This is a genomic window from Pseudomonas sp. NFACC51 (genome assembly GCF_900103575.1).
Lineage (GTDB): Bacteria > Pseudomonadota > Gammaproteobacteria > Pseudomonadales > Pseudomonadaceae > Aquipseudomonas > Aquipseudomonas fluorescens_Q.
On record NZ_FMXH01000018.1, the window covers coordinates 1 to 109,750 of the forward strand.

119 protein-coding genes, 1 tRNA gene and 3 pseudogenes are annotated in these 109,750 nt (G+C 57.8%); 70 read left to right on the forward strand and 53 right to left on the reverse strand.

The window, feature by feature from the left end:
• Positions 1-152: 152 nt before the first annotated feature.
• The 8 genes from BLT00_RS26585 to araH all read left to right on the forward strand — a co-directional run bounded on the left by BLT00_RS26585 (position 153) and on the right by araH (position 7,950).
• Positions 153-758 carry a DUF4823 domain-containing protein gene (locus BLT00_RS26585; RefSeq protein ID WP_063324923.1) on the forward strand — a complete coding sequence of 202 codons (606 nt, stop codon included), beginning with the start codon at positions 153-155 and terminating at the stop codon, positions 756-758.
• Positions 759-774: 16 nt separating this feature from the next.
• Positions 775-1,335, forward strand: a complete 561-nt coding sequence (locus tag BLT00_RS26590) for a DUF1285 domain-containing protein (RefSeq protein WP_014339492.1) — start codon at positions 775-777, stop codon at positions 1,333-1,335.
• A 162-nt stretch (positions 1,336-1,497) separates the two neighbouring features.
• Complete coding sequence (locus tag BLT00_RS26595; RefSeq protein ID WP_092147147.1) at positions 1,498-2,244, forward strand: FadR/GntR family transcriptional regulator; 747 nt, start codon at positions 1,498-1,500, stop codon at positions 2,242-2,244.
• Entirely contained in the window at positions 2,241-3,116 is an 876-nt protein-coding gene (locus tag BLT00_RS26600; protein ID WP_092147151.1) for an SMP-30/gluconolactonase/LRE family protein, read from the forward strand. Before BLT00_RS26595 ends, BLT00_RS26600 begins: the two co-directional genes overlap by 4 nt.
• 236 nt (positions 3,117-3,352) lie before the next feature.
• Positions 3,353-4,171 carry an SDR family oxidoreductase gene (locus tag BLT00_RS26605; protein ID WP_063324926.1) on the forward strand — a complete coding sequence of 273 codons (819 nt, stop codon included), beginning with the start codon at positions 3,353-3,355 and terminating at the stop codon, positions 4,169-4,171.
• A gap of 175 nt (positions 4,172-4,346) precedes the next feature.
• Positions 4,347-5,351, forward strand: a complete 1,005-nt coding sequence (locus tag BLT00_RS26610) for a substrate-binding domain-containing protein (protein ID WP_092147154.1) — start codon at positions 4,347-4,349, stop codon at positions 5,349-5,351.
• Positions 5,352-5,426: 75 nt separating this feature from the next.
• Positions 5,427-6,971 carry an L-arabinose ABC transporter ATP-binding protein AraG gene (gene araG, locus BLT00_RS26615; RefSeq protein WP_092147157.1) on the forward strand — a complete coding sequence of 515 codons (1,545 nt, stop codon included), beginning with the start codon at positions 5,427-5,429 and terminating at the stop codon, positions 6,969-6,971.
• A 10-nt stretch (positions 6,972-6,981) separates the two neighbouring features.
• Positions 6,982-7,950, forward strand: coding sequence for an L-arabinose ABC transporter permease AraH (gene araH, locus BLT00_RS26620; RefSeq protein WP_063324929.1), 969 nt, complete (start codon positions 6,982-6,984; stop codon positions 7,948-7,950).
• Positions 7,951-8,103: 153 nt separating this feature from the next.
• On the opposite strand, the gene BLT00_RS26625 is transcribed toward araH, so the two are convergent.
• Together BLT00_RS26625 and BLT00_RS26630 are read right to left on the reverse strand one after the other, a co-directional pair.
• The gene (locus BLT00_RS26625; RefSeq protein WP_092147160.1) at positions 8,104-8,484 is read right to left on the reverse strand and encodes a Rho termination factor N-terminal domain-containing protein; all 381 of its coding nucleotides are present in this window, start codon (positions 8,482-8,484) and stop codon (positions 8,104-8,106) included.
• A gap of 31 nt (positions 8,485-8,515) precedes the next feature.
• Positions 8,516-8,860, reverse strand: coding sequence for a hypothetical protein (locus tag BLT00_RS26630; protein ID WP_092147163.1), 345 nt, complete (start codon positions 8,858-8,860; stop codon positions 8,516-8,518).
• Between the two features lie 189 nt (positions 8,861-9,049).
• On the opposite strand from BLT00_RS26630, the gene BLT00_RS26635 reads away from it, so the two are divergent.
• Positions 9,050-9,532: a GNAT family N-acetyltransferase gene (locus tag BLT00_RS26635; RefSeq protein WP_053123788.1), complete on the forward strand. Its 483-nt coding sequence runs from the start codon at positions 9,050-9,052 to the stop codon at positions 9,530-9,532.
• 5 nt (positions 9,533-9,537) lie between these two features.
• Here BLT00_RS26635 and BLT00_RS26640 read toward each other — a convergent pair whose 3' ends face one another.
• On the reverse strand, positions 9,538-10,170 hold the full coding sequence (locus BLT00_RS26640) for a glutathione S-transferase family protein (protein WP_092147166.1): 633 nt from the start codon (positions 10,168-10,170) through the stop codon (positions 9,538-9,540).
• A gap of 187 nt (positions 10,171-10,357) precedes the next feature.
• On the opposite strand from BLT00_RS26640, the gene BLT00_RS26645 reads away from it, so the two are divergent.
• From BLT00_RS26645 to BLT00_RS26665, 5 genes are all read left to right on the forward strand, one after another.
• Entirely contained in the window at positions 10,358-11,338 is a 981-nt protein-coding gene (locus BLT00_RS26645; protein WP_092147169.1) for a 2-dehydro-3-deoxygalactonokinase, read from the forward strand.
• Positions 11,339-11,357: 19 nt separating this feature from the next.
• A complete protein-coding gene (locus BLT00_RS26650) occupies positions 11,358-11,978 on the forward strand; it encodes a 2-dehydro-3-deoxy-6-phosphogalactonate aldolase (protein ID WP_003204208.1) in 621 nt (206 codons plus the stop codon).
• 49 nt (positions 11,979-12,027) lie between these two features.
• Complete coding sequence (gene dgoD / locus BLT00_RS26655) at positions 12,028-13,176, forward strand: galactonate dehydratase (RefSeq protein ID WP_092147172.1); 1,149 nt, start codon at positions 12,028-12,030, stop codon at positions 13,174-13,176.
• A gap of 188 nt (positions 13,177-13,364) precedes the next feature.
• Positions 13,365-14,675, forward strand: a complete 1,311-nt coding sequence (locus tag BLT00_RS26660) for an MFS transporter (RefSeq protein WP_092147175.1) — start codon at positions 13,365-13,367, stop codon at positions 14,673-14,675.
• 58 nt (positions 14,676-14,733) lie between these two features.
• Positions 14,734-15,537, forward strand: a complete 804-nt coding sequence (locus BLT00_RS26665) for an IclR family transcriptional regulator (RefSeq protein ID WP_063324935.1) — start codon at positions 14,734-14,736, stop codon at positions 15,535-15,537.
• A 6-nt stretch (positions 15,538-15,543) separates the two neighbouring features.
• Here BLT00_RS26665 and BLT00_RS26670 read toward each other — a convergent pair whose 3' ends face one another.
• Positions 15,544-16,596 (reverse strand): NAD(P)-dependent alcohol dehydrogenase, encoded by a 1,053-nt coding sequence (locus BLT00_RS26670; RefSeq protein ID WP_092147178.1) that lies wholly within the window; start codon positions 16,594-16,596, stop codon positions 15,544-15,546.
• A gap of 177 nt (positions 16,597-16,773) precedes the next feature.
• Between BLT00_RS26670 and BLT00_RS26675 the strand changes: the two genes are divergently transcribed.
• Positions 16,774-17,664: an AraC family transcriptional regulator gene (locus tag BLT00_RS26675; RefSeq protein ID WP_092147181.1), complete on the forward strand. Its 891-nt coding sequence runs from the start codon at positions 16,774-16,776 to the stop codon at positions 17,662-17,664.
• A 302-nt stretch (positions 17,665-17,966) separates the two neighbouring features.
• On the opposite strand, the gene BLT00_RS26680 is transcribed toward BLT00_RS26675, so the two are convergent.
• Positions 17,967-19,631, reverse strand: a complete 1,665-nt coding sequence (locus BLT00_RS26680; protein ID WP_092147184.1) for an electron transfer flavoprotein-ubiquinone oxidoreductase — start codon at positions 19,629-19,631, stop codon at positions 17,967-17,969.
• Positions 19,632-20,177: 546 nt separating this feature from the next.
• Here BLT00_RS26680 and BLT00_RS26685 point away from each other — a divergent pair.
• From BLT00_RS26685 to BLT00_RS26750, 14 genes are all read left to right on the forward strand, one after another.
• Positions 20,178-20,927, forward strand: a complete 750-nt coding sequence (locus tag BLT00_RS26685) for an electron transfer flavoprotein subunit beta/FixA family protein (RefSeq protein WP_014339477.1) — start codon at positions 20,178-20,180, stop codon at positions 20,925-20,927.
• 2 nt (positions 20,928-20,929) lie between these two features.
• Entirely contained in the window at positions 20,930-21,859 is a 930-nt protein-coding gene (locus BLT00_RS26690; RefSeq protein ID WP_092147187.1) for an electron transfer flavoprotein subunit alpha/FixB family protein, read from the forward strand.
• A 75-nt stretch (positions 21,860-21,934) separates the two neighbouring features.
• Positions 21,935-22,759 carry a substrate-binding periplasmic protein gene (locus BLT00_RS26695; RefSeq protein WP_092147190.1) on the forward strand — a complete coding sequence of 275 codons (825 nt, stop codon included), beginning with the start codon at positions 21,935-21,937 and terminating at the stop codon, positions 22,757-22,759.
• Between the two features lie 9 nt (positions 22,760-22,768).
• Positions 22,769-23,128: a DUF4398 domain-containing protein gene (locus tag BLT00_RS26700; protein ID WP_003204190.1), complete on the forward strand. Its 360-nt coding sequence runs from the start codon at positions 22,769-22,771 to the stop codon at positions 23,126-23,128.
• Positions 23,125-23,934 (forward strand): OmpA family protein, encoded by an 810-nt coding sequence (locus BLT00_RS26705; protein WP_063324941.1) that lies wholly within the window; start codon positions 23,125-23,127, stop codon positions 23,932-23,934. The genes BLT00_RS26700 and BLT00_RS26705 overlap by 4 nt, the downstream gene beginning before the upstream one ends.
• Positions 23,935-24,134: 200 nt before the next feature.
• Positions 24,135-25,577, forward strand: a complete 1,443-nt coding sequence (locus BLT00_RS26710) for an aminotransferase-like domain-containing protein (protein WP_014339472.1) — start codon at positions 24,135-24,137, stop codon at positions 25,575-25,577.
• An 85-nt stretch (positions 25,578-25,662) separates the two neighbouring features.
• Positions 25,663-26,139: a translation initiation factor 2 gene (locus BLT00_RS26715; protein WP_092147193.1), complete on the forward strand. Its 477-nt coding sequence runs from the start codon at positions 25,663-25,665 to the stop codon at positions 26,137-26,139.
• Between the two features lie 148 nt (positions 26,140-26,287).
• Complete coding sequence (locus BLT00_RS26720) at positions 26,288-26,542, forward strand: YkgJ family cysteine cluster protein (protein WP_063324943.1); 255 nt, start codon at positions 26,288-26,290, stop codon at positions 26,540-26,542.
• 54 nt (positions 26,543-26,596) lie between these two features.
• Positions 26,597-27,205 carry an START domain-containing protein gene (locus BLT00_RS26725; protein ID WP_092147196.1) on the forward strand — a complete coding sequence of 203 codons (609 nt, stop codon included), beginning with the start codon at positions 26,597-26,599 and terminating at the stop codon, positions 27,203-27,205.
• Between the two features lie 141 nt (positions 27,206-27,346).
• Positions 27,347-27,583 carry a hypothetical protein gene (locus BLT00_RS26730; RefSeq protein ID WP_092147199.1) on the forward strand — a complete coding sequence of 79 codons (237 nt, stop codon included), beginning with the start codon at positions 27,347-27,349 and terminating at the stop codon, positions 27,581-27,583.
• A 201-nt stretch (positions 27,584-27,784) separates the two neighbouring features.
• A complete protein-coding gene (locus BLT00_RS26735; protein ID WP_003179463.1) occupies positions 27,785-28,126 on the forward strand; it encodes a ribonuclease E inhibitor RraB in 342 nt (113 codons plus the stop codon).
• 388 nt (positions 28,127-28,514) lie between these two features.
• Positions 28,515-29,924, forward strand: coding sequence for a circularly permuted type 2 ATP-grasp protein (locus BLT00_RS26740; RefSeq protein WP_063324945.1), 1,410 nt, complete (start codon positions 28,515-28,517; stop codon positions 29,922-29,924).
• 9 nt (positions 29,925-29,933) lie between these two features.
• Positions 29,934-30,884: an alpha-E domain-containing protein gene (locus BLT00_RS26745; RefSeq protein WP_063324946.1), complete on the forward strand. Its 951-nt coding sequence runs from the start codon at positions 29,934-29,936 to the stop codon at positions 30,882-30,884.
• Positions 30,881-31,684: a transglutaminase family protein gene (locus BLT00_RS26750; RefSeq protein WP_063324947.1), complete on the forward strand. Its 804-nt coding sequence runs from the start codon at positions 30,881-30,883 to the stop codon at positions 31,682-31,684. Before BLT00_RS26745 ends, BLT00_RS26750 begins: the two co-directional genes overlap by 4 nt.
• A gap of 129 nt (positions 31,685-31,813) precedes the next feature.
• Here BLT00_RS26750 and BLT00_RS26755 read toward each other — a convergent pair whose 3' ends face one another.
• On the reverse strand, positions 31,814-32,626 hold the full coding sequence (locus tag BLT00_RS26755) for a c-type cytochrome (RefSeq protein WP_092147202.1): 813 nt from the start codon (positions 32,624-32,626) through the stop codon (positions 31,814-31,816).
• A gap of 607 nt (positions 32,627-33,233) precedes the next feature.
• Here BLT00_RS26755 and BLT00_RS26760 point away from each other — a divergent pair.
• From BLT00_RS26760 to BLT00_RS26770, 3 genes are all read left to right on the forward strand, one after another.
• Positions 33,234-34,439 (forward strand): acetyl-CoA C-acetyltransferase, encoded by a 1,206-nt coding sequence (locus tag BLT00_RS26760; RefSeq protein ID WP_092147205.1) that lies wholly within the window; start codon positions 33,234-33,236, stop codon positions 34,437-34,439.
• A 26-nt stretch (positions 34,440-34,465) separates the two neighbouring features.
• Entirely contained in the window at positions 34,466-36,610 is a 2,145-nt protein-coding gene (locus BLT00_RS26765; protein WP_092147208.1) for a 3-hydroxyacyl-CoA dehydrogenase NAD-binding domain-containing protein, read from the forward strand.
• An 88-nt stretch (positions 36,611-36,698) separates the two neighbouring features.
• Positions 36,699-37,433 (forward strand): amidotransferase, encoded by a 735-nt coding sequence (locus BLT00_RS26770; RefSeq protein ID WP_063324950.1) that lies wholly within the window; start codon positions 36,699-36,701, stop codon positions 37,431-37,433.
• 130 nt (positions 37,434-37,563) lie between these two features.
• On the opposite strand, the gene BLT00_RS26775 is transcribed toward BLT00_RS26770, so the two are convergent.
• The 3 genes from BLT00_RS26775 to BLT00_RS26785 all read right to left on the reverse strand — a co-directional run bounded on the left by BLT00_RS26775 (position 37,564) and on the right by BLT00_RS26785 (position 40,269).
• Positions 37,564-38,535, reverse strand: coding sequence for a magnesium and cobalt transport protein CorA (locus BLT00_RS26775; protein WP_063324951.1), 972 nt, complete (start codon positions 38,533-38,535; stop codon positions 37,564-37,566).
• Between the two features lie 133 nt (positions 38,536-38,668).
• Positions 38,669-39,391, reverse strand: a complete 723-nt coding sequence (locus tag BLT00_RS26780; RefSeq protein ID WP_063324952.1) for a 1-acylglycerol-3-phosphate O-acyltransferase — start codon at positions 39,389-39,391, stop codon at positions 38,669-38,671.
• 188 nt (positions 39,392-39,579) lie between these two features.
• Positions 39,580-40,269 carry a crotonase/enoyl-CoA hydratase family protein gene (locus BLT00_RS26785; RefSeq protein WP_092147211.1) on the reverse strand — a complete coding sequence of 230 codons (690 nt, stop codon included), beginning with the start codon at positions 40,267-40,269 and terminating at the stop codon, positions 39,580-39,582.
• 307 nt (positions 40,270-40,576) lie between these two features.
• Between BLT00_RS26785 and BLT00_RS26790 the strand changes: the two genes are divergently transcribed.
• Together BLT00_RS26790 and BLT00_RS26795 are read left to right on the forward strand one after the other, a co-directional pair.
• Positions 40,577-40,666, forward strand: a tRNA-Ser gene (locus tag BLT00_RS26790).
• A 303-nt stretch (positions 40,667-40,969) separates the two neighbouring features.
• Entirely contained in the window at positions 40,970-41,782 is an 813-nt protein-coding gene (locus BLT00_RS26795; RefSeq protein WP_092147214.1) for a hypothetical protein, read from the forward strand.
• A 39-nt stretch (positions 41,783-41,821) separates the two neighbouring features.
• On the opposite strand, the gene BLT00_RS26800 is transcribed toward BLT00_RS26795, so the two are convergent.
• The 6 genes and pseudogenes from BLT00_RS26800 to BLT00_RS32260 all read right to left on the reverse strand — a co-directional run.
• The gene (locus BLT00_RS26800) at positions 41,822-42,988 is read right to left on the reverse strand and encodes an Arm DNA-binding domain-containing protein (RefSeq protein ID WP_092147217.1); all 1,167 of its coding nucleotides are present in this window, start codon (positions 42,986-42,988) and stop codon (positions 41,822-41,824) included.
• A gap of 576 nt (positions 42,989-43,564) precedes the next feature.
• Positions 43,565-43,903 (reverse strand): DUF7673 family protein, encoded by a 339-nt coding sequence (locus tag BLT00_RS26810; RefSeq protein ID WP_092147223.1) that lies wholly within the window; start codon positions 43,901-43,903, stop codon positions 43,565-43,567.
• A 63-nt stretch (positions 43,904-43,966) separates the two neighbouring features.
• The gene (locus BLT00_RS26815; RefSeq protein WP_175456241.1) at positions 43,967-46,687 is read right to left on the reverse strand and encodes a toprim domain-containing protein; all 2,721 of its coding nucleotides are present in this window, start codon (positions 46,685-46,687) and stop codon (positions 43,967-43,969) included.
• A 69-nt stretch (positions 46,688-46,756) separates the two neighbouring features.
• Positions 46,757-46,996 carry a hypothetical protein gene (locus BLT00_RS26820; protein ID WP_092147226.1) on the reverse strand — a complete coding sequence of 80 codons (240 nt, stop codon included), beginning with the start codon at positions 46,994-46,996 and terminating at the stop codon, positions 46,757-46,759.
• The gene (locus BLT00_RS26825) at positions 46,997-47,284 is read right to left on the reverse strand and encodes an Ogr/Delta-like zinc finger protein (RefSeq protein ID WP_092147229.1); all 288 of its coding nucleotides are present in this window, start codon (positions 47,282-47,284) and stop codon (positions 46,997-46,999) included.
• Positions 47,285-47,327: 43 nt separating this feature from the next.
• A pseudogene (locus BLT00_RS32260) lies at positions 47,328-47,519 on the reverse strand (DNA-binding protein); the annotation flags it as partial.
• Positions 47,520-47,633: 114 nt separating this feature from the next.
• Here BLT00_RS32260 and BLT00_RS26835 point away from each other — a divergent pair.
• Positions 47,634-47,969, forward strand: coding sequence for a helix-turn-helix domain-containing protein (locus tag BLT00_RS26835; RefSeq protein ID WP_256572794.1), 336 nt, complete (start codon positions 47,634-47,636; stop codon positions 47,967-47,969).
• Between the two features lie 408 nt (positions 47,970-48,377).
• On the opposite strand, the gene BLT00_RS31570 is transcribed toward BLT00_RS26835, so the two are convergent.
• Positions 48,378-48,608 (reverse strand): hypothetical protein, encoded by a 231-nt coding sequence (locus tag BLT00_RS31570; protein WP_139199624.1) that lies wholly within the window; start codon positions 48,606-48,608, stop codon positions 48,378-48,380.
• Between the two features lie 500 nt (positions 48,609-49,108).
• Between BLT00_RS31570 and BLT00_RS26840 the strand changes: the two genes are divergently transcribed.
• Positions 49,109-50,464 carry a Fic family protein gene (locus tag BLT00_RS26840; protein WP_092147461.1) on the forward strand — a complete coding sequence of 452 codons (1,356 nt, stop codon included), beginning with the start codon at positions 49,109-49,111 and terminating at the stop codon, positions 50,462-50,464.
• A gap of 116 nt (positions 50,465-50,580) precedes the next feature.
• Here the strand turns inward: BLT00_RS26840 and BLT00_RS26845 are convergent, their stop codons facing one another.
• The 16 genes from BLT00_RS26845 to BLT00_RS26920 all read right to left on the reverse strand — a co-directional run bounded on the left by BLT00_RS26845 (position 50,581) and on the right by BLT00_RS26920 (position 63,038).
• Entirely contained in the window at positions 50,581-51,435 is an 855-nt protein-coding gene (locus BLT00_RS26845; RefSeq protein ID WP_092147235.1) for a DNA cytosine methyltransferase, read from the reverse strand.
• Positions 51,396-51,614, reverse strand: coding sequence for a Com family DNA-binding transcriptional regulator (locus tag BLT00_RS26850; protein WP_371856964.1), 219 nt, complete (start codon positions 51,612-51,614; stop codon positions 51,396-51,398). Before BLT00_RS26850 ends, BLT00_RS26845 begins: the two co-directional genes overlap by 40 nt.
• Positions 51,615-51,642: 28 nt before the next feature.
• Complete coding sequence (locus BLT00_RS26855) at positions 51,643-52,893, reverse strand: phage late control D family protein (protein WP_092147238.1); 1,251 nt, start codon at positions 52,891-52,893, stop codon at positions 51,643-51,645.
• Positions 52,890-53,330: a phage tail protein gene (locus BLT00_RS26860; protein WP_092147241.1), complete on the reverse strand. Its 441-nt coding sequence runs from the start codon at positions 53,328-53,330 to the stop codon at positions 52,890-52,892. The genes BLT00_RS26855 and BLT00_RS26860 overlap by 4 nt, the downstream gene beginning before the upstream one ends.
• Before the next feature lie 6 nt (positions 53,331-53,336).
• Positions 53,337-55,880 carry a phage tail tape measure protein gene (locus tag BLT00_RS26865; protein WP_092147244.1) on the reverse strand — a complete coding sequence of 848 codons (2,544 nt, stop codon included), beginning with the start codon at positions 55,878-55,880 and terminating at the stop codon, positions 53,337-53,339.
• Entirely contained in the window at positions 55,870-55,989 is a 120-nt protein-coding gene (locus BLT00_RS26870; protein WP_072344080.1) for a GpE family phage tail protein, read from the reverse strand. Before BLT00_RS26870 ends, BLT00_RS26865 begins: the two co-directional genes overlap by 11 nt.
• Before the next feature lie 8 nt (positions 55,990-55,997).
• Positions 55,998-56,327: a phage tail assembly protein gene (locus BLT00_RS26875; protein ID WP_092147247.1), complete on the reverse strand. Its 330-nt coding sequence runs from the start codon at positions 56,325-56,327 to the stop codon at positions 55,998-56,000.
• 26 nt (positions 56,328-56,353) lie between these two features.
• Positions 56,354-56,869: a phage major tail tube protein gene (locus BLT00_RS26880; protein ID WP_092147250.1), complete on the reverse strand. Its 516-nt coding sequence runs from the start codon at positions 56,867-56,869 to the stop codon at positions 56,354-56,356.
• A gap of 23 nt (positions 56,870-56,892) precedes the next feature.
• Positions 56,893-58,062, reverse strand: a complete 1,170-nt coding sequence (locus tag BLT00_RS26885; RefSeq protein ID WP_092147253.1) for a phage tail sheath protein — start codon at positions 58,060-58,062, stop codon at positions 56,893-56,895.
• A gap of 129 nt (positions 58,063-58,191) precedes the next feature.
• Positions 58,192-58,551, reverse strand: coding sequence for a DUF6124 family protein (locus BLT00_RS26890; protein ID WP_092147256.1), 360 nt, complete (start codon positions 58,549-58,551; stop codon positions 58,192-58,194).
• A gap of 401 nt (positions 58,552-58,952) precedes the next feature.
• Positions 58,953-59,381, reverse strand: coding sequence for a tail fiber assembly protein (locus BLT00_RS26895; protein ID WP_092147467.1), 429 nt, complete (start codon positions 59,379-59,381; stop codon positions 58,953-58,955).
• A 2-nt stretch (positions 59,382-59,383) separates the two neighbouring features.
• Positions 59,384-60,601: a phage tail protein gene (locus tag BLT00_RS32265; RefSeq protein ID WP_092147258.1), complete on the reverse strand. Its 1,218-nt coding sequence runs from the start codon at positions 60,599-60,601 to the stop codon at positions 59,384-59,386.
• The gene (locus tag BLT00_RS26905; RefSeq protein WP_092147261.1) at positions 60,591-61,220 is read right to left on the reverse strand and encodes a phage tail protein I; all 630 of its coding nucleotides are present in this window, start codon (positions 61,218-61,220) and stop codon (positions 60,591-60,593) included. Before BLT00_RS26905 ends, BLT00_RS32265 begins: the two co-directional genes overlap by 11 nt.
• On the reverse strand, positions 61,217-62,128 hold the full coding sequence (locus BLT00_RS26910; protein ID WP_092147264.1) for a baseplate J/gp47 family protein: 912 nt from the start codon (positions 62,126-62,128) through the stop codon (positions 61,217-61,219). The genes BLT00_RS26905 and BLT00_RS26910 overlap by 4 nt, the downstream gene beginning before the upstream one ends.
• A complete protein-coding gene (locus BLT00_RS26915; protein ID WP_092147267.1) occupies positions 62,125-62,469 on the reverse strand; it encodes a GPW/gp25 family protein in 345 nt (114 codons plus the stop codon). Before BLT00_RS26915 ends, BLT00_RS26910 begins: the two co-directional genes overlap by 4 nt.
• Positions 62,466-63,038 carry a phage baseplate assembly protein V gene (locus BLT00_RS26920; protein WP_092147270.1) on the reverse strand — a complete coding sequence of 191 codons (573 nt, stop codon included), beginning with the start codon at positions 63,036-63,038 and terminating at the stop codon, positions 62,466-62,468. Before BLT00_RS26920 ends, BLT00_RS26915 begins: the two co-directional genes overlap by 4 nt.
• A 144-nt stretch (positions 63,039-63,182) precedes the next feature.
• Between BLT00_RS26920 and BLT00_RS26925 the strand changes: the two genes are divergently transcribed.
• Positions 63,183-63,881: a hypothetical protein gene (locus BLT00_RS26925; RefSeq protein ID WP_092147272.1), complete on the forward strand. Its 699-nt coding sequence runs from the start codon at positions 63,183-63,185 to the stop codon at positions 63,879-63,881.
• Positions 63,882-64,425: 544 nt separating this feature from the next.
• Entirely contained in the window at positions 64,426-65,835 is a 1,410-nt protein-coding gene (locus BLT00_RS26930) for a hypothetical protein (RefSeq protein WP_139199626.1), read from the forward strand.
• Between the two features lie 16 nt (positions 65,836-65,851).
• Here the strand turns inward: BLT00_RS26930 and BLT00_RS26935 are convergent, their stop codons facing one another.
• The 7 genes from BLT00_RS26935 to BLT00_RS26965 form a co-directional block, all read right to left on the reverse strand.
• On the reverse strand, positions 65,852-66,310 hold the full coding sequence (locus BLT00_RS26935) for a phage virion morphogenesis protein (protein WP_092147470.1): 459 nt from the start codon (positions 66,308-66,310) through the stop codon (positions 65,852-65,854).
• Positions 66,307-66,783: a phage tail protein gene (locus BLT00_RS26940; protein ID WP_092147276.1), complete on the reverse strand. Its 477-nt coding sequence runs from the start codon at positions 66,781-66,783 to the stop codon at positions 66,307-66,309. The genes BLT00_RS26935 and BLT00_RS26940 overlap by 4 nt, the downstream gene beginning before the upstream one ends.
• Positions 66,784-66,807: 24 nt before the next feature.
• Positions 66,808-67,020: a tail protein X gene (locus BLT00_RS26945; protein WP_092147278.1), complete on the reverse strand. Its 213-nt coding sequence runs from the start codon at positions 67,018-67,020 to the stop codon at positions 66,808-66,810.
• The gene (locus BLT00_RS26950; protein ID WP_092147281.1) at positions 67,020-67,481 is read right to left on the reverse strand and encodes a head completion/stabilization protein; all 462 of its coding nucleotides are present in this window, start codon (positions 67,479-67,481) and stop codon (positions 67,020-67,022) included. Before BLT00_RS26950 ends, BLT00_RS26945 begins: the two co-directional genes overlap by 1 nt.
• A 103-nt stretch (positions 67,482-67,584) precedes the next feature.
• Positions 67,585-68,283 carry a phage terminase small subunit gene (gpM, locus tag BLT00_RS26955; RefSeq protein WP_092147284.1) on the reverse strand — a complete coding sequence of 233 codons (699 nt, stop codon included), beginning with the start codon at positions 68,281-68,283 and terminating at the stop codon, positions 67,585-67,587.
• Positions 68,284-68,293: 10 nt separating this feature from the next.
• Positions 68,294-69,301 (reverse strand): phage major capsid protein, P2 family, encoded by a 1,008-nt coding sequence (locus BLT00_RS26960; RefSeq protein WP_092147287.1) that lies wholly within the window; start codon positions 69,299-69,301, stop codon positions 68,294-68,296.
• A 19-nt stretch (positions 69,302-69,320) separates the two neighbouring features.
• Positions 69,321-70,151: a GPO family capsid scaffolding protein gene (locus BLT00_RS26965; RefSeq protein WP_072344033.1), complete on the reverse strand. Its 831-nt coding sequence runs from the start codon at positions 70,149-70,151 to the stop codon at positions 69,321-69,323.
• 138 nt (positions 70,152-70,289) lie between these two features.
• Between BLT00_RS26965 and BLT00_RS26970 the strand changes: the two genes are divergently transcribed.
• Both BLT00_RS26970 and BLT00_RS26975 read left to right on the forward strand, forming a co-directional pair.
• Positions 70,290-72,047, forward strand: a complete 1,758-nt coding sequence (locus BLT00_RS26970) for a terminase ATPase subunit family protein (RefSeq protein ID WP_092147290.1) — start codon at positions 70,290-70,292, stop codon at positions 72,045-72,047.
• On the forward strand, positions 72,044-73,069 hold the full coding sequence (locus BLT00_RS26975) for a phage portal protein (RefSeq protein ID WP_092147293.1): 1,026 nt from the start codon (positions 72,044-72,046) through the stop codon (positions 73,067-73,069). Before BLT00_RS26970 ends, BLT00_RS26975 begins: the two co-directional genes overlap by 4 nt.
• A gap of 60 nt (positions 73,070-73,129) precedes the next feature.
• Here BLT00_RS26975 and BLT00_RS26980 read toward each other — a convergent pair whose 3' ends face one another.
• The 3 genes from BLT00_RS26980 to BLT00_RS26990 form a co-directional block, all read right to left on the reverse strand.
• A complete protein-coding gene (locus BLT00_RS26980; protein WP_092147294.1) occupies positions 73,130-73,594 on the reverse strand; it encodes a hypothetical protein in 465 nt (154 codons plus the stop codon).
• A 1-nt stretch (position 73,595) separates the two neighbouring features.
• On the reverse strand, positions 73,596-74,510 hold the full coding sequence (locus tag BLT00_RS26985) for an endonuclease/exonuclease/phosphatase family protein (RefSeq protein ID WP_092147297.1): 915 nt from the start codon (positions 74,508-74,510) through the stop codon (positions 73,596-73,598).
• A 112-nt stretch (positions 74,511-74,622) separates the two neighbouring features.
• The gene (locus BLT00_RS26990) at positions 74,623-75,129 is read right to left on the reverse strand and encodes a DUF2513 domain-containing protein (RefSeq protein ID WP_092147300.1); all 507 of its coding nucleotides are present in this window, start codon (positions 75,127-75,129) and stop codon (positions 74,623-74,625) included.
• Between the two features lie 298 nt (positions 75,130-75,427).
• On the opposite strand from BLT00_RS26990, the pseudogene BLT00_RS26995 reads away from it, so the two are divergent.
• A pseudogene (locus BLT00_RS26995) lies at positions 75,428-75,854 on the forward strand (LexA family protein).
• On the forward strand, positions 75,847-77,124 hold the full coding sequence (gene umuC, locus BLT00_RS27000) for a translesion error-prone DNA polymerase V subunit UmuC (RefSeq protein ID WP_092147303.1): 1,278 nt from the start codon (positions 75,847-75,849) through the stop codon (positions 77,122-77,124). The pseudogene BLT00_RS26995 and the gene umuC overlap by 8 nt, the downstream one beginning before the upstream one ends.
• 17 nt (positions 77,125-77,141) lie before the next feature.
• Here umuC and BLT00_RS27005 read toward each other — a convergent pair whose 3' ends face one another.
• A complete protein-coding gene (locus BLT00_RS27005) occupies positions 77,142-78,485 on the reverse strand; it encodes an ATP-binding protein (RefSeq protein ID WP_158265824.1) in 1,344 nt (447 codons plus the stop codon).
• Between the two features lie 1,064 nt (positions 78,486-79,549).
• On the opposite strand from BLT00_RS27005, the gene BLT00_RS27010 reads away from it, so the two are divergent.
• From BLT00_RS27010 to BLT00_RS27020, 3 genes are all read left to right on the forward strand, one after another.
• Positions 79,550-80,749: an MFS transporter gene (locus BLT00_RS27010; RefSeq protein ID WP_063324961.1), complete on the forward strand. Its 1,200-nt coding sequence runs from the start codon at positions 79,550-79,552 to the stop codon at positions 80,747-80,749.
• Between the two features lie 258 nt (positions 80,750-81,007).
• Positions 81,008-81,490 carry a nuclear transport factor 2 family protein gene (locus BLT00_RS27015; protein ID WP_092147473.1) on the forward strand — a complete coding sequence of 161 codons (483 nt, stop codon included), beginning with the start codon at positions 81,008-81,010 and terminating at the stop codon, positions 81,488-81,490.
• A gap of 140 nt (positions 81,491-81,630) precedes the next feature.
• On the forward strand, positions 81,631-81,858 hold the full coding sequence (locus BLT00_RS27020) for an integrase (RefSeq protein ID WP_003204158.1): 228 nt from the start codon (positions 81,631-81,633) through the stop codon (positions 81,856-81,858).
• Positions 81,859-81,871: 13 nt separating this feature from the next.
• Here BLT00_RS27020 and BLT00_RS27025 read toward each other — a convergent pair.
• A pseudogene (locus BLT00_RS27025) lies at positions 81,872-82,150 on the reverse strand (GNAT family N-acetyltransferase); the annotation flags it as partial.
• Between BLT00_RS27025 and BLT00_RS31965 the strand changes: the two are divergent.
• Positions 82,115-82,279 carry a hypothetical protein gene (locus BLT00_RS31965; RefSeq protein WP_158265823.1) on the forward strand — a complete coding sequence of 55 codons (165 nt, stop codon included), beginning with the start codon at positions 82,115-82,117 and terminating at the stop codon, positions 82,277-82,279. The pseudogene BLT00_RS27025 and the gene BLT00_RS31965 overlap by 36 nt on opposite strands.
• A gap of 151 nt (positions 82,280-82,430) precedes the next feature.
• Positions 82,431-83,060 (forward strand): hypothetical protein, encoded by a 630-nt coding sequence (locus BLT00_RS27030; protein ID WP_092147309.1) that lies wholly within the window; start codon positions 82,431-82,433, stop codon positions 83,058-83,060.
• A 74-nt stretch (positions 83,061-83,134) separates the two neighbouring features.
• On the opposite strand, the gene BLT00_RS27035 is transcribed toward BLT00_RS27030, so the two are convergent.
• Complete coding sequence (locus BLT00_RS27035) at positions 83,135-84,067, reverse strand: helix-turn-helix transcriptional regulator (RefSeq protein WP_092147312.1); 933 nt, start codon at positions 84,065-84,067, stop codon at positions 83,135-83,137.
• A gap of 564 nt (positions 84,068-84,631) precedes the next feature.
• Here BLT00_RS27035 and BLT00_RS27040 point away from each other — a divergent pair.
• The 10 genes from BLT00_RS27040 to BLT00_RS27085 all read left to right on the forward strand — a co-directional run bounded on the left by BLT00_RS27040 (position 84,632) and on the right by BLT00_RS27085 (position 91,943).
• Positions 84,632-85,963: an MFS transporter gene (locus BLT00_RS27040; protein ID WP_092147316.1), complete on the forward strand. Its 1,332-nt coding sequence runs from the start codon at positions 84,632-84,634 to the stop codon at positions 85,961-85,963.
• A 102-nt stretch (positions 85,964-86,065) separates the two neighbouring features.
• Positions 86,066-86,764: a fumarylacetoacetate hydrolase family protein gene (locus BLT00_RS27045; protein WP_092147319.1), complete on the forward strand. Its 699-nt coding sequence runs from the start codon at positions 86,066-86,068 to the stop codon at positions 86,762-86,764.
• Positions 86,765-86,785: 21 nt separating this feature from the next.
• Entirely contained in the window at positions 86,786-87,544 is a 759-nt protein-coding gene (locus tag BLT00_RS27050; protein ID WP_063324967.1) for an SDR family oxidoreductase, read from the forward strand.
• A 194-nt stretch (positions 87,545-87,738) separates the two neighbouring features.
• Positions 87,739-88,695 carry a 2-hydroxyacid dehydrogenase gene (locus tag BLT00_RS27055; RefSeq protein ID WP_092147322.1) on the forward strand — a complete coding sequence of 319 codons (957 nt, stop codon included), beginning with the start codon at positions 87,739-87,741 and terminating at the stop codon, positions 88,693-88,695.
• 144 nt (positions 88,696-88,839) lie between these two features.
• Positions 88,840-89,127 carry a type II toxin-antitoxin system Phd/YefM family antitoxin gene (locus tag BLT00_RS27060; protein ID WP_063324969.1) on the forward strand — a complete coding sequence of 96 codons (288 nt, stop codon included), beginning with the start codon at positions 88,840-88,842 and terminating at the stop codon, positions 89,125-89,127.
• Positions 89,117-89,428: a type II toxin-antitoxin system RelE family toxin gene (locus tag BLT00_RS27065; RefSeq protein ID WP_063324970.1), complete on the forward strand. Its 312-nt coding sequence runs from the start codon at positions 89,117-89,119 to the stop codon at positions 89,426-89,428. Before BLT00_RS27060 ends, BLT00_RS27065 begins: the two co-directional genes overlap by 11 nt.
• Positions 89,429-89,432: 4 nt before the next feature.
• Positions 89,433-90,071: a helix-turn-helix domain-containing protein gene (locus BLT00_RS27070; RefSeq protein WP_092147325.1), complete on the forward strand. Its 639-nt coding sequence runs from the start codon at positions 89,433-89,435 to the stop codon at positions 90,069-90,071.
• Between the two features lie 181 nt (positions 90,072-90,252).
• Positions 90,253-90,834 (forward strand): hypothetical protein, encoded by a 582-nt coding sequence (locus BLT00_RS27075; RefSeq protein ID WP_063324972.1) that lies wholly within the window; start codon positions 90,253-90,255, stop codon positions 90,832-90,834.
• Positions 90,835-90,883: 49 nt separating this feature from the next.
• The gene (locus tag BLT00_RS27080; protein ID WP_092147329.1) at positions 90,884-91,447 is read left to right on the forward strand and encodes a GNAT family N-acetyltransferase; all 564 of its coding nucleotides are present in this window, start codon (positions 90,884-90,886) and stop codon (positions 91,445-91,447) included.
• Between the two features lie 94 nt (positions 91,448-91,541).
• Positions 91,542-91,943, forward strand: coding sequence for a PaaI family thioesterase (locus tag BLT00_RS27085; RefSeq protein WP_092147332.1), 402 nt, complete (start codon positions 91,542-91,544; stop codon positions 91,941-91,943).
• On the opposite strand, the gene BLT00_RS27090 is transcribed toward BLT00_RS27085, so the two are convergent.
• On the reverse strand, positions 91,936-92,265 hold the full coding sequence (locus tag BLT00_RS27090) for a DUF2834 domain-containing protein (protein ID WP_092147334.1): 330 nt from the start codon (positions 92,263-92,265) through the stop codon (positions 91,936-91,938). The two genes, BLT00_RS27085 and BLT00_RS27090, sit on opposite strands and share 8 nt — an antisense overlap.
• A 117-nt stretch (positions 92,266-92,382) precedes the next feature.
• On the opposite strand from BLT00_RS27090, the gene BLT00_RS27095 reads away from it, so the two are divergent.
• Genes BLT00_RS27095 through dapF form a run of 3 tightly spaced genes read left to right on the forward strand, consistent with a single transcriptional unit; the run spans position 92,383 to position 94,369 of the window.
• Complete coding sequence (locus BLT00_RS27095) at positions 92,383-93,189, forward strand: helix-turn-helix domain-containing protein (RefSeq protein WP_092147476.1); 807 nt, start codon at positions 92,383-92,385, stop codon at positions 93,187-93,189.
• Positions 93,190-93,209: 20 nt separating this feature from the next.
• Positions 93,210-93,575 carry a VOC family protein gene (locus BLT00_RS27100; RefSeq protein ID WP_092147336.1) on the forward strand — a complete coding sequence of 122 codons (366 nt, stop codon included), beginning with the start codon at positions 93,210-93,212 and terminating at the stop codon, positions 93,573-93,575.
• Positions 93,566-94,369 carry a diaminopimelate epimerase gene (gene dapF, locus BLT00_RS27105; RefSeq protein WP_092147339.1) on the forward strand — a complete coding sequence of 268 codons (804 nt, stop codon included), beginning with the start codon at positions 93,566-93,568 and terminating at the stop codon, positions 94,367-94,369. The genes BLT00_RS27100 and dapF overlap by 10 nt, the downstream gene beginning before the upstream one ends.
• Positions 94,370-94,554: 185 nt before the next feature.
• Here dapF and BLT00_RS27110 read toward each other — a convergent pair whose 3' ends face one another.
• Positions 94,555-95,115: a nucleotidyltransferase family protein gene (locus BLT00_RS27110; protein WP_092147478.1), complete on the reverse strand. Its 561-nt coding sequence runs from the start codon at positions 95,113-95,115 to the stop codon at positions 94,555-94,557.
• 101 nt (positions 95,116-95,216) lie between these two features.
• Between BLT00_RS27110 and BLT00_RS27115 the strand changes: the two genes are divergently transcribed.
• The 6 genes from BLT00_RS27115 (at position 95,217) to BLT00_RS27140 (ending at position 99,833) form a co-directional block, all read left to right on the forward strand.
• Positions 95,217-95,738, forward strand: coding sequence for a GNAT family N-acetyltransferase (locus BLT00_RS27115; RefSeq protein WP_092147342.1), 522 nt, complete (start codon positions 95,217-95,219; stop codon positions 95,736-95,738).
• 65 nt (positions 95,739-95,803) lie between these two features.
• On the forward strand, positions 95,804-96,901 hold the full coding sequence (locus BLT00_RS27120; protein ID WP_092147345.1) for a sterol desaturase family protein: 1,098 nt from the start codon (positions 95,804-95,806) through the stop codon (positions 96,899-96,901).
• A complete protein-coding gene (locus tag BLT00_RS27125) occupies positions 96,898-97,713 on the forward strand; it encodes a suppressor of fused domain protein (RefSeq protein ID WP_092147348.1) in 816 nt (271 codons plus the stop codon). The genes BLT00_RS27120 and BLT00_RS27125 overlap by 4 nt, the downstream gene beginning before the upstream one ends.
• Before the next feature lie 81 nt (positions 97,714-97,794).
• Positions 97,795-98,409, forward strand: a complete 615-nt coding sequence (locus BLT00_RS27130; protein ID WP_092147481.1) for an alpha/beta fold hydrolase — start codon at positions 97,795-97,797, stop codon at positions 98,407-98,409.
• Positions 98,410-98,506: 97 nt separating this feature from the next.
• The gene (locus BLT00_RS27135; RefSeq protein ID WP_092147351.1) at positions 98,507-99,130 is read left to right on the forward strand and encodes an SMI1/KNR4 family protein; all 624 of its coding nucleotides are present in this window, start codon (positions 98,507-98,509) and stop codon (positions 99,128-99,130) included.
• 250 nt (positions 99,131-99,380) lie between these two features.
• Positions 99,381-99,833, forward strand: a complete 453-nt coding sequence (locus BLT00_RS27140; RefSeq protein WP_092147354.1) for a hypothetical protein — start codon at positions 99,381-99,383, stop codon at positions 99,831-99,833.
• 548 nt (positions 99,834-100,381) lie between these two features.
• Here the strand turns inward: BLT00_RS27140 and BLT00_RS27145 are convergent.
• A complete protein-coding gene (locus BLT00_RS27145; RefSeq protein WP_092147357.1) occupies positions 100,382-101,044 on the reverse strand; it encodes a hypothetical protein in 663 nt (220 codons plus the stop codon).
• A gap of 299 nt (positions 101,045-101,343) precedes the next feature.
• Between BLT00_RS27145 and BLT00_RS27150 the strand changes: the two genes are divergently transcribed.
• Positions 101,344-101,613, forward strand: a complete 270-nt coding sequence (locus BLT00_RS27150; protein WP_139199627.1) for a hypothetical protein — start codon at positions 101,344-101,346, stop codon at positions 101,611-101,613.
• Positions 101,614-101,642: 29 nt separating this feature from the next.
• On the opposite strand, the gene BLT00_RS27155 is transcribed toward BLT00_RS27150, so the two are convergent.
• The 4 genes from BLT00_RS27155 to BLT00_RS27170 form a co-directional block, all read right to left on the reverse strand.
• Entirely contained in the window at positions 101,643-102,329 is a 687-nt protein-coding gene (locus tag BLT00_RS27155; RefSeq protein WP_092147360.1) for an HD domain-containing protein, read from the reverse strand.
• 34 nt (positions 102,330-102,363) lie between these two features.
• On the reverse strand, positions 102,364-102,753 hold the full coding sequence (locus tag BLT00_RS27160; protein WP_072343952.1) for a hypothetical protein: 390 nt from the start codon (positions 102,751-102,753) through the stop codon (positions 102,364-102,366).
• A gap of 63 nt (positions 102,754-102,816) precedes the next feature.
• Entirely contained in the window at positions 102,817-103,872 is a 1,056-nt protein-coding gene (locus tag BLT00_RS27165) for an alpha/beta hydrolase family protein (protein ID WP_092147363.1), read from the reverse strand.
• Positions 103,873-103,972: 100 nt separating this feature from the next.
• On the reverse strand, positions 103,973-104,650 hold the full coding sequence (locus BLT00_RS27170) for a phytanoyl-CoA dioxygenase family protein (protein ID WP_092147366.1): 678 nt from the start codon (positions 104,648-104,650) through the stop codon (positions 103,973-103,975).
• A 144-nt stretch (positions 104,651-104,794) separates the two neighbouring features.
• Between BLT00_RS27170 and BLT00_RS27175 the strand changes: the two genes are divergently transcribed.
• Positions 104,795-105,418: a hypothetical protein gene (locus BLT00_RS27175; RefSeq protein WP_092147369.1), complete on the forward strand. Its 624-nt coding sequence runs from the start codon at positions 104,795-104,797 to the stop codon at positions 105,416-105,418.
• 820 nt (positions 105,419-106,238) lie between these two features.
• Here the strand turns inward: BLT00_RS27175 and BLT00_RS27185 are convergent.
• Positions 106,239-106,517, reverse strand: a complete 279-nt coding sequence (locus tag BLT00_RS27185) for a short-chain dehydrogenase (RefSeq protein WP_092147372.1) — start codon at positions 106,515-106,517, stop codon at positions 106,239-106,241.
• Positions 106,518-106,917: 400 nt separating this feature from the next.
• Here BLT00_RS27185 and BLT00_RS27190 point away from each other — a divergent pair, with 400 nt between their 5' ends.
• On the forward strand, positions 106,918-109,107 hold the full coding sequence (locus tag BLT00_RS27190; RefSeq protein ID WP_092147375.1) for a GAF domain-containing hybrid sensor histidine kinase/response regulator: 2,190 nt from the start codon (positions 106,918-106,920) through the stop codon (positions 109,105-109,107).
• Between the two features lie 90 nt (positions 109,108-109,197).
• Entirely contained in the window at positions 109,198-109,449 is a 252-nt protein-coding gene (locus BLT00_RS27195) for a hypothetical protein (RefSeq protein ID WP_256572267.1), read from the forward strand.
• Positions 109,450-109,750: the final 301 nt, after the last annotated feature.

A 109,750-nucleotide genomic window follows, 5' to 3' on the forward strand; every position in this document is an offset into this window, starting at 1 on the left:
GGTTCTAGGGCCGCTGCGCGCCCCAGCGGGAGCAAGCTCCCTCGCCACAACTGCATTCCAGGCGGAAAATCCAATCAATCCCAAGGTCTGGCGCAAAAGCTGCATCCCACGACCATTCGCCGGTTTTCCGACACCGGTTTTTGGAGGGTAGGATGCGTAGCCTGGTTTTGCTGCTGGCCATTTTGGCGCTTGGTGGCTGCATGAATGTCAGTGACATGGGAGAGGGCGTTCGTTACCACATGAGCGACGCCGGCCTGCTAGACCATAGCGACAGCCGTCGTGTGAACAACCTGCGTATTCAGCCCGACTCGTTCATCTACATCGCCCAGGGCGCCTTCGCTCCGCCAGGCAGTGCTTATCCGCGTCCCAACGTCGTGGCCGAGGAAGCCTTCAATGGCTTCATCGAATATTTCCCCATGGTCCGTCGCGCCCGCGTTCCCGAAGGCCTCGACCAGGCCATGGGCGAGGCCCGTTCCGCTGGCGCCCATTATTTGCTGTACACCCGCTTCGCCAAGGCTGACAACCGTATCGGCAACACGGATGAATGGCAGGATGAAGAAGCCTTGGATCGCTTGGGTGTCGATACCAGCGTGATTCAAATCATGTTGATCGAGACCAGCACCCAGTATTTGATTGATACTGCACGGATCAAGAGTCGTGGCGGTTTACTGACGTTGCACGACAAGCAGCCACAAGACCTCATCGCCACGCCTTTGCGTGAATATGCCCGCAGCCTGCTGGGGATGAGCGACGAATAAATAATCAGGAGTCACCATGAGCGGACCGCAAAAAGCCAATGACTTGCTGGGGCAGATCCCCAAGACCAAAGGCCTGCCGCCGGTCCACTTGTGGAACCCCGACTTCTGCGGCGATATCGACATGCGCATCGCCCGGGACGGCACCTGGTATTACCTGGGTACGCCCATCGGGCGAAAGCCGATGGTCAAGCTGTTCTCCACCATCATCCGCCGTGACGGCGATGATTACTTCCTGATCACTCCTGTGGAAAAAGTCGGCATCAAGGTCGATGACGCGCCGTTCGTGGCCGTGACCCTTGAGGTCGAAGGGCAGGGGGAAGGGCAGTTGTTGCGCTTCACCACCAATGTCGAGGAAACCACTGAGGCCGGCGGCGAGCATCCGCTGCGGGTGGTGATCGATCCCCAGACCCAGGAACCCGCGCCCTACGTGCATGTGCGCAGTAATCTCGAAGCACTGATCCATCGCAATGTGTTCTACCAACTGGTGGAGCTGGCGGTCAGTCGCGAGATCGATGGGCAGCGCTGGTTGGGCGTGTGGAGCGGTGGCGAGTTCTTCCCCATAGGCCTGGAACCCTGAGCCCTTTTGGGAGCGATGGTTGATCCAACAGCTGTGTTGGCTGGACGACTGCTATCGCGAGCAAGCTCGCTCCCACAGGTGGGTTACGTAAAAATTCAAATTGACACCCAATCGTATGATGATTAGCGTGAGCCTCCTATAAGAGTGGCTCGCGGGGTTTTCATGTCCAGCAGTTTTCATGCATCGACCGTCGATTGGCTGGGGGGCTGGATAGCCGCCGGCCAGGTCAAGCCTGGGCAAACCATCAAGGTCGAGGCGGACTTGGGCGAACAATTGGGCGTCAGTCGCACGGTGATTCGCGAGGCGATCAAGACCCTGGTGGCCAAAGGCATGCTGGAGGTCGGGCCGAAAGTCGGCACGCGGGTGTTGCCGGTGCGACGCTGGAACCTGTTCGACCCCCAAGTGGTTGGCTGGCTGTCACGCAGCGGCTTGCCGGAAAATTTCGTCGATGACTTGCTGGACCTGCGCCGCACCATCGAGCCGATGGCGGTGCGTTGGGCCTGTGAACGGGCCACGGCCGACCAGGTGCAGGCGATCCGCCTGGCCTACCATGCGCTGGAGCGGGCCGTGGACAGCGGCGCGGATTACAACCGCGCCGACCAGTTTTTCCACGAATGCATCCTCGCCGCCAGCCATAATCAATTCATCGAACAGATGGTCCCGGCCCTGGGCGCGCTGCTGGCGGTATCGTTCGAGGTGTCGGCTGCCGACCCGGATGAGCTGCGCCGCACCTTGCCCATCCACAAGGACATCGCCGACGCCATCGCGGCCCGTGACGCGGCGCGGGGCGTCTGGGCCTGCATGACCCTGATCGATAACGCTGACCTGGCCATCAAGCGCTTTTACCCTAATGTCATGGCCGGTCGGACAGACGCTACCGGGCAGATAGGGAACGGGAGGTTTCAATGAAGTGGACGGCTGTTACGGAACATCGGGCGATCTTGGGCGAGGGGCCGTTCTGGGATGAGCCGACCCAGGCGTTGTACTGGGTCGATATCGCCGGCAAGCAGGCGCTGCGGTTGATCGGCGCCAATGTGCAGATCTGGCAGATGCCCGAGCATGTGTCCGCCTTTATCCCGACGCAGAGTGGCGATGCACTGGTGACGCTGAGCAGTGGTGTCTACCGGCTGGACCTCGACTCGCCGGGCCTGGAACCACGCCTGACCCTGCTGTGCATGGCCGACCCGCAACTGGGCAATCGTGCCAACGAAGCCCGTTGCGATGCCTTGGGCCAGCTCTGGCTCGGCACCATGCAGAACAACATCGGTGAAAACGCAGAGGACCTACCCATCGAGCGGCGCTCCGGCGGCCTCTTTCGTGTCAGTGGCGATGGCCGGGTCATGCCGTTGTTACGCGGGCTGGGTATCCCGAACACCTTGTTGTGGAGTCCAGATGGCACCACGGTGTATTTCGGCGAGAGCCTCGACGGCACTTTGTATCGGCACTTTATCCATCCCGATGGCAGCCTGGCTCCCGCCGAGGTCTGGTTCGGTCCACACCCGCGCGGCGGGCCGGACGGTTCGGCGATGGATGCCCGGGGTTATATCTGGAACGCGCGCTGGGACGGCAGTTGCCTGCTGCGATTGAATCCGCAAGGCCAGGTCGACCGGGTGATCGAACTGCCCGTCAGCCGTCCGACCAGCTGTGTGTTTGGAGGCGAAGACCTCAAGACCTTGTACATCACCAGTGCGGCGAGCCCGTTGGGTCATCCGCTGGACGGTGCGGTGCTGTCCATGCGGGTCGACATACCGGGCGTGGCCTGTACTCGGTTTGCGGGATGAATCCCAAAATATGGGATGTAAATATATATATTGAGATTATTCGGCGGTCGGGTTTATAGTCGGCTCCATCGGCAATACGCACTCACACTAAAAAAACAAGACAGGTGAAGTGATGCAACGATCCTCCCCCGTACGCCTCGGCGGCGTACGCGATTCACGGCTGCTTACAACGTCTTTTGACCGGTCGTCCCTGGATGCCCGGTTTTTGTCGTGCCTGCGTCCGGGAGTCTTGATCCATGGCTGAGCCGCTTTCATTGCCGCCAGTGCCCGAGCCCCCGAAGGGCGAGCGCCTGAAAAACAAAGTGGTGCTGCTGACCGGTGCGGCCCAGGGCATTGGCGAGGCGATCGTCGCCGCGTTCGCTTCGCAACAGGCACGGCTGGTGATCAGCGATATTCAGGCCGAGAAGGTCGAGACGGTTGCCGCTCATTGGCGTGAACGCGGGGCGGACGTGCATGCGCTGAAAGCCGATGTGTCGAACCAGCAGGACCTGCACGCCATGGCCCGGCATGCCGTCGAGCGGCACGGTCGCATCGATGTGCTGGTGAATTGCGCCGGTGTCAATGTATTCCGTGACCCGCTGGAAATGACCGAAGAAGATTGGCGTCGCTGCTTCGCCATCGACCTGGATGGTGCCTGGTACGGCTGCAAGGCGGTATTGCCGCAGATGATCGAGCAGGGCGTGGGCAGCATCATCAACATTGCTTCGACCCATTCGTCCCACATCATTCCCGGTTGTTTCCCTTACCCGGTGGCCAAGCATGGCCTGCTCGGCCTGACCCGCGCCCTGGGCATCGAATACGCACCCAAAGGCGTACGCGTCAATGCCATCGCTCCGGGTTATATCGAGACCCAACTGAACGTCGACTACTGGAACGGCTTTGCCGATCCTTATGCCGAACGCCAGCGTGCGCTGGATCTGCACCCGCCACGGCGCATCGGGCAACCGATCGAAGTGGCAATGACGGCCGTGTTCCTGGCCAGCGATGAAGCACCGTTTATCAATGCCTCATGCATCACCATCGATGGGGGACGTTCAGTCATGTACCACGACTGAATATTCCTGGATTGCAGTGGGAAACTTCGCCTGTAATCCAATCATCATACGATATGACTATTTGGGCCTATGCTGTGTAGCAACTTGATGTGACCGCCCAGCCTGCGCATTTCCACCGACGGTGGAGCAGAACCCTGGTCGTTTGGCTTTCAATAAAAAAAACAAGGAGTCAACTATGAAACATCGTCGTGGGATCCGTTCCCTGTGTCGCGCCGCCCTGGCGGTTACCGCGGTCAGCCTCAGCAGCCACTTGCTGGCGGCCGATGCGGTAAAAATTGGTTTCCTGGTCAAGCAGGCCGAGGAGCCTTGGTTCCAGACCGAATGGGCGTTTGCCGAGAAGGCGGCCAAGGATAAAGGCTTCCAGTTGATCAAGATCGCCGTGCCCGACGGCGAGAAAACCCTCTCGGCCATCGACAGCCTGGCCGCCAACGGTGCCAAGGGCTTCGTGATCTGCCCGCCGGACGTCTCCCTCGGCCCAGCCATCGTGGCCAAGGCCAAGCTCAATGACATGAAAGTGATCGCCGTCGACGACCGCTTCGTCGGTTCCGATGGCAAGTTCATGGAAGACGTACCGTACCTGGGCATGGCGGCGTTCGAAGTCGGCCAGAAGCAGGGCAGCGCCATGGCGGCTGAGGCGAAAAAACGTGGCTGGGATTGGAAAGACACCTATGCCGTCATCAACACCTATAACGAACTGGATACCGGCAAGAAGCGCACCGACGGTTCGGTCGATGCCCTGAAAAAGGCCGGGATGCCGGCAGACCACATCCTTTATTCAGCGCTGAAGACCCTCGACGTGCCCGGGAGCATGGACTCCACCAACTCGGCCCTGGTGAAGCTGCCAAGCGCCGCCAAGAACCTGATCATCGGTGGCATGAATGACAACACTGTGCTGGGCGGCGTGCGCGCCACCGAAGCCGCGGGGTTCAAGGCGGCCAATGTGATCGGCATCGGCATCAACGGCACCGACGCCATCGGTGAATTGAAGAAGCCTGACAGCGGCTTCTTCGGCTCGATGCTGCCAAGCCCTCACATCGAAGGCTACAAGACCGCCGAAATGATGTACGAGTGGATCACCACCGGCAAGGAGCCGCCGAAGTACACCGCCATGGACGAGGTGACGCTGATCACCCGGGAGAACTTCAAGCAAGAGCTGGAAAAAATCGGCCTGTGGAACTGATGGCCGGTTGATTCAAAAGCGGCCCTGGTCACTTGAGTGGCGGGGTCGCTTGATCTCTGTAAGTTCGAGGTGGTTATGCAAGCGCAAACAGCGACACGGCAACACAACATCGGCGGCAGCTTGCGATTCAACGGGATCGGCAAGTCCTTTCCCGGCGTGCAGGCGCTGGCCAATATCAGTTTCGTCGCCCATCCGGGGCAGGTCCATGCCTTGATGGGGGAAAACGGCGCTGGCAAGTCCACGTTGCTGAAGATCCTCGGTGGTGCCTACATCCCGAGCAGCGGCGACTTGCAGATCGGCGAGCAGACGATGGCCTTCAAAGGCACCGCCGACAGCATCGCCAGCGGCGTGGCGGTGATTCACCAGGAACTGCACCTGGTGCCGGAAATGACCGTCGCTGAAAATTTGTTTCTCGGCCATTTGCCGGCGCGTTTCGGCCTGGTCAATCGTGGCGTGCTGCGCCAACAGGCGCTGACGCTGCTCAAAGGCCTGGCCGACGAAATCGACCCCCAGGAAAAAGTCGGTCGCCTGTCCCTCGGCCAGCGCCAATTAGTGGAAATTGCCAAGGCCTTGTCTCGCGGTGCTCACGTCATTGCTTTCGACGAGCCCACCAGTAGCCTGTCGGCCCGGGAAATCGACCGTTTGATGGCGATCATCGGCCGGCTGCGAGACGAGGGCAAAGTGGTGCTCTACGTCAGCCATCGCATGGAAGAGGTGTTCCGCATCTGCAATGCGGTGACGGTGTTCAAGGACGGTCGTTACGTGCGGACCTTCGAGAACATGAGCGAGTTGACCCATGATCAACTCGTCACGTGCATGGTCGGTCGCGATATCCAGGACATCTATGACTACCGTCCTCGGGAGCGCGGCGATGTGGCGCTGCAAGTGAAGGGCTTGTTGGGGCCGGGCTTGCATGAGCCGGTGAGTTTCCAGGTGCACAAGGGCGAGATCCTCGGTTTGTTCGGGCTGGTCGGCGCCGGTCGTACCGAGCTGCTGCGCTTGCTCAGTGGCTTGGAGCGCCAGCGCGAAGGAAGTCTCGTCCTGCACGACAAGGAACTGAAACTGCGTTCACCTCGGGATGCCATCGCCGCGGGCGTGCTGCTCTGCCCGGAGGATCGCAAGAAAGAAGGCATCATCCCGTTGGGCAGTGTGGGCGAGAACATCAACATCAGTGCGCGCCCGTCTCATTCCACGCTCGGCTGCCTGTTGCGTGGCGACTGGGAACGGGGCAATGCCGACAGACAGATCAAGTCGCTGAAAGTGAAGACCCCCACGGCGGGACAGAAAATCATGTACCTGTCCGGCGGCAATCAGCAGAAAGCGATTCTTGGTCGCTGGCTGTCGATGCCGATGAAAGTCCTGCTGCTGGACGAGCCTACTCGCGGCATCGACATCGGGGCCAAGGCGGAGATCTACCAGATTATCCACAACCTGGCGGCCGATGGCATCGCGGTGATTGTGGTGTCCAGCGACCTGATGGAAGTGATGGGCATTTCCGACCGAATCCTGGTGCTTTGCGAAGGGGCCATGCGCGGCGAGCTGTCGCGTGACCAGGCCAACGAATCCAACCTGTTGCAACTGGCGCTGCCGCGCCAACGCGTTGCCGACGCGGCGAACTGAGAGGTAAATCATGACCATTCAAAACAATGCACTGCCAACGGCACGCAAACCCCTGGACCTGCGTCGCTTCCTGGATGACTGGGTCATGTTGCTGGCGGCCATCGGCATCTTCGTGCTCTGCACCCTGATGATCGACAACTTCCTGTCGCCGCTGAACATGCGCGGGCTGGGCCTGGCGATTTCCACCACCGGCATCGCGGCCTGCACCATGTTGTATTGCCTGGCGTCCGGGCACTTCGACTTGTCGGTCGGTTCGGTGATTGCCTGTGCCGGCGTCGTCGCGGCGGTGGTGATGCGCGACACCAACAGCGTGTTCCTTGGCATCAGCGCGGCGCTGGTGATGGGGTTGATCGTCGGCTTGATCAACGGCATCGTCATTGCCAAGCTGCGGGTCAATGCGTTGATTACCACATTGGCGACCATGCAGATCGTCCGCGGCCTGGCCTACATCTTCGCCAACGGCAAAGCGGTGGGTGTGTCCCAGGAATCGTTCTTCGTGTTCGGCAACGGGCAGATGTTCGGCGTGCCGGTGCCGATCCTGATCACCATCGTGTGCTTCCTGTTTTTCGGCTGGCTGCTGAACTACACCACCTACGGGCGCAACACCATGGCCATTGGCGGCAACCAGGAAGCGGCGCTCTTGGCCGGCGTGAACGTTGATCGCACCAAGATCATCATCTTTGCCGTGCATGGCGTGATCGGTGCCCTGGCCGGGGTGATCCTGGCCTCGCGCATGACCTCGGGCCAGCCGATGATCGGCCAGGGCTTCGAACTGACCGTGATCTCGGCTTGCGTGCTGGGTGGGGTGTCGTTGAGCGGTGGTATCGGCATGATCCGCCACGTCATTGCAGGCGTGCTGATTTTGGCGATCATCGAAAACGCGATGAACCTGAAGAACATCGACACCTTCTACCAATACGTCATCCGCGGCTCGATCCTGCTGCTGGCGGTGGTGATCGACCGCTTGAAACAACGCTGAACAACCCATAGCGATCTCTGGCGACTGATCTACCGCTATCGCGAGCAAGCTCGCTCCCACAGGATGTTGTGCCGGGACGCAGAGCTCCAGCACAGCGCAGGCCCACTGTGGGAGCGAGCTTGCTCGCGAAGGCGTGCACCCAGACGCCGACAATCACCCCGCCTTGCGCAACGCCTCAACCAATTGCTGCTTACGCATCTTCGAGCGCCCGGGAATGTTTTTCGCCTGGGCCTCCTTCATCAGGCTGTCCACCGTCTGGGCCTCATGAGAGGCCTTGCTGGTGCGTGGATGACCTTCGCGGGTCTTGGCGGCGCGGCGGGCCGATTCCTTGCGGTCAGTTTTCTTTGCCGCGGCCGGTTTCGCCTTCCCCGAACCACCGGAGCGTTCGCCGCCGCCGGACTGTTTGTTGACCGTTGCCCAAGCGCGTGCCTCGGCCGTGTCCTTGGACAGGCCTTTCTTCTCGTAACTCTCTTCGATGTGCTCGGCCTTGCGCTTTTGTTCGGCGGTGTATTTGTCTTTGCTTCCACGAGGCATGGATGTTCCTCCTCAAATGTTTGAGCAGAGGCTATTGGCTGGCGGCGCCCCCTTCGGAGCCCGAACCACCGGTCGTGGTTTTCGAGCCCACACCGGTCTCGGCGTTATCAGGCGCTGTCGAGTCCGGCGTATTCATGCCGCCCTGACGACCCGTGTCATTACCCTGCACACGCGGATCGGTGCCGGTGGCGGGCGGCTGGCCATTGTTCAGGGCGCCGCCGGTTCCGTCGGTGTTCAATTTGGGCAGGCCTTGCGTGGCGGGGGAGTTGGGCGCTTGCACGGGGTCGGTCGGCCCGGTGCCGGAGGTCGAAGCCGCGAAGGCCACCGAGGACAGCAACGCGGCGAAGGTGAATGCGGTCAGCCTTGAAGTGATCATGGGTGTCGCCTCCATTTTGCAGAATGCTTACCTGATCTTGGGCCTCGCTGGATTTGGGTTGGTGCCTCGGACGCGACGAATGGCGGTTCTGAAGGAGGCGTGCGCCGCGATCAAATAGTTGGATCGATATGTGACGAGCGCCGCGTCGCGGCTTAGTATGGCGCTTTCAATTGGCTACAAGGCCTGTTCATGTCCATCGAGATCCGTCCTGCGCAACCCAGCGATGCGCCTCAAATCCTTGCCTTCATCACCGAACTGGCCGATTACGAAAAGGCCCGCCACGAAGTCATCGCCAGTGTGGCGGACATCGAGCGTAGCCTGTTCAGCGAGGGCGCGACCGCCCATGGCTTGATCTGCCTGCGTGACGGTGTGCCGATTGGTTTCGCGGTGTTTTTCTTCAGTTATTCCACCTGGCTGGGCAGCAATTGCCTGTACCTCGAGGACCTGTATATCACGCCAGAGCAGCGCGGCGGCGGGGCGGGCAAGACCTTGTTGCGGCACCTGGCGAAAATTGCCTGCGACAATGATTGCGGTCGCTTCGAATGGAGTGTGCTGGACTGGAACACCCCGGCCATCGAGTTCTACAAATCCCTCGGCGCGCAGCCCCAGGAAGAATGGGTGCGCTACCGAATGGACGGCAAGGTGCTACGGGATTTCGCCCACGGCAACTGAGCACTTCACGAATATGCGGCAGATGCGTACTCGGCAAATCCGGGGCGCTGTTCCAACCGCTTGCAATAGGCGGCGACCGCCGGATAGTCGGGACGCTCCATGGGGGTTTGGCGCCAGCGGTGCGCGGACAGGCCGATGAGCACATCGGCGAGGGAAAAATCCGCGCCGGCCACATAGGCGCCGGTGCGGTTCAACTGCTGCTCGAGCAAACCCATCTTCTCGTTCCAGCCTTTGATGCCGGCGGCGATGCGCTGTGGGTCCTGGAAGTCTGGATTCTTGCGTACCAGGGCGTGGAATGCGTAGCCCCATGACGGGTTGAGCTCTGTGGCTTGCCAGTCCATCCACTGCTCGACACGCGCCCGTGCGGCAGGTTCGACAGGCAGCAGGTCTTTGCGCCCATGTTTGCCCACCAGATAGCGGCAAATGGTGTTCGACTCCCAGAGCACACCGTTCTCATCAATGATCACCGGCACTTGGGCATTGGGATTCAAGGCCAGGAACGCCGGGTCGTGGGTCGAGGAAAAACCGATACCCCAGTCTTCGCGTTCGTAGGCGATTTCCAATTCCTGGCAGGTCCACAACACTTTTCTGACATTGATCGAGGAAGTGCGACCGAGGATTTTCAGCTGTTGTCCCATCACTTTTTCCCTAGTTGTTTGGCGTCCGCTCAGAAACGTAGCAGGGTCTTGAACGGATGGCGATGGGCTTTAGGGTTGGCTCATCAAATCCCAATATATGGGAGTGATATTTATATATTGAGATTTTGTCGCGCCCGGGTTTATAGTCCGTTCCACTCACTGCCAAAAAACAGAACAGGTGAAGCGGATGCAGGCGCAATTGATCGCGCTCGATTGGGGGACCACCTCATTACGGGCTTACAAACTCGCAGCCGGTGGCGAGGTGCTCGAGCAGCGCTCGCTGTCATCGGGGATCATGCAGTTGCCTTCCGGGCCGCGAACCGTGGCCGGCGGGGTGTGCATCGACGGTTTCGAACTGGCCTTCGACGAGGCCTGCGGCGACTGGCTCGATGCCCAGCCAGGCTTGCCCGTGATTGCCTGTGGCATGGTCGGCAGTGCTCAGGGCTGGCGTGAAGCGCCTTACTGCGAAACACCCGCCAACGTCGCCAATCTCGGACATTCCCTACAAACCGTTCGCAGCCTTCGCGGTGTCGATGTGCACATCGTGCCCGGCGTGATTCAGCGTTCACGCTTGCCCAATGTCATGCGCGGTGAAGAAACCCAGGTGCTCGGCGCCTTGCACAGCCTGCCGGACGAAGCGGTGTTGATCGGCTTGCCCGGCAGCCATTCGAAATGGGTGGAAGTGACCGATGGCTGCATCGTGCATTTCGACACCTTCATGACCGGCGAGATCTTTGCCGTGCTCAGTGACCACAGCATTCTCGGCCGCACCCAGCAACGGAGTACGACCTTCGATGGCGTGGCCTTTGATCGTGGCGTACAGGTGGCGTTGTCGGTGGACGGCCAGATCGGTCCGCTGTCCACGGTGTTCAGCGCTCGCAGTCTGGGCTTGACCGGCGAACTGGAGGCCAGCGCCCAGGCCGATTACCTCTCGGGCCTGCTGATCGGCCATGAGCTGACGGCGCTGGCCGAGGTGCAGCGTCGGCGACGCGACAGCCTCCATCTGCCGATGGTGGTGCTGATCGGCAACTCCCAACTCTGTGTCCGTTATCAACGGGCCCTAGACGCCTGCGGTTTCGCCCGGGTGGTCCTGGCCGAACAGGCCACCGAACGCGGTTTGTGGCAACTGGCCGTAGCGGCCGGGTTGCTCGATTCCACCGCCCCCTGAACCTGACTGGAGGTCTGACATGCTCACACAAGCACTGGCGCACAACGGGCTGATCGCGATCCTGCGTGGCCTGCGTCCCGAAGAGGCGGCGGCCATCGGCGAAGTCCTGTACAGCGCCGGATTTCGCGTCATCGAAGTGCCGCTCAATTCCCCCGAGCCGTACGAAAGCATCCGCATCCTGCGTAGCACCTTGCCCGCCGATTGCCTGATCGGCGCCGGCACCGTGCTCACGCCGGAGCAGGTGGAGCAGGTGAAAGCCGCTGGCGGCCAAGTGATCGTCATGCCTCACAGCGATCCGAAGGTGCTGCGGGCGGCGAAAGCGGCGGGTCTGTACCTGTCGCCGGGTGTCGCCACGCCTACCGAAGCGTTTGCCGCGCTGGCCGAAGGCGCCCATGTACTGAAGATGTTCCCCGCCGAGCAGATGGGCCCGGCGGTGGTCAAGGCCTGGCTCGCGGTGCTGCCGGCCGGGACCGTGCTGGTGCCGGTGGGCGGGATTACGCCGGACAACATGGCGGTGTTCGTCGAAGCCGGCGTCAAGGGTTTCGGCCTCGGTTCCGGGCTATTCAAGCCGGGCCTGACAGCGGATGAAGTGGCGGTGCGCGCCAAGGCCTACGTGGCCGCATGGAACGCCTTGAACTGAAGACTTTTCCAGCGCCCTGTGCGCTGCATCTGACAAGAGAGACAACAAGATGAAAATCACCAAGCTGACCACGTTTATCGTTCCGCCGCGCTGGTGCTTCCTCAAGGTCGAGACCGACGAGGGCGTGATCGGTTGGGGCGAGCCTGTGGTCGAAGGCCGTGCCCACACGGTGGCGGCTGCCGTTGAAGAATTGTCCGACTACCTGATCGGCAAAGACCCACGCAACATCGAAGACATTTGGACCGTGCTCTATCGCGGCGGCTTCTACCGTGGTGGGGCCATTCACATGAGCGCCCTGGCCGGCATCGACCAGGCGCTGTGGGACATCAAGGGCAAGGCCCTGGGTGTGTCGGTCAGCGACCTGCTGGGCGGCCAGGTGCGGGACAAGATCCGTGTGTATTCGTGGATCGGCGGCGACCGGCCGGCGGACACCGCTCGTGCGGCGAAAGAGGCGGTGGCGCGGGGCTTCACGGCGGTGAAGATGAACGGCACCGAAGAGCTGCAGTTTCTCGACACCTTCGAAAAAGTCGACCTGGCCCTGGCCAACGTGGCGGCGGTGCGGGATGCGGTGGGGCCGAACGTCGGCATTGGCGTGGACTTCCACGGCCGGGTGCACAAACCGATGGCCAAGGTGCTGATGAAGGAACTCGACCCCTACAAGTTGATGTTCATCGAAGAGCCGGTGCTCAGCGAAAACTACGAAGCCCTCAAGGAGTTGGCGCCGCTGACCAGCACCCCGATTGCCCTGGGCGAGCGGTTGTTCTCGCGCTGGGACTTCAAGCGTGTACTCAGCGAAGGCTACGTGGACATCATCCAGCCGGATGCCTCCCATGCCGGCGGCATCACCGAAACCCGCAAGATCGCCAACATGGCCGAGGCCTACGACGTGGCGCTGGCGCTGCACTGCCCGCTGGGCCCAATCGCCCTGGCGGCGTGCCTGCAACTGGACGCGGTCTGCTACAACGCGTTCATCCAGGAACAGAGCCTGGGTATCCACTACAACGAGAGCAACGACCTGCTGGACTACATCAAGGATCCGCAGGTGTTCGACTACGACAAGGGCTTCGTGAAAATCCCGAATGGCCCAGGCCTGGGCATCGAGATCAACGAGGAATACGTCATCGAACGCGCGGCCATCGGCCACCGCTGGCGCAACCCGATCTGGCGTCATGCCGATGGCAGTTTTGCCGAGTGGTGATCGCCTAGACACCCACTATCCCTGTGGCGAGGGAGCTTGCTCCCGCTGGGCTGCGCAGCAGCCCTTCGATTTATGGACAAACAACCTGCGACTGCTGCGCAGTCGAGCGGGAGCAAGCTCCCTCGCCACGGGTCGACTTGACTGCTCGTTAGTTTCGCCCTCAATAACCATAAAAAGAGGCACCTCACATGCAAGCGCACACCCTGAGCGCGCAGGCGTCGTTGGTGACGCCCAGCCGCAAGCGTTTTTTCATCATGGTCCTGCTGTTCATCACCGTGGTGATCAATTACCTGGACCGCAGCAACCTCTCGATCGCCGCCCCCGCGTTGACCAGCGACCTGGGCATCGATCCGATCCATGTCGGGCTGATTTTCTCGGCGTTCGGCTGGACCTACGCCGCCATGCAGATCCCCGGTGGCTGGCTGGTGGACCGGGTGCCGCCGCGCATTCTGTATAGCGTGGCGTTGCTGTTGTGGTCGGTGGCCACGGTCATGCTGGGTTTTGCCGCCAGTTTTATCGCGCTGTTCGTGCTGCGCATGGCGGTCGGTGCCCTGGAAGCGCCGGCTTATCCGATCAACAGCCGCGTGGTCACTACCTGGTTTCCTGAGCGTGAGCGGGCCACGGCCATCGGTTTCTACACCTCCGGGCAGTTCGTCGGGCTGGCTTTCCTGACGCCAGTACTGGCGTGGCTGCAACACGCGTTCGGTTGGCACATGGTGTTTGTCGCCACGGGCGCGGTGGGCATTCTCTGGGCGGCGATCTGGTACGCGGTGTACCGCGAGCCACGGGATTTCAAAGGCGCCAACGCCGCCGAAATCGAACTGATCCGCGAAGGCGGCGGGCTGGTGGATATCCAGGCCGATACCGCCAAGGTCAAGGCCAAATTCAGCTGGGCCGACCTGGGCATTGTCCTGACGCAACGCAAGTTGTGGGGCATTTACCTGGGGCAGTTCTGCCTCAACTCCACGCTGTGGTTTTTCCTGACGTGGTTCCCGACCTACCTGGTGAAATATCGCGGCATGGATTTCATCAAGTCCGGTCTGCTGGCGTCGTTGCCGTTCCTCGCGGCGTTTGTCGGCGTGCTGTGCTCCGGGTTCTTCTCCGACTGGCTGATTCGCCGCGGTGCCACGGTGGGGTTTGCCCGCAAGCTGCCGATCATTGGCGGTCTGTTGATCTCCACCTCGATCATCGGCGCCAACTTTGTTGAATCGACGCCGCTGGTGATCGCCTTCCTGGCCCTGGCGTTCTTCGGCAATGGCCTGGCGTCGATCACCTGGTCGCTGGTCTCCACACTGGCCCCGGCGCGGTTGCTCGGGCTGACGGGTGGGGTGTTCAACTTCATCGGTAACCTGGCGGCGATCGCCACGCCGATCGTCATTGGCTTCCTTGCCAGCGGCGATTCGTTTGCCCCGGCCATCACCTATATCTCTGTCCTGGCACTGGCTGGCGCGCTGTCCTACATCCTGCTGGTCGGGAAGGTCGAGCGCATCGAGTTGTAGTCCGACGGGGCGGGCGACCATAATGCCGCCCGTTCCCGCTCACTGTTGAAGGCCGGCTATGCAGCAAGACGATCCAAAAATCACCAAGGATGCCGCACCTACGGGCACGCAGACATTGTTGCGTGGCCTGGGGGTGGTCCAGGCGGTCGCCAGCGGCGCCCGTGACTTGAAGGAAATCGCCCGGCTGATCGGCACCACCCGCAGCACCACCCATCGCCTGGCCAGTTGCCTGGTGGACGAACGTTACCTGCGCGTGGTGCCGCAAGTGGGCTACCTGCTGGGACCGAAGCTGATCGAGCTGGGTTTCCAGGCTCGCGAAGAGTTGCCACTGGTGAGCCTGGCGGGGCCGTACTTGGACGAACTGTCGGCACTGACCGGGGACACCGTTCACCTGGCGATTCGTGAGGGCGACGAAGTCTTGTACCTGCTGAAGAATCCAGGGCGCAACGGCCCGGAAATGCGTTCGCGCGTAGGCCATCGCATGCCGCTGGCGCGCACCGGGATCGGCAAGGCGCTGATGCTCGATGATTCGCAGGAACAATGGAAGCGGCTGTATGAAATCAGCCTGCCAGCCGGTGGGAAGAATCAGTTCTGGCCCCAGCATCAGGAGCAATCCTGGGAACAGTTCCAGCAACGGATGCTGGAGTACGTGGCGGGGGGTTATGCCTTCGACCTGGAAGACAACGAACCGTCGATTCGCTGTGTGGCGGCGCCGATCCGGGACGCCGGCAAGCGCATCGTTGCCGGTATCAGCATCGCCAGCACCGTGCCGTACATGCCGCTGGAAAAGATGGCCGAGCTGATTCCCCTGGTCAAAGGGGTCACAGCCCGGCTGTCGGCGGAACTGGGTGCCAAGGTTTGACGAAGGTCAGGCCTTGAGCGTCGCCATGTCGATGACAAAGCGGTACTTCACGTCCCCGGCGATCATGCGGCTGTAGGCCTCGTTGATCTGACGGATGTCGAGCATCTCAATGTCGCAACTGATGTTGTGCTCGGCGCAGAAATCCAGCACTTCCTGGGTTTCTGCGATCCCGCCAATCAACGAACCGGCCAGGACGCGCCGGCCCATGATCAAGTTGGCCGCATGGACCGGTGGATCGATCGGCTCGACCAGACCCACCAGGATGTGCACGCCGTCGAAGCGCAGGGTGCTGAGGTAGGGATTGAGATCGTGCTGCACTGGAATGGTGTCCAGCAGGAAATGGAAGCGTCCGGCCGCGGCGGCCATCTGCTCGGGATCGGTGGACACGATCACATGATCGGCGCCCTGGCGACGGGCCTCTTCAGCCTTGCTGGCCGAGCGGGTGAACAACGTGACTTCCGCGCCCATGGCTTTGGCGAACTTGATACCCATATGGCCGAGGCCACCCATGCCCAGCACGCCGACCTTGTCGCCGGCCTTCACACCGTAGTGCTTGAGGGGCGAGTAGGTGGTGATGCCGGCACAGAGAATCGGCGCGGCGCCGGCCGGGTCAAGTGCTGCCGGGATGCGTAGCACAAAATGTTCTTTGACCACGATGCTGTTGGAGTACCCGCCCATGGTGTGGCCGCCGCTGATACGGTCCGGGCTGGCGTAGGTCTGGGTCATGCCCTGGTAGCAGTATTGTTCCAGGTTCGCGTGGCAAGCTTCGCACTCGCGGCAGGAGTCGACCATGCAGCCAACGCCCACCAGGTCGCCAACCTTATAGCGCGTGACGTCCGCGCCGACGGCGGTGACCTTGCCGACGATCTCATGGCCCGGCATCAGCGGGTAAACGGCGATGCCCCATTCGTTGCGCGCCTGGTGGATGTCGGAGTGGCAGACGCCGCAATAGAGGATTTCGATCGCCACATCGTCAGCTCGCGGGCTGCGGCGTTCGAACTTCATGGGGGCGAGGGGAGTGGTGGGCGATTGGGCGGCGTATCCGATGGCGGTGTACATGATGGACCTCGCTAAGCAGTGAACAGTGAGGTGATCTATTCTGGGAGCCTTGACCGTATGCGGCGATGACCATTCCTACGGGTGTCATGCCTAATCCTCCGGCCTTGGCCTAGGATTGCTCCTATGTGACGCCAGACCTGCGATGATGTTCCCATCCATTTTTCGTGAAGTTTCCCCATGTTGCTGACCCGTCATCTCGATGCCAACGCGGCGCTGGTTTCGCTGATCGAACCCTTGGCGACCCGTGACGGCTTTATTCCTACGCGCCTGCCTGGCGTGCAAGTGCTGCGGTGCAGCCAGGACATCGCCCGTGGCCCGCAGCTCTACGAGCCGAGCCTGGTGATCATCGCCCAAGGCAGCAAGCTGGCGTACCTGGGACCGCGTACGCTGGAGTACGGCGCCGGGCATTACTTGATCCAGGCGTTGCCGGTGCCGTTCGAATGTGAAACCTACGCCATGCCCGATGCTCCGCTGCTCGGGATTTCGGTTGCGATCGATCGGGCGCTGTTGGGCGAGCTGGTGCTGGCCATGGGATTGATGCCGGGGCGAAGCCTCGCGGCCCAGACGCCGGAGTCCATGACCAGCGCCGTGCTCGATGGCGCCATGCGCGGATGCGTCGAACGCCTGTTGCAGTGCTTGCACGACCCACTGGAATGCCAGGTCATGGGCCTGGCGCGGCTGCGGGAGTTGCTGTTCGTCGCGTTGCGCGGGCCCCAGGCCGATGTGCTGCGGGCGTTGGTGGAGCAGCAAGGCCAATTCGCCCGGATTGCCGCGGCCCTGAGCCATTTGCATACGCACTTCACCGAGCCGCTGAACGTCGAGACATTGGCCAGTTGCGCGAACATGAGCGCTTCGACCTTCCATGAGCATTTCAAGCGCAGCACCTTGCTGTCGCCCGTGCAGTACCTCAAGCGTTTGCGCCTGCTCAAGGCTCAGCGACTGCTGCTCAGCGAAGGCTTGGGCGTGGCCCAGGTCGCGCATCAGGTGGGGTATCAGAGTTCGTCGCAGTTCAGCCGGGAATACAAGCGTTACTTCGAGCGCAACCCTGGGGAAGAGCGCGCCGCCTGATCCACTGAAAATCCCTTGTGGGAGCGGTGCTCCTGGGATGGCAGGCAACAAAAAGGCCCCCATTGCGGGTAATGCTGTTCACTTAAGGCAGTCGACAAACCCGTGGCGAGGGAGCTTGCTCCCGCTGGGCCGCGAAGCGGCCCCACAACCTGCCAAATACGGAGCATCAGACACACCGCACCCGCCGGTTTACGACTGCTTCGCAGCCGAGCGGGAGCAAGCTCCCTCGCCACAGGTCCATCATTTTTCTTAAGTGAACAGCATTACCCCATTGCGGGAGCCTCGATGTACAGAGTGTCGGCTTACATGTTCGGGTAAGTCGGTCCGCCAGCGCCTTCCGGCGACACCCAAGTGATGTTCTGCGAAGGGTCCTTGATGTCACAGGTCTTGCAGTGCACGCAGTTCTGGGCGTTGATCTGGAAGCGTTTCTCGCCGTCTTCCTTGGTCACCACTTCGTACACGCCGGCCGGGCAGTAGCGCTGGGCCGGTTCGTCGTACAACGGCAGGTTCTTGCTGATCGGGATGCTCGGGTCGGTCAGCTTCAGGTGGCAGGGCTGTTCTTCTTCATGGTTGGTACCGGAGATGAACACCGAGCTGAGTTTGTCGAAGCTGATCTTGCCGTCCGGTTTCGGGTAGTCGATCTTCTTGCTGTCGGCCGCCAGCTTGAGGCAGGCGTAGTCCGGCTTGTTGTCGTGCAGGGTGAACGGCAGCTTGCCGCCGAAGATGTTCTGGTCGAGCCAGTTGAAGCCACCACCGATGATGGCGCCGTACTTGTGGATCGCCGCGCCGAAGTTGCGACTGGCGAACAGCTCTTCGTACAGCCAGCTGTTCTTGAAGCTGTCGACGTAGGCGGTCAGTTCATCACCGCCTTCGGACTCGGCGAACAAGCGATCGGCCACGGCCTCGGCGGCGAGCATGCCGGATTTCATGGCGGTGTGGCTGCCCTTGATCTTGGCGAAGTTCAAAGTGCCGAGGTCGCAACCGATCAACGCGCCGCCCTTGAAGACCATTTTCGGCAGCGAATTCAGGCCGCCCTTGCAGATGGCGCGGGCGCCGTAGCTGACGCGCTTGCCACCTTCCAGGTACTGCTTGAGCACCGGGTGATGCTTGAGGCGCTGGAACTCGTCGAACGGCGACAGGTAGGCATTGCTGTAGGAAAGGTCGACAATCAGGCCGACCACCACCTGGTTGTTTTCCAGGTGATAAAGGAAGGAGCCGCCGGTGTTCTCGGTGCCCATGATGTCCAGCGGCCAGCCGGCGGTGTGCACCACCAGGCCGGGTTGATGCTTGGCCGGGTCGATTTCCCAGATTTCCTTCAGGCCGATGCCGTAGTGCTGGGCGTCGGCCTCGCTGTCCAGGTTGAAGCGCTTGATCAACTGCTTGCCGATGTGGCCACGGCAGCCTTCGGCGAACAGCGTGTATTTGCCGCGCAACTCCATGCCCGGGGTGTAGAGGCCTTCCTTCGGATTGCCTTCGCGGTCGACACCCAGGTCGCCGGTGATGATCCCGCGCACCACGCCGTTCTCATCGAACAGCGCTTCCTGGGCGGCGAAGCCCGGGTAGATTTCCACGCCCAGGTTCTCGGCCTGCTGGGCCAGCCAGCGGCACAGGTTGCCCAGGGAAATAATATAGTTGCCTTCGTTGTGCATGGTCTTGGGCACGAAGAAGTCAGGGATTTTGCTCGCGGTCTCGGCGTTTTTCAGGACATAAATGTCATCGCGTTTGACGGGCGTATTCAGCGGTGCGCCGAGTTCTTTCCAGTCTGGAAACAGTTCGTTCAGGGCACGGGGTTCGAACACCGCGCCGGAGAGGATGTGCGCACCGACTTCCGAGCCTTTTTCGACCACGCAGACGCTGATTTCCTTACCGGCTTCGGCGGCCTTCTGTTTCAGTCGGCAAGCGGCAGACAGGCCAGCGGGGCCGGCACCGACGATGACCACGTCGAATTCCATGTATTCGCGTTCCACAGGGCTATCTCCTACTCAAGGCTCACAGTTTTTTCTAATTGGAGGTTTGGCGTTGCATCCGTTGTTTCCTTCGCAAAAAGCGACGAAAGCGACAATGGATGAAACGCGTGTCTCTCTTAAGCGGCGCATTATATCTACACCACTCTCAGGGTCCAATACAAACGTTTGTTTGAAATTGCCGCAGCCCAGATAAATCACTGACGTACGGCTTATGACTGACCATTTTGCCGTATTGACCGGAATAGGCGTTCCGGTCAAGATACGGGCGGTTTTGCGCTCGCCGTAGGCTGACTGTTGGTTTCAAGAGCACCTCTAAAGACAGGGCGAAGGCAGCACAAAGTGACGCATTGCGTGGTTCCGACGCGCAGTTTACACGCCGCGATAATGAATGACTCATCGGTCATCACTGACGAATGGTCTTCACTCCCGTGAGCTGGGTCATGTGTGGTTCATGCCGGCGTTTTTAGAGGTGCCCTTGCGCCCATGAGCATCAACCGCCAGGTTCGCCTAGGCGACTTTTTTTCACCGGAGAGTAACGAGGAATCCATGAAGGTTCTTGTAGCTGTCAAACGAGTGGTCGACTATAACGTCAAGGTTCGCGTCAAGGCGGACAACTCCGGCGTCGACCTCGCCAACGTCAAGATGTCGATGAACCCTTTCTGCGAAATCGCCGTAGAAGAAGCCGTACGCCTGAAGGAAAAAGGCGTGGCGACTGAGATCGTCGTCGTCTCCATCGGCCCGACCACCGCCCAGGAACAACTGCGCACCGCGCTGGCACTGGGTGCCGATCGCGCCATCCTCGTCGAATCCGCCGAAGACCTGACCTCGCTGGCCGTGGCCAAGCTGCTCAAGGCCGTTGTCGACAAGGAACAGCCATCGCTGGTGATCCTCGGCAAACAAGCCATCGACAGCGACAACAACCAGACCGGCCAGATGCTCGCTGCTTTGAGCGGCTACGGTCAGGGCACCTTCGCCTCCAAAGTCGAAGTGTCTGGTGACAGCGTTGCCGTGACCCGCGAGATCGACGGCGGCGCACAGACCGTTTCCCTGAAACTGCCAGCGATTGTCACCACCGACCTGCGTTTGAACGAGCCGCGTTATGCGTCCCTGCCAAACATCATGAAAGCCAAGAAGAAGCCGCTTGAAGTGCTGACGCCTGACGCTTTGGGCGTTTCCACCGCCTCCACCAACAAGACCCTCAAGGTCGAAGCGCCGGCTGCACGCAGCGCGGGCATCAAGGTCAAGTCGGTGGCTGAACTGGTCGAGAAACTGAAAAACGAAGCGAAGGTGATCTGATCATGGCTATCCTCGTAATCGCCGAACACGATAACAAGGCGCTGGCTCCGGCCACGCTGAACACTGTTGCTGCTGCCGCTAAAATCGGTGGCGACATTCACGTGCTGGTAGCTGGCCAGGGTGCTGGCGCCGTGGCTGAAGCTGCTGCGAAAATCGCAGGCGTGGCCAAAGTGCTGTCGGCCGACAACGCCGCCTACGCGCACCAATTGCCGGAAAACGTTGCGCCGCTGGTAGCCGAGCTGGGCAAGGGCTACAGCCACATCCTGGCGGCCGCCACGTCCAACGGCAAAAACATCCTGCCGCGCGTGGCTGCTGCACTGGACGTCGACCAGATCTCCGAGATCATCTCGGTCGAAAGCGCCGACACCTTCAAGCGTCCGATCTACGCGGGCAACGCCATTGCCACCGTGCAATCGACCGCTGCGGTCAAGGTCATCACCGTCCGCGCCACCGGTTTCGACCCGGTTGCCGCCGAAGGTGGCTCGGCTGCCGTTGAAGCGGTAGGCGCTGCCCACGACGCCGGCATCTCCAGCTTCGTCAACGAAGAACTGGCCAAGTCCGACCGTCCTGAACTGACCGCTGCCAAGATCGTCGTTTCCGGCGGCCGTGGCATGCAGAACGGCGATAACTTCAAGCACCTGTACGCCCTGGCCGACAAGCTGGGCGCGGCGGTCGGCGCTTCCCGCGCGGCGGTCGACGCAGGCTTCGTGCCCAACGACATGCAGGTCGGCCAGACCGGCAAGATCGTTGCGCCACAGCTGTATATCGCCGTCGGTATCTCCGGCGCGATCCAGCACCTGGCGGGCATGAAAGACTCCAAGGTGATCGTAGCGATCAACAAGGACGAAGAAGCGCCGATCTTCCAGGTGGCCGACTATGGCCTGGTGGCGGACCTGTTCGAAGCCATCCCTGAGCTGGAGAAGCTGGTCTAATCCGGCGTCTTCACTTATAAAGAGCCCGGCCCTTTGGCCGGGCTTTTTATTTCTGCCTCAGAGGAGCGTATTGCCATGGATCTGCGTCGTTTGGCCGGCTGGCCGTTGCTGTGGACGTTGGCGCTCGTGCCAGGCCTGTCTGTCGCCGCCGGCAAATGTGAACGACTGATCGCTACCGGTAGCCCGGATGCGCCGCCCTATCTCTGGCAGGACCCTCAAGACCCCAAGCACTTGATTGGCGCCAGTGCCGACCTGCTGGCGCACGTCGCGCAAGAACTGGGGATCAAGATCGAACTGCTGTATGCCGGCAAGCGCGCCCAGGCGTTGGACGAAGTGCGCAGCGGACGCATGGACCTGCTCACCGACGCGCCATTGACCGTTAGCGGGCTTGAAGTGCTGGATTACGTTCATCCGCCCTTGCTCGAAAACGATTATCTGGTCTGGACCCGCAAGGACTCGACGCTGGTCATCAACCAGCCCGCAGACCTTCACGGTCATCCCGGGGCCTTGTCGGAAAAGGCCCGTATGACCCAGGGATTTGGCGTCTTTGCCGAGCAGCAATTGTCCCTGGTGCGCACGCCCAACCTGACCCAGGCCTTTCAGAAATTGCTGCTGGGAGAGGTGGAATATGTCCTGGCGGGGCGCTATTCGGGCCTGGCGATGGCGCAGACACTGGGGATGGCCAACGATCTGCAAGCCGCACCGCAACCGGTGGACAAACCCGGGCTGTTCCTCGCGGTTTCCCATAACTCCGCCTGCAATGACCCATGGTTACGCGGACAGCTGGCGCAAAAGATGACAGAATTGGCCGCGTCTGGTCTGACGGAGGCTGTGTTGCAGCGCAATCTCGAGCGTTGGAAAACACAGTTGCAGCCACCTGTCAGTGCCCCAAAACAGTAGGGAACATTAGTGACTATTCGACCTCTTTTCGCTGCCCTGGCCGTTCTGGCTCTGGCGGGCTGCGCAGCCGATCCGGCGCCGAATGAACAGATCCGCCTGACCGAACAGGCACTGGAGCAAGCGCGGGCCGTTGGCGCTACTGCCGACGAAGTGCCCGAATTGAAACTGGCTGAAGAAAAATTCGCTCGCGCCAAATCCAACATGGCCGACGAATCCTACAAGAAGGCGCGCATGCGGGCCGAACAGGCCGAACTCGACGCCCGCCTGGCCGAAGCGAAGGTGCTGACCCTCAAGAGCCAGGAGCAACTGAACGTGCTCGACACCCGCATCAAGCGCTTGCGCAAACAGCTGAGGGAGGATGCCCAATGAAGCACTCCCACGTATTGGGCGGTCTGGTACTCGCCGGCCTGGCCAGCTTGTATGGCTGCGCCGGCCAACGCAGCGAAGCGGCGCTCGACCAGGCCAGCACCGATTTCCAGAAGGTCAAGGAAGACGCCAACGTGTTGCGTGCCGCGCCCCGGGACGTGATTCGCGCTGGTGAATCCCTAGCCCGTGCCGATCGTTTGTCCAGCTACTGGGGCAGCGGCGAAGATGTGCAGCATTACGCCTACCTGAGCCAGCGCTACAGTGCGATCGCGCGGGAGCACAGCAATCAGGTGCTCAACGAAGAGCGCGCGGCGAAGCTCGAACTGGAGCGCCAGCGCCTGCAACTGGCCCTGCGCGAATCCAAGTTGCTGAGTGTGCAGCAACAGGGCAAATGGCTCGAAGAACAGATCATGGCGATGGCGACCACCCAGACCGATCGCGGCCTGGTGATGACCCTGGGCGACGTGCTGTTCGACACCGGCGAAGCGGAACTGAAAAACTCGGCCAACCGGGTGGTGCTCAAGATTGTGCAGTTCTTACAGCTCAATCCCAAGCGCGTGGTGCGTATCGAGGGGTACACCGACAGCACGGGCGGCAAGCAGGAAAACCTCAAGCTGTCTCGCGATCGCGCGCAAGCGGTCGCGGATGTGCTGGTGGACCTTGGGGTTGATGAAAAGCGCATCCAGGTCGAAGGCTACGGTGATGAATACCCGGTGGACGTCAACGCTACCGAGCGTGGCCGGGCACAGAACCGTCGCGTTGAAATTGTGTTCTCTGACGAAAAAGGCCAGCTCGGCGCCGCCCGCTAAGGGTTGCGTCACTGGAAAACCCGGCCCCTGTAGAAGGCGCCGGGTTTTTTTGGCCCTGCAATCGATGCACGATGAGTACAGTTAGAGCTGTCACTCCACTGTACTGTCGAGTAATCTGGCAACTGTCCCAGTACACTTCTAAACTGTTCCGGTATCGTTTCCGACAAGAATAAAATGCCCGTGAAATCGAGTGCTGCGTCATGACCAACCTTCTGCTCTATCAACGTATTGCTCAACAGCTGGCTGAAGACATCCGGCGCGGTGTGTATCAGCCCGGTGAACGCGTGCCTTCGGTGCGCAAGATGAGCTCGCAGCTCAACGTCAGCCATGCCACGGTGCTGCAGGCCTACGCCAACCTTGAAGACCAGGGGCTGATCCGCGCGCGGCCGCAGTCGGGCTACTACGTGCACCAGACGCCGGCCCTGACGGCACCGACGCCGGACATTGCCCGGGTCGAGCGTCCGGGGCTGGTGACGCGCAGCAGCATCATTCAGCAAGTATTGGTCGAGTCGCGCCGCGAAGGGGTGTTTCCCCTGGGCGCGGCGGTCCCGAGCGTCGACTATCTGCCTGTCCGGGCCCTGCATCAGCAATTGGCCAAGGTCACACGCTTCCACAGCCCGCGGGCGTTCAGCTACATGTTCAGCCCGGGTTTCGAGCCGTTGCGCCGCCAAGTGGCGATTCGCATGCGCGATGCCGGCGTCGTGGTGGACCCTTCCGAGGTGGTGATCACCCACGGCTGCGTCGATGCGTTGCAGATGTCCTTGCGGGTGCTGACGCGGCCCGGGGACTTGATCGCCGCTGAGTCGCCGACCTATTACGGCTTGCTGCAACTGGCGGATCTGTTGGGCCTCAAGGTTATCGAGATCCCCAGCGACCCGGTCACCGGTATGAGCCTGGAGGCCTTGCAGTTGGCGGCCAACCAATGGTCGATCAAGGCGCTGGTGCTGACCACGCGCCTGAGCAATCCTCTTGGCGGCACCATGCCGGAGGAGCGACAAAAGCAACTGCTGCGCCTGGCGTCGGACTTCGACATCCAGATCGTCGAGGACGATATCTATGGCGAGTTGATGTTCGAGCAGGGGCGCACCAAGGCCCTCAAGGCCTACGACCGGCTGGACCGGGTCATCTACTGCTCGAGTTTTTCCAAGACGTTGTCGCCGGGTGTGCGCATCGGTTGGATGATCGCGGGGAAATTCCAGCAGGAAATCCAGCGGCTCCAGACCTTCAGTACGCATTCAGCGTGCAGCGTCACGCAGATGGGCATTGCCGCGTACCTGGAAAACGGCGGCTATGACCGGCACTTGCGTTATATCCGGCAGGAGTACCGCAAGAACCTCAGCGCCTTTCAGCTGGCGGTGCAGCAGTACTTCCCCGAAGGCACGCAGATGAGCCGTCCCACTGGAGGCTTCATCCTGTGGGTCAGCCTGCCGGGGCGGGTCAATACCCAGGAGTTGCATGTGCGGGCGTTGCAACAAGGCATCAGCATCGCGCCAGGGCTGATTTTCAGTAACACCGAGCAGTTCAACCACTGCATTCGCTTGAACTGCGGCACCCCTTGGAACCGTGAGGCAGAGCGGGCCTTGATGACCCTGGGGCTGTTGGCCACTCAATTGTGCCAGGAGACGGCCAACGGATTTCTTTAGACGTCAGTGGCTTAGCTCGATGTGCTTGTCAGCGCCTCATTATCAGGCGAGCATGGGGGTCTCTGCCGTCAATGCTGTTGTATCTATGAAAGCCATTGTTCCTGCTGCCTGGGTTTTGATCGGCCTGTTGAGCGTCTTCCACATGGGAGGCGTAGTCGCGGCAGCGCCGGCGCAGGAAAAACCGGCCGCCAGTGTCACGAAGGATGCGCCGAAAAAAATCACAGCGGCCAAGAAACCTTCCGCCAAGAAGGTGGCACCGGCGAAGAAAAAACGCGCGCCCATCGCCTCCAAGAGCAAATCCGCCCACGAGGTCGCCAAGACCCCATTGCCGCCGGCCAAGCTGGATTTGAGCTTGCCCCATGAGATGGTCGATCAACTGCAACCACCGGGTAAGGTAGTGCAGTTCAAGCGTGAACCCCTCTTGCCGTCGATGTTCGGCGAGAAACCCGGGCCGTTTCAGCTCAATGGCCGTTTGTTGAGCAATGAAATGCAGCTGCCACTGCGCAACCAGGAGCGCAATGAGGTGGAAGGCGCAGCACTGGATTTCGAATTCAAGCAATAAACCTTCGACAGGCCTGCAGTTCGTCGCTGACCATTCGGTCATCCCGCCGTGGGCAAAAAAACACGCAGACGGTAATTTAAAACGAGTGTTTTAGCCGTTACTCTGTGTTCTGTTACTAACCATTACCTGTCCTGAGGATGTTGTCGTCATGAAATGCCGTGAAGGCTGTGGCGCCTGTTGCATCGCCCCTTCCATCAGCTCACCTATCCCTGGCATGCCCCAAGGCAAGCCGGCGGGAGAACGTTGCGTGCAATTGTCGGTCGATAACCTGTGCCGGATCTTCGGCCTGCCGGAGCGTCCGGCGGTGTGCTCGGCGTTCGAAGCCGACATCGAGGTGTGCGGCAGCAGCAGTGAAGAGGCCATCCGGCTGATCGGTTGGTGGGAGCAAATCACGGCAGCGTAATGAGTCAATGAACGGATCCTAACTGAACGAACTTGGACAATAAGGAAAAGAACTATGGGTTCGCTGCATCGTATGGCTGTGTTGTGTGGGTTGACCGTGTTGCTGGCAACGGCCACCGCTCAGGCAGAGGACTGGCAGGTTGCCAAGGAGAAAGACGGTATCAAGGTTTCCCTCAGTGAGGTGGCGGGCTCCAAATACAAGGCCTATCGCGGCGTGACGGTGATGAAAACCACCATGGCCAAGCTTCGGACCCTGCAGGAAGACGTTCCCGGTGCCTGCGCCTGGATTCATGAATGCAAGAGCCAGAAACTGCTCAAGCACGAAGGTAATCAGAGCTGGACCTACACTCAGTTCAACACGCCATGGCCGGTGACGTCCCGGGACTCGGTACTGGAAGTCACCACCGAGGAGGGCGCCGATGGCAGCCTGACCCGCAAGCTCAAGGGTGTGCCGAAATACCTGCCCGAAGAGCAAGGTTTCGTGCGCGTGACCCAGGTCGACGGCTTCTGGAAGTTCACGCCAAAGGGCGCTGGCCAGATCGAAGTGACCTACCAGGTCCACACCGAACCAGGGGGGGACGTGCCGTCCTGGCTGGCGAACAAGTTCGTGGTGGATGCACCGTTCAATACTTTGAAAGCCCTGAAGGAACGCGCCGAAAACTGATCGGCCCCGGCTTCATACCCAGAGACCGCCCCAGAGGCGGTCTTTTCATGGGTGCCGTCCAGACGCCCGGCGGAACGATTGTTCAGACCTCAATGTCGAGATAAAGGTAAGCCAGGCCCTGAATTGATCAAGGAGACACCGATGCAAAAGTGGGAAATCACTTTCGTGGATGATCATGGCGAAGCCATCGCCGAGCAGTTCGACTACGAGCAGGAGCCTACGATGGAGCAGGCTGCACAACTGATTCGCGAAAAATTGCTGCCCGTTTCCGCCCAACTGGACCTCAACGACCTGGAAGGTCGCACTGAAGATCCCACCGTCAAGAACCTCAAGTCCCAGCACAGTATCGAAATCATCAGCATTACATCGATTTCATGAAACGGTGCCTGGTCTCGCTTGGCAGCGGCCGCCACTTGCGGCTACTCTGCAATTGAGATCAGCGAAAGGATCGCCAAGGTCCGGTCTTGTCAGCTACATGCTTGTGTCCCGACGGCCATTTGATGCCGTACTGCTTGCAGCCTGAGGGCTTCACGCACGGGAAGACGGAAAGTCTATCCATTGGTTTCAGGAGGACGTTTCATGAGCACAGCCTATCAAGAAGACATCAGCACCAGCGTGTTGCGCCGCATGAAAGAAGGCGGTTTCGATTTTTCCCGATTCCATCCCATTGAGTTCTACGCCATTTTCCCGGACGAGGAGCGGGCGCGCAGGGCGGCAGGTCATTTTCGGGGAGAATCGTTGAACGCGCAGATCAGTGCACGGGACGATGGGGCTTGGTCGTTGGAACTGAGCCGGGTGATGTACGCCACTTACGATGACATTGGCGACTTCGAGCAAGACTTTGAGGCAGTCGTCGAACCCTTGGGTGGTGTGATCGAGGGCTGGGGTGTCAAGCAAGAGATCCGGCGCCTGCAGGCCTGACAGTCACTCACCGCAACCACAGCAACGGCTGACCTTTGTGTCGGCCGTTTTCATGTCTGTGAGCTAACGAGAGTCCCTGTGGGAGCCGAGCTTGCTCGCGATGGCGGCTGCACGATCAACATCATTACTCGCTGACACACCACAATCACTTCCCCAGGTTTTGTACTTAACTGTATCCAGATCAAGCCGCGTCGTTTTTCCGAGACTATGCTCAGCAGAGCGACGCCCCTGCGTCGCAATGAAGCGGGGGCAGCGGGGTGGGGGCATTTGTTGCACTAGAAAAGTGCGCGGCCTGTCAGAGGAGAATCCAACCCGTTGATCATAAAGCGTTTATGCCGATGGCACGGGGCTTGCGAAGCCTTGCTGCCAGGGTGACAAGGAGTACGGCATGATCCGCAGCGGTTTTGATGAAATGTACGATGCCAACGGCCAGGTCCGCCCGCATTACCAGGCGTTTGCCCGCTGGCTGGCTGAAACGCCTGGTGAGCTGCTGGCGCAACGCAGGCGCGAAGCCGACCTGTTGTTTCATCGTGCTGGCATTACGTTTACGCTCTACGGGGACGAGCAGGGGACCGAGCGCCTGATCCCTTTCGACACTATTCCGCGCAGCATCCCGGCCAGTGAATGGCGGGTGGTCGAACGCGGCTGCATCCAGCGGGTCAAGGCGCTGAACATGTTCCTGGCCGACCTCTACCACGAACAACGGATCATCCGGGCCGGCATCATTCCCGCCGAACAGGTGCTGGTCAACGAGCAGTACCAACTGGCGATGCAGGGGCTTGATCTGCACCGCGACATCTATGCCCACATTTGTGGTGTCGATCTGGTTCGCGACGGTGACGGCACGTACTACGTGCTCGAAGACAATCTTCGTACGCCCAGCGGCGTCAGCTACATGCTCGAAGACCGCAAGATGATGATGCGCCTGTTCCCCGAACTGTTCGCCGCCCAGCGCATCGCCCCTATCGATCATTATCCGAACCTGCTGCTAGACACCCTGAAAAGCGCCAGCCCGCTGGACGATCCCAGTGTCGTGGTGCTCACGCCGGGGCGTTTCAACAGCGCGTTCTTCGAGCACGCGTTCCTGGCCCGAGAGATGGGCGTGGAGTTGGTGGAAGGCGCCGACCTGTTCGTGCGTGATGACAAAGTGTTCATGCGCACCACCGACGGCCCGAAAGCGGTGGATGTGATCTACCGTCGCCTCGACGACGCGTTCCTCGATCCGCTGGCCTTCAACCCGGACTCGATGCTCGGGGTGCCGGGCCTGTTGTCCTCCTACCGTTCCGGCAACGTGGTGCTGGCCAACGCCATCGGCACGGGCGTGGCGGACGACAAGTCGGTGTACCCCTTCGTCACCGACATGATCCGTTTTTACCTGGACGAGGAGCCGATTCTGAAGAACGTCCCTACATGGCAATGTCGTAATCCTGCTGAACTTTCCCACGTGCTGGCGAATCTTCCCGACCTGGTGGTCAAGGAAACCCAGGGTTCCGGCGGTTACGGAATGCTGGTGGGGCCGGCCGCGACGACGGCGCAGATCGATGCCTTCCGAGAGCGGATCAAGGCCAAGCCGCACGCCTATATCGCTCAGCCGACGCTGTCGCTCTCGACCTGTCCGACCTTTGTCGAAAACGGCATCGCCCCGCGCCACATCGACTTGCGGCCGTTTGTGCTGTCGGGGCGCGAGACCCGCGTGGTGCCTGGTGGGCTGACGCGGGTGGCGCTGCGCGAAGGTTCCCTGGTGGTGAATTCATCCCAGGGCGGTGGGACCAAGGATACTTGGGTAGTCGAGGATTGAGGAGCTGCCATGCTGAGTAGAACCGCCTCGGACCTGTACTGGATGTCGCGCTACCTGGAGCGCGCGGAAAACCTCGCACGGATGCTCGACGTCAGCTATTCGTTGTCACTGATGCCCCAGGACGGGCGTGGCGATGGCTTGCACGAGCTGGCCATGCCATTGCTGATCACCGGCACGCTGGATGATTATCGGGAGCGACACGCCGATCTGCACGCCGAGCGCCTGCTGCATTTCTTTGCCCTGGAAGCGGCCAACCCGGCCAGTATCTACAGCTGCCTCGGCGCCGCGCGAGCCAGTGCCCACGCGGTACGTGGGCGAATCACCGCCGACATGTGGGAGAACATCAACGCCACCTGGCTGGAAATTCGCGGTATCGCCGAGCAAGGCTTGAATCGCTACGGCATGAGCCGTTTCTGTGAGTGGATCAAGGAGCGATCCCACCTGTTTCGCGGCGCCACCTACGGCACCATCATGCGCAACGACGCGTTCCGCTTCATTCGCCTGGGGACCTTCATCGAAAGGGCCGACAACACCCTGCGCTTGCTCGACGCCCGCTACGAAATGGCCGGTGACCAGGCCGACACGGTCAGCGATGGCACGGCCCACGCCTATTACCAATGGAGCGCCTTGTTGCGAGCCTTGTCGTCCTTCGAGGCTTACACCGAGATCTACCGTGACGCCCCGGGCGCTCGCCATGTGGCTGAGTTGCTGCTGTTGCGCGCCGATGTGCCGCGTTCGCTGCGCGCCTGCACCGAAGAAATCAACCAGATCCTCGCGAGCCTGCCGGGCACCAACGGTCGGCAGGCACAACGGCTGGCGGCGGAAATGGACGCACGCCTGCGCTACACCGGCATCAATGAAATCCTCGACGGGGGCCTGCATGCCTGGCTCACCGAATTCATCCCACTGGTCCGTGAACTGGGCAATGCCATTCACAGTTCCTACCTGGAGGTCATATGAGACTCTCGATCAGCCATGAAACGGCCTACCACTATGAAGATCAGGTGCGCGCCAGCATCCAGTACCTGCGCCTGACGCCCCACGACAGCGAACGCCAGCATGTGCTGAGCTGGCAACTGGATTTGCCCCGGCCGGTGCGTGCGCAGTTGGACCCGTTCGGCAATATCCTTCACGTACTGACCCTGGACGAACCCCACGAAACAATCATCATCGGTGCCCGCGGACAGGTGGATATCGATCCGTTGCGCGAAGCCGAGCACGAGAGCCAATCGGCGCTGCCGTTCCTGCGCTTCACCCGGCTAACGGAAGCGGACGAAGCCCTTCGAGCCTTCGCCGCGCAGCAATGCCAGCAGCGTCGTGATCGCTCGGCGCTGATCGACCTGATGCACGGGCTGAACCAGCACATGATCTACACCCCAGGCACCACTGAGGTGGAGACCAGTGCGGCCCAGGCTTTTGCCGGTCGTAGCGGGGTGTGCCAGGATCACACCCACGCCTTCCTGGCCTGCGCCCGTAGCCTGGGGGTGCCGGCGCGGTATGTCTCGGGGTATCTGTTCAGCGAAGAGAGCGAACACCTGGCAAGCCATGCCTGGGCGGAGGCCTGGCTTGACGACGCCTGGTACAGCTTCGACGTGACCAACCAACTGGCCCGTCCGGAGCGCCACCTGAAGCTGGCCGTGGGCCTGGATTACCTGGACGCCTGCCCGGTACGTGGCATGCGTCGCGGCGGCGGTTGCGAGCAGATGCATGCCAAGCTGGTCGTGCCACCGGCGCCGGTGATCACGGTGCAACAACAATAACCTTCCAACGAGGGAGCTTTTGTGGCGAGGGAGCTTGCTCCCGCTCGAGTGCGAAGCGCTCGCAAGCTTTTTAAGGGGCTGCTGCGCAGCCCAGCGGGAGCAAGCTCCCTCGCCACAAAAAAAGCAATCTCACGGGGCCAATGGCTGCTTGCGTCCCGCCATATGCTTCAAATAACCCACCAGCAAATCCAGCTCGGAATCCGGCAGCACCGCAGCCGAGAACCCGGGCATCTTGCCCTGGGGCCAGCGACGCAGCGCTTGCGGGTCGCGAATGTAGTGCTTGAGGAAATCCCCGGAGAAGTATTCGGTCGGGTTGAAGGGAATGTTCAGGTCAGGGCCGAACTGTGCATCGCCTGCGCCATTGAGCCGGTGGCATGCCAGGCAATTTTTCTGGAACAGTTCGAAACCTTTATTGACCGGGTCGTCCTTGGCCAGGCTGGGCGCCGGTAGCAGGGCGGGGAAGCGTTCGGCCACGGCCGACAGGCGCTTGATGGTCGCCACCGCGTAGGGCCATTGCTCCGGGCTGATGTGGCCAGCCTGCGGATCGGTCCAGACCAGATAGAAAGGCCCGGCACTGTGCTTGCCTTCTCCCAGCGACGGCCATGGCTTGGCCGGGTCCTCGATCGCCAGCCAGGCCCGGGCCCCGCTCTTGTTGAGTAACGGCGCCGCAGGCATTTCGGCAGCGAAGCCGTCCAGGGCAACGGCTTGCAGGTGGTCGTTCGCTTGGACGCCCGTCAATAGTGCCGTCAGCGGCACGGCTCGATAGCTCATCGGTTTCTTGTAGGAAACGTCATCAGCGATCTGGACCGTTTGAACGTCCGGATGCTTGAGCAGTTCTTCGGTTTGCCAGGTGCGCGTGCCCGCGCCCAACTCCAGCACCAGTTGAGCGGCATGAAGGGGCGTGCTGAGCAGCAACGCCCCGAACACAATAAGAGCTTTCAAGTCGATCGCCTTCCATGTCGAGGGGATGCCGCAAAGGTTGGCACAGCCATCGCGGCTCGAACAGAGAACCCGTCACATTTTTTGGCGACACAACTAATGGATGATGCAGATGCCCTCGCGCAGGAATCAGCCAATCACCTTGGTGATATTCGGCAAAATCAACAGCAGCGTCGTGGCAAAGAGAATGAGTCCGGCTTGGCGAACTTTCGAATGTTTGAACATGGCTGACCCGCCTTTATTGTTATTTCCTAAAAGCCAGCCTGCATATCCATGGCGGCTGGCATTGCACTTCCTGTTCGACAAGCGCCTCGGCAAAACCCGACGACTTTCTTGTACAAGGATTACATTAGGGGCCGCGGCGGCCTTGGCTTAGATCCAATTCGTATCAGTTTGGTACAGATTGCTCTAAAAAAGGCATGAGGCCTATTGCCACCTTCCTGTCGGCCCTTTTGCTAGACAGCTTGCCCTCCTGAATCGGTTAACCCGATAGCTCGCTACCGTTCGTCTGAGCGTGGCCGTCAACGCCATTGAGCACTGCGGTCATTGAATCCGGCGCCGCTGGGCTTATGGTTGAAGGCATCGCATTACCCGTGGTTTCGAGGACGTCATGACCCAAGCTTTGATTTTCGACGCATTACGCACGCCCCGCGGCAAGGGCAAGGCCGACGGCGCCTTGCACAGCGTCAAGCCGGTGAACCTGATGGGTGGCCTGCTCAGCGCTTTGCAGCAGCGCATGGATCTGGACACCAGCCAGGTCGATGACATCGTGCTCGGTTGCGTGACCCCGGTTGGTGAGCAGGGGGCCGATATCGCCAAGACCGCCGCGCTGGTGGCCAATTGGGATGTCAGCGTGGCAGGCGTGCAACTCAATCGGTTTTGCGCCTCGGGCCTGGAGGCGGTGAACCTGGCGGCGATGAAAGTGCGTTCCGGGTTCGAAGACCTGGTGGTGGCCGGCGGCGTCGAATCCATGTCCCGGGTGCCCATGGGCAGCGATGGCGGCGCGTGGGCGCTGGACCCGCAAGCCAACCTGCACGGTCACTTCGTTCCCCAGGGCATCGGCGCCGACTTGATCGCCACGCTGGAAGGCTTTAGCCGTGAGGATGTCGACGGTTATGCGCTGCATTCCCAGCAAAAAGCAGCGCGTGCCCGGGCTGACGGTTCGTTCAATAAATCCCTGGTCGCCGTGCGGGACCAGAATGGCATCGTGCTGCTGGACCACGACGAGTTCATCCGCGCCGACTCCACGCTCGAAGGCCTGGGCAAGCTCAAGCCAAGCTTCGAGGCCATAGGCCAGATGGGGTTCGATGGCACGGCGTTGCGCGTCTATAGCCATGTCGAACGAATTCATCACGTGCACACGCCGGGCAACAGTTCCGGCATCGTCGATGGCGCGGCGCTGATGTTGATCGGTTCCGAAGCCAAGGGGCGCGCCATGGGCCTGCAACCCCGGGCGCGGATCGTCGCCAGCGCTGTCACCAGTACCGACCCGACCATCATGCTCACCGGCCCGGCGCCGGCTACCCGCAAGGCCCTGGCCAAGGCCGGGTTGCGGGTGGAGGACATTGACCTGTTCGAAGTCAATGAAGCCTTCGCCTCGGTGGTGCTCAAGTTCATCAAGGACATGGCCATCGACCCTGCCAAGGTCAACGTCAACGGTGGCTCCATCGCCATGGGGCATCCCTTGGGCGCCACGGGGTGCGCAATTCTCGGTACGTTGCTCGACGAATTGGAGGTGCGTCGCCTGCGTTATGGCCTGGCGACCCTGTGTGTCGGCGGCGGCATGGGCATTGCCACCGTCATTGAACGCCTCTGAGCCCCGACTTCAAGGAACACTTTTTCATGACCGATGCCATCCGTTACGAAACTGGCCAGGACCAGATCGTCGTCCTGACCCTGGACATGCCGGGCCAGAGCGCCAACACCATGAACGCGGTGTACCGTGAGGCCATGGCCGCCTGCGTCGCCCGTTTGCAGGCTGAAAAGGACTCGATTGCCGGTGTGATCATCACCTCGGCCAAGCACACCTTCTTCGCGGGTGGTGACCTCAATGAATTGATCAAGGTCGGCAAGCCCGAGGCCAAGGCTTTCTACGACATGGTCCTGCTGCTCAAGGCCCAACTGCGTACTTTGGAGACCCTGGGGAAACCCGTGGTGGCGGCCATCAATGGCGCGGCCCTCGGCGGTGGTTGGGAAATCTGCCTGGCCTGCCATCATCGTGTGGCCCTGGACCTGCCGTCGGTGCAGCTCGGCCTGCCGGAGGTCACGCTCGGCCTGTTGCCGGGTGGTGGTGGGGTGGTGCGGATGGTGCGACTGCTCGGTTTGGAAAAGGCCTTGCCGTATCTGCTCGAGGGCAAGAAGGTCAATGCGCAACAAGCGCTGCTGGCCGGTTTGATCGATGAGCTGGCGAAGGATCGTGATGAACTACTGGCCAAATCCCGGGCCTGGATTCTTGCCAACCCCAGCGTCATCCAACCCTGGGATGCAAAGGGCTATCGACTCCCGGGCGGCACGCCGTCTGATCCGAAAGTTGCGCAAATGGCGGCAATCGCCCCTTCGATCCTGCGCAACAAGACCCAGGGTTGCCTGCCGGCACCGGAGAAAATCCTCTGCGCAGCGGTGGAGGGCGCCCAGGTTGATTTCGACACCGCGCACCTGATCGAAACCCGCTACTTCACTGAACTGACCACCGGCCAGGTGGCGAAGAACCTGATTGGCACCTTCTGGTTCCAGCTCAACGAGATCAAGGCCGGTGGTTCTCGCCCACAGGGTCTTGCGCCTTATCTGACGAAAAAAGTCGGCGTGCTCGGCGCAGGCATGATGGGGGCGGGTATCGCCTATGTCAGCGCCGTGGCCGGCATCGCGGTGGTACTCAAGGATGTCGATCTGGCGGCGGCCGAGAAGGGCAAGGCCCGTTCGGCGGCGTTGCTGGATAAAAAGGTCGCCCGCGGCCAACTCACCGCCGAGCAGCGCGAAGCCACGCTGGCGCGGATTCACCCCACCGACAGCAACGCAGATCTGGCCGGTTGCGACCTGGTCATCGAAGCGGTGTTTGAAGATCGCGCCCTGAAAGCCAGCGTGTCGGCCGCCGCCCAGGCGGTGGTGGGCGATGATGCGGTGATCGCTTCCAACACCTCGACCTTGCCCATCACCGGCCTGGCCCTGGCTGTACCGGACCCGACGAAGTTCATCGGCCTGCACTTCTTCAGCCCGGTGGAAAAAATGCCCCTGGTGGAGATCATCAAGGGGGCGCGTACCAGTGACGCGACTTTGGCTCGGGGTTTCGATTTTGTCCTGCAGATCAACAAGACGCCGATTGTGGTCAACGACAGTCGCGGTTTCTTCACATCGCGGGTGTTCGGCACCTTTACCAATGAGGGCATCGCCATGCTCGGCGAGGGCGTGAGCGCGCCGATGATCGAGACCGAAGCGCGCAAGGCCGGGATGCCGGTCGGGCCTCTGGCGATCTCTGACGAAGTTTCCCTCAGCCTGATGAGCCATATCCGCGCGCAAACCGCCAAGGACCTGCACGCAGAAGGGAAGATGCCGATTGAGCACCCGGCATTCGCCGTGATTGACTTGCTGCTCAACGAGTACAAGCGGTCGGGCAAGGCCGCCGGTGCCGGTTTTTATGAATACCCGGCCAACGGGCAAAAGTACCTGTGGCCACAGCTGAAGAGCCGCTTCGAGAAAACCGATGGGCAGATTTCCCCGCAGGATATCCGGGATCGCCTGCTGTTCATCCAGGCCTTGGAGACCGTTCGCTGCATGGAGGAGGGAGTGCTGACTTCGACGGCCGACGCCAACATCGGCTCGATCTTCGGTATCGGCTTCGCTGCCTGGACCGGCGGTGCGCTGCAGTTCATCAACCAATACGGCCTGCAAGACTTTGTCGGTCGCGCCCAGTATCTGGCCGAGCAATACGGCGAGCGCTTCTCCCCGCCGGCCTTGTTGTTGGAGAAAGCCGCCCGCCACGAACTGTTCTGACAGACCGGGTAAGGGCTTGCCTTGGAACCATGTTTCAAGGCAGGCTCTGTGGTGTGCAATATTCCCATCATCGTGTCAGGTATTTTTTATGTCGCTACGCATCTGCATTCTGGAAACCGATATCCTGCGTCCGGAACTGGTCGACCAATATCAGGGTTACGGGCAGATGTTCCAGCGCCTGTTTTCGCAGCAGCCCATTGCGGCCGAATTTGTTGTGTACAACGTGATGGAGGGGCATTACCCCAGCGATGACGAGCAGTTCGACGCTTATCTGGTGACCGGCAGCAAGGCTGATTCCTTCGGCACCGACCCTTGGATCCAAACCCTCAAGACCTACCTGCTGGCGCGCTATCAGCGCGGCGATAAATTGCTCGGTGTGTGCTTTGGTCACCAGCTGCTGGCGTTGTTGCTGGGCGGTAAGACCGAGCGCGCCACCCAAGGCTGGGGCGTCGGCACCCATCGCTACAAGCTCGCCGCCAAGGCGCCTTGGATGAGCCCGGTGATGGAAGAATTGACCTTGCTGATCAGCCATCAGGACCAGGTCACCGAATTGCCCGAAAGCGCGACGGTCATCGCCTCCAGCGATTTCTGCCCGTTCGCCGCCTACCACATCAACGACCAGGTGCTGTGCTTCCAGGGGCACCCAGAGTTCATCCACGATTATTCCCGGGCCTTGCTGGAGATTCGCCAGCAGCACCTCGGCGAGCAGATCTATAGCCAGGGTGTGGCGAGCCTTGCCCACGAGCACCACGGCACCACGGTGGCGGAATGGATGATGCGTTTCGTCGCGCACAAGCCGCAGGCCGAAGCCACCCAAGGCTAACGATCACCCCTCATGTGGGAGCGAGCTTGCTCGCGATAGGGGGGATCAGTTGGCCTGATGCTGGATGTGCCAGGTCATCGCGAGCTTGCTCGCGATGAATCCCACACACATCCCAGCGAAGAACGCTCGCCTACAACCATCCCGATCGCTTGAAGCTCCACCACAGCGACGAGCATCCCACCGCGATAACTCCTAGCACCGCGAAATAGCCGTATTGCCAACTCAGCTCCGGCATGTCCTGGAAGTTCATCCCATAGATCCCGGCCACAGCCGTGGGAAACGCCAGGATCGCCGCCCAAGCTGCAAACTTGCGCTGCACCACGCTCTGGCGCGACGCTTCGAGCAACACGCCGACTTCGATGGTCTGGCTGGCGATGTCGGCCAGGGTTGTCAGGTCTTCCATTTGCCGCGTGACATGAATCTGCACGTCGCGAAAGTACGGGCTCATGTTCTTGTCGATGAAGGGGAAGTCCAGTCGCTGCAACTCTTCACTGATCTCCACCATTGGCGCCGCATAACGGCGCAGGCGCAATACGTCGCGGCGCAAGCTGTGCAGGTTCTGGATGTCCCGTTCGTTCAGGGAACTGCACATGACATTGTGTTCCAGCTCATCGATTTCGGCGTGGATGGCCTCACCCATTGGCTGGTAGTTTTCAATCACGAAATCAAGGATGGCATAGAGGACGAAATCTTCCCCGTGTTTCAGCAAAAGCGGACGCGCCTCACAGCGCTGTCGGACGTGGGCGTAGGACGCGGAGTGGCCGTTGCGAGCCGTGATGATGTAGCCCTTGCCGGCAAAGATATGGGTTTCGATGAACTGCAGCTTGCCGTCCTTGCGTATCGGCGAATACGTGACGATAAACAGCGCATCGCCAAAGGTCTCCAGCTTGGGACGGCTGTGTTTCTCCATGGCGTCTTCGATTGCCAGTTCGTGCAGGTTGAATTGACGCTGCAGGTTGGTCAGCTCCAGGGCGCTGGGCTCTTCGAGACCGATCCACACAAAATGACCAGGTTTGGCAGCCCAGGTGCTGCCTTCGTCGAGGGTGATATTGGTGACTTTCTTACCGGCGCTGTAGACCGCAGCAGCAACGACTCTACCCATAATGTGGTTCACTTCTTATTGGAAATGGCAGTGACAGGCGGCGTCCAGCTTAACGCGCCCTGTAGCTTGAGAGTCAGCAAAATCTGCGGAGTTCGGCAGCAAAAGAAAACCCACCGAGGGGGTGGGTTTCCATTCAGGCGGCTTGCAACTGCCGGTCCATTGTCGCGATGCACTCGCGCATCTGTTCACGGCATTGGGCAATGAGCCGGGGCATGTCATCCATACTCAATCCGGCCGTAGGAATCGCCGGCAATGAACGTATGAGGATGTCACCGCTGCGCCAACGATTGAGGCGCATGTGCTTGATGTAGCTGCTCACGCACACCGGAACAATCGGCACTCCGGCGGCTATTGCCATCTGGAAGGCGCCTTTCTTGAATGGCAGCAGGTCTGCGCCCAGATTGCGCGTGCCTTCCGGAAAAACCCAGATCGAGGTGTCCTCGTGCTGCAAGGTATGGGTGGTGGTCAGCATCGATTTTCGGGCCTTGATCGCGTTACCGCGGTCGATCAACACGTTGCCCGCCAGCCAGAACAATTGCCCGAACAGCGGCACCCATTTCAGGCTCTTCTTGCCAATGCACACGGTACGACGCGGCACCACGTTGCCGAACATGAACAGGTCATAGTTGGATTGGTGGTTGGCGATGATGACGCAGCCGTTGGGCTTATTCACCAGCGAGTCGACCTGCGTCCGGACCCGCAAACGCAAAATGCACATCGCCGGCAATGCGTACAACCTTGCGCATAAACGGCTGTTGTCCGGGTTGAACGGCCGGCACAGGCCCAAAATCACCCCGAGCACGCCAGCCATTACAAAATGCAGGCCCATCAATAACATACGCAATACAAACAGCATCTACGGGCCCCATCGGGACAAAAGGTTGCGCAGTGTACGGATGTGCACTGTTTTCGGCAATTGCCCCTATAGATGTAGGAAATAGACGATGTTTAAGCACATGTTTCCAAATAACGCGACAGAAGCGGCCTAGAGCGGTTGCGGACTTTTAAACGACGCGCGTAGGAAAAAGCCCGGCTCTACAAGCGTCAGCCCAAGTGCTCCTGATCCAACAGAATCGCACTGTCCAGCGTATCCAGGAGAGCCTTGCGCACTTTCAGCTTGGTGTTCTTGTGGGCTGTCATGTTGATCTTCTTCAACTGACGCGCCGCTTCCAGGGCTGCGCCCTGCAGTTCTTCGGCCGACACCACCTTGTCGAGGAAACCGGCATCCACAGCGCCCTGCGGATTGAACATCTCGGCATTGATCACCGAGCGGTGAAACGCCGACTTGCGCAGGCGATCACGAGCCAGCTCGATACCGGCGTGGTGCATGGTCATGCCGATCTGCACTTCGTTCAGGCCGATGCTGAATGGCCCTTCCACACCAATGCGATAGTCCGCCGAGAGCAGCAGGAACGCCCCCTTGGCCACCGCATGCCCCGGGCAAGCAACAACGACGGGGAAGGGGTGCGACAACAGGCGACGGGCCAGGGTCGAGCCGGCCGTGACCAGGCTCACCGCTTCCTTGGGACCGGCAGTCATCACTTTCAGATCGTAACCACCCGACAAAATCCCCGGTTGCCCGGTAATGATCACCACCGCCCGATCCGCCGTCGCCTGGTCCAGCGCAGCGTTGAACGCGGCAATCACATCTGGCGAGATGGCATTGACCTTGCCGTTGTTCAAGGTCAGGGTCGCGATACCGTCTTCGAGATGGTAGGTAATCAAGTCGCTCATGACGCTATTCCTTGTAAGAGAAGTGACGCAGACGTTACCCACCGCCGCAGGTCAGGTAAAGCACCGTGACTGACTCACCGGTCAGCCCCAAGCCCCGCAAACAGCCTGGCCCTCCCATCCCACCAAGCCTTCATCTATAGAGCATTGCCTATACAGCCCCGAAGATTGGCCGGTTTGCCCTGCCCAGATGCGTTTGAAATGCCCGACCAAGCTTAACCGCATGAAAATTCTGAAAAAAACCTTTGCCATCGGAAAAGCTTTCGACTACATTAGCGCGCCTCGACAGACTGAACGTTTGTCGAGATACGGTGAAGTGTCCGAGTGGCTTAAGGAGCACGCCTGGAAAGTGTGTATACAGGAAACTGTATCGAGAGTTCGAATCTCTCCTTCACCGCCAAATTTGAAACGCCTAAACCCCTGAAAACGTTAAAGTTTTCAGGGGTTTTGTGTTTTCAGGGCTGCAAAAAGCGCCTGTATGGGAACATCCATGGGAACACTTGAGGATTTCCTTCAAGTGCGACCTAGCTCCGGATCCCTTTCTTTCTGCTGCCGGACCGGACGGAAGGCCCAGCCTACGACTCCCAGCGAAGCAACGACGGATGCATGGAAAACGGTGGGCTCAACTATCCGTGGCACTAAAATGCTATTACTCTCGTTCGTTTGACCGACGATCAATCTGTCATGTACATGCGAGGGAGCAATGGCAGTATCCAATCTAGAAAAGTACCGGAAAGACTTGAAGGCTTTACTTCAAGAGGGAGGGGCAGTTCTTCAAGCGCTTCGCCGTAGCGCAGAAGGTACGGAGGTATGGCGAGCCCGTTTGTCAAAGGCCGGATGGACCGAAGAGAAAATTGAAAAGTACGACAATTCGCTCAAACCTTTCCGGATTTGTTACAACCACTGGTATTCGGAAGCTTTGGCTGTCGTAAAGCAGCTGCTCCCGGACCGGTATTCGGACTTCGTAAAGTTTTACGAACGGCCAAAAACACGTAAGTCATTTGATATCGAGACTTATCGAATAGAGGACGCGTGCCAGTCCCTCACGTCTGCTAAGTATAATGGTGACGTGATTGTTGACGTATCTGCGGCTATTCCATTGTTGCAGCAGCAGATAGCTATTCTTGAGTCCATAGAGAAGCGTTTTGAGAGCTCACTCTTTGACATTAAACAGTTGGTTCAGGCTGATCTTTTTGACTCTGAACTCGATGTGGCTAGAGAGCTACTAAAAAATAAATTTGCTCGTGCTGCGGGGGCCGTCGCCGGAGTCGTGCTGGAGGGGCATCTAAAGCAGGTATGTGACAATCATGGGCTGCCGAAGAAGTCTGGCACTATCGCGGTGCTTAACGATGCGCTAAAAGCCGCAAGCGTCATTGAGCTATCGCAGTCTAGGCATATCCAATTTTTGGGCGATATTCGTAATAAATGTGGTCATAAAAATCCCACTGATCCAACAGTCGAAGAAGTGCGTGAGCTTATTGATGGAGTTGATAAGGTTATAAAAACTGTCTTCTAATCCTAAGTGGGGCCAATATGGCCCCTCTCAGGAAAATGCCTAAAGGTTCAGGGCAATTTGAAGCATTCCGACAACGTCTGGACCATCCTCATTAATCCACATTCCGTAATGCTGTCGGATCATGTTCGCGCTTGTATGGCCCATCTGCTCCGCAATCCAATCGATCGAAGCCACGCCCGTCGTAAGTAACTGGCTGGCGTAGGTGTGCCGGCACTGACCAGGCCCGCGATAGCGAACCCCGGCCGCGTTCAAGTGTGCTTTGAAAAACCTGTCCCTCACAACAAAATCGCTGACGTGCGGCAAACCACTCTTCGTATTCAGAAATACAAAGCGCAGCTTGTGCTTGCGGATCGTCTTATTGTCCCGCTCGACGACTTCTACCGTTTCCGCTCTCTTGGTGTGGTTGATCGCGTCTAACTTACGCAGCGCGTCCCACGCAGGCTCCAGCAGCCGTACCTTGCGAGTGGAGCGCCGGGTTTTCGTAACACGGTAAGCTCCGCGCACTTTGGATCTACGGAAGGTGACCATCCCCTGTTCCAAGTCGACATCCTCCCAGGCCAGCGCGATAGTCTCCGACACCCTCGGGCCAGCCCAAATCATAAATTGCACCATCAGCAGCTCCTGGGTGCGATGGGTGGGTGTTTCTAGGATCTGTCTGATTTCCGCCCGAGTGAAAGGGTCAGGGGCCTCTGGGTCGGGAAGACGCACAAATAGCCCTTCCGTTGGGTCATGGGCGACTTTCTTTCGGGTGCGGTAGAGTCGGAACACTTGGCGCACGTTGCAAATGATGTCGCGAATGGTTTTGTTCTTGAGCCGTTTCGACAGCGGTCCCTGGATCCACTCTTGAAGGTCTAGATGGTCAATCTGATCGATCTGGATGTGTCCCCAGCGTGGCCGTACGTGCACCTCAGCCTTATTCTTATACCCGCGAAAAGAGGTTGCGGCGACGCTGTTGCTTTTGATTGTCAGCCAAAGGTCCAGGTAATGCCCGAAGGTGTTTTCGGCCAGTTTGGTCGACTCGGGAAAATGCCGCCGGTAATCGAAAGTACCTGCCTGGATTTCGTACTCGATGACTGTCACCAGACGCTTTGCATGCTCCCGGTTCTCGGGTGTATTACCACCGGGCACAAGCTCCCGGCACAACTCGCCATTAAAACGAAAATAGACCCGTACCGAATTTCCGCGGGCCTCTACGCCATCTGCCATATGCGTCTCCATGCGATCTATGAATAGCCCCACCAGAACCCGGCGGGAGGGAAGGCCGTCCCTGGCTTCCCGTGCTGCGTTGTTTTCGAGCTAAGCGCTATTGATCAGTCCTGACGGAGTAACCAGAACAAGCTGGCACCTCTTCTGAGTCTCGAAGCTTTTCCTGACAAGGCTTCTTCGGCCCGACGTCGCTCGTTAATGGCCTGTCGGGTCTTACTGCACTTGTAGTGGTTGCCGTGGGCGCGGTATTTCCCGCATTGGTCGCAGAACCCCGTCAGGTCTAGATTCCAAGGAAAGGATTTGCCATTGTTCATCGCGCCAACTCCTTGAAGCCGACGCCTCGGGAGTCATGAAATACAGCGATACCGCCTGCCGTGGTTCGGGCGACGTAGGAAAGGTCATCATCGGGTTTCAGCGCGTTCGTGCTAGTCTCCCCGGCGCTGCTGCTTGGGGTCCGTGCTTGCATGGTGCTGCTCCTTAGTGGTGGTCGGTGTCGGGGAGTTGGCGCTCCTCGACACCATCTTTCAGGCCTTGGCCTGGTCTTGCGTGATGATTGCTACGACTTCGTTCCGGTCTTCATACCCATCGATTCCGCAACTCCTCCCAAATCGCATCACCATCCTCGAAGTACCGATGCACCTCTCGTTCGGTCGTGTTATCGAGCCGCAAGACGGTGATGCAGTCATCGAAAAGAGCCGCATCGAGCCGACGCAGTTCGGTCATGTCGAAGGGATAGTCCTGGCCGTTGTAAAGCCCGAGCAAGAAGCGGCCTATGACGCCACTCTGTCCTGAATGACCTTGAGCGATAGGCATCAATCGGTGTAGTGCCTCAATACCTGCCAGGCGAATAGCAGGAAGGGCTCTCTCGTATCGAAAAATTTCGTCAAACGCTTCTATGATTCGATCTGGTGACATGGTGTTGCTCCTTTGATGTTGTCCAGGCGTTGCCCGACTGGTGGTGGTTACAAGCGGTGTTGCTTAGGCGTTCTGGAAGGTCCAGCAACGCACGGTGGTGGATTTCCTAGTCATCGTGTTATTGGCTGCCTGGGCCGCTCGGACGGCGCTGTAAGTGGCCTTGTTCACCTCAAGCAGCTTGCGGCTGCGGCTATTGACCAACAGCGTGCGCAGGGTCTTGAGATCCGCGAGGTTCTGTCGGTGATCGCTGGCTTTTTCGGCGAAGTCGTTGAGGTTGATGGCGATGAGTTTCGGGTCGACGCTGTGATTGACCTGCGGCCCTTCGCCGAGGCTCTCCAGGTACTCGTAAACATCCCAAAATTCGGCAACCAAAGGATGGTCAGCGCTGATCGCCGCCTGACGTTCCAGAGCCATGCTGGTGAGGGCTTGATGGGTAGTGACACGCTGGTTTTCATCCAGCGGACAAATCAAACAAAGGCAGTCCACTAGCGCCATGATCTGGCTATGGTTCTTGATGATCCGCTCCACACGGATCTCCTTAAGCTGGCGCAGACGCTGCTCGTGTACCGCCACGCGCTCGGCAAACTTCGCCATGACCTGGGCTTCAGCCCGCACAGCCATCAGCAGGAAGTGGCTGAGCTGTTCCACCGGGATCAAGTTCAGGTTATCCGCGGCGACACGGCTCTCGGTGGTCACCGCAGGGCGAGCAAAGTGAGTTTTGATAATCCGGGTCAGGATTGCCTCCGACGCGCTGACGTCGGCGTTCTGGCTGATGGCGACGACACCCCGAAACGGAGGCTCGTAAGTTTCGTTACCACTGGTTTTCATCCCCCTGGTGCCGAGGGTGCCGCCGCCAAAGAAGTCTTTCAGCTCGTCCCAGTCAAAGCCCTTGGCATGCGCCTTGTCCGGCTCGTTGCGGTCGCCCTCGATCAACACCACCGGCATGTTGGAAACTTGGCCCATGGCTCGCTGGCGGCCAGCACGTGTTGATTTCGAAGGGTCGAAACCTTCGTGTTCTCGGCCCAGGAGCTTCCAGAGAAAAGTCAGCAGTGTTGTCTTGCCGGCACCGGCCTCGCCCGTGACTTCAAGAAAGGGAAACGACTTGTACTGTGCGCGAATCTGTTCGGCGAACAACGAGCCAAACCAGAACGCCAGTGCAACGATTCCCTTGGCGCCGAAACATGTCCAAAGCATGGGCAGCCAGTCGTTGCGGTATTGCTTGGTGTCACGCTGGATGTGCATCGCGATCGACTTCTGCAGCGTCTTGAGTCGCAGCTTGTCGAACTCAAAAAAGTCTTCTTTGTTGACCTGGCTGACGATGCCATTGCGCACGGCAATGTCGCCGAACACATAGGCCCCATGCTCCTTGCTGTAGCCCACATAATCGATGGTCTCTACAGTTTTCAGTCCATAGAGTTGGTCCTTCATGATCTTGTCGAGCTGCTGCCCGCTGCCTGTGAACACCGCGCCGGCAGCCATGCTGAGCAAGCGCTTCTTGAATTCGCTGGCGGCGGCGACCTGACCGCCCGTGAAGGTGTTTTTTACGCTGCCGCCGTCGTGCGGAAAGTCCACACGGAAGTAGTACCAGGACTCGTCAGTTACCTCGTTGCGCTGGAAGTACAGCGCCTGGGGGTAGCAGTTGGCGATTTCGACAACACCACCACATTGGCGCAGTGCCTTGTCACGACGTTGTTTATCGTTAAGCAACTGGTCTTCGTGGCGCTCCGAAGACTCCAACGCCTGCATGGCCTTGTTGAACTTCTCCAGGTCCATCTTGAACCAGTACAGCCGGCTCTCGAACTCGAAGTGAAACTCAAAGCGCTCGCGCCATTCGTACATCAGCACGCCTTTCTCGGTCGCGCTTTCGGCGATCAGAAGCGAGCCGTGATAGCGGGCGGTAGCCAAGTCTCTTTTAATTTGCTCGGTGCGCTGGGGTTCGTCATCTATAAAGGCCCAGCGCTGATGCAGGTCATTCCAATCAACCTTGCGGCTGTCAGGTTGAGGGATCTGCGCAGCTTCGCATTCATAGCCCAGGACGCGGGCCTGTCGCACCCACTGTCTGGTGTATTTATGTGCACCGGGTTCGTTGTCCAGCGCCCAGACCAACTTGGGCAACTTGCTGCCGCGCAGTCGTGCCAGCGCTCTCAACGACTCTTCGGGAAACGCGTTGGATGACATGGACGACACTGCTGCAATGCCGTTATGCGCCAGAGCGATAGCGTCGAAGATCCCCTCGACAATCCACAGCTCGGCGACGTCCAGCAACTCGACGCAAGGCGGACACCACCAAACGCCGCGAGGACTATCGCCAGGCTTGAACCGGGCTTTCATCTTGCCGAAGCGGTGCGGACGATCAATCAGCCGCTCCCAATATCCCCCTTTGTCCAGGGCGAAGCGGACCGTAGTGCTGCCTTCGTTCAGCTCTCGGCAATAGTAGGACTCTTGGCTAAACCAGCCCTGAATCAGCTCAAGCCGAAACCCACGGGCAAACTCCAGATAGGCTCGAGCTGTTGCGGTGGGATATTGATCGCAAGAGGGCGCTCGCCGGCTCCAGTCATCGAACAGATCCTCATACAATTCCTTAACGTGCCAGCGCTTCGCACATTTGCTTTCGCGTCCGCAAATGATCAGCCACGGTTTTGAAACCCGGGTATAAAGCTCTTTTTGTCCACAAGCTGGGCACTTGCCGCCGCGCCAATAGACGTCGCTGTGCCGCGCCTTGAATCCGTAATCGTCCTTGAGCCGTTGAAGCACTTCAGCCCGTAGCGTTTCTGACTGTTCCATGTCGCCCCAACTGATGGGCAATACAAGCCCAGCCCTACGGTCGAGTAGGGTTGGGTCATTGATTAAGGGTTAGAGCGAAGTAGGGTGGTCGAGGCCGGACGCCGCGTGATGCTCAGTCCAGGCTAACTGCACCAGTTTCATAGCAATGCTGGACGGCACCTCAAGTGCAACGATCAGATGGCGGATACAGTTTTTGAACAACTGATCGCCATCGGTAAGATGTTCTGCTTGGTGGCGAGCCAGATAGGCAAGGGCGGCCTGTTGCATGCTGCTGCGGTAATCAAGCGAAATAGGCTGGGTATCGTTCATTCAGTCCGCTCCATCCTTGAGTGGGGGTAATAGTTCGAGTTGAGCGACGTTCGTTGTCATCGCCTCACGACGTAGCGCGACATCTGCCAAAGGCAACTTGACCGACGGGTTGGCCATCCCGCTGGGGCTCATCTCGTGTGTCATTTCAAACTCGGCGCGAACAGACCAACCGCAAGCTTCGTTAGTGCATTGCAAGTAAGCAATGCGAAGAAAAATATGTGTGCCCTCACTGGTGCGGATGCGCATCCGTGATTGGCAATGGGGGCAGACCAATTTGTAAGTGCTCACGGCGGCGTCCTTGCGCGAGGGCTGATGGAGTGATGATTGCCGGGACAGTGCCGACCTTGATACCCAATAACACCGCAGCCCGATGGGCTTCGCCGCGGCGTCCTTTCTTCCGACCATTCAGCAGGTCGCTGACCAGGTTGCTGTTCAGCGAGTTCAGACGAGAGAACTCCGCAATACTGATACCTTTTCGATCAAGCACCGCTCGGGCTTGCTCGGGTGTGAGAGGGGCGGGCATAGTGTCCATTCGTGGGCATCCGTGTTGATTTGGTGTAATTATGCCCAAATATTTGTGCCTGTAAAGGGTGAAAGTTTGAAAAGTTGTGCATCTGAAAATGACATGGACGTTGGCGTGGGTGAACGCTTGCGTGAAGAACGGACGCGGCTTGGGCTCAACCAAGAGGCCTTCGCGCAACTGGGTGGCATCACCCGCAATACCCAGGGCAGCTATGAAAAAGGCGAGCGAAACCCTGATTCCGTCTACCTTACGGCGGTGCTTAAGGCTGGTGTCGATGTGCCGTATGTTTTGACGGGAAGGCGGATGCAACCTGCGCTCGAAGGCTTGAACGAGGCCGAAGAAGCGCTGCTGCAGCAGTTCAGGACGCTGTCTGACTATGACCAAAAAGCTGTGCATCGCATCATCAGTGCGATGGCTGTAGCTCCCGGCTTTTCCCATCCCGAGAAATAACTAGTCGTATTTAAACGATTCGTTACGATGGATTTCGGTTTTGATTTCCCACACGGCTAAGTAACGTTGCGCACGCAATGCACTTAATGGAGTAGTGGGCATGTTGGATCAGGATGAGAAAAAGAACATTGGCGTGGAGAAGAGCGACCGAGAAAATTCTGAGCTGACACGAGATGAGTGGAATCTTCTTACATGGTACAGGGAATTGTCTGATACAGATCGGGGTTATATAAGGCACGTTGCAAGGACGCTTGCGTGCGCTCCATGATCTCAATATCGCAGGCCTGAGAAGGGGCTTTATTTATCAAACTGGCGAGATTGTTGTAGTTGAGGCTAGCAAGGTAGAGGATCTCAGCTGGGCAGAGACCCTCTACCTACTGCTATGCAGCATCTTGGTGCCGCTCAAAATCACCGTGCTTTTCCAGGACGAACGTTACGGAGCTTTGACGTTATTTCAGGTGCGCTTTTCCCGGTGTAGTGTTGGTGAATCACTGCATCGAACTGGATTGTAGAACCTACTGCTGCCAGTTGAATGATCTGCTCGGTAGATAGACCAGGATTGGCTTTCGCGAAAGCCAGTGCCATATCGTACTGAATTCCAATTGCTACATGACCAAGAGCCTTGAGGCCATTGGTCATTCCCGGTTGTTCAACATCTTGTTTTTTCTGCTCATAGGGTTTTCTCTGTAGAGGCCGTTTTTAGCCGTCTCACGAAAAAGCCGCGCAATGCGCGGCTGTCAGGATGCTGGGCCCACACGGACTCGAACCGTGGACCAAAAAGGATTATGAGCCCAATAGGGTATCCCCCCTGGATACGGACTCACTGTAGCCACCCTGAACGTATATGCCGCATTGAAATCCACCTGAATTGGACGAGAGTTGGACGGAAACTAAAAGGCAGCATTTCTCCGCACCCGCACCCGCACCCGCCACGTCAATGCCCATGCGCAGGCCAACAAATGCTTAGGGATGCAGGCGCCTCAAATTTTCACTGGCAGCGTGTATGAGACGAAGCCATCAGCTACGAACGCTAGAGGGAGATCCATTCAAAGCGCGTTACGTTTCATTTTTCCTCAGAATTGAAATCGTCTGGCCGTCGGGCTATGCTCGTTTCAAATTTAAGGATTTTTGAAATGAGCATGATCAAAACCCCACCGGCAACGATTGCCAACCCGTACCAAAAAATAATCGAAAAATACCCTGAGAAAGCAGGTGCGTATATGGAATACGCCCAAGTGATCGACCCAAAGGGGCGTTACCAGCATTTCGACAAATTTCGCTTTAGGCTACCTACAGATATAGAGCCTGTTTTGGCGTGGTCAGTACTAAAACTTGCTCGGGCTAGGCAACTTGTACCCGTGCTGTCGTTAGGGGAGCCTCCAAGAGTCTGCAAGTTTCTCTATACGCCCGCTATGCATATCGCTATATCAGCTTGTGATCAACATACCACAACTGCTGCTTTAGAATGGATGTGCGCAAAAATCGGCGAAGGTAAACATCTTCAATATTTGCTTAAAGATCTAATCGAAGATGAGGCGATTAGTAGTAGTCAGTTAGAAGGCGCTGCAACCACAACTAAAGCAGCAAAAGAGTTGTTAAAAAGAAAACGAGGACCTAGAACTCTCGATGAGAAAATGATCATCGGGAACTATAAGATGATGAAGTATGCTTGGGAAAATAGGGATCAAAAACTCTCTCTAGATCTTATATTGGAACTGCATCATATAGGCGTCGAAGGGATTGACGATGAGAGGTATCATCCCGGCGAGTTTAGGAATAGCAATGACGTAGTAGTGGAGGATGGGGATGGTAATGTCGTACACCAACCACCACGTGCCGAAACGCTCGAGAAGCGCTTACAGCAGGTTGTTGATTGGGTGAATACCAATCATACAGATATGAGTAATATAAACTACATTCATCCTCTGGTGAAGGCGATCATACTTCACTTTATAATAGGGTTTGAACATCCATTTCACGATGGGAATGGCCGGGTTGCAAGGTCGTTATTTTATTGGTATCTGTTCAAAAGAGGGTTTGGTGCGTTTAGGTATATAGCTATTAGTACACTGTTGAAGATAGCGCCAATACAATATGGGAAAAGCTATTTGTACACTGAGACTGACGATATGGATCTCACGTATTTTATCGACTATCAATGCAGGGTTATTACAAGGGCAATTGGGCAGTTTAAAAAAACGTATGATGCGACTGTTGTTGCGATGGATAAGTTTAATGCGTTTCTTTATGAGTCGGGGCTGTATGCGAAGCTTTCTGAAAAGCAGAGAATAGTTTTTAATGTGGCTAAAAATGGTGGTGCTCAACAATTCACTGTTAATAGCGTTAAGCATAATCTGGGATGTGCTTATAATACTGCGTCTACAGTCTTAAATGGATTGGTTGAGCTCAAACTTTTTAGTAAGGCTAAGGATGGAAATGAATGGGTTTATAAAATGGTTGATACTGCTCAGATTCTTAAAAACTGGAAACCCTGACTTCTACGTCTGTCCGTAGCTTCCTAATCGAACGCGGACGCGGTGAGAGAGTTGTTGCGCTAGGCCGCACGCAATCCCTGCGGCGGCTCAAAACTGCGGCCCCTGAAGTAGTGGAGTTAAATCCGAGCTCCCCTCAACCCCCGCCCAACCCACTCTGCCACCTGCGTAACAACGGCATTTCCGGCACTGAAAGCCTCCGCAAGGTTGGCCGCATCCAGTCCGAGGCAAAGCCCATCATCCTCAGACGCTCGCTGCCGCTCAACCATCTGATCCCATCCGTTCGAGTGAGCGACGAAAGTGGTACAGCCCAAAGCGATTTGGGATCCGGCTTTGTTTGCCAATAGAGTATTGGCAGCCCAGGCATTCGCGGGGCGTGGCCAGCGGATCGAGCGAGACGCTGGAGGTATTGCGTCCACTGGCGCGGCGTCAGCCAGGAACTCGAAGGGGGGCATGCGTCGATAACCGGCGACCAGGAATATTCGACGACGTTGCTGGGGGACTCCGAAATATTGAGCATTAAGCACTCGCCAAAATCCCACATACCCGCAGTCCGCAAGGGCCCGGATGACTGTCTCAAAGTCTTGGCTATCGTTGACAGCGAGCAGGTTAACGACGTTCTCAAGGACCACCCAGCCAGGTTGTATCTCTTTGAGGATACGTATGACTTCCCAGAACAGGCCGCTGCGTTCGCCGCGCAGGCCTCGGGTGTCTTGGTTGCTCTCCCGACATCCGGCGATGCTGATGTCCTGACAGGGGAAGCCAGCGGTGAGGACGTCGACAGGGGAGAGGTTATGGGCGCCGCACTGGCGCACGTCTTCGAACTGGCGTGCATGGGGAAATCGATCGGCAAGCACAGCCCGGTTGATGGGGTTGAGTTCAACTTGCCAGGCGCTGCGGTATCCCGCGTTTTCAAATCCGACATCAAAGCCTCCTATGCCTGCGAACAGGCTGCCAATGGTGGGTTGCTGCATTCATGAACTCGTTGTTCTGGATGCTCTCGGCACGCTTGGGGGAGGCTCTGGGCCTTCAGGTGGTTGAGTGTCCGGCAGCGCGGGCACTTGATCTGTAATTCCTGGAAGCCGCTGGCGGCGGCGAGTTTGCGGCAGCAGTTTCCGCAACGTATGTCTTGCATGAGGTCGTCCTTGAGCATTGTCCTTTTAGCGTCTTCGTAATGCGGGTTACTGCCGTTCTGTCTGCATTCGCTTCCACTCCCGATCTATGGCCCGCTTCGCCGATTGCTCCGTGGCGTACAACCAGTGCAGCCGCTTGGGCTTGCTCTGGTTTCCAATCGTCACGGCCTTTTCCTTCCCGGTCTTCCTATCGCGGTAGTAAGCAATGACGCCGGTGAAGTCACCTCTGTTCTCTTCAACCAGCCCCTCAAGCGTGTCTTCAGGTAGCTTGCTCTCCAACTCCAAACTGACGGTGTAGCCATTGTCCGCACTCAGGCTATGCAGCACGTTGCCGCCGTACCAAATGATGGCGTCTATCTCTGGCTTCACGCCCTGGAGCGTGTAGGTCAGTTCTGGAATCAGGTCAGGACGTCCCCGGGCCAAGGTGTAGCTGAGGGTCGCGCTACCGCGCTGCAACCGGTTGAATTCAGAGCGAGCGGCGCGCAAGGCAGACTGGCGGTCGCTGTAGGTGTGGCGAAGGTCTTTAAGAATGTCGCCACCACCGGCAATGGCTTCCTGTTTCTTCGCGCTGTTTACGTCATAGAAATACGCACGTACCCCGTCGTAACTGTCACGGTCAGCTTGTAGATAACGGTGTTGGTCGCCATCGGCCCGGTTGAGAGTGATGTGGGGCAAATCTGCGCCGCTGGCGGTCTTGCCACCGCCGGCCGGCAGGCACAACAGGTGTCCGGCTTTGACGGTGACCACGGCGTCGAACTCTTCCCCAAGGCGGCTGATTAGGTTGGCATCCGATTCGCTCGCCTGGTCCAACTGCAGGATGGGCAATTCGGCCAAGGCACCGGCAACAGTGGCGGTGAGACCGTTGCCCAAAGCGATGTCGCCTAGGACGTCGCCCAGTGTGGTGTTGCTCCAACTGCGCTCGCGTTTGGTTTTCAAACCCTTGCGAAGATCAGCCGAGCGAGCGCGAATATTAAGTACGTCCGGTGCGCCGCTGTGCTCGGTTTCATCGACGGTGTAGCTGCCTTTGTCCACCAAGCCGGTGTCACTCCAACCCAGCCACAGCCGGATGACCGCGCCTTTAGGCGGGATGGTTAACAGTCCGTCATGGTCGCTGAGGGTGATGCTCAACTGATCGGCCTCGATGCCGCGATTGTCGATCAGTTCCAGGTTCATCAATCGCGGACTAATCAACTGGGCGATGTCCTTGCCATCGACCGTGATGCGAAACGCCGGCACTGAATAGACGGTATCTTGGCGATTCAGATAGCCGGTGACATGGGCGAGAGCAGTATCGATCACAGCAACGCCCTCATGATACTCACGCCGACACTGGTCGCCGCGCCGAGCAGGTCGATGCGGTCGTCATCGATGCGCTTGAGGCTGAGGCTGAACTCAATTCGTCGTGGTGTGCCGTCGCGAAAGAACAGCGTTTTGGTTTCGCTCAAACTGTCGATAATCCACAGCCCATAGATTCGTCCGCTGCCCTCGACCATCGGCCAGGCCTTCCCGGTATTCGCCATCAGGCGCAGGGCGTCGAGGCTCAAGGCACTGCCGGCCAGCTCCGGCAGGATGATGCCGGGCAGGGTGATAAAGTCCTCGCCGCGCCCGACAAACTGCCGCGCCGGGGCGGCGCCGATGCGTGGATTGCTCGCGTGGCGCCATTCGGTTTGGCGTTGCAGTTCCTGGTAGGCGGCGGTGGAGAGGCTGAAGACGAACATGCCCAAGGCAAGCATCATAGTCGGCTACTCCAGGTCCGAAAGGCGGCTGCGGCGTCGAGCGGCCTTCTCGTTTTGATGCCGTGCTATTTCGGCACGTACGGTCCCGGCGACTGCGTTGGCGTCCATGCCTGGCGTGGTGTGGATGTGAATGGCATAGGTGTCGTGGCTATCAATGTGTTGGGAAGCTCGTGGGCTGATCGGGGCGCGAGTATCGACCGTCAGTGAATCAATCGACGACAACCGTCCTCCGGCAGCGATGAGCTGTTCGCCCAGGGCGGTTATAGCGCCCAGTGGGCCATCGGCGTGCAACGTTAGGCCTTGGACAAGCCCCTCCACTGTGAACCCGCCCAATTCGGCAAATACGCGTGAGGGACTATGGATGCCCAGGGTTTCTTTGAAGGCGTCGATGGTTCGGGTGCCGAGGCGGTCAACCACCTCTTTCAGGCGGCTCATGCCCGCAGTCAGTCCGTTGACCAGGCCGTCGACCATCAACCCACCGAAGGCGGTAAAGCGGTTGGGCAAGTCGATGCCCAGGTACTTCATGACAGCGGCGAACGCTTGGTAGATCAAGCCGACCGGGCTGAAGTCCGCAAGCACTTTCAAAATGCCGCCCAGCCCATTGTCGAAACCGGTCTGGATTTCGCGCCAAGCGCTGGCTAAATACCCCGTCACCGCGTCCCAGTGTTCATACAGCAGATACGCCGCGCCGGCGATGGCGGTGATTGCCAGCCCAATTGGATTAAGCATCAAGGCACGCCCGACAATGAGCAACGCCCTCGCCACGAATGGCAGCACGGTACGGCCCAAAGTCGACAGCAAGCCAATCAAACCCGGCAGACGAAAACCCAACTGAACCAGGACGAAACGCAGCGCTGCGAACGGCAACAGAACGCTCGCTAACGCCAGCATCAGCCCGCCGACAGCGACGGCCAGCGCGGCGATGATCGCAACGGTTTTAACGAGCCCAGCCGCGAGTTTTGGATTCTCCCGAGCCCAGGATTTGATGCTCCTGACAAGCGCGGTGACGGACTGAACCAGCTCTCTAAGCGGTTCGTTCTGCTGATCCTGTAATTCAATACCTAGGTCCTGCCAGGCGCTGCTGAGGCTGGTCAAATCACCCTTGAGGTTATCGGCCATAACCTTAGCCGTGCGCGCCGCTTCGCCCTGGCTTTGGCGCAGGTTGGCGATGAGCACCTGCAACTGTCCAGTGCCCGCCTGTTCTACCAGTTGAGCCATGCCCTTGACCGCTTCTTCCCCGGCAATCGCTTTGAACAGCCCGCCTTTCTCGGCGGTGCCCAGGCGATGGGTTTTGCTGTAGATCTCCTTTAAAAGGTCGGGCAGGGGGCGCAGGTTTCCGACCGCATCGGCCGTGGTGATGTTCAGTTGCTGCAAGGCTTTTTCAGCGCCTTTGGGTGGAGCGGCCAAGCGGTTCATGATCGAGCTGAGTGCGGTGCCGCCCATGCTGCCCTGTAGGCCTGCATCGCCGAGTTTGCCGGCCATCGCGGCGGCCACTTCCAATTCCACACCGTACGTTTTCGCCATGGGCGCGGCGTACTTCATGGTGTCGCCCAGCATTTGCAGAGTGGTATTGGAGCGGGTGAACGTCCCCACCAGCACATCGCCGAGGCGATCCATTTCATCGGCTGTCAGGCCCAGCCCCGACAGGATGTTCGACGCGATGTCAGCGGTCTGAGCCAACTCAGTACCACCTGCCGCCGCTAGGTTGAGCATGCCTGGCATCGCGGCCCGGATGGCGTTGGGCTCAAAGCCTGCCATGCCTAGGTAGCCTTGAGCGTCGGCGGCCTGTCCTGCTGTGAATAAAGTGGCGCCGCCCAGCGCGCGAGCTTGGGTACGCAAAGCCTCGAGCGCATCGGCATGTTCATCCAGACGAGTAATTGCCTGCACCTGGCTCATGCTGGAATCGAAGTCGATGCCCGGCGATAGCATCCGTGCCCCTGCGTACAACACTGAACCGCCACCGGCAGTTGCGACAGCGCCTTTAGCGGTCAGCTCGCCGGCGCTGCGCCGTGAAGAATCCAATGAAGCCCGCGCAGTGCCCAGGCGCCGTTGTTGTTCATTCAATGCGGCCAGTCGTTTGTATTGTGTGCTTAGGCTGGCATTGGTGGCTCCGATCTGTTGGCGTAGCTGGCGTTCGTCACGGGCCAGGTGTTGGGTGCTGATACCCGCGCCGGCCAGTCGAGCACGCAGCGCCTGGAGCTGTTCACCTTGCTTGCGATGTTGTTGTTTAAGCGCCTGGGTGGCCCTGACGGCGGCCTGAAAGTGCTTAGTCATGGCTCGCGTCGGCGCCCCAGTCGCTGCGAACTGCTGGCTGAGGGCGCGGACCTTTTCCCGTGCCGCGTTAAGGGCCTCTTCGGTGCGCAGTGACGCCGACCGCTGAGCACGCCAGGCGCTGATGTCTTGCTGTTGGGCATTGAGCGCCTTGAGGCGGTCACGGGTTTCTTTCAATGCGCGAGCGGTGGCGGTGCTGCGTTTGTCGATCACCTTCAAGGGGCCGCTGGCTTTGTCGATAGCGCCCAGCAGCACGCGCAGTTTTAAGTCATTGCCCATCGGTGACACTCCGCGCCCGGGCGCGCTCGCGCCACGCCATCAGTTCTTGCAGGCCCAACGGGTCCATGTCCGTCGGTGCCCAGTGGAAAACCACGGCCAGGTCGGCCATGGCATCTTCTACGCAACGAGGGAGGCATCCGCCTTCACCGACTTCTGCAACAAAAAACCAGAGATCTTGCTGCCACAGGCGAGCAGGTCGGCGGGGTCCATGCCAGCGGCTTCCGGCGCTGTGATGCTTGGGTTGCTGATACGCGGCAGGATCTTGATCAAGGTCGCCACGTCCATGTTCAACAACTCGACCAGGTGCACACCGCGCAGCTCACCGGCCTGTGGTTTACGCAAGGTGATGCTGTCGATCAGGATCTTTCCCCGGATGATCGGCGTATCCAGGGTGACGCTGTTGTCATCCTCTGGCGGCAGGGCTTCGAGCGTTTCTTCAGTCTTCATGCAAGTCTCCAAGGTTTAGGGGCAGGTCAGATGCCGAGGGCTCGGCGCTGTTTTTCCAACAAGTCGACGCCGTCCACGATTTCTATGAAATTGAGCAGGTCGATTTCGATGATCTCTTCGTTGTCGACGATCAACTTGTAATAGCTGCAGGTGGTGGTGATGCTGTGCTCGGTGTCTTCACCGGGTTGCGCTTCACCCATATCAATCGACTCATGGCGGCCGCGCATCACGATCTCCACGGCGCTGACGGCCTCGGTGTCGTCCTGCTGAAAAGCGCCGCTGAAGCGCAAGGCAATGCCCGAAGCGTTGACGGCGCCGAATTGTTTGAGGGCGATCAGATCCAGGCCGCCAGTCTTCCATTCGAACTGAATGCCGTCGTCCGAGAAGCCGAGATCAGACTTGACCGGGCCGTTCATACCGCCGCCGCGATAGCCTTCCATCTTGCGGCCGAGCGGGGGCAGGGTGACGGTCTTGACCACGCCCAAGTAGCTGTTGGCGTCGTTGAACAGATTGAGGTTCTTGAGTTTGCGGGGCATGGCCATGGCAGGACTCTCCGTTGCGCGGTTCAGCTATTGATCTTGTTGGCAAAGTCCATCAGATAGCGGTCGGTGATGCGCTGGCGCAGCGTGAGGTCTTCCAGCGGCGGTACGGGGGTGTAGTCGTAATCGAGGAACAGCTTGCCGGCCTTGAGGGTGTTCTTGCCGTTGGCGTCGTCTGGAAACCAGCACTTGCCACCGATCAAATAGCCCGTGCCGATCAGCTCGCGGAACTTGGCATTGACCCCTTCGATGATGTCGCGCACCAGGGACGCATGCAGCGGCTTATCCACCGCCCACATGTGCGCCTCGGCCATGGTGTCGGCGAGGATCTGTGCCGTGCGGGTGTAGTTCTCGAAGGCGAACAGAGGGTCATTGCTGGTGGTGCGGCTGCCCCAAAAGCGAAAGCCGCCCTCGTTGATGAGCGTGGTGACTTCATGGCTGTTGAGGTAGTTGGCGTCGGTGGCCGGGTTTTGCAGATCCCAGAACACGTCGGCGCTGATGCCGGTCACGCCTTTGACGGCCACGTTGGACAGGGTCTTGTGCCAACCCACTTCCTGATCGAGCTTGGCGCGCAAACCCAAAGCGCGGGCCACGGCCGAGGCGGTCACCGTGGCGTTGTTGACGGTGTTCCAATGCTGGAATTCGGGCCAGATGACCATCGCTTCACGGGCACCGAAATTGGTCCTGTAAGCGACCACCTCTTCCTTGGTTTTGCAGCCCCAGGCGCTGACGTAGGCGAAGCCGCGTACCTGCTGAGCGATAGACACCAGGGCGGTGGCCACCGGCAGGCTGTCCAGGCCTGGTACACCGAGGATGCGCGGCACCATGCCGACGCGGGCCTTGGCGGCGAGCAGGGCTTTCAGGCCGGTGTATTTGCCTTCGGCGGTGGTGGTGCCGATCAGGGCGCTGGTGGTCTCTTCCTCGGTGGCGCCTTCCTTCACGCGCACGACAATGGTGTAGGGCCTGGTCTGGTCGGCGATGGCCTGTAGGCTGGGCGCCAGGGTGCCCGTGGTACCGGCTTTGCCGATGGCGGTTTGAACGTTGGTTAGCAGGACCGGCGTGTCGAAGGGGAAGATGCCTGCATCGGCGTCGTCGGCCGTGCAGACCATGCCGATGACCGCGGTGGGGATGGAGCGAATGGGGCGGGTGCCGTCGTTGAGTTCGATGACCCGCACGCCATGGAGATAATCGGTCATGGGGTGCCTGTGCAGTGTTTGAAATGACACTGCACAGGCTGCCGCGATTGCACCGATTGGGCGAGCCGATGGCCTTGTAGGCAGGGGGGCTACAAGCCTCGGCTAGCCCTTTCGGTCACGGCCCCATTGCTAACGCGGATCGACGATATCCAGCGCACGATTGGCCAGCAGTTCGCTCACCTCAATGACTTGCTGGATACCCATCGCAACATGCCGGCGAGAACCTTCAAGATCGAATGCCAGATCGCTGATCATGGCATTGGCTGACGCCAGGTTTTCGCTGAGGTTGGCGAGTAGGCTTTCAGTGTCGATGCTTTCGACGACAGTGAAGAGCTGATCCGCTGTTGGTTCTTTCTTGGGTTTGGCCTGTTCCGGCTTCAAATAATAATTAAGCGCCCGCTCAGTGGCTTCGTGGAATTTTTCCGGATCGAGGCTTGAGTAGGAGAAGGTGGGATCTGATTCCGGGGGATTGGGTGTGACCTTGAACATGGTGAATCTCCTGACCTGATTGGGCCACCATGACTTGTCGCTAAGCAAGTTAGGGTGGCGGCTGTACGCAGGTTAGCGAACCGGGGGTACAGGAGCCCGGCAGACCCGAAGGTCTCCCGCGCACAGCCACCATTACAACAATCGCAGATTGGAATATCTGCAATGAGATCAGGAGCGCTGATGCAACCGTACCGATTCGGGTCGCTAAACCCGATCACTGATGAGCAGTGACGGAAACCAAGCTACCGGTACGGACCAGGGCACACAAGCGGGCGGATTCTGTCTTAGTTGTAGGCAAAGGCGCAAGGTAACGTAGCCTTGGGATTGGGATGTGGTGTTTCCGAGTATGTAGCTGTAGGGCTCGATACCTACCATCGTGTGAACATAAAACAGATTGGTGTTTATTGGCTCTGCACAGCCACCCATGTCGGTGGCGAAGGGCGATGTTCCGAGCTGGGAAAACCGGGTGCTACGGGCCAGTCTCGCAGGGCCTGGACATAGTTCAGCAGCTCTGTTGATTGCTCGTCGGTGAGGGTTGTTGGCCTTGCTGAATCTACCTCGTCCCGGTGGCGCTCGCGCAGCCAGCGCATGCTGTGGATTTGAGCATCTCGCCATAGGCGCTCAATGACTGCCAACTGCTCCAGCGTTAATGGAGTTGGATCGATCAGAATCGGCAAACCCATGGCGTCATGGCTACGCACTTTGCCTGGGGTGGGATTGCCGATCACCCGCTCATAGCATTCGTCTGAGATATCCACTGCGTCAGATGGAATGTCCGGATGGAAGCCGATGATGTAACTGGTTTCGGTACTTTTACTATATTTGCGCACGCTCATTTTCCTATGCAGATAAATTGGTACCAGACTTGAAAGTCGGGGGCCGCCACGCCTGAGCTGCTAATCGACCGTACCTGCACATTGGTACTACTCAGAGTTTTATTGTAGCGATTAACGACGACCGCTTTTTCGGAGGAGGTTGATATTGAGGTCCCGAAGTTTGTACTTGGAAAGGCTATTGGCAGGCTTACCTGAGTCTCGCCTGCTCCTGCGGGGATATCGCCGTTAACCCACTGGATGACTAAGCCGCCAAGCCAAGTGGGGAAAATGATGTAGCCGTTTGTGTGGAAGGATGCAGCAAAGCCCCATCGCATCGTTTTCGGAGATACCGCCACGGTATCAAGCTTCCCGGCATCAACTTCTGACTGGGAAGCCAATCGTTTGGGCGCATCGTTTTGTGTTACTTGCCGAAATGTGAGTGCTGTGGTGTTCAGCTCAATGACATCGTCTGTAGTCAGCTGCCAGATCGTGTCGGCTTGGACAGTGCCTTGCTCAACGGACACAACGAGTGCCGAGGTGACCTTGGCGCCGCTGTCGGCATCCGGCGCTCGTCGCCAAGCCCCTGTAGAGGCTATGTAGAGGCCGTTTTCCTTGGCCGACTTCTGGTCTTTTACCAACACGCGGTCGCCTGCAATCACTGTCACGCCATCAACTTTCTGAAGGCCCGTCAGCTTGATATTGGCCGTGGTGGCTACGCGAGCCGACGGCTTATGATCGAGCTTGTATAGCTCTTCTTGGATCTTGTTATCCACATACTCGCGAGTCGCAAGCACTACCGAGGGATCGATCTTCAACTGAATATTCGCGGTCCCAGTGGTGATGATGTGCATCCGCACCACCTGGTTACGACCGGTGCCTTGTGTCAGCAGAGGTTTATAGCTGGGCGCTGCATTTCCAACGGCGCAAAACACGCCGTCTTTGTCTTCAAGCGCCAACTCGCGCACCCACCAGCCGCCCACGTCAGGCGGCAGCACCACCTCAGCGATCAGAATGTTTGGGTCCGTTGGGGAAACACGCAGTTGATTAAGCTGGGCGCGATAGACCTGGTTGATCAATTGTGTTTGCGTCGGGCTCGGCACCGGGTCGGTGCCATTGGCATCACCGATCAGCATGTACTTTGGCTCCCAAGGAATTCCAAGGGCTTCGCAATTGGTTTTCTTGGCAGCGCCAAGCTCGGTCAACATACCGCCGAAAAGCGTTTTCTCATTCACCATGGGGATACACATCCAGTTCATCGAGGGTGTAAATGGTCAGGTTGCTGTAGGCCTGGATGTCCACATGGATGTCGGGATTGCTCCAGGGATACACGTCGATCTCATCGCCGTCGTAAAGGGCGACGCCGACGAAGGCGTCCAGTTGGGTTTGCAGAATGATGTCGAGGCCGATCAGGTGTCGGGTCAGAGGCTTGGCGTCATCGATGAGCCATACCAGCTCCTGGTACATCGCTTCGGTGATGCCGCTTTCGAGCACGCCTATTTTCAGCGTGAAAGTCGCCGGAGGGCCTTCAGGTTCGGTCTGCCACCACTCCACGATGTCGATCAAATACCCCAACGGCTCAACGACACGGCGCAGTGAGCCGAGGGTGCCTTTGCGCGAGTGGATGTAGTACGCGCTGCGGATGGCGGCACGCTTGGCCGCTTCGCTCCACTGGCTATCCCAGCGATCGACTGAGCAAGCCCAGGCCAGGTAGGGCAGTAGCGGCAATGGGCACAGGTCGGGGTTGTACAGGGTGCGCAGTGGAATAGGGACGCGCTGGATCTGGGCCAGTGCTTGCGCAGCTTGCCGCTCCAGCGGTGTCGAATTGCTCGGGAGCAGCGGCGTGTCGGCGATCATTCAACACCCCATGCCAGCTCAATGCTCGTGCAATACGGCGCCTCGTAGGGCGTTGCGACGATATCGACCCAATCCTGCAGCACGACTTTGCGCACGCCCTCGACATGCAGCGAGGCGTGAATGATCGATTCAGACACTTCCAGGCCCAAGCGACGTCGCTGGTGCACGAAGCTGAATAGCTTCGCGTTTGCTGCCGTCATACTCAGCTCGTTTTCAGGTCCGAAGGATGACGGAAACAGTTTGGCCTTGACCTGGTAAGGGATGATCTTGGCACTTTGCACGGTCAATCGGTCGCCTACAGGGCGCCTGTCATCGTCGCTGAGATAGGTTTTGACGGCGGCGAGCAGGGCGGGTGGAGCGCTGCCGTCGCCAAGTATCGATTGCACCGTTACCACCGCTTCAGCCGGCAATGGGCTCTCGGCAGTGGCATCAGCGACTTGCCCGTGAGCCGACCGGGCATGAAAGATGTAGCTGTTGCGCGGGCCCGCGGTGCTCAATCCTTCCCACGCCATCTGCGCCCGTTCCCGCAGGCTGTCGTCACTCTCCATCTGCAACGGAATCGGTGGTATGGCAGACGGCTTGGCGGCCTGAATGACCAAGCGCCTGACGCTGTAGTTGGCGGCCAGGTTGTCCAGGTCGGTGCCTCTGGCGAGGGCGAGCATGTTCGCCGTAGAGGCTTCATTGACCCGTTGACGCCAGACCATTTCGCGGTAGGCATTCTCCTGGAGCAGTTTGGTCAACGGCTCCGATTCCAGGTTGAGGCGCGCAGCAATCTCGGCGCGCTCTTCGACGGGCCATAGGCTGATGGCATAGGCCTTGCGCTCGGCGAGGATCTGCTCGTAATCGATCTGTTCGACCACCTGCGGCGCTGGAAGCTGGCTCAGGTCGATGGCAACAAACGAACTCATGCGCTACCCCCTAAGTGCAGGGGAACGCTCAAACTCAGCCACTGATTGCTATCGACAATACTGCCTTCGATGTCCAGTGACGCCTGGCCTTGTAACGTGGTGCCTAGAAACTGCACGCGGCTGAGGCTGATGCGCGGCTCCCAGCGCATCAGCGCCATGACGGTGGCTGCGTAGACCTGTAAGCGGGTGATGTCGTTGAACGGATGGTCCACCAAGTCGGGTAACAGGCTGCCGTATTCGCGGCGCATGACCCGAGTAGCGAGGCGCGTGCTGAGGATGTCGCTCATTGATTGGGCGATGCTTTCTTCAGTGGTGAGGGGCGAGCCGGTGTATCGATTCATACGGGCTTCCCCGTCATGCCACTGCCAGGCGTGACGCCGCTGTGCGGGTGGTTTACCAGGCTGATGCCGGCTGCAATCACGTCCTTCGAGACTGTGATTTTTCCGATGATTTTCTGGTTGCCGGTTTGGGTGTAATTGCCTTTGTGCGTGATGTCGCCGATCAGGTTGATGCCGCCGGGGCTGGTCAGGGTGGTGGTGCCGCCATCGGTGAGGGCGGCGTTGAGGTGGTGGGCGACGCTGTCGTACTCAATCACCGTGCCGTCGCGGTAGGTGACACGGTGCAGGCCTTCGCGGTCGCCGTTGGCTGGAAGGTGGTCGCTGAAGAGACCGGTTAGGACCACGCCGTTGGCGAGTTGGCCTGAGGGGCTGAAGAGCAGGACCTGCTCGTTTTCTGTCGGAGGATTCCACTCGCGGTCGGCGCCGGCTCGTAGGGCGATCCAGGGGAGCCAGGCGGTGGTGAGGGTTCCGGTTTTGACTCGCACACGTGGGGGCTTCATCTGGACGGCGGCGATGGTGCCGTAGCGGATGAGGTTTTCGATTAGGCGGGTGAGGGTGGGTAGGTCGTTCATGGCGCCGATGGTGGCGCTTCAGGTGAACTACTGCAGCATCGACTCATTGTAAGAGGGATGCGCACAATCGCACTTATCTAACGAACGGAGCTAGAGATAACACCTATACTCCATCATCCAAACTGTATTCTATAGGCAGATGGTATGAAAAAACGAGAGTCTAAAGCGCTAGCTAAAGAGATAGTAAGCGATGTGCCTGTTGCTGATTATGCTGAGGCATTAATTGATGCTTTTGTAGAAAGTGACATGCTTAAAGAGGTTCCTATTGTATCCACCGTTTTTGGCATGTCAAAAGCTTATCGTAGATTTAAGGGGGCTAGATTTAAGCAGAAAATAAAAGAGTTCTGCGAATCAGCCGGAACGTACTCGGATGCGGAAATGAAAGAATTTTCGTTGATGCTCGAAAAAGAGGGGAAGAAAGATGAGCTTGTAGTTGAGCTTATAGAGTTTGTCGAGAAGGTGGACTCGGAACAGAAGGCGAAGATTCTAGGTGGGGTCTTTCGTCGTCTGGTAAAGAAAGAAATTACCCTTGCGCAGTTTCATGATCAAATAAGAATTACTAATGCGATGATGCTTGTGGATATTTTTCATTTTATGCACGGCTATCATAATGATTATCTGCTTCAGGATGGGTTGGGGGATATTCTATTGGTTCTGCGAATGTCTAAAAGAGAGATATCACTTGCTTCTCGAAGTAAAAGCATGCTGAGTAGTGAGACGGTTCAGTATGTTAAAACGTCTTTTGTACTCACCGGTGTGGGTGAGTGTTACTTGGAAAGCTTACATCAGGTTTATCTCGATAAAATACAACCTGAGCATCTGTTTGTACGAAATGGTAAGTAGGAAGTGTTTTTATTGCAGGACTGGTCCTAAGAGATTCATCTCTAGTCTTCCTGAGTCCAATGTTACGCCGTTCTCGTTTCTTTGGATTTCAAAAGCTCGCAGTGCGAAGCTTCTGAAGGGACCGCACTTTATACTACAGGCATCTCTGTCACCGGCGCTGGGGATGCTCCTGTCCTGGGGGGCGGTTGCTTCAGGCGATGACCCCTGCTGCCTTACACTCTAGGGCATGGTCAATTCACGCTGAAATCATGACGGGTTGGTTTAGCCAATAGAGGCGCTCGTACAAGCCAATACTATGATTATTGACCAGTTTTTTAGCCTCAGAAAAATTATTTGCTAGCGGCAAAATGATGGCTATGCTCATTTTTAGGAAAGAATTCAAAACTAAATGGTGGTCGTAGGTTCTAGGCTTTTGCTCATGAGATAAGAGCTGGCTGAATGTGTGTTTTACGAAGTAGATATAAAGCAGCAAATTCGAGACATATCTCTAGTTTTGTTATTGTCTTTTTAAACAGTGATTGTTGAGATGGTTATAGGGGCGTTTATGAGATTTGTAGTCGGGTCTGCTGGTTTTGTGATTATTGCTACTATATTGAGCGGCTGCTCATTTTGGTCTGCAAAGGAACACCCAATTCAATTGTCATTTGAAGATTTAGGAGCGGATTATGAGTCGCGGGGGGATGCTCAGGGCCACGAGAACAGAACATCCGTGAACATTACTGGCCTTTCATTGCCAATATCTGCGGGTCAAACTGTTACCTCCCCTGGAGGAGAACTTCCCGATTTATTAGCTCTCCCTATCTCTGCTCAGTGCTCAAAAATGGTTGTGACAAAATTTAATACAGACGCGGTTTATAGCGATGTGGTTGGCATTAAAGCCGCGCTAGATGGGCTTGCAGAGCAGGCAGTTGAAGTCAGCGTGGCGGACGTTAAGTTGACTTTGGCCTCTATTGGGTTGTCCAAGGTCAAAGGAAAAACCGCCCAAGAGGCAGGAGCTGATCTTCAGCTTTCATCAATAGCCAAAAGTATAGGGGCCAAGTCGGTGGACGAAGCAGGGCTGACGGCTGCACAGTCAGATGCTTTAATGGCAAAATTGGCCGCGCAAGACAAAATTAAAACTTCTTTGGCGGAACTCAGAAATCTTGGTGGAAAGAAAAATATTGTTGTTGCTCGATGGTCAGGAGCCACACAAACTGAAGGGGGGTTAGGCGTTGGATCTATCATTTCTGCTGATAGTAAGACGTCCTCAAAACAAACAGGTTATGTGGTCTTGGCGGGTATTCGCGATACTTCAATTCGGCTCGGAAAAGACTTTATAACGCGAGTTCAGGTGGAGAAGAAACAGTACGAAGATAATAAGGATTCTAATGATATTGAGACAATGTTCGGAGATCCTTATGTTGTTTTGTTTACGCGGGCGGCAAAATATGTCGCTTATAGCGAACAGGTAGACATGAGCGTTGCCTTGGCTGCAAAGCTCAAATTAAGTCCTGAGCAGTTGACAGCAATCGGTGGGTCGGGGGTTCTTGATCTCTTAAAACAACAGGAACTTTCTTTGGGGTACGCGATTGCCTCTGCTTTGGCGGCGGCAAATCAAGGTAGTCTCTCTGAACCTAGTAGGGAAGAGTACGAATATAGATTTTGGGCTCGTGAAGTGCGCTCTAAGGCGATAGAGGAAGAGCAGAAGCGGTTACAGGGGTATTCCATCATTTATCATAATAGAGCAACAATAATACAGGCTAGGGAGAGAATCGATGCTGCCTCGCCAGAGGCAAACGAATGTATGCATGTCGTTCCAAAATCAGGTGCGATAGTGGATGTTGGGGGTGAAAGGTTAGGAACAGAATTTTGCCTTCCCGAACAGACTAAGGGCTGGAGTGATTTGAATTGGCTGTCATGGAAGCCTATGGTGAATCGTTGTATTAATTTGGCAGAGGATATACTGCAAAGATAGCGCTATGGGCTGCATCTCAAATACTGAAGATTGTTAGCAGAGTAGCCCCAATTAATTCAATTTCACCTTTCGTTAAGCCTAAGATTTCACGTTGTTTATAGCGGACCATTGGTGCATCCGGTTTAGCCCGGTCCTTCAATCCGTATTGATGTACCCTCGCAATGCGGGCAATGCGTCCTGTGAACCCGATGCTGATTGCGTAGTTATTGCCTTTGGCTTTTAGAAAGTTTGAAGTGCGCATCTTCTGGAACATCTGGGGCTTCTGCTTCACTCGTTCTTTTTTCTTTCGTAAATTTCGCTGCTTTCGCGGTGTGTACTTGCTCTTGTCCGGATTGCGCTGGGCAATGATCCTTTGTTGCTGACTGCGTCGTAGGGCTTGGCCGATGCTGCGGGCGAGTTTGCTTCGTGCGGCCGGTTCAAGTTGGCTCAGTAGACCTGAGGCCCAGTCTTCCAGCGCTTCTTGTCGGTTGGTCACTTCGGTATGACCCATTCGCTACTGGGACTCTGGGCACTGGGTATCCACGCCGGGTCGAGAAATGCGGCAGTGGGCTGAGGTTCACCAGGGTGGCGGATAGTTGTGTTGCCGTCGGCGTCTCTCCCCACGATCACACGTTCGCTCAGCGACAGGGTCAGGCTGAGGTCCACCTTACTGTTGTCCAGAATGTCGGCTTCGAACTGGATGCCCTCTGCGGACTTATTCAAGTTCTCAAGCAGATCCGCTTGATTCACTTTCAACCAGCCCAGCACCGGCAACATAACGCTGTCGGGATGGCCGGCGAAGTCTGTGAGGATCACCTGCAGATCAAAGCTGTACTCGAAGGACAAACTGGCCGCGGCGGTGCAGCGGACCTTGCCGTTGTCGATGAAAATCATGAGTCGGTCGGGGTTGTGCTTGAGTTCGCCAATGGTGGCGAGCAGGTGAGTGCGCAGGCTTTCAGGTTTGTTCATGAGGTCTAGGTCTTGTAGAGGGCATTAGTCCCATAGATTCACCATCTGCCGCTGTGGTGCGGCCGTCTGGGCTTCGGGCATTTGCACGGCAAGGCCTTGGGGCAGCATCGGCCCGTAGTCGGCCAGGCCGGGGTTAGCTTGGAGTACCGCCTCGGTCACGCCTGCTGTGCGGCCGTAGTGACGCCAGCAAAGGGAATCGACGGTGTCGTTTTGGTGAGCGCGGACGGTGACCTTCATCAGATCAACTCCACTGTGGTGCGATTGACGCCGAGAAAGTCACGCACCGCCCAACGCAAGTCGCGGCGGTAGTCATCGATGTTTGGCGTAAGTTCTTCTGCGTTCTGGTGGCCGCTGTTTGTGGAGTCATAGGAGCGGTAGCGCTCGCAAACTTCAGCGCCTGTAGCAGCCTCGATGGCGCGGCGGTAGAGGTGTACCAGGACCAGTACGTCGTTGATTCGCTTGCCGGGCATGTCGACAAGTTTCGTATAGCCGGCAGCTTGTTGGGTGGTGCGCCATTCGCTTAGCTCGCGGTTGACGCTGATGGCGGCGGCAACCGCGGCGGTTTCCAGGCGTGGTGCGGTGACGCTGGCGTCAATCCTCAGCGTGGCACGCAACTGGTCCAAGTCGATCCCAGGCCAAAAGGCATCGGTGTTGATATGGCCGCTGGCGACGGTGCCGCCGGCTATAAATCCGCTCATGGAACAGTACTCAGAGATAGGTCGCCGGTGGTCGGGGCTTCACGTTCAGGTACGTGGCCTGGCCGATCCGCCCCGAGCCGGCGGGGTGCGTGGGGACGCTCGGTTAGCCGGCAGGGCCGGCACGTTTGTTGAGCAGGCGTTCGGCCCGCTCCAGATCTTTCTTGCCACCGCAGGCGTCGTGCAGGGCGATGGCTTTTTTCAGCAGATCCGCACCGGCCTGCAACTGGCCTGGTTGGCCCTTGGCTTCTTCGGTGATTCCGTCGAGCGTGGCGCGGCCCATGGCGAGAAACAGCTTGGCGCGGGCCTGGTCGGGCATGTCTTCGGCGTCGGTGAGTTCGGCGGTGCGATGCAGGATTGCCAGGTCGAATGGTTCGCCGATTTTCTGGGCCTTGAAGGCTGCGGTGGCAACTTCCTCGGCGACCAGACAGCCCAACGTGCGGGCGAAGCGGTCCGGCATGACCATCCTGTACTTCAGCACATAGGTCGCGATGTCGAGGCCGCCGCTGAAGTCACCGGCATCGAAGCGCCAGACCATGACGGTGGTCATCACTTCGTCTTGAGCGCCTTTGCCACCTTCCAGCACACCTTGCACGTAGGATTCGTAGCTCGGCAGTAGCTGGCGTTTGAGTTCGGCCTTGCCCTGGTTGGACTGGACCTGTTTCAGGCGCAGGCGGTCTTGCAGCAGTTGATTGAGCTGATGCTCGTACGCTGTGGCGCCGGCCATGGTTTGGGTAGGGTCTGTAGCTGCCGCTTCCACGGCAGCCGTTACACGTTCAAAGTGGTGACGGCAGGGGTTGGTCATGGTGGCCGCCTCAGCTCAGGGTGATGTTTTCGGCCAGGGCGGCGCAGCCCAGGTCTTCGATGACGTAGCTTTCGTTGACCGACTCGAAGTTTTCGATGCGGTCGCGCTTGGCGTTGTCGACGACGGTGCGGCGGCGGGTGCCTTCCTGCCAGTACAGCGACAGGTTGTCGAGGCGGGTGACCATCAGGCCGCTGGCCGGGAAGTGCGGCACGCGCACGGCCGGCAGGTTGCCGAGGCGCTTTTGACTGGTGACGATGTCGGCGGCCAACACTTCAGTCGGTGCCTGCACGGTGTTGATGATGGGGAAGTATTTGTCGGCCAGCAGTTGGCGACCACAAATCACCACCAGCTCGGTATCTTCCTGATACCAGGGTTCGATGAACTCGTTGACCATGCTGACGACCAAGGCGTCGATGTTTGCGAAGTCCTTGTTGGCACCGATTTCGATTTTACCGCTGCCATCTTTCACTTCGGTCATGACCCGGGCAGGGTTTTCCTCGCGCATCTTTTGCAGCCAGCCGATGTTCACGTCTTGCAGAAGTTTGTTGATGGTTGGATTGGATGTCGCGGCGCGGCTGATGCCGTTCCAACCGATCATGATTCGGTTGAGGGCCTGGGCCTTGATGATGGCGTCGCGAATGCGCGCTTGGAAGTCTTTGAACTTGGCCCACTGGTCCAGCTTCTGGTAGCGAATACTGGTGTCGAAGTTGGTTTGGGTGCAGTTGTACCCGCGGTCGTCCAGGCCGCTCGGATCGCGTGGTTCACGGTCTTTGACAGTGGTGTCGGTGGTGCTGGCAATGGTGCCGTCGATGCTGATCCCAATCTTCTCCCCTGACTGTTCCGATACGCCGTAAATGTTGATGGCGCTGAGAAAGGCGCTGGACTCCTGGATGCGGGTTTCCAGTGTTTGCGCAACGCTGGGGTCTGCGGTGAATTTGGTGGTGACGTCAGCCACTCCATGCAGTTGCGCCAGTTGCTGCAGGTAGGCGTTGAACAGTACTCGGGTGTCGTTACGCATGTTGATCGTCCTTGATGAGTCAGCAGTCGGTCATGACCTGGTTACCGCCGCCGGATACCTGGGGGCGCGTTTTCTGGTTGGGATCCTGGGTGGTGGAGAGCTGGTTTTTCAGCTCGGTCAGTTCGGTGCTGACTTGATCGAGTCGGGTTTGTAGCCCCTTGGAGAATTGCTTCTCGGCGGCCAGTTGGTCGGGCAAATCCTTGACGTGTTCGGCGATGGCTTCGACCGCTTCACCGATCTGGATGAACTCCCTGTCATCTTTGGCCTGTTTACCGGTCAAGAGGGTTTGCACCTTAGTGAAGAGCTGGGCGCCGATGCTCGGCTTCTCTTCGAATTCTTCAAATTTCAGTTCGGTCTCGACCGCTTCGGTGAACATAGAAGTTTCCGAATAGTGACGATCCTGGAAGGGGCTGGATTCGGGTTTCTGCGCTGAGAACGCCAGGACGTCGGTGCCCAGGCTGGCGGGTGAGTCGGTCACGGCGAGGCCGACGATGTAGGCCTCGCCCGTGTCGGCAAAGCTCTCGTCGATCTCGACGGAGGTGTAGATCTTCTGCTTGGCCTTATTCATAGCAATCAAGTCGTTAGTAGGTTCGACCTTCGCGAACAGCGCCAATTTCTTTTGACCGTTGAGGTCCACTTCTTCGGCTTTTACTGCCAGTACGTCGCCATAGGCCTTGAAGGGGCTGTCGGGCAGCAGACTGCGGAAATGCTCCAGCCAGATACGGGCACCGTAGGTGGACGGGTTGAAGTTCTTGGCGGCCTGTTCCAGCCAACTGCGTTTGATGGTGCGCTTGTCCGATGTGGCGCCTTCGATGGCGACACGGAACCAGTTGCTGCGGTACTTCTTCATGCTGGGGATTCTCAGTGCATTGCAATGAGGGGCATGGTCGGCATGGGCGCGAGCGGCGGCAACGAGGCGGGACTGTAGGCGGGGAGGGTACAAGGGGCGGCGCTATTGAGTCGCCGCTGTGGGCGGCAGCATCTCGGCATGACGACCGCCTTGCTGCCCATCGATCCCCGACGCCAATCCAAGTTCCTGTACTGGATGGGTTGGCGTGTCTGCGAGATCGCCGAAGCGACAGGCGAGAAGGAGAAAACGCTACACAGCTGGAAGGCCCGCGACAAGTGGGACCGGGCCGACAACGTCGAACGTATTGGCGGCGCCCTGGAAGCGCGCTTGGTGCAGTTGATCCTCAAGGACAACAAGACCGGCGGGGATTTCAAAGAGATCGATCTGCTGCATCGGCAGCTTGAGCGCCAGGCCCGGATTCAGCGTTTCCAGGCCGGCGGTACCGAAACCGACCTCAATCCGAACCTCGCCAAGCGTAACGAAGGACCAAAGAAAAAGTCCCCGAAAAATGACATCAGCGAAGACCAGATCGAGCTGCTGCGCGAGGCCTTCATCGACGGCTCTTTCGATTACCAGAAAGACTGGTACCGGGCCGGCAACCAACGCACCCGCGTCATCCTCAAGAGTCGGCAGATCGGTGCCACGTACTACTTCGCCCGGGAGGCTTTCATCGACGCCCTGGACACCGGTCGCAACCAGATTTTCCTGTCGGCTTCGAAGAACCAGGCCTACCTGTTCCGTGGCTACATCCAGGCCTTCGCACGGGAGGTCATCGGCGTCGAGCTGACCGGTGACCCGATTGTATTGCCCAACGGCGCCGAGCTGTTTTTCCTCGGGACCAACGCCCGCACCGCCCAGGGCTACCACGGCAATTTCTACTTCGACGAGTTCTTCTGGACGTTCAAGTTCGAGGAGTTGAACAAGGTCGCCTCGGGCATGGCGATGCACAAGAAGTGGCGGAAAACCTATTTCTCGACGCCGTCGAGCATGGCCCACGAGGCGTACACCTTCTGGACGGGCGAGCGCTTCAACAAGGGCAAGCCCGCCGCGCAGCACACCAAGGTTGATGTGACCCACGGCGCACTCCAGCAGGGGCGGTTCTGCGAGGATCGGTTGTGGCGCCAGATCGTCACCATCCTCGACGCGGAGCGGGGCGGCTGCGATCTGTTCGACATCGAAGAGCTGCGCCGGGAGTACAGCCCCGAGGCGTTCGCCAACCTGCTGATGTGCGAGTTCGTCGATGACGGCGCGAGCATCTTCCCGCTGTCGGTATTGCAGTCCTGCATGGTCGATAGCTGGGTGGAGTGGGCCGAGGACTACAAACCGTTCGCCATGCGCCCGTTTGGCGACCGCCAGGTGTGGGTCGGCTATGACCCGGCCGAGACGGGGGATTGTTCCGGCCTGGTGGTGATCGCGCCGCCTCTGGTGCCGGGTGGCAAGTTCCGCGTGCTCGAGCGCCACCAATTTCGCGGCATGGACTTCGCCGCCCAGGCCGCCGCCATCAAGGGCGTGTGCGACCGCTATTGGGTCACGTACATCGGTATCGACGTCACTGGCCTGGGCAGCGGCGTGGCCCAGCTGGTGCGCCAGTTCTTCCCAGCGGTGACCACCTTCAGCTATTCCCCCGAAGTGAAAACCCGCTTGGTGCTGAAGGCCTACGACGTGATCCACAAGGGGCGGCTGGAGTTCGATGCCGGCTGGACCGACATGGCCCAGTCGCTCATGGCGATTCGCAAAACCATCACCGCAGGCGGTCGCCAGTTCACCTACACCGCCGGCCGCAACGACAACACCGGCCACGCCGACCTGGCCTGGGCGCTCTTCCACGCATTGCAGAATGAACCGCTCGAAGGGCAGACCGCTGCCAATACCGGGCGAATGGAGATTTTCACATGACTGAACAACTCGCCAGCCAAGAGCTACTGCCGGCCACCCTCGACGCCGCCAGTGCGGATACCCAGGTGTTTAGCTTCGGAGAGCCGACGCCGGTGTTGGGTGGGCGAGAGGTGTTCGATTACCTGGAGTGTTGGTTCAACGGACGGTGGTATGAGCCGCCTTTGTCGCTTAATGGCCTGGCCCGTTCTGTAGGGGCAAGTGTGCATCTGCATTCGGGTTTGATGTTCAAGCGCAACCTGTTGAGCAAGACGTTTATCCCGCATCCGATGTTGTCCCGGGCGGCTTTTGAACAGTTCGCCCTGGATTTTCTGTGCCTGGGCAATGGCTATCTGGAAAAGCGCCGTTCGGTGCTGGGCAGCACTAGGCAGCTGGCGCCGTCGTTGGCGAAGTACATGCGGGTTGGACCGGAGGGACAGTTCTACCAAGTGCAGGGCTGGAAGAATGAGCACGCGTTTGAGCCGGGGAGCATCTTCCACCTGCGCGAGGCGGATTTGCACCAGGAGATTTATGGGCTGCCGGAGTGGATCAGTGCTTTGCAGTCGGCGCTGTTGAACGAGTCGGCGACGTTGTTTCGGCGTAAGTATTATGAAAATGGGAGTCACGCCGGTTTCATCCTGTACATGACCGACGCTGCGCAGACTGAGGCGGACATCGACGCTTTGCGTAAAGCGCTGAAGGAGTCCAAGGGGCCAGGGAATTTCCGGAATTTGTTTGTTTATTCGCCCACAGGCAAGAAGGACGGGATTCAGCTAATCCCTGTCAGCGAGGTAGCGGCCAAAGACGAATTCAACTCGATTAAGAATCAGACCCGTGATGATGTGCTGGCGAGCTTGCGCATTCCGCCACAGTTAATGGGCATCGTCCCTCAGAATGCCGGAGGTTTTGGTTCAATTAGAGAAGCCGCGCTGATATACGCCGCAAATGAACTTGAGCCTATTCAGGCTAGGATGATGCAAATCAACGAGACGGTGGGAGAGGAGGTTCTGAGTTTTGCTGGGCTAAAGTATGAGTCTTTGACCTGATTTTTTTCTCAGGCTAATGGCACTGAGTTCAGTGCCATTTAAATTTTATTGTAAGCCGAGTTACTCCGGAACGTCTTCGGTGGGCTGATTGATCAGTCTTGTAAACTCTTTTCCTACGTCTGCATCCGCAAGCATCACAGATAAGATTCGCTCCAATGCCTGCTTATCGTCACAAACAAATCTATCATTTCCAAATTTTATCTCGCACGGGTAACCGTTTTTATTGATTTCTATTTGTCCGATGTCGGCTTTTTTTGTTTTTGTGGAAAGCGGGTTCGCTGCAACAATGTAAGTAGTGGTTGTGCTTTTTTCAATAAGCTTTTTCTGTGAGAACATACCCAAGCCAAGCAGTGTTTCCATAGTGGTGTCAAACCGGGTCTCGCGAGAGATCGCAATTTTTCCGCCACTCGCTTCCATAATTTGAGCATTCATTTCCTCAAAAACTGAATTTATTTCCGAGATTTTTTCAGCGGTATCGGCAGCTGCCTTTAAGCCTAGGTCAAATGAGTTTTTAAAATTTGCCATTTTAGTTAACCTTCTCAATAATGCCACATACAGGTATATGGTCGAATTTGGACTTTGTGCTTGTCACTAGTTCGGCTAAGCCTGGAACGTCGATGATATGAACGTTGTCTTGGGCAAGCCTCCATTTTTTTGCTGAAACAAAAGCATGAGAGTAGATGATTTGGTCAAAAGTATGCCATTGAGTGGTTTTGCCGCTTTTATAAAAATAGCTGCCGCCCCTTTTCTTATTCTCGCCGTTGTCTTGTCCCATTTGACTCCAGTACGGGTTGTAGAAAAGGTGCTTGCGTTTGTTAACCAAATCTATGTCCCGTGTTGCCATCAGGTGGTGGCTTAACGAAATGTCGAATGGTTCGTCATTGTAGTCGCCAAGCAATATTATATGTGGCGGGTTCGGGCTCTCGTTAAGAATTTTGTCCACCTCTAGACGAAGATTAATTCCGAGCGTATGCCTGTCCGGATGGTCTTTATCACACCAAAGACGGCTAGGCCAGTGTGAAGCAAAAAGATTGAAGACGGTCCCGCTATGATTTTCTAGGACGTCAATTCTTTGGGCGATTTTAAGCGTGCTGTTTCCTTTTAGATAGGTGATATTCTCGCTATTTAAAATTGTTATTTTGTTGGGGTTTGATATGTAGCATATGTCGAACTTTGATTTTCCGGCCTTTGAAATTCCGTATCGAAATTCTAATTCTTCAAATATTTCTAGTTCTCTGAGGGAGTCAAGGTCTTCGATGGAGGTTTCTCCAAGTGCCAAAAAATCCACCTTGGCTACTTTGAATAAATAAGCAATGACCTCTATTGCATTTTGTCTAAGCTCTTCACAATTTCTGCTGTCGCCAGATGGCGCTAGGCTCGTATTCCACCAAGCAAAGGTTACCCTTTTGTGAGCCTCAGAGTCGTTATATAAAGTGGCCATTATTCAATGATCTTGCTTGGTGTCTTTATTGTTATTATTTCTTTGGGCTTGATTAGCGTCATCGCTGGGCTCGCATTTGGAAAGACGAAGTCGAAGGGGGCGCTAACTACTGTCAGGGGATTTCCAATCCAGTGAGCTTTTCCAGTTGTTTTTTAATAAACGCTTTTCCAAGAGCTGCTAAGGTATCTAACGTGAAGCCCCCAGCAGCGGATACGCCATCTTTAGTCAATTTCCAAATGACCTCGTCCCTTACTGAATCAATGAAATCGTGACCCGCTGGCGTCAGCGCCCTAAATGAGAATTGAGCATTAGGATTCAGGCCCCGATCCCCAGCGGTGTCGATCCATTCGTTCATCAATATTTGGTCAACGTGATAGATGATCTGATCGGATGTGTAGCCATCAACCGGCAGATCCTCTCGACAGTTGATCATGGCAATCGACATTGCAGGTAGCGGCAAAGCTTCCAGCTTTAGCATCAGGAGTCGGATCAGTTCCGGATCTCGTTGCATCCAATCTCTCCTTGAGGTGGTGCGTTTTTGCACCACCACACCATAGCCTTCTCCGATAGCGGAGCCAAGCCTAAGACGTTTGTCCGTGGTCTGCACAAGTTCTAGCATGGCTGATTAAGTCTTGCCCCTGATTCCTAACACCTCCTACCGACTTACCCAGGGGAACCACTCGAAATCCTCAACGGGGCCTTGTCGGGGCGATGTTGTACCACTTTATTGATATTGCATCGAAACCGCTGAATATCGGGAAGCTGTGGCCCTGCTGCTCCATAAACACCGCCATCCCTCGCGCTGACGAACCCCCTCCACATGGTGTTCCGCTTGTCAGATTGTTTCTATACAAATTGACTTGAAAAGTTGTACAAAGATAACTGTATATTCGTACAGTATTTTGGAGGCGTGCGTCATGAGCTTTTCAATTTTAGGCCCTATTGCCGAGGGTGGCTTGAAGCTGCCCTTGTGTTCGTTTCGAGTGCCCGCCGGGTTTCCATCTCCGGCGGCGGACCACATCGAAGCGCACATCTCATTGGATGAGGTTCTGAACATTCGCGCCCCGCACGTCTACCTGGTCTCAATCGCTGGGGAGAGCATGCAGGGCGCTGGTATTTTTGAAGGCGATCTTGCGGGTGGTGGACCGCGCTCTGGAGCCTGCGCACGGCCACATCGTCGTGGCATTGCTCAACAACGAGCCCGCATGCAAGCGGCTTTGCATTCGCGGCAGGGAGGTGATTCTCCTTTCGGAGAACCCAAAGTATCCACCGAGGTACGTGCTTGAGGGCGACGAGCTGGTTATCTGGGGCGTTATTACATGCAGCGTGCGCAGCCATGTCTAAACCCCAGCCAGTTTTCGCTCTGATCGACTGCTACAGTTTCTATGCCAGTTGCGAGCGCGTGTTTCGACCCGACCTGGCCCGCGTGCCCATCGTGGTCCTGAGCAACAATGATGGCTGCGTGATCGCCCGCAGTTACGATGCCAAGCCCTATGTAAAGATGGGCGAACCGTATTTCCAGATCAAGCACAAGCTGCGTAAGCACGGCATCGTCCCGTTCTCGTCGAATTACGCGCTCTATGGCGACATGAGTGAGCGAGTCATGACGCTCATTGAATCGATGGTGCCCGCCGTCGAGGTCTACAGCATTGACGAAGCCTTTGCCGACATGACCGGCATTGATGGCCGGGATGCGCTCGGCAGGAAGATCCGCAGCCAGGTGCTGCGCTGTACAGGCATTCCGGTTGGGGTGGGGATCGCCCACACCAAAACCCTGGCAAAGCTGGCAAACCACATCGCCAAACGGCTTCAGGTGGAGACCGGCGGTGTGGTCGATATCTGCGACCCGTTCAGGCGTGACTGGGTTCTGCGCAACACCGATGTGTCCGAGGTCTGGGGCGTCGGTCGCAAGATGAAACTTCACCTGGGCACCATGGGTATCAGGACCGCGATGGACCTAGCGAAGGCCGACCCGTGGACGCTACGCAAGAAGTTCAGCGTGGTGATCGAGAAGACAGCCCGGGAGCTGGCTAGCACGCCGTGCCTGGGGCTGGATGAGCCAGACCCGCCGAAGCAGGAGATCTGTTGTAGCCGGATGTTCGGCAAGCGGCTCACGGAACTCGCACCGATCAAGGAAGCGGTGGCTACTTACATGATGCGTGCCTCGGAAAAACTCAGGGGACAGAAGTCGTTGTGCAAGAAGATCCGCGTCAGCATCCGCACCGGCATGTTCAACCCGGAGGAGGCGAAGTATGCCAACGGCGTGCTGATTGACCTGCCGTATCCCACCGATGATGTGCGGTTACTCACCAAGGCTGCGGTGGATGCGCTCGACCGAGTGTTCCGGCCAGGCTTCAAGTACAGCAAGGCTGAGGTGTTGTTGATGAATCTCTGTCAGCAGGGAGAGTACACCGACGACCTGTTTGCCACCTCCCAACCAGCCGACGCCACGAAGTTGATGGTGGTACTGGACCAGATCAATGGGCGATGGGGAAGGGGGACGCTCCGTTCAGCCAGCGTGCCCGTTAACCCAGACTGGGGGATGCGACGAGACATGATGAGCCAAAGCTACACAACGAGGCTGAACCAGTTATGGATCGTCACATGTAAATAAATTGCATTTAATGATAGTCAATGTGAATTGGAAAAGTAATTTTTATGCTGTACGCGTGGAATGATGCTTTTCGTTAACTCTTTTGTCGTGAAGCTTTTGATAAAGCTCTCTATAGCAAGGTTCCAATCAATAGTTTGGTGATTGTCTGAAGCTTGGGCGCTGGAATATAGCGCTGTAGCGAAGGCCCGATAAAGAGGGTCAATAAAAGCGTATTTGCCAGAGCTGTCACTGAATCGAACTAGTGGGGGCACTGCGGACTCACACATCTGCTTGAGGTATTTTGTAAGGTTTCCTTGTGGATAGTCTCTCTCATTCCTCGTAATGTGTTTATAGATGTCTGCACGAGTTGCCCCTTCCTGAGGTAGTTCTGATAGGGCCTTAACAATCAATTCAGCATTATTATACTTCTTGACTTTGGTTTGTTTTAGGTTTGTTTCAAAAACCATTTTTAAGGTGTCGGATGCGCCATCTAAGTACATCTTTATAGCAGGCTGTAAAGCTGATTTGCTAATAGGTAGTAACTTTTTGCTTGGCTGCTCAAGATCTAAATGCAAGCATATATTTAGGCACAGTGTATGGCAAATCGAGGGGAGGCCAGCGGCATAATGGCTAATGGTAGAGATCAAGGATGAATCAAACTTTAGATTCATCAGCTTGCTGCCTTTCAATATTATATCTTGAAGTTCCAATAGGTCCATTAAGGGAACATGGATTTCAGCCACTCGCGTACGCATTTCGTTGTCATACATCACTACTTGTCTTGCAGAGTCAACCGCACCGATGGCAATAATTTTTAGGTCGGGATATTCAGTAGCCATATCGACGAAAACCTTCATAGCCTGTGAGAGCTTGGTTCGGTCAGCCTCCTCAATCTTATGAAAATCTTCCAAGATCCAACAACTCTTAGACTGTCCCATAAAGCGGGCTAGATTCTGAAGGGTTAGTTGTGGCGGCAGAATCCTCGCTGACTTATCTGCTCGCTCAGTAGCGGTGAGACTAGATATTTGGGTTTGTATTCCAGTGTAAGTCGCGCCCAGAGTTGCTCCTTTGGTGGAAGTGTTCTTGTTAGAGGTTTCAGCAGAGTAGTATGGCGAAAGCTGATCGAATGCGTCTAAAACAATTTGATCGAAACTCATTCCCTGCATGCAACGTGTGGTTATTTGGTTTTCAAATAGTTGTTCTAGTTTTTTGTTTATTATCGTGGATTTTCCAGAGCCGGAGTGACCATAGATGACGAGTTGTTTGCCAGGGGTTCGTAAAGCATTGACTAAGTTGGTATTGATGTCATCGCGTTCAATAAAGGCTAAGTTGGCAGGAGTCGCCGGAGTAAAAATTTGATAAACGGTGGGTAGCTCATCCATGCCCTTGATCCTACATCTGATTGATTTCTTGGCGCGGAAAATACTACAAGGCGACATGGTAGTCGATGAGAATAATTTTCTCAGAACCAAATTCCCTTGTTGGGTCGCGTATATTGCAATGAGGCTTCTCGCCTTCGTAGCCTCTTGACGCGCGGTTTTGGCGCGCGCTGTCATCCCCCCACCACGCCTCCGGTCTAAATAGGTCTTTTATTCTGCATTCCTGCACATTGTTGAGCGGAATCAAGGCTGGGGGTTGCCGTGATGATCGTGGAGAGCAAAAAGCCTGCGAATCCCTGCGAAGGGTAGGGACGCCCGATGAGTCCCCCAAGACGTGGCTTGTCGCCGAGAGCGATTCACCATCAGACGCAGGAACGCAGTCGGAAAAAGTAAGGTGGTAATTCGGAAGCTATCGCATCGACAATCCCCCCGTATTCATTGGCTTTGCTGGATGATCTCGGGATGTAATTTTGAGTAAGGAGAGAGGTGTTATGTTCATAACTTATTGATTTATAGGAATATAGTAAAAATAAAAATCACTTTCTTGAAAGGTAATTGCCTTACTTCCACACTGCTTGAAAACCACCTTGCACCAGTCCTATACAGGCCCGTGAAATCTAGCTCTCAGGTAGACCAGAGAATTGAGTTACCAAAATGGCTCATTTCCGACGCCGTTCCCAAAAAACGCATAAAGCCCTATATGGCAGCTCGCTTCCTGTTGTCGCACGGATTCCATGGGACTGCCATGGGAACGCTTGCGCGCTAACTATCGCCCTGAAACCCTTATAAACCGGGGGGTGACATCGCGAAAATCGCAATCGGGTGCTTTCGAATCTCTCCTTCACCGCCAAATTCGATACACACAAAACCCCTGGTTTCCCAAGAAAACCAGGGGTTTTGTGGTTTCTGCCGTCTGAAAAAAAGACGATAGGGGCAATGGGCCCCCAGGTGATACGCCGGCAGTGCAAAAGGTGTGAATTTCCTAACCTTGACTCCGCCACCCAAATGACTATCCCCCCATGTAGCCGTGCTACAAAACGGCCTGTTCAACGCGTGGGAAAACTCCGATGCCACCGCTCTCCAACGGCAGGCCCTCCAATCGATTTGGCCTGTTTTGCGTAGCCAGTTTCCTTCTGTCCATTTCTTATGGCGCCACTTTCCTGATCTCCCTGCTGGTGTCCTCCCTGGGGGGAACTGAGCGCGATGCAGGGCAAGTCTTTGCCGTTGCCATGACGAGTACTCTGGTCGCGGTGGTCGCCTCGGGGCATTTGATGCAGCGCGTAGGCGCTGCACTGTGCGTGGCACTTGGCGCTGTGTTTCTGGTCATTGCGTCCATGGGGTTTGCGCTGCTATCGGACCTTGGTATCGGTTTGTTGGCCTGCGGTTTGATGCTGGGGATCGGCTGGGGACTGTTTTACACGGTTGGGCCCATCATGGTCGCAGCGATGGTCGAGCCATCCAGGCGGACTCATTGCTTCGCGCTTTTGTCGGGCAGCATGTTGACGGGGATCGGTAGTGGCCCTCTTTCAGGCAAGTTGGCCAGCTCCGTTGGGCTCCCCATACAGACGGCTTTCTTCTTTGCCGCCGCAGCAGCATTGTTGGGTGGGCTGTATTTTTGGTGGCTGAGAACGGGCTTTGCCGAAGTGGAGCGCCGCTCTGGCGATAAGGCTCGGATGGGGCTGAGATCGGCGACGGATGTGCTGCGCTCACGTTCGGCGTTGTCCATTTTGATGGTGGGGCTGGGCGGCGCGATCTTTGGCGGCCTGGGCAGTTTCCAGACCAGTTATGCCGCCAGTCAGGGCCTTGATTACTCCCTGTTTTTCGTCGGCTTCATGGGGGCGGCTATCGCTTGTCGGTTGTTGATTGCCGGGTGGGTGGTCAGCCGTGACCCTCTCGCGACTTCTTGCCTGTTGACCACGTTGATGTTGGTCGCCGTGACAGGGTTCGGTGTGTGGGTCCATGACAGTCTGAGTTATGGGGTGACCGCCGCCTTGCTTGGGGTCGGTTACGGTCTCAACTATTCAGTCATCAATGGCCTGGCTGCCAACGAGGCGCCACCTGGGCTGACCGCACAAGCGCTGCTGCTTTTCAGCCTGTCCTACTTCATTGGCGTATTCGGGTTTCCCTTTATCGCCGGCAAGCTCATCAGCAGCACGGGCGTGAATGGGATGCTGCTTAGTGTCGGATTGATCGCTCTGCTTGCCTGGGCCTTGAGCGTCAGTCGCTGGCTGGCCGGGCGGTTCTGGAAACCAGCCTTCTCTGAATGAAAAATTCTCCTCAGGCGTGCGATAGCTTCCGGTGGGCGGGGAGATTGAGCACTGGGGCAAGAAGGTCGCGAAGACTGAAGGCAGAAAGGCACGGCAAATTGTTTGATGGACGGCTGCCCGTGGAGCCTCGCCACCGGACAGCATCAGGCAACCTCACAGCAGTATCGGGCAAAGGTTTCTGGGCACATGCCGTTAAGGTCCTCTTGGAAGAGCGTCTTATCAACTGCATGGCTGTGAGAGAACATCATGACCCGATGGATAAATTTTGCTTGGCGCGTCCAGGCGCTTGCACTGTCTTTAATATTGTTTACGAACAACGTCTGGGCTTCGGAAAACACCCAGCACGCGAATGCGACGCTGGTCCGCCAGGCGTTCATTAACTGGCAGCAGGGCAAAGGCACGGCGTTCGATCTGCTGGCGCCCAATGCGAAATGGACCGTGGCCGGGACGAGTCCTGTTTCCGGTGTCTATAACAGTAAGGCTGAGCTGGCCCAAGTCGTGCGGCCGATTACCGCGCGACTGGCAACACCAATTGTCCCCACGGTGCAGAGCATCGTTGCTCAGAATGATGTCGTGGTTGTGCTGTGGAACGGAACAGCCACGGCGCTTGATCACAAGCCCTACAACAACACCTACCTGTGGCACATGACCTTCAAGAATGGTCAGATTATTGAAGTCACAGCCTTCCTGGACACCTACGTGCTGAACGATCTTATCCAGCGCGTAAAACCCCCACAGTAGTGCTGGGCTATCTTGTTGGCTGTGAAGCAGTTCGCTTTTCCGTGGCGTGCTCTCCAAAAGGTTTACTCGATTCAGAACAAAAACCGGAAATGCGTGGTCTTTGTCAGTACCCCAAGTTCGTCTCTCCCTGAGGTCGCACAATGAGTCTGATCGATTGCCCTGAATGCGCCTCCAGAATTTCCGACAAGGCCTACGCCTGCCCACATTGCGGCAATCCTTTCCGGGAGCCGAGTTTCCGTCTGACTGAGAAGAACGTGGGACAGATTGCCGGGGTGACCGGCGTCTGGCTCACCGCGCCGTGGATCGCGCGGATGGTCTTTGGCGTGGTGGCCGTGATTGCGGTGGCCGCGGTGTTGATTCTGCGGTGACTGTGTCGATTGGCTAGCTAGCCGGGCCCGTCGTGCAAGCGCTCTGCCGAACATAATAATTGTCGAACTCGCTGCTTTCGACGAATTGGAAGCCATGGCGGATGTAAAAGCGATTTGACGCGCTTTCTTTAAGGGCACCCACTCTGAGCGGGAGCGCGGCCGCATCCGCTTCCTTGAAAATATGATCGAGAACAGCAGCGCCTATTCCTGATCCTTGCGCGCAGGGCCTTATATACAAGTGGTCAAGCAAGAGTTCATGGCTGAAAGGCTTGACCACAACGAACCCAACCCGAACAAGTCAGGTGATCCAGAATGCAAACCGATTCGCCGCTTTGGCGAGAAAAAGTCCGCGTTCACAGGCCATATGGATGACTTAAGCGAAGCGATGAATTTGATGCGCCGTGTAAGTCCTGCCGCGTAAATCTTTACTCTGAAAGGGGCTGCCGCTCCACTGTCCGGCCACTCGTCTCCGCTGGATCCATGGCCTGGCGCCATCATCCACCGTGTCCTAGTCTTTCCTGGTCAGCAGGACCACATCGATACTCATTGCACGGTGTCCAGGGAGTCATGGAATGGCGAACAAGAAAGGAACTGAGTTGGTAGCGGGTTTAGAGACAATCACCGGAGCAGCAGGGATTTTCGGAATCTGTTATTCAATACTCACCTGGAGCGGTGTAGGAAAAGGCTTCAGTCCCTTCAGTTTTGGTTCTTGGAAAAAAACGCTTGGCAAGCTTGTCGAAGATGGGCATGCCACGACCTTCCTCATCGACGGCAGAAACATCACCATGACGGGTATCAGTGATGACGGATGGGTATTCAATACAGGGGCTCTTGGCTCCACCGACTGGGCTCGTGCCACTGGCAGCGCGACCACTTATGTCTATTACATCGGTGTGAATAAAGCTTTCGTGAAAAAGTATCGGAAGCTTGAAGCCAAGCTAAAAAAAACCAAAACCTCCTACGATGCTTTCTGGCCCAATCTCCCGACTGCGAAAACCCAGTACCAGAACTGTGTGAGCCATAGCCACTATCTGATTTCCGAGCTGGGACTTGCTCACTGGGGTAATACCGTCAAGGGCTGGTGGATGCCGTCGGCGAGTAATTGGGTGGATTGGTTTAAAAGTTTCGCGCCTGTGCAGCGAGACGGATTCAGCTGGAAATACAAGAGGTTCGACGGCATCAACACGCACATTCCAGGTTAGGCGCAGCCTGGAATAGTTGGCATAAAAACGGCTCGTTGACTGAACGAGCCGTTTTTCCATAGCCGACAGACTCATCACGTATTCAATGCCAATTGCGGACTGTCCGGATTCAACTGCTGTCGCCTGAACTGCCCCGGCGGCTGTCCATGTATCTGGCGAAAACGCCTGGAAAAATAGGCCTCGTCGGCAAAGCCGCACAACCTCGCCACTTCGCCCACTGGCCGTGTTCCATTGAGCAAGTAATTGCGCGCCGCATGCATCCGGCGTTCGAGTACCAGTTCGGTGAAGGTCTTGCCGATTTCCTTGCGCAGCCAGTGGGTCAGGTACGTCGGTGACAGGTAAGTTGCCGCGGCCACCTTGATCAGGTTGAGGTCGGGGTCGGCGATGTTCTTGCGCAAGTACTCGGACATCCGGCCCAGCGCATCGCGTCGGCTGACTTCGGCGGCGTTCTCTTCAGCCAAGCGCTTGAGCGGCTCGGCGTACAAGGCGCAGACGCTGCCGATCAGTTGCAGCAACAAGCCCTTGAGCATCTCGCGGGTGCCGAACTGACGGTTCTGGTCCAGGCCACGCATCTGCTCGATCAGCGCGCAGGCTTTGGCGAAATCCTCCTCCCCCAGAATGAAGTCCAAGTGTTCCTGGAAGCGGAACGGTGACAGTTCCGGCGCCAGCAGAATCGAGACCTCTTCCAGGTCCATCGGGTCGCACTGCAGATGCGGCAGCAGGAACGTCTGGGAAAAATTGATCACCATGAAGTTGCTCTCGGCCGGGTGCGGAATCACATGCACGCGGTGGGGCAGGATGAAGGCCAGGGTGTTGCGCGGAAACGGACGTTCGACGTTGCCAATGTGTTGCAGGGTATCGCCGCCAAGGTTGATCTGGATCTGGAAGTATTCGTGGCGGTGCGGGCTGGTTTCGGCGCGCCGACCCTTTTTGTCGCGGATGTAGAAATCCGTCAATTCGCTGCGTTGCTGCATGACGTAGGTGGGGACTCGGCTCGGTGATGACATCTCCTGGGAATCCTTTGCGGTGCATGACGGTGATGACGATTGTGACTGTGCATCTTGATGATTTTCAAGGAGTCATACGATGACGAGGCTGTTGGTGTGAATTTTCTGTCTCTTGAAAATGGAGGGCGCTTGTCCAAAAACGATAAATTTTATTTTCATAATTTGTGTTTTAAAAACAAACGTTTAGGTTGATTTTAGAAAGATTATGAAAAAAAGCACCCATCTGATTTTTTTGGACAGGTTCCTTTGATGCGGTTTTAAACGGGAAAAATGATCTAACAGCTCAGTTGATTTTGAATGGTTGTACGACCACTGTTGAGCCACGCAACCCGTCTCTCCATCCAAAAACAATCAAAAGGTGCGCACATCATGAACCTGTTCCTGCTTCACGCCGACCCTCCCGATTGCTCCTGCGACAGTTCCTGTTGCAAGGCCTCTTTGAACACCTGACACCGGCTGTTCGCGCTTCTCATTCCTGTAGCGATTGTTCTGCCCCGGCATCGAGGGCATTGATTTCGGCTGCTCGTAAACATTTCGACGCTTCTAACAATAACGAGGTCCACCATGTCGAACTCTCATACCTCCCAAATTGCCAGCGCCCGGGACGCCGCAGTACCAGAGCGTCTGCCGTCGCGGCGGCGTTGGTTCATGCTGTCGTTGCTGCTGATCGCGACGATCATCAACTACATCGACCGTGTGAATATCTCGATTGCCGCGCCGTTCCTCGCCAAGGACCTGGGCCTGGACAAGATCGAGATGGGCCTGATTTTTTCGGCGTTTGCCTGGACTTACGCGATCGCACTGGTGCCGGCCGGCTTCATCGCCGATCGCTTCGGTTCCCGGTTCACCTACGGGGTGTCGCTGATCAGTTGGTCGACCGTCACCGTGTGCCAGGGCTTGGCCACGGGCTTCGCTTCGCTGTTCGGTCTGCGCCTGGCCGTCGGCGCGATGGAAGCGCCGGCGTTTCCGGCCAACAGCCGGGCGGTCACGGTGTGGTTCCCGGCGCGTGAACGGGGCTTGGCCAGCAGCATTTACGTCTGCGGCCAGTACTTGGGCACGGCGCTGTTTACCGGTGCACTGCTCTGGCTGGCCACCACTTATGACTGGCGCCATGTGTTCTACAGCACCGGCGCACTTGGTATCGTCTTCGGTGTGGCCTGGCTGTTCTTGTATCGCGACCCGATGAACTGCAAGAAAGTCAGCAAGGAAGAACTCAAGTACATCGAAGCCGGGGGAGGGCTGGTCAAGAGTAGCCAGGAGCGCACCCGCTTCAACTGGCGGCAGATCGCCGAGCTGTTCAGCTATCGGCAGGTCTGGGCGATTTGCATCGGCAAGTTCGCCAGCACCTCGGCGCTGTACTTCTTTCTCACCTGGTTCCCCACGTACCTGATCGAAGAGCGTCAGCTGACCATGATCAAGGCCGGGGTCTTCGCCGTGCTGCCGTTCGTGGGCGCGACGGTGGGCATCCTGCTCGCCGGGATCGTCTCCGACCTGCTGATCCGTCGCGGCTACTCGCTGTCCTTCGCCCGCAAGTTGCCGTTGGTGGTCGGGTCGATGCTGGGCATGTCCATCGTCCTGGTGAATTTCACCGATTCGAACGTGATCTGCATCGCCGTACTGACGATTGCCTTTTTCGCCCAGGGCATCGCTTCGTCCTCGTGGGCGGCGGTGTCGGAAGTGGCGCCCAAGGAACTGATCGGGCTGACCGGCGGGATCACTAGCCTGGCGGCCAACATCGGCGGGATTGTCACCCCCATCGTGATTGGCGCAATCGTCCACAAGACCGGCTCATTCGCCTTGGCCTTCTGGTTCATCGGCGGCGTGGCGCTGATCGGCACCTTGTCCTATTCGCTGCTGCTCGGCCGCTTGTATCGCATTGAACTCAAGGCGCGTTGAGCCCGGAAAAAAGCTGTTTTTCTCCAACACGAGGCGGCATTCCTCCAACTTCGCCAAGGATTGCCGCCGTACGCTGACCCTTCCAACAGGACTTTTATCAGGATGAACATGCCCGAGTATGTCTTTACCCCGGACCTGCCAGTGACCTTGTCGGTTGTCGGCACCCCACAGCGTTTTCCCGTCGGCCGGGTCTTTTGCGTTGGTCGCAACTACCCCTGGCCTGATACCCAGGGTGAATCCCGAGTGCCACCGGTGTTCTTCATGAAGCCAGCCAGTTGCGTGGTGGAAGCGGCGGGTGAGGTGACGTTTCCATCGGTGACCGAGGAGTTCGCCCACGAAATCGAATTGGTCGTGGCCATCGGTGAGGGCGGCGCCAACATCCCTGAGAGCCAGGCGTTGGCTTATGTGTGGGGCTACGCGGCGGGTCTGGATCTGACCCGGCGTGATGTCCAGCGCGAGGCCAAGCGTAACGGTTTGCCGTGGGAGGGCGCCAAGGTGTTTGACGGCGCCGCGCCAATGACCGCCATCGTGCCGGTCTCCCGGGCGGGGCACCCCGATGGCGAGTTGTGGCTGAACGTAAACGGCCAGGAGCGTCAGCGCGACAGCCTCGACAGCCAGATCTGGTCGGTCAGTGAAGTGATCGCCCGCATCTCCCAATCGGTGGCGCTGCGGGCCGGTGATCTGATCATGACCGGCAGCCCGGCAGGCGTCGATGTGCTGCAGCCGGGTGATGTCGTCACGGCTGGCATCGACGGTATTGGCGAATTGGAAATGCGCGTCGGTCCGCGTTTGTCTTACTGAATTCGAGAAAGGAGAACCCACATGTCCAACGCATTGAAAGTGGCTTTGGTGACTGGCGCCGGCAGCGGGATTGGCCGAGCGGTGGCCCTGGGCCTGATGGAAGACGGCTACACACTGGTGTTGGCCGGTCGTCGGCCAGAGCCCTTGCAGGCATTGGCCGAGTTGGCGGCCAGCCAGGGGCGCGAAGCCTTGGCGGTGCCCACTGATGTACGCGACCCGGTCAGTGTCGATGGGCTGTTTGCAACCATCGCCGAGGTCTACGGACGCCTGGACGTCGTGTTCAACAACGCTGGCGTCAATGCGCCCGCCGTGCCGCTGGATGAGCTGACGTTCGAGCAGTGGCGAAACGTGATCGACACCAACCTCAACGGCGTTTTCCTGTGTGCCCGTGGTGCCTTCGGCCTGATGCGCCGGCAACAGCCCCAGGGTGGACGGATCATCAACAACGGTTCGATCTCGGCCCACACCCCACGACCGTTCAGCAGCGCCTACACTGCCAGCAAACACGCGGTGCTGGGGTTGACCAAATCCCTGGCCCTGGACGGACGTGAATACAACATCGCCTGCAGCCAGATCGACATCGGCAACGCCCTCACTGAGATGTCCGTGCGCATGACCAAGGGCGTGCGCCAGGCCAACGGCAGCATCGCGGTGGAGCCGATGGTGGACGTCAAGCATGTCGCCGATGCGGTGCGCTACATCGCCGGCCTGCCGTTGTCGGCCAACGTCCTGAACATGACCGTCATGGCCACGGCCATGCCATTTGCCGGCCGCGGTTGAGCCTGCGTGCCGTTCAGTTTCGAAGGTGTGCATTCGTGGCGAGGGAGCTTGCTCCCGCAGGGCTGCGTAGCGGCCCCCGTTCTTTTTATGAGCGCTTCGCACTCAAGCGGGAGCGAGCTCCCTCGCCACACACTGATTCGAGCAAGCCTTGATTGCGCTTGAGTTAGTTTTTCCTATTTCGATACGAGGTCTACATGAAGCCAGAAGTCTTGCAACTCAGCCCGATCCTGATCCCTGAAATCAACGCCCGGCTCAACGAGCTGTTCACGGTGCGGCGCTATTTCGAACAGGCCGACAAACAAGCCTATCTGCAAGAACACGGTGCCAATATTCGCGGTGTGATCACCGGAGGGCATACCGGCATCAGCCAGGCGCTCATGGCCCAACTGCCCAAGCTGGAAGTGGTGGCGGTCAACGGCGTGGGCACCGATGCCGTGGACCTGGCCTACGCCAGGGATCGCGAAATCCGCGTGACGGCCACCATCGGCGCGCTGACCGAAGATGTCGCCGACCTGGCGATTGGCCTATTGATTGCCGTGTGTCGCGGGCTATGCACCGGTGACCGTTACGTGCGCTCCGGCCAATGGCCTCACAGCCCGACGCCATTGTCCCCGCTGCCATTGGCCCGGCAGGTGTCCGGCATGCGCATCGGCATCGTCGGCATGGGCCGGGTCGGTCGCGCCGTGGCTACCCGCGCCGCCGCGTTCGGTTGCCCGATCAGCTACACCGACCTGCAACCCATGAGTGACGTGAACCACACGTTCGTCGCCGACCTCAAGCAACTGGCCCGCGACAGCGACGCCCTGATCCTCGCGGCCGCCGCGGACAAGGCTGAAGCCATCATCGATGCCGAGGTGCTGCGTGCCTTGGGCCAGGGCGGGTATCTGATCAACGTGGCGCGAGGCAAACTGGTCAACGAGGTCGACCTGGTGGCGGCGCTGACCGCTGGTGAAATCGCCGGTGCGGCGCTGGATGTGTTTGTCGATGAGCCGCATGTGCCTGAGGCATTGTTTGGCAATGAGCAGGTGGTGCTGCAACCCCACCGGGCGAGCGCGACGTTGCAGACCCGCACGCGGATGGGGGAGATGGTGGTGGCGAGTCTGGTGGATAGTTTTGCTGGGAAGGTGCCGCAGGGGTGTGTGACGGGGTGAGGCGCAAGAGTTGCGGCTTCGCGGGCCAAATCGATGAATGTGAGCTACGGGGCGGAAGATAGGTCTCAGGTGTGCAACGGCTGTGCTTGCTCGATCAGCCAATAAAGACCAAAATAACGACCTATTTAAGCGAGAGCCGCCTCCATGCAAATCATTTTGGCTGATGTGGCCGTCAGCGTATCCGAACTCAAAAAGAACCCCTCATCCGTCCTGAGCGGCGCCAACGGCGCGCCAGTGGCCGTGTTGAACCATAACCGTGTTATGGGCTACATGGTCCCGGCAAGTGTCTACGAGGCGATGGTTGATCGCTTGGAGGAGCTGGAACTGGCGCAAGTGGTAAAGGCACGCATCGAGGCCAACGAAACACCTGTTCGGATGTCCCTTGATGAGCTCATTGGCGAGGCTGAGGCTGATATCGTCAATGGGCGTTGATTATGATGTCGAGTGGGATCCGAAGGCCCTCAAGGAGCTTAGAAAACTGGACGGTGCCATCCGTCTGCAGCTTCTGAAAAAACTCCAGTCCCGGCAGAGCAACCCGCGAGTGCCAGCCGATGCGCTTCATGGAATGAAGGATTGCTACAAGATCAAGTTGCGTGGGGCTGGGTATCGACTGGTGTACCGCATTGAGGAAGAGCGGATTGTCATTCTGGTGGTAGCGATTGGCAAACGGGAGCGCGGCAACGTTTACGATTCGGCCAGGAGCCGGGCTGGTATGCAAGAAACAAAGGGGTAAGACGATGAGCGCAGCCCGGAACGACTTTCAAACCGTGATCGCAACGCTTGGCGAGCTACATGCGGTACTGGATCGCCTGCGCGGTGAGTTTGTGCATGGCATCAAGACCCCTGCCGATTATGAGCGTGCGACCGACCTGCTCGATGCGCTCACCGACGGACGCGAACTGAGCAAGACTGAGGCGAAAATTCTCGTTGAGCTCGAGGAGGAAATCCTGGCCTACCAGCGCGACTCCGAACAGTTTCGCGAGTCGAATGCCGCTTTTGAGGCGACCTGCACGCCTGTGCAATTGATCAAGGATCTGATGGAGACGCTCGGGCTCACCGGTTCGGACCTCCCTGAAATCGGTGATAAAACGGCGGTATCCAAAGTGCTCAATGGCGATAGGCCTATCAGCCACAAGATGGCGTATGCGCTGGCGGAGCGGTTTGCGATGGAGCCGAGTGCTTTCTTGACCGCGACCTCAGCAAAGGTGGCGGCTCATATCGAAACTGTTCCTCTTTCCGTTAGCGCTTCAGGCCATTACGTTTTGCACGAGGGCTCTCCGATCGCATGTTCAGTGGAAGAGGCCGGTGTCGGTGAGTACAACGTGGTGACTTCGAAGGGCCATAGAAAGACAGCCAAAGAGCCGGACAAGGGATAGGGCAATCATCTGCTGAAAGGGGCAGGATTGGTTGTCGATTCACGGAAGTTCAGGATGACACGCGTTTCGATACCTCGGCCATTGCAGCCAATCCCCGAACCCTCTATAAAATCCCGCGCTGGCATCGCGTTCTTCTCGACCGTCGTTGGCCCTGGATATCTGACCCGCATGGAGCATCATCGTGAGCCAATCGCCGCACCCCCTCAACTCCCGAACTGACATTTGCCCGCGCATTACGTCCCGCGTCCTGCGATATACCTGGAGCCTCACCTTACTGACCCTGCTCACCGGCTGCGGAGCGCTATCGGACGTCCGCTCTTTTTCCACTCCCTACTCAACGCCTGATGGTGGTGAGACCGCCCGCTTGCGGGTGATCAGCGATGGCATGGTCAGGGCTGTACCCAAGTCCGATTGCGTGGACTTCCGCCTGCCGGGCGCGGGCGTCATGGTGGCGTTCCGCGATGGCTACGCCAATCGCAACGGCGAAAGCCTGGGCATGCCGGATGACGACAAACACTCGTCTTCCACGGTCATGACTGAGCTGCTGGTGCCTGCCGGGCAGCCCATTGCCTTTCATTACATCGGTGCTCAATGCTACAACATGTTCAGCTTTGTCCCTAAGGCAGGGGAGGATTACCAGCTGGATGCTGCGGGGCGTTATGAGTGTGAGGTGAGGCTCAAGCAACTGCCTGCGGCAACGACACAACTTCCCCGTTCATTCTTGAAGGACAGCAAACTCTGCAGGGCGACGGATAACTTTTAGCATGGAGGGTTTTCCAAGGACGCCATAACGTTGAAAAAGGAGTTTCATCATGAGCCCCATCCCCACGTTCCAAACCCGCCGCCTCATCCTCACACCCCTTGAGCTGACGGATGCACCGGCGATCCAACGGCTATTTCCCCATTGGGAAGTGGTCCGTTACCTGGACAGCCGCGTGCCCTGGCCTTACCCGGATGACGGCGCGCTGACGTACGTGCGCGACCATGCGCTCCCGGCTATTGCAGCCGGGCGCGAGTGGCACTGGATGATCCGCATTGCCGAAGAACCGACACAGAGCATCGGCAGCATCAGCCTGTACGACCAGCCCGGCAACAACCGTGGTTTCTGGCTGGCGCCGCAATGGCAGGGAAAGGGCTACATGCGCGAGGCCTGTGAAGCGATCAATGCCTATTGGTTTGAAAACCTTGAACGCCCCGTCATGCAAGTGCCCAAGGCGGTGGGCAACGAGGCTTCGCGCAAAGTTTCGGAGCATGAAGGCATGCGCCTGATCGGGACGCAGCAGGGGGAGTTTGTCTGTGGGTCGTTGCTTAAGGATATCTGGGAAATAACGCGTGAGAATTGGCTTGAGAAAAAGTCCGCGTTGGGATCGAATTGAGCAGAGTCAAATGGGTCAAGTCGCCTGTAAACGACAATTCAACACGGTCGTCGTCAGGATCTATCTGTCGGGTTAACGGATAAAGGAATGTGAAATGGATATTCCACAGGGTTTCAGGCCGTTATTTCGTAGCAGCCCTTTTCTTGACTTACTTGGTCCCTTTTATTATCGGGAAAACTCCGAAGGTTTTACCGTTGGGATTCGGGTGGAGGAGAAACACACCAATGCGCGTGGAATCGCTCACGGAGGATTGTTCATGGCGCTGGCTGATATCGCGCTGGGCTACAGCGCTGCGTTCTCGAAAGATCCGCCTCTTAAGCTCGTGACGACCACGATGACTACTGATTTCGCTGGCTCCGCTAAGATCGGCGATTGGTTGGAGGCTGCCGTAGATATTCAAAAAACCGGTAGTCGATTGGTGTTTGCCAATACCTATATCAGCGCTGGAGAGGAGCGCGTGGTTCGAGCCAGTGCATCTTTTCTGGTGCTCAGCTAGGTGGAGGCTGAACTGGCGATTGACGTCCAAATCCGTTAACGACGATGTACAACAGCGGACCGATTGATACGAAGATCGCCGTGATCAGGAAGTAAGGCAGCAACGAGGTGAGCGACCTGCCTTTCGAACGTGTGTCCCGGTACATCCAGATGCACGCCATGCTAGCGAGCAGATAAAGGTCGATGACTACCTGCGCGGTGTCCGGGCTGGACATGAGCCTGACGCCGAATTCCAGGAGCGATTGCTCGGCGAGAAACACAGTACTCGCCGTGTAAATTGAAAAAAGCAGGAGCGCGACAAGTGCAACGTAGGGTCTTTTCACTTTACCTCCTTGGACTCGTTCATGGGGCAATAGAGGTAGGCTAGTGATTTGACCGTCATGGTTTCAATGACCTCTGAGGTCATGGACGCCACTCACCCGCAATGCCAGAGTCAACGGATGACCAGTCGACCTTTTTCTCGAACAACGCCACCAACCTCGGCCGGTGCGCAACTGCGTCACTTGCGCCAACAGGCCGGGCTGAGTCAGTTGGACTGTGCACTGATAACAGGGTTATCTCAGCGTCACCTTAGTTGCATCGAGACGGGGCGCGCCAAGCCAAGCCCTGGCACTCTGCATAACTTGTTGACTGCCCTGGATGTACCTTTGGAGCGATGCAACGACATCTTCATCGCCAGTGGTTATGCCCCTCGCTACGAAACGACGCCGCTCACGTCGTCGTCAATGGAAGTGGTACGTGATGCCATTAATCATGTACTTCACGCCAATAACCCCGCTCCGGCGATTGTTCTGGGTCCCCAATGGGACATCCTTGCAGCCAACACCAGCGCGGGTGTTCTGTTCGATCTGGTGGGTCTTGCCAGGGATGCGCCTGATGGGCTCAACCTCTTGGTGACACTGCTGCAACCCGGTGGCTTGGGCGATCATTTGAGTAACGCCGAGGAAATAAGATTAGTGGCCTGGCAACGGGCGTCTCGGGAAGCCTTGAGTAATCCCGCGTTGGCTGAGATTCTGAAGAGTCTGCCGGCCCCACACAGCTCTGCGGCGCTGGTTAACGAGCTGCCTCCGCTGTTGCTGACGCGAGTCGACTCTCCCCACGGTGAGCTGAAGTTCATGTCAACGTTCACAACCTTCGGCATGCCGCTCGACATCACCATGAGCTCATTGCGTATCGAACATCTGATTCCTGCCGACGCGAAGACCTGGGAGGTGATGACTAAGGCATATGAGCAGGCACAACACTAATAATGATCAAGGAAGAACCCATGCAGCCGTCACTCAATCGAATCATGTTGTATGTCCGGGACGTTCAAGCGACCTGCGATTTTTATGAGCGTCATTTCGGTTTTACCAGTCAACGAAAAACCGATGACCGCGTCACCGAATTGAGCCCTGCAAACGGTGGCGCGATCCTGATGGTTCACCCGGCAGGTAAGGCCGTTAAAACAGGGCAAGTCACGGTAAAGCTTGTCTTTGATCTTCAGGACGTCGAGGGTTTCAAGGCCAAGTGCCTGGCCCAAGGCCTGAGGTTTGGCGCTACGCACAGGGCGGACGGTTACTCTTTCGCCAACGCCAAAGACCCTGACGGTAATTCGATTTCCATCTCCAGCAGGGCGTTTGCATGCCGCTGAACTTTCAAAAGATGCATGCCAATGGCGATGATTTCGTTATCGTCGATTCGCGACATTCGGCCAACCCGGTGACGAGTGCCATGGCCCAGCGAATGGGGGATCGGAACCGGGGTGTGGGCTTCAACCAACTCGCGGTGTTGCTCGATTGCGACGATGCCGATGCCCGCGTGATGTTCTGGAACGCGGATGGCTCCGCGCTGGACGTTTGTGGCAGTGCGACGCGGGGTGCGGCGGCTATGCTGATGCGCGAAGCAAATGTTGCTTCGGTAGCGCTGCGCACTAACCGAGGCCTGCTGACGTGCGAGCGTACCCCAACCGGCGACATTTCCGTCGACATGGGTGTGCCGCTTTTCCACTGGTCGGACGTTCCTTTGGCCCAAGAGCTGGACACCGCTGTGTTGCCACTTGCCGGCGCTCCAGCCGCGTGCAGCATGGGAAATCCGCACTGCACCTATTTTGTCGATGATCTGGCAACCGTTGATATCGCGACCATCGGCCCAGCCATTGAAACCAACGCGCTGTTCCCACTCAAGACCAACGTTCATTTCGTCCAGATCATTGATCGCACGCATATTCGCTTGCGCATCTGGGAACGCGGGGCGGGTATTGCGCTGGGTTCGGGATCTTGCTCGTGTGGCGCGGTTGTCAATGGGATTCGTCGTGGTTTGTTGGACCCGCGCGTTGAGGTTGAATGTGATGGTGGAAGCGTGACGGTTCAATGGGACGGCGTGGGCGCGGTCTTTCTTATCGGGCCGGTGGAAGTGAGTTTTTCGGGGATGATGAGTCAGGGCTGAGTCGGTAGGTGTTTCAATCCTGGAGCAGGGATTTGCAACACGTTCCGTGGCGAGGGAGCTTGCTCCCGCTCGACGGCGTAGCCGTCGTAGACTGGTTGATGCCGTTTGTCTGGAAGACCGTTTGGGGGCGGCTTCGCCGCCCAGCGGGAGCAAGCTCCCTCGCCACAGGATTATGGCGGTTTGCATCATTTCTCCATAATCCTGAGCCACGGCCAGCGAGCCTGATAACTTTTCGCCTTCTCATCGAACAAATCGGGCTGGGGGTTCTTTGGATTGATACGAAGAACACCTTGCTCGACGTCGTCCAGGCCATAGGGCGCATAGACCTCACCGGTCTCAACATCCAGTCCAATACACGTACCGGCAACCAAGTAACGATCAATGCCATCCCTGGCCGACTGAAGTTGAGGATAAGGCTTGCCAAACCGCCGACCGTACCAAAGATGGACGCGAGCCTGGTTCTTGATCTCGATGTTGACGTCGAGGTCCTGGAAGACACGCTGGGCGGCGTTGATGACTTCGTTCTCGGCTTCCCAAGACAGATCAGGGTCGAAGTAAAAAATGTCGTAATCCTTCACGCCCCAGGCCGGTGGCCGTTGTGACTGATGATTCCAGACGGCTTGGAACAGGCAGCCAGCGGTGAGCATGCATTGATTCAACCCGAGTGAAGGCAAGCGCGAGGTGATTTGCGCGTTGATTGGATTGGCCATTGCTATCCTGACCAAACGTTCGACCGTCAATGTCATATTCATCCTTTTGGAATCGGTCCGGTCCTGGCGCCCCGACAGATGTTTGAGCAAAATCAGGTGAGCCAAGGCACCCAGTACATAGATCTCAAGGACGCCCAATGATATTGCAAAGCAGGCCAGTGATGGCTGATGACATCAAGACCCTCTGTAACTTTGCACAGGACGCTCGGGAACTGTTCCATATGTTCCCGAAAGCCCAATACCCTCTGACTGAGGCTCAGTTGGCTGAGGCTATCGCCCAACGATTCGATTCGACGGTCATCGAGGCTGGGAACCGTGTCGTTGGTTTTGCTAACTTCTATCGGGCCGAAAAAGATGGGGTTTGCTGTATCGGCAATGTCATCGTTGCCCAAGAGGCGCGAGGCAAAGGCGTTGCCAGTTTTCTTGTGGAAACGATGACGGCCTTGGCGTTCGACCGCTATGACGCCACTGAGGTGCAGGTATCGTGTTTCAATGAAAATACGGCGGGCTTGCTGCTTTATCCAAAGCTGGGCTTTTTGCCCTTTGCTGTCGAAGAGCGAGTTTCTCCAGATAATCGTAGAACCGCACTCATCCATATGCGTCGTGTTAGATCGGGCCGCCCCTGGGTTCTTTTGAGCGGTCTCCCAGAAAATGCCTGAAAACCCAAGCCCATCCCAACGCGACTGATTTACAATGCCGTTCCTTCGACAGAGAGCGGCCGTTCGTGGATGCGTTTTCCCTTGTCTATCAACACCTGGGCGCATGGGTAATCGAGCCCGTCACCCAGCAGTTCCTCGGCATTTTCAACCTGAACGGCCGCCTCGGGGTCCTGTTTCTCTGCGCCTCTTACGGTGCTGCCTATGGCCTGTTCCGTTTCAGAAAACACCGCGGCCTGACCGATGCCCGTTCGTTCTGGCAATTCATTGGCGGCAATCAGGTGCATCTGCACCGTTCGGCACTGCTGGACTATCGCTACTACTTCGTCCGGGCGATTCTCAAGATTGCCTTGGTGTTGCCCATTGTTCATCTGGTTGATCCGTACATTCTGCGCTCCGGGGATTACCTGGCTTTTTTCAGCAACCTCTGGGGCGCGCGTCCGCGTCTGGGGGAGAATCTTTCGCTCGCCTTGCTCTATGGGCTGGGGGTGTTCCTGGTGAAGGATTTCGTCCACTACTGGGCGCACCGGGCGTTTCATTCGCGCTGGCTCTGGGCGTTTCACAAGGTGCATCACTCGGCGCCAGTGCTGGTGCCGGCTACGGCCAGTCGGGTGCATTTTGTGGAAAAGATCGTCGAGAAGCTCGGCATCACCGCCTGCATGGGCCTCTTCGCGGGCGGCTTCTGGTATGTCTGTGGTGGTGAGATCAGCCGCTACACGTTGTTCGGTGTGACGTACCTGGTGTTCATCTTCAATAGCCTGGCGGCCAACTTGCGTCACACCCATGTCTGGTTGTCCTTTGGCCCGGTGCTGGAACATGTGCTGAACAGTCCGGCCCAGCACCAGATCCACCACAGCGATGCACCGCGCCATTTCAATCGCAATTTCGGCGTCAACCTGTCGCTGTGGGACTGGATGTTCGGCACGCTCTATGTCACCCGCTCGCAGCCCGAGCACTTGCGTTTCGGCACCGGAGAACAGGACCACGCGCGTTACCTGACGGTGTATAGCCTGATTGTCACGCCTTTCGTTGAAACTGCCCGCAAGTGCCTACCCGCGTTTTCATATCAACGCCAACACGCCACAATGCGCCCAACGCCTGCCCTTGGATCAGCGAGTGCTGACACAGATGAGGCTCAGCGAAAAACCAGCAAGGAACGCCCATGAATTTTTTCAAGAAGTTCTTCGGTTCATCGAAAGCGCCTGAAACCCAAGACGACCAGCCTGCACCGCAACCCCATGAGCTTGGCGACCTGACCGAGGCTGAGGCCGCCAATCTGGCCGTCCGGGAAGCTGGCGCAGCGTGCCTGGATCGTCATTGGAGCGCTGTCGGCACGGTCGAGCGGGATGTCCTTGCCTACCTGATCAGCCCGACCTTTTCCGGCGGCCCGTACTGGCCTTCGACCCGCCAGGCCTACCGCGTGGTGCGCCGTGGCGACGCGATCATCCTCGCCACTGAAGGCCTGTCCGATCCATTCGATGATACGGAAGGAATGGGCAACGGCTTCGAGATGGAATTGTTCGTCGAAACCGCGGATATCCCCGAGCACGCCTATGGCCCCGTGGGGGAGGTCGATCCTTTCAAGCGCAGTTGGGCATTCGAGCTGTTGGAGCACGTTGCCAAAACGGTGGCCGACGCGGGCGGCATCACCCATCAACTCGACCAGCACGGGGCGCTATCCCTTGAGCTTCCCGGGCTGAGCCAATCCCATCACATGAGCGATCAACTGCCCAAGCTCTTCGTGACCGATGACGACTCCACCGGCGTTCTGCTCGGCGCCCCGGCACCGGATTTTCCTACCCAACTGGATGACATGCCCTTGTCTCCGGTCAGATTGGTGCCGGTGGTATTGATTACGGCGGCGGAGCTGGAATACGTGCGTTCGGGAGGGCGATCGGCGCGGGAGGATCTGGTGAGTCGTTTGAAGGCGGCGGGCATTGGGCATATGAGCAGACTGCATCGGGCGAGTGTGGTGTGAGGCTGGAGCCGGTCATTGAACCTGGCGGTATCCCTTTGGCCTCCTGCTGACTCTTTCAATCCCATTTTCAAGGACGAACCCGTGACCGCATCCCCCGCCAAACTCATCTTCTTGCCCGGCGCCTCAGGCAACACCCAATTCTGGCATCCGGTGGCTGAGCGCTTGGCCCACCTGGCGCAGCCAGTTCATATCGGCTGGCCCGGCTTTGGAGACACACCGCCCATGCCTGGCGTGACCGGCATGAGTGACCTGGTGGCGCGTGTGCTGGCCGAGATCGACCAACCCACAGCGCTTGTGGCGCAATCCATGGGCGGTATCGTCGCGGTGCTCGCAGCACTTGAACGCCCTGAGCTGATCACCCACCTGGTGCTGACCGTCACCTCGGGCGGGGTGGACATGTCGGCGCTGGGCGCATACGACTGGCGCCCGGATTTTGCGGCGGCCAACTCGACACTGCCGAGTTGGTTTCTCGACGACCGCACCGACCTCACATCCCGCTTGGTCGAGTTGCGCATGCCGGTCCTGCTGCTCTGGGGCGACGCTGATCCGATCAGCCCCGTTCGCGTCGGCCAGTACCTTGCCCAACTGTTGCCCCGCGCTGAACTGCACGTTTTCCCTGGCGCCGATCACAGCCTGGGCTTTACTCACGCAGATGAGGCAGCGAGGCTGATCGAGAGACATCTGGCCAGCGAGTAAGCGCAGCACTTGCCGCTTGTTATCGATGCGTCGGACTGATTGTGCGACGCGGTGTGTTTCAAGACCTCTAGGGCCCCAATACCTTTTCGAGACAACAATGACTGACTACCGCGGACTCATCCTCGAAGATACCCGTGAAGGCGCCACCGACCGCGCCATCGCGCAACTGGAAGCCCGCCTGGGTGCCCGCTTGCCGGACGACTATCGCCAATTCCTCAAGACCTGCAACGGCGCCTACGTGGAATACGATGTGCTGGCGACCCTGGCCAATGGCGACGAGGAGCTACTGAGTTTTTCACTGTACGGGCTGGACCCGGACGAAGAGTATGAATCCAACCCCTTCGAACTGGAGCAACTGCGTGCGCAGCCCGGCTTCCCAGCAGCGGGATTGCTGCCGATCGGTCGCGACGGCGGCGCGAGTATCTTGCTGCTGGACCTGCGGGAAGGGCGCCAGGACGTGGCGGCGATGGTGGCGGGCTTACCTGCCTGGACTGGGCGCCGCCAGCAGGGCGATGAGTACGTGGTGCTGGCGGATTCTTTCAATGGCTATCTGGATTCGCTGCATTTATCGGAAGAGCGGATTCAGGAGCATATCAATCACTTCATGATCAGCCCTGAGAGTATCGAGGCGACGTTGGAGTGGTTGGATAAGGGGAGTCCGGGCTGGCGGGAGCGGTATCGGGAATTGTGGAATGCGAGGGTTGTGGATCGGTTGATTTGAAGGCTGAGTGGTGGGTGAATTTCGCTTTTATGGGTGTATACAGTAGGTCCCTTTTGGATCGAAAGCAGCCGGTCATGACTGACCGCTTTCGGACAAAAGCGGTCAGTCATTATTTGAAAAAAACCGGGGTGGCTCAAAGGTTATGAGCCACGATGGATATTTTGGAAGCTTCGCCATCTCAAGAGTAATCAAGGAGGCTGGAGTAAAATAAAATTGATGTGCTTATTCATAGTTGGTTGATGAGGGCTGCATGGATAATTTTGAAGGGGTAGACGAGCAATTGCTGGCGCGTCGCAAGGCTGGTTTCGCAGCATTCACGTCCGAGCGCCTGCCGGTGCTCCATGATTTCTGCAGCAGCTTGGGGTTTGAACAACCTCACGAGGTCTTGAACACTCCTTGGAGTTTTTTGGCTCAATTGGACAGCGGTTTTCGAAGTGCAGTGATTAGCCAGGCCAACCGTGTATGGTTCATTACTCGTATCGGTTACTACATCGGCGAGTACCTGGCGACACAGTATGACGGGTATTGGCAGATCGACGAAGACCCGGCGTCGCCGACCTTCGCACGTTATGTGGTCGGCGGTTTTTCCCTCGACGGGGTGACCACGCCAATGATCGATCCAATGGAGATGGCTCGAGTGTACGCCGATACGCCCATACCCAGGTCCCTGGCTGAGGAAATTGATAAAGTGTTGGTCAGGTAAACGTGATGACTGAGGATTGGAGCCTGAAACACGCAGCCAACGAACGTGCACCAGCACCGGAACTTCGGTTCACTTGATTGAGTAGCGCAAGGCAAGTGATCTGCGCCGCCTCTTTGCAATAGGCCAGTCGCGGGTCCTGATGCTCGATCAGGTAAATGCTGATCGGCAGAGAATTGCGGGGGCTCAGCCGGTTGAGCAACCGTTCGCAGTCACGGCGAACGGGGGGCTTCGCCCGTCAGGCGGCAGATCAACTGTGAGACCTAGCGCTTCAAGACCGGTACCAACAGCATATGCCGTTTCGCCCCGCCTTCGCTCAGTACCACACACCGTTGGACACACGTAGCAGGGGGGCAAGGGGGTGCGCCGGTTTTTGCTGTTCTGCCGGTGCCAATCGTAGGGGCTGTACTCCGCGAGACAACCACCGTCGTCTACGACTTCAGCCCAAGGCCGCTGATGGCCGATTGCTGTCTATTGGGACGAGCAACAACCCAAAGCGGATATTGGCAAGTTGCGAGTGTTAGCCGGCTCGGTTCCTAGTGGACACACATTCACCGCATCCAAGCACGAAGAGCTTCGAACTCGGTTGGGTTCGGATGGCGTAGTCGGGCGGCTAACGATTCCTCTTCTTCTTGAGAGATGAAGGCTTTGACAATTTTCGAGATGCCTCGAGGGCCAGCCTGGTAATTTATGGCGACACACTGTCGACTAAACAGGGCCTGAAGAAGCGCATAGTCTGCGGGCAGCAAAGCCGTTTCGATCAATGCCACTTCACTTTTCAGTGCGATACTGAAGTCCATTTGAGGCGGTAGCCAAGATAAGTCCGTAGCGACGCGCACGTATTCCCTTGTCACGAACGACGAGATATCGGCATGGGTAAGTGGGGATGGCTGAGCAAAATGAAGTACCTGAGCAATCCCCGAAGTCCCGTTTTCCAATCGAACCAGGCAGTAAGGCTCACCGCCGCCTGTAGCCGCAAAGGGAAGAAAGGTTCGACCTTGCTGGTCATCAGGGTTAAGCCACTCATTGATTTCTCGTTCTGCTTCTTCGGCATCGAGCCAGTGAAAATCTACAAGGCTACTCAGTGCAGCCTTTGAAGGGGGGGTATGCGCAATTCCCATGAGTGCTGCGAGGCGTTCTGGAAATTCAATGTCAATTCTGTGTGCAAGATTTTGAAAGGCTTCGACGACTGCTACAGCTTGTCCATAATTCAAAGTAGAAGAATCTCCATATCTGATCGCAGCGCAATCGAAGTCTGGAATTTAAATCAACGCCCTCGATTTCCAAACTTGACGTGCTGTCCATGTGAACCGCCATTGTCGGTGCGCTCGCAGGATCCTACAAAGCTACAGCTAGAGGTGCAAGCACCCTAAATCCACTGACCGCTTCTGGCCATATGCTGCCTATCGCGAAGGCTCGCAATCGGCCAAAAGTAGTCATCCGATCTCGTTTTTTAGCTATTTTCTGGTCATGCGAAATGACCCACCCTTCGATTTCTATCAGAGGTCGGTTCATGAGTTCGAATCTTACAATCTCAAATTTTTTGGGTCCGTGGTGTGGGGATTCACCTACAGGTCTGATGCAGCGTTGCAGGGCGGTCTGGGATACCCCTTTAGCAAATTTGACCGACCTGATGGTTGCCACTTTTTTGAATCAGGGCATCGCTGTCACGCAGATGCTTATAGAAGCAAAGCGCCGCATAAAAGAGCAGGAACGAGATGGGAGCGAGTACTTTGAGGGCCAGCTTCTCGAAGCCATGAAGCGAGTGCAGTCAGGGGAGTAAGTCATCCCTTCGCCGCTTGAATCCAGTCCTCAGTCGAGACGGTCGATGGCGCGTGCAAGATTTGCGCGTGCCTGTTGCTCGAATGCGTCGAAGTACGCTGCGGTCGTATAGAGGCGCCCGCGCGCCAGGAAGCCTTCAAGGACCTGGCGCCGTTTTTGGCGGTACACCGGCAGGGGCACAAACTGGTACTCGCGGCGAATTTGTTGGTCGTATTCCTCGAACCGTTCGAACGACGCTCCAAGGATCGCCAGGTCCGTGTCCACCAACACTGCTTCGTCTGCCGATGCCGGGGCGCCGTCGTGTCGCGTCACCATGATCAGGTTGTAAAGCCTGTGTCGCGTTTCATCGCCCAGGCCACTATCACGTGCCACGTGGTCCAACCATTGCGCACTGCGCAGTTCGTTGTCGCTGCGAAGGGGGTCGTAGATCGCGTCATGGAACCACAGTGCGAGGTCGATTTCGGCGGGGGCCTGGCAGGTCGCGTTGATGAATCGGCGCACTTGAAGGCATTCCTTCAGATGCTGGAGGTTGTGGTAGGCGCGGTGCGGTTCGCAGTAGTGTCGAATGAGTTCTTCGTATGTCTCGCGTGACACGCGTACGACGCCAAGCTCCGCCCAGACGCGAGCCCAGGCGTCGAAACCCGTGACATCAGCCGCGTCTAGGTCGCCGTGTGTGCTGGCCGTGAATAGACCGTTCTCTTCTGGCGAACCCGTCATCGTTTCTCCTGCGCTTCAAAAATGAAAAAGGTATTTATTGGGCATCACCCGCCGGTTCATCTTCGACATCTTCCGGTGGCGCTCCGTAAGGTGCGCCAATCTCGACCCGATCAGCCTTTACCCAACCGGTATAGTCGTCGCCGCTCTTGGCGATGAAGTTCACTTCCAGCCATGATTCGTCTTCAAGGCTGGAGTAAACGGTGAGAGAGTCGCCGGGTATTACGAAAATCTTCTTATTGGCACAGGCTTCATCTGGCGCTTCGTGGAAATGCAGGCGCCCAGTGCCAATGACCTTGCCTTGCACTGACGGATGAAACTCAGGCACCGTTCCGGAGATCTTTTCCGCCAGGGCAGAACAGTTGACAGCGGCCTGGCTCAGGCTGCTGAAAAGGCACAGGCACAACACGCTTGAACGCAGGTACATCTTGGCGAATTCCGTTTGGGGTGGAGGCGTAAAGGATAGTTCGAACACTGCGCAGGTGATCGGTTACAAACTGCCTTTTTTGTCTGCAGGTGATTGCGCCAGAAACTCCGCTATCAGCGATGCGACCTGCTGCTGAATCACCTCCCGAGCACGACCGCCATCACCATCCCGACAAATGATCCCATCCCCCGGCACTTCCTCCTCAAGCATTTCCTCCGCCCCGGGTTTACACATCGACATGAAGCTGAAATGGCTCGCATCGCTGATTTCGATGTAACGGCTAGACGCTGGGGGCAGGCGCTTGGCCAGGTTGGCAGATTCCAACTCTGCGGGAAGTTCTTGCGACGGTACCCCGGCAGCGATCACCAGAGCGGGGACAGGCAGCGCGGCCAAGCTTTTATCGGTCAGGCCCCGTGAAAGGCCGAGGTCCAATGTCACCACCGCAGTGACGCGTTTATCGCGCCAAGCGGCGGACAGTTCGGCCTTTGATTCAGCGGTGCCTGCGGGATTCATCTGTTCGTAAACGGTGCAGCTGGCTAGCTGCGGGTGGGTCTTACAGTCTTGGGCGAAGCGCTCTGGGTCGAAGCGAGCGCCGGCAATCTCCAGGGCCGTCCAGCCGCCGAGTGAATGGCCCACGGCTGCAATTCGACCATTGGCCACCCGGCCAAATTTTTCAGGCTGGGTCGTGACCGCATCGATGGCTCGACGCAGATCAACGGGCCGCAGCCATAACTGCGCCGCCGCTTGGGGGCTGCGGTCATGGGTGGTGCTGCCGGGGTGGTTGACGGCGGCGACGATGTAACCCTTCTGGGCCAACGCACTGGCCAGCCAGATCTGGTTGCTCCAGTTACCCCTGTATCCGTGAGAGAGCACCACCAATGGATGTTCGCCGGCCGTTGGCGGCGCGTTACGCACGGCAGACGCGCCGACAAATACCGCGTTATCGGCGATCAGTTGCGCGGTTTCGGTCGTTGCGCTGGGGTACCAGACGACCATCTCCAATGCGCGGCCATTGTGCGGATCCGACAGGGTGGAAGATTGGAAACCGATGGGGTTTTCGCTAGCAAATGCAGTGGTCGTCAGGCAAGCCAACAACAGGGCGCCGAAAGCTGTTTTCAATGTCGTTTCTTCCTTGATTAGACGAATTGGGGGGGCGATAAGCACGGGCATTAAAGCTCAGATTCGAACCGCTGAGCATGATTTTCATCAACCCGAGAAACTAGTCCCCGAAAGCAAACCCCGACGGTGCGAATCGGTCGCTGGTGTCCATACGAATATTGCGTAGCGCCACGGTTTCCAAGTGTGACGCGTAGAGCGACTCCGAGAAATAGCTGATCAGAATGGAACGACGGCGTGCGCCGATCACGTTCAGGCTGCCCGCATGCACCAGATCGACATCGAACACCAGGATGTCACCGGCAGAGCCTGAAAGCTGTATGGCGCCTGACTCGTCATTGAAGTTGAAGGGCGGGGCATCCGGCTCGGGGCGGTGGCTGCCGGGGACGATCCGTGTCGCGCCGTTTTCGGGGCCGTAATCGTCGAAGAAAGCCAGGGCGATGGCGATGTCGCCTGGCCGTTGGGCTGACAAGTCGCGGTGCAGTTGTTGGTGACCGTTACCCGCCAGGGGCTCGCGGCCTTCCACTTGGGAGAGGAAGAACCGCTCGCCGATCAACTCACCTGCCACAGCCAGTAGCTGGGGTAGGCGACACACGGCCTGAATCTTTGAATCATCGTCCAGCATCGAATAGCGCCAGTCCATGCCGCGGGGCACTGGCCATTGGTCCGACGGTCGCACGCCTGCATCGAACACGGCACGAAGGTCGGCCAGCCACTCGTTCGGGATTGCTTGACGGAGCAGGGCGTAGCCGTCTTGGTGGAGTTGTTTGTGGTCAGCCATGGTTCGTCCTTGGGCGGGCATTTGGAAGGCTAGTCTGTAAACCAAAGTGGGACCACCCGACATTGGTAAAGGACGGCGACCAGAGACAATCCCGGTAGGTTTGCAGTTATCATCCAGCCACCATCCAAGAAAAGGACTTCACTGATGAAGCGTTTGTTCGCCTGCACCCTCCTGACACTGGCCGTCATCGGCTACGCCAAGGCCGACCAGAGCACCTTCGAAGAAACGAACCAGTGTTCGGAAGATATCGATTGTCAGGGCGATTTCATCTGCAAAAACGGCCAATGCGACAGCCCTCAGCTCCAGCGAAGCCCTGTTGCAAAAACCACCGCCAAGACTCAAGCCGCACCACCCGCGCCTCCGGGTGTTGCCTATCAACCGCTGCCCGTCAATACCGAGCGTGCCGGACCTTTCACGACGCAGACTGAGGCGATGGCAACTGCGCTGAATTATCAATCGCGAGCGGGTGTGATGAACGTCATGGAATCCATTGTCGAGCAGGCCGAGTACACCGGTTATGTGACGATTGAAAAGGCTTATACGTTTGGTCCGAACAAGTATGTGCTGGTGGTTTCCACGGGGGAGGGTGGCAATGCTTGCCCGGCGTCGACCTATGTATTCAGTTTCGACACCCAGGCCGAGCGCGTTGATGGCAAGCGTGAAGTGGACGGGTGTTCTGAGTTGGTCGAGGCCATGGCGCAAGGGAACAAGCTCATGGTCAAGAAGGAGGGCGCTGTGACTGTTGTTTATAACGGGATTGTCGAGTAGTTCAGGTCGACGATGCACCGGTGGCCAGGGAGCTTGCTCCCGCTTGAGTGCGCAGCGCTTACAAAAGGGGCCGCTGCGCAGCCCAGCGGGAGCAAGCTCCCTCGCCACAGTTGTGTGTTCACAGCTTTGGTGCTGGCGGTGTCATGAGGTTCAGCATTAAAAAGTCCGCGTTGCCAATGAAGAGGTCTGCCCGACGCTGACCAATCCGAATAGCCCACCATCAATCACGCCGTACAAAACCCCGTGGCGAGGGAGCTTGCTCCCGCTGGACTGCGCAGCAGTCCTGAAACCGGCTGATGCGATTTGCCTGGTTCGCTGCGCCAAAGTCTTTGGGGCTGCTGCGCAGCCCAGCGGGAGCAAGCTCCCTCGCCACAGTTGTGTGTTCACAGCTTTGGTGCTGGCGGTGTCATGAGGTTTAGCATTAAAAAGTCCGCGTTGCCAATGAAGAGGTCTGCCCGACGCTGACCAATCCGAATAGCCCACCATCAATCACGCCGTACAAAACCCCGTGGCGAGGGAGCTTGCTCCCTCGCCACAGTTGTGTGTTCACAGCTTTGGTGTTGGCGGTGTAATGAGGTTCAGCATTGAAAAGTCCGTGTTGCCAATGAAGAGGTCCGCCCGACGCCGACCAATCCGAATAGCCCACCATCAATCACGCCGTACAAAACCCCGTGGCGAGGGAGCTTGCTCCCGCTGGACTGCGCAGCAGTCCTGAAACCGGCTGGTGTGATTTGCCTGGTTCGCCGCGCCAAAGTCTTTGGGGCTGCTGCGCAGCCCAGCGGGAGCAAGCTCCCTCGCCACAGGTTGTCGGCGGGCAGGCTTATAGCGTGGTACCTGCCGGTGCCGCATCCAATCTTCGGGCAATCACATCCATCACGTCGCACCCATCCCGCAGTGGGATGCAGCATAGTTGTGCGAGGTCCTGAAGGGTTGCGGGATCGATGGTCAATTCATCACGCATCGCCAGGTTCTCCAGGAATTGTGTGGCGGCACGGATTCGGTAGGCGGCTGAGTCGAGCAGGATGTGTAGCGGGGCGGTGGTATCGACGTAGAGAGGCTGGTCGTCGGCGTTGCTGGTAAGGCCCGTGTATTGATTCATAAGTAAGCTCCACTGGATAGTTTTGCCCACTGCGGGTCGCCAAACCCGGCCACCATTTGGGCGACTCGAAGACTATAGTCGCCGCCGCAAAAAATACGCAAGGGATTGATAGCGAAGGAGATTCCCAATCATATGTAGGACGTTGCCATCGTCGTAAGCATCTGAGCTGTACGTCTTACAACCCTGTAGTCTCGTTACCTACATCAAGCTCATTCCCTCCGATGTGTAAGACATTTCTGTAGCCTAACCTTCAATTTCCGCCCTTCATCCCCCATTTGCCCCCCGACGCCTCCCACAATCCAATCGCGCATTCCCATCCGGCGCGGGATAATACGGCCCTGCTTGGGGTCATAAGCGTTTCCCCCTCGTTGGTATTGGCGTCTCAGAAGGATCGAACGCAATGACAGATTGGCTTCAGAGCTCTGGAGAAATGGCTGAACGGGTTCGGCGCCATCCTTGGGGGGACACGCCGCTCGGGCCGCCTTCGCAGTGGCCTGATGTACTGAAGACCACCGTGGCCCTGAGCCTTGCCTCGCATTTTCCCCAGGCCATCGTGTGGGGGCCGGACCTGATCACGTTGTACAACGACGCGTTCCTGCCGATCCTCGGCAGCAAGCCCGAGGCGCTGGGGCGGCGGTTCGATGAGGTGTGGCGGGAGGTCTGGAGCGATATCGGGCCGATCGTGCGCGCGGCCTTCGATGGGCAAGCGACCTTTATAGAGAACTTCCCCCTGGTCATCGAGCGCGGCGGCGGTCCAGAGCAGGCTTATTTCACGTTCTGCTACAGCCCCATCCGTGACCAGTTCGGCAAGGTCGTGGGCATGCTGGATACGGTTACCGAGACCACTTCCACGGTGTTCATGACCCAGCGGCTGGCGGTGCTCGATGCCATTGGCAATGCCGTCGCGAATGCCACCGACCCGCAGAGCATCATGGCAGCCACCACACGGATCCTGGCGGCGCACCTGAACCTGTCCAATTGTGCTTACGCAGACATGGATGAGGACGAAGACGGCTTCACCATTCGTGGTGATTGGGCCAGGGTGGGTTCGCCCCATATCCTTGGGCATTATCGACTGGCTGATTTTGGCCGACTGGCGGTCACTAACCTGCGGGCCGGCAAGCCGCTGGTGATCAACGATAACCTCAAGGAACTGGCGCCGGAGGAAGCGGCGACGTTCCAGGCCATTGGCATCGCGGCCACCATCTGCGTGCCGTTGATCAAGGGCGGCCGATTGACCGCGTTGATGGCGATCCACGATAAAACGCCGCGGGTCTGGTCATCCAACGACCTGGCGCTGCTGATGGAAGTCACCGAGCGATCCTGGGCCCACATCGAGCGCGCCCGTGCCGACGCTGCCGTGCGTGAAGGCCTGGCGGCCCTGGCCGAATTGAATGCGACGCTGGAAGAACGCGTCGAGGAGCGCACCACGCGCTTGAAACAGACCGAAGCGGCGCTGCGCCAATCGCAAAAGCTCGAAGCCATCGGCCAGCTTACCGGCGGCGTGGCCCATGACTTCAACAACCTGCTGACCATCATTCGCTCTTCGGTCGACTTCCTGCGCAAACCCAGCCTGTCCGAGGAGCGTCGGCAACGCTACATGACGGCGGTGTCCGAAACCGTGGAGCGCGCCTCCAAGTTGACCAGCCAGTTGCTCGCGTTTGCCAGGCGCCAGCCGTTGAAGCCGCAAGTCATCGATGTGGGCAAGCAAGTACAGAGCCTGGGGGACATGCTGCAAACCGTCACCGGGGCGCGGATCCAGGTCCACGTCGAGTTGTGCGATCGGCCCTGTTACATCCGGGCGGATCTGAGCCAGTTCGAGACCGCGCTGATCAACATAGCCCTCAATGCCCGGGATGCCATGAATGGCCAGGGCACGTTGTGGCTTCGGCTCAGTTGCGGCGGTGGCATGCCGCCGATCCGTGGTCATGCCGGGGCCGGGCAATCCTTTGCTGCCATTGCCCTGGCGGACACGGGTACCGGCATTGACTCGCCAGTGCTCGAGCACATCTTCGAACCCTTCTTCACTACCAAGGAGGTGGGCAAGGGCACGGGGCTGGGCTTGTCCCAGGTGTTTGGCTTTGCCAAGCAATCCGGTGGCAACGTCGATGTCTCGACCGTGGTGGGTGAGGGCACGGTGTTCACCTTGTACCTGCCGGAAGTAGCGCCCGAAAAAAGCCATGAGCCTGTCCGGGAAGAACACACGCATCTGCTGCCGGAAAAGGGCAAGCGTCGGGTGTTGATCGTGGAAGACAACCTGGAGGTGGGGCGTTTTGCCAACCAGATCCTTCAGGACCTGGGCTACGAGACCGCCTGGGCGACCAACGCCGAAGAAGCGCTGGAAATGGTCGGCCCGGATGCGATGGCATTCGACGCGATATTTTCTGACGTAATGATGCCGGGGATCAGCGGCATTGCCCTGGCCAGGGAACTGCGCCAGCGGCGCCCGGATTTGCCGGTGGTGCTGACTTCTGGTTACAGCGAAGAGTTGGCCCACAGCGGCCATGAGGGCTTTGAATTCTTGTCCAAACCCTATTCGGCCGATCAGGTTTCCCGGGTTTTAAACAGGACGATACTGGGGGCTGAATGAGTGTTTCCTTATTGAAACAGTGAGTTCCATTCGTCGGCCAAGGGCTTTGTTGAATCAACAGTCTGTTGATGACCGACTAGTCTCATTGTCGTGAAGGTCGATATTTTCAGGCAATCGGTTGTTGCCGGTATGGGCCTCGATGAAAGGGGAAAGGCAATGGGAGCACCGTACAGCGAGGAGAACACTGCCGCGTATCCGATCAATGAAGGGTTGCAGTGTGGCCAGTCGGCCTATCATGCAGACTTCGGTGACGAGCCGATCAAGTCCATCAGGACAAAGGTGGCCAAAGTGCAGCGAGGGGAGAAGGCCAAGTTCTTGCCCAGGGTCCCGGTCAGAAAGTGACGGCGGATCATGGTAGGGGAGCTTGCTCCCGCCGGGCTGCATAGCAGCCCTTTTTTTTGACAGTTTTTACCCTCCTGGGTGGGAACGTCGCCAGGGACGCTCCGCGTTCCGCTTCTGGGGTCACTACGCAGATATTTTTCATCTTTTCTCAACGGGCGATTTCTTTCACGTTTCTTTCACAAGCAAGTACGTACTCTCAGCTCATCCGTTAGAAAGCAGTACCTGCCCGTTTCCCCAGCGGGCTTTTTTTTGCCTGTCATAAAATAAACCGCCGTTTCGTTGTCCAACCGTCATGGCTGAC

Bases quoted from the DNA above. Each gene is read 5' to 3' on its own strand.
- BLT00_RS26715 (WP_092147193.1), top strand. From the start codon at position 25,663: ATGAAAGCCATTGTTCCTGCTGCCTGGGTTTTGATCGGCCTGTTGAGC.
- BLT00_RS26610 (WP_092147154.1), top strand. From the start codon at position 4,347: ATGAAACATCGTCGTGGGATCCGTTCCCTGTGTCGCGCCGCCCTGGCG.
- BLT00_RS27100 (WP_092147336.1), top strand. From the start codon at position 93,210: ATGCAGCCGTCACTCAATCGAATCATGTTGTATGTCCGGGACGTTCAA.
- BLT00_RS26815 (WP_175456241.1), bottom strand. From the start codon at position 46,687: ATGGAACAGTCAGAAACGCTACGGGCTGAAGTGCTTCAACGGCTCAAG.
- BLT00_RS27060 (WP_063324969.1), top strand. From the start codon at position 88,840: ATGCAAATCATTTTGGCTGATGTGGCCGTCAGCGTATCCGAACTCAAA.
- BLT00_RS26860 (WP_092147241.1), bottom strand. From the start codon at position 53,330: ATGATGCTTGCCTTGGGCATGTTCGTCTTCAGCCTCTCCACCGCCGCC.
- BLT00_RS26865 (WP_092147244.1), bottom strand. From the start codon at position 55,880: ATGGGCAATGACTTAAAACTGCGCGTGCTGCTGGGCGCTATCGACAAA.
- BLT00_RS26820 (WP_092147226.1), bottom strand. From the start codon at position 46,996: ATGAACGATACCCAGCCTATTTCGCTTGATTACCGCAGCAGCATGCAA.
- dapF (WP_092147339.1), top strand. From the start codon at position 93,566: ATGCCGCTGAACTTTCAAAAGATGCATGCCAATGGCGATGATTTCGTT.
- BLT00_RS26585 (WP_063324923.1), top strand. From the start codon at position 153: ATGCGTAGCCTGGTTTTGCTGCTGGCCATTTTGGCGCTTGGTGGCTGC.
- BLT00_RS26795 (WP_092147214.1), top strand. From the start codon at position 40,970: ATGGCAGTATCCAATCTAGAAAAGTACCGGAAAGACTTGAAGGCTTTA.
- BLT00_RS26635 (WP_053123788.1), top strand. From the start codon at position 9,050: ATGTCCATCGAGATCCGTCCTGCGCAACCCAGCGATGCGCCTCAAATC.
- BLT00_RS27160 (WP_072343952.1), bottom strand. From the start codon at position 102,753: ATGTACCTGCGTTCAAGCGTGTTGTGCCTGTGCCTTTTCAGCAGCCTG.
- BLT00_RS26630 (WP_092147163.1), bottom strand. From the start codon at position 8,860: ATGATCACTTCAAGGCTGACCGCATTCACCTTCGCCGCGTTGCTGTCC.
- BLT00_RS27175 (WP_092147369.1), top strand. From the start codon at position 104,795: ATGAAGCGTTTGTTCGCCTGCACCCTCCTGACACTGGCCGTCATCGGC.
- BLT00_RS31965 (WP_158265823.1), top strand. From the start codon at position 82,115: ATGGCTGAAAGGCTTGACCACAACGAACCCAACCCGAACAAGTCAGGT.
- BLT00_RS26725 (WP_092147196.1), top strand. From the start codon at position 26,597: ATGGGTTCGCTGCATCGTATGGCTGTGTTGTGTGGGTTGACCGTGTTG.
- BLT00_RS26915 (WP_092147267.1), bottom strand. From the start codon at position 62,469: ATGAATCGATACACCGGCTCGCCCCTCACCACTGAAGAAAGCATCGCC.
- BLT00_RS26720 (WP_063324943.1), top strand. From the start codon at position 26,288: ATGAAATGCCGTGAAGGCTGTGGCGCCTGTTGCATCGCCCCTTCCATC.
- BLT00_RS26740 (WP_063324945.1), top strand. From the start codon at position 28,515: ATGATCCGCAGCGGTTTTGATGAAATGTACGATGCCAACGGCCAGGTC.
- BLT00_RS27190 (WP_092147375.1), top strand. From the start codon at position 106,918: ATGACAGATTGGCTTCAGAGCTCTGGAGAAATGGCTGAACGGGTTCGG.
- BLT00_RS32265 (WP_092147258.1), bottom strand. From the start codon at position 60,601: ATGGTGAATGAGAAAACGCTTTTCGGCGGTATGTTGACCGAGCTTGGC.
- BLT00_RS27045 (WP_092147319.1), top strand. From the start codon at position 86,066: ATGAACATGCCCGAGTATGTCTTTACCCCGGACCTGCCAGTGACCTTG.
- BLT00_RS26640 (WP_092147166.1), bottom strand. From the start codon at position 10,170: ATGGGACAACAGCTGAAAATCCTCGGTCGCACTTCCTCGATCAATGTC.
- BLT00_RS27020 (WP_003204158.1), top strand. From the start codon at position 81,631: ATGAGTCTGATCGATTGCCCTGAATGCGCCTCCAGAATTTCCGACAAG.
- BLT00_RS26950 (WP_092147281.1), bottom strand. From the start codon at position 67,481: ATGAGCGGATTTATAGCCGGCGGCACCGTCGCCAGCGGCCATATCAAC.
- BLT00_RS26840 (WP_092147461.1), top strand. From the start codon at position 49,109: ATGATCAAAACCCCACCGGCAACGATTGCCAACCCGTACCAAAAAATA.
- BLT00_RS26850 (WP_371856964.1), bottom strand. From the start codon at position 51,614: ATGCTCAAGGACGACCTCATGCAAGACATACGTTGCGGAAACTGCTGC.
- araH (WP_063324929.1), top strand. From the start codon at position 6,982: ATGACCATTCAAAACAATGCACTGCCAACGGCACGCAAACCCCTGGAC.
- umuC (WP_092147303.1), top strand. From the start codon at position 75,847: ATGTCTAAACCCCAGCCAGTTTTCGCTCTGATCGACTGCTACAGTTTC.
- BLT00_RS27030 (WP_092147309.1), top strand. From the start codon at position 82,431: ATGGCGAACAAGAAAGGAACTGAGTTGGTAGCGGGTTTAGAGACAATC.
- BLT00_RS26685 (WP_014339477.1), top strand. From the start codon at position 20,178: ATGAAGGTTCTTGTAGCTGTCAAACGAGTGGTCGACTATAACGTCAAG.
- BLT00_RS27170 (WP_092147366.1), bottom strand. From the start codon at position 104,650: ATGGCTGACCACAAACAACTCCACCAAGACGGCTACGCCCTGCTCCGT.
- BLT00_RS27085 (WP_092147332.1), top strand. From the start codon at position 91,542: ATGGATATTCCACAGGGTTTCAGGCCGTTATTTCGTAGCAGCCCTTTT.
- BLT00_RS31570 (WP_139199624.1), bottom strand. From the start codon at position 48,608: ATGACCAATGGCCTCAAGGCTCTTGGTCATGTAGCAATTGGAATTCAG.
- BLT00_RS27155 (WP_092147360.1), bottom strand. From the start codon at position 102,329: ATGACGGGTTCGCCAGAAGAGAACGGTCTATTCACGGCCAGCACACAC.
- BLT00_RS27095 (WP_092147476.1), top strand. From the start codon at position 92,383: ATGACCAGTCGACCTTTTTCTCGAACAACGCCACCAACCTCGGCCGGT.
- BLT00_RS26925 (WP_092147272.1), top strand. From the start codon at position 63,183: ATGAAAAAACGAGAGTCTAAAGCGCTAGCTAAAGAGATAGTAAGCGAT.
- dgoD (WP_092147172.1), top strand. From the start codon at position 12,028: ATGAAAATCACCAAGCTGACCACGTTTATCGTTCCGCCGCGCTGGTGC.
- BLT00_RS26880 (WP_092147250.1), bottom strand. From the start codon at position 56,869: ATGGCCATGCCCCGCAAACTCAAGAACCTCAATCTGTTCAACGACGCC.
- BLT00_RS26645 (WP_092147169.1), top strand. From the start codon at position 10,358: ATGCAGGCGCAATTGATCGCGCTCGATTGGGGGACCACCTCATTACGG.
- BLT00_RS26965 (WP_072344033.1), bottom strand. From the start codon at position 70,151: ATGAAGAAGTACCGCAGCAACTGGTTCCGTGTCGCCATCGAAGGCGCC.
- BLT00_RS26780 (WP_063324952.1), bottom strand. From the start codon at position 39,391: ATGCTGTTTGTATTGCGTATGTTATTGATGGGCCTGCATTTTGTAATG.
- BLT00_RS26670 (WP_092147178.1), bottom strand. From the start codon at position 16,596: ATGTACACCGCCATCGGATACGCCGCCCAATCGCCCACCACTCCCCTC.
- BLT00_RS26800 (WP_092147217.1), bottom strand. From the start codon at position 42,988: ATGGCAGATGGCGTAGAGGCCCGCGGAAATTCGGTACGGGTCTATTTT.
- araG (WP_092147157.1), top strand. From the start codon at position 5,427: ATGCAAGCGCAAACAGCGACACGGCAACACAACATCGGCGGCAGCTTG.
- gpM (WP_092147284.1), bottom strand. From the start codon at position 68,283: ATGACCAACCCCTGCCGTCACCACTTTGAACGTGTAACGGCTGCCGTG.
- BLT00_RS27035 (WP_092147312.1), bottom strand. From the start codon at position 84,067: ATGTCATCACCGAGCCGAGTCCCCACCTACGTCATGCAGCAACGCAGC.
- BLT00_RS26905 (WP_092147261.1), bottom strand. From the start codon at position 61,220: ATGATCGCCGACACGCCGCTGCTCCCGAGCAATTCGACACCGCTGGAG.
- BLT00_RS26770 (WP_063324950.1), top strand. From the start codon at position 36,699: ATGTCGCTACGCATCTGCATTCTGGAAACCGATATCCTGCGTCCGGAA.
- BLT00_RS27050 (WP_063324967.1), top strand. From the start codon at position 86,786: ATGTCCAACGCATTGAAAGTGGCTTTGGTGACTGGCGCCGGCAGCGGG.
- BLT00_RS26960 (WP_092147287.1), bottom strand. From the start codon at position 69,301: ATGCGTAACGACACCCGAGTACTGTTCAACGCCTACCTGCAGCAACTG.
- BLT00_RS26705 (WP_063324941.1), top strand. From the start codon at position 23,125: ATGAAGCACTCCCACGTATTGGGCGGTCTGGTACTCGCCGGCCTGGCC.
- BLT00_RS26695 (WP_092147190.1), top strand. From the start codon at position 21,935: ATGGATCTGCGTCGTTTGGCCGGCTGGCCGTTGCTGTGGACGTTGGCG.
- BLT00_RS26775 (WP_063324951.1), bottom strand. From the start codon at position 38,535: ATGGGTAGAGTCGTTGCTGCTGCGGTCTACAGCGCCGGTAAGAAAGTC.
- BLT00_RS26990 (WP_092147300.1), bottom strand. From the start codon at position 75,129: ATGCTAGAACTTGTGCAGACCACGGACAAACGTCTTAGGCTTGGCTCC.
- BLT00_RS27115 (WP_092147342.1), top strand. From the start codon at position 95,217: ATGATATTGCAAAGCAGGCCAGTGATGGCTGATGACATCAAGACCCTC.
- BLT00_RS26735 (WP_003179463.1), top strand. From the start codon at position 27,785: ATGAGCACAGCCTATCAAGAAGACATCAGCACCAGCGTGTTGCGCCGC.
- BLT00_RS27040 (WP_092147316.1), top strand. From the start codon at position 84,632: ATGTCGAACTCTCATACCTCCCAAATTGCCAGCGCCCGGGACGCCGCA.
- BLT00_RS27135 (WP_092147351.1), top strand. From the start codon at position 98,507: ATGACTGACTACCGCGGACTCATCCTCGAAGATACCCGTGAAGGCGCC.
- BLT00_RS27010 (WP_063324961.1), top strand. From the start codon at position 79,550: ATGCCACCGCTCTCCAACGGCAGGCCCTCCAATCGATTTGGCCTGTTT.
- BLT00_RS26765 (WP_092147208.1), top strand. From the start codon at position 34,466: ATGACCGATGCCATCCGTTACGAAACTGGCCAGGACCAGATCGTCGTC.
- BLT00_RS27070 (WP_092147325.1), top strand. From the start codon at position 89,433: ATGAGCGCAGCCCGGAACGACTTTCAAACCGTGATCGCAACGCTTGGC.
- BLT00_RS26665 (WP_063324935.1), top strand. From the start codon at position 14,734: ATGCAGCAAGACGATCCAAAAATCACCAAGGATGCCGCACCTACGGGC.
- BLT00_RS26625 (WP_092147160.1), bottom strand. From the start codon at position 8,484: ATGCCTCGTGGAAGCAAAGACAAATACACCGCCGAACAAAAGCGCAAG.
- BLT00_RS26710 (WP_014339472.1), top strand. From the start codon at position 24,135: ATGACCAACCTTCTGCTCTATCAACGTATTGCTCAACAGCTGGCTGAA.
- BLT00_RS27125 (WP_092147348.1), top strand. From the start codon at position 96,898: ATGAATTTTTTCAAGAAGTTCTTCGGTTCATCGAAAGCGCCTGAAACC.
- BLT00_RS27005 (WP_158265824.1), bottom strand. From the start codon at position 78,485: ATGGATGAGCTACCCACCGTTTATCAAATTTTTACTCCGGCGACTCCT.
- BLT00_RS26910 (WP_092147264.1), bottom strand. From the start codon at position 62,128: ATGAGTTCGTTTGTTGCCATCGACCTGAGCCAGCTTCCAGCGCCGCAG.
- BLT00_RS26760 (WP_092147205.1), top strand. From the start codon at position 33,234: ATGACCCAAGCTTTGATTTTCGACGCATTACGCACGCCCCGCGGCAAG.
- BLT00_RS26810 (WP_092147223.1), bottom strand. From the start codon at position 43,903: ATGTCACCAGATCGAATCATAGAAGCGTTTGACGAAATTTTTCGATAC.
- BLT00_RS26660 (WP_092147175.1), top strand. From the start codon at position 13,365: ATGCAAGCGCACACCCTGAGCGCGCAGGCGTCGTTGGTGACGCCCAGC.
- BLT00_RS26940 (WP_092147276.1), bottom strand. From the start codon at position 66,783: ATGAACAAACCTGAAAGCCTGCGCACTCACCTGCTCGCCACCATTGGC.
- BLT00_RS27140 (WP_092147354.1), top strand. From the start codon at position 99,381: ATGGATAATTTTGAAGGGGTAGACGAGCAATTGCTGGCGCGTCGCAAG.
- BLT00_RS26675 (WP_092147181.1), top strand. From the start codon at position 16,774: ATGTTGCTGACCCGTCATCTCGATGCCAACGCGGCGCTGGTTTCGCTG.
- BLT00_RS26875 (WP_092147247.1), bottom strand. From the start codon at position 56,327: ATGAAGACTGAAGAAACGCTCGAAGCCCTGCCGCCAGAGGATGACAAC.
- BLT00_RS27065 (WP_063324970.1), top strand. From the start codon at position 89,117: ATGGGCGTTGATTATGATGTCGAGTGGGATCCGAAGGCCCTCAAGGAG.
- BLT00_RS27055 (WP_092147322.1), top strand. From the start codon at position 87,739: ATGAAGCCAGAAGTCTTGCAACTCAGCCCGATCCTGATCCCTGAAATC.
- BLT00_RS26920 (WP_092147270.1), bottom strand. From the start codon at position 63,038: ATGAACGACCTACCCACCCTCACCCGCCTAATCGAAAACCTCATCCGC.
- BLT00_RS26750 (WP_063324947.1), top strand. From the start codon at position 30,881: ATGAGACTCTCGATCAGCCATGAAACGGCCTACCACTATGAAGATCAG.
- BLT00_RS26870 (WP_072344080.1), bottom strand. From the start codon at position 55,989: ATGGCCGACCTGGCCGTGGTTTTCCACTGGGCACCGACGGACATGGAC.
- BLT00_RS27185 (WP_092147372.1), bottom strand. From the start codon at position 106,517: ATGAATCAATACACGGGCCTTACCAGCAACGCCGACGACCAGCCTCTC.
- BLT00_RS26970 (WP_092147290.1), top strand. From the start codon at position 70,290: ATGACGACCGCCTTGCTGCCCATCGATCCCCGACGCCAATCCAAGTTC.
- BLT00_RS27150 (WP_139199627.1), top strand. From the start codon at position 101,344: ATGAGTTCGAATCTTACAATCTCAAATTTTTTGGGTCCGTGGTGTGGG.
- BLT00_RS26980 (WP_092147294.1), bottom strand. From the start codon at position 73,594: ATGGCAAATTTTAAAAACTCATTTGACCTAGGCTTAAAGGCAGCTGCC.
- BLT00_RS26650 (WP_003204208.1), top strand. From the start codon at position 11,358: ATGCTCACACAAGCACTGGCGCACAACGGGCTGATCGCGATCCTGCGT.
- BLT00_RS26890 (WP_092147256.1), bottom strand. From the start codon at position 58,551: ATGTTCAAGGTCACACCCAATCCCCCGGAATCAGATCCCACCTTCTCC.
- BLT00_RS26945 (WP_092147278.1), bottom strand. From the start codon at position 67,020: ATGAAGGTCACCGTCCGCGCTCACCAAAACGACACCGTCGATTCCCTT.
- BLT00_RS26745 (WP_063324946.1), top strand. From the start codon at position 29,934: ATGCTGAGTAGAACCGCCTCGGACCTGTACTGGATGTCGCGCTACCTG.
- BLT00_RS26845 (WP_092147235.1), bottom strand. From the start codon at position 51,435: ATGCAGCAACCCACCATTGGCAGCCTGTTCGCAGGCATAGGAGGCTTT.
- BLT00_RS27080 (WP_092147329.1), top strand. From the start codon at position 90,884: ATGAGCCCCATCCCCACGTTCCAAACCCGCCGCCTCATCCTCACACCC.
- BLT00_RS26930 (WP_139199626.1), top strand. From the start codon at position 64,426: ATGAGATTTGTAGTCGGGTCTGCTGGTTTTGTGATTATTGCTACTATA.
- BLT00_RS26975 (WP_092147293.1), top strand. From the start codon at position 72,044: ATGACTGAACAACTCGCCAGCCAAGAGCTACTGCCGGCCACCCTCGAC.
- BLT00_RS26605 (WP_063324926.1), top strand. From the start codon at position 3,353: ATGGCTGAGCCGCTTTCATTGCCGCCAGTGCCCGAGCCCCCGAAGGGC.
- BLT00_RS27110 (WP_092147478.1), bottom strand. From the start codon at position 95,115: ATGACATTGACGGTCGAACGTTTGGTCAGGATAGCAATGGCCAATCCA.
- BLT00_RS26600 (WP_092147151.1), top strand. From the start codon at position 2,241: ATGAAGTGGACGGCTGTTACGGAACATCGGGCGATCTTGGGCGAGGGG.
- BLT00_RS26885 (WP_092147253.1), bottom strand. From the start codon at position 58,062: ATGACCGATTATCTCCATGGCGTGCGGGTCATCGAACTCAACGACGGC.
- BLT00_RS26985 (WP_092147297.1), bottom strand. From the start codon at position 74,510: ATGGCCACTTTATATAACGACTCTGAGGCTCACAAAAGGGTAACCTTT.
- BLT00_RS26730 (WP_092147199.1), top strand. From the start codon at position 27,347: ATGCAAAAGTGGGAAATCACTTTCGTGGATGATCATGGCGAAGCCATC.
- BLT00_RS26785 (WP_092147211.1), bottom strand. From the start codon at position 40,269: ATGAGCGACTTGATTACCTACCATCTCGAAGACGGTATCGCGACCCTG.
- BLT00_RS26690 (WP_092147187.1), top strand. From the start codon at position 20,930: ATGGCTATCCTCGTAATCGCCGAACACGATAACAAGGCGCTGGCTCCG.
- BLT00_RS26595 (WP_092147147.1), top strand. From the start codon at position 1,498: ATGTCCAGCAGTTTTCATGCATCGACCGTCGATTGGCTGGGGGGCTGG.
- BLT00_RS26590 (WP_014339492.1), top strand. From the start codon at position 775: ATGAGCGGACCGCAAAAAGCCAATGACTTGCTGGGGCAGATCCCCAAG.